Origin of the sequence: Roseovarius dicentrarchi (genome assembly GCF_003316635.1) — a bacterium.
GTDB classification, from domain to species: Bacteria; Pseudomonadota; Alphaproteobacteria; order Rhodobacterales; family Rhodobacteraceae; genus Roseovarius; species Roseovarius dicentrarchi.
The window spans coordinates 1-114820 of the sequence record NZ_QNQP01000009.1; the positions used below are offsets into that span (position 1 = coordinate 1).

The 114820-nt window shown below is 63.5% G+C and carries 104 protein-coding genes and 1 riboswitch (1 of these 105 cut by a window edge); of the genes, 47 read left to right on the top strand and 57 right to left on the bottom strand.

The features are described from left to right. Positions 1-689: 689 nt before the first annotated feature. Together DQ230_RS08185 and DQ230_RS08190 are read right to left on the bottom strand one after the other, a co-directional pair. Complete coding sequence (locus tag DQ230_RS08185; RefSeq protein WP_113912102.1) at positions 690-1394, bottom strand: class I SAM-dependent methyltransferase; 705 nt, start codon at positions 1392-1394, stop codon at positions 690-692. Between the two features lie 9 nt (positions 1395-1403). Next, the gene (locus DQ230_RS08190; RefSeq protein WP_238987460.1) at positions 1404-2261 is read right to left on the bottom strand and encodes a hypothetical protein; all 858 of its coding nucleotides are present in this window, start codon (positions 2259-2261) and stop codon (positions 1404-1406) included. Between the two features lie 214 nt (positions 2262-2475). Here DQ230_RS08190 and DQ230_RS08195 point away from each other — a divergent pair, with 214 nt between their 5' ends. Beyond that, a complete protein-coding gene (locus tag DQ230_RS08195; protein WP_113912104.1) occupies positions 2476-3585 on the top strand; it encodes a hypothetical protein in 1110 nt (369 codons plus the stop codon). On the opposite strand, the gene DQ230_RS08200 is transcribed toward DQ230_RS08195, so the two are convergent. Continuing rightward, complete coding sequence (locus tag DQ230_RS08200; RefSeq protein WP_113912105.1) at positions 3571-4503, bottom strand: hypothetical protein; 933 nt, start codon at positions 4501-4503, stop codon at positions 3571-3573. The two genes, DQ230_RS08195 and DQ230_RS08200, sit on opposite strands and share 15 nt — an antisense overlap. Before the next feature lie 4 nt (positions 4504-4507). After that, a complete protein-coding gene (locus DQ230_RS08205) occupies positions 4508-6556 on the bottom strand; it encodes a glycosyltransferase family 2 protein (protein WP_238987461.1) in 2049 nt (682 codons plus the stop codon). Between the two features lie 258 nt (positions 6557-6814). On the opposite strand from DQ230_RS08205, the gene DQ230_RS08210 reads away from it, so the two are divergent. Then, positions 6815-8464: an FMN-binding glutamate synthase family protein gene (locus tag DQ230_RS08210; protein WP_113912106.1), complete on the top strand. Its 1650-nt coding sequence runs from the start codon at positions 6815-6817 to the stop codon at positions 8462-8464. A 3-nt stretch (positions 8465-8467) separates the two neighbouring features. Here the strand turns inward: DQ230_RS08210 and DQ230_RS08215 are convergent, their stop codons facing one another. The 3 genes from DQ230_RS08215 to clpB form a co-directional block, all read right to left on the bottom strand. Beyond that, on the bottom strand, positions 8468-9976 hold the full coding sequence (locus tag DQ230_RS08215) for an MATE family efflux transporter (RefSeq protein WP_113912107.1): 1509 nt from the start codon (positions 9974-9976) through the stop codon (positions 8468-8470). A gap of 94 nt (positions 9977-10070) precedes the next feature. Then, complete coding sequence (locus DQ230_RS08220) at positions 10071-11366, bottom strand: NAD(P)/FAD-dependent oxidoreductase (protein WP_113912108.1); 1296 nt, start codon at positions 11364-11366, stop codon at positions 10071-10073. A gap of 136 nt (positions 11367-11502) precedes the next feature. Then, positions 11503-14121: an ATP-dependent chaperone ClpB gene (clpB, locus tag DQ230_RS08225; RefSeq protein ID WP_113912109.1), complete on the bottom strand. Its 2619-nt coding sequence runs from the start codon at positions 14119-14121 to the stop codon at positions 11503-11505. A gap of 253 nt (positions 14122-14374) precedes the next feature. On the opposite strand from clpB, the gene DQ230_RS08230 reads away from it, so the two are divergent. Then, complete coding sequence (locus DQ230_RS08230) at positions 14375-14686, top strand: hypothetical protein (RefSeq protein WP_113912110.1); 312 nt, start codon at positions 14375-14377, stop codon at positions 14684-14686. A gap of 72 nt (positions 14687-14758) precedes the next feature. Further along, a complete protein-coding gene (pyrF, locus tag DQ230_RS08235; protein ID WP_113912111.1) occupies positions 14759-15457 on the top strand; it encodes an orotidine-5'-phosphate decarboxylase in 699 nt (232 codons plus the stop codon). Positions 15458-15618: 161 nt separating this feature from the next. On the opposite strand, the gene betI is transcribed toward pyrF, so the two are convergent. Then, on the bottom strand, positions 15619-16311 hold the full coding sequence (betI, locus tag DQ230_RS08240) for a transcriptional regulator BetI (protein WP_113912112.1): 693 nt from the start codon (positions 16309-16311) through the stop codon (positions 15619-15621). Positions 16312-16434: 123 nt separating this feature from the next. Between betI and betA the strand changes: the two genes are divergently transcribed. Next, positions 16435-18111: a choline dehydrogenase gene (gene betA, locus DQ230_RS08245; RefSeq protein ID WP_113912113.1), complete on the top strand. Its 1677-nt coding sequence runs from the start codon at positions 16435-16437 to the stop codon at positions 18109-18111. A 109-nt stretch (positions 18112-18220) separates the two neighbouring features. Here betA and DQ230_RS08250 read toward each other — a convergent pair whose 3' ends face one another. The 3 genes from DQ230_RS08250 to DQ230_RS08260 all read right to left on the bottom strand — a co-directional run bounded on the left by DQ230_RS08250 (position 18221) and on the right by DQ230_RS08260 (position 24137). Next, positions 18221-20341, bottom strand: coding sequence for a DEAD/DEAH box helicase (locus tag DQ230_RS08250; RefSeq protein ID WP_113912114.1), 2121 nt, complete (start codon positions 20339-20341; stop codon positions 18221-18223). A gap of 92 nt (positions 20342-20433) precedes the next feature. Then, positions 20434-23448, bottom strand: a complete 3015-nt coding sequence (locus DQ230_RS08255) for an aminotransferase class III-fold pyridoxal phosphate-dependent enzyme (protein WP_113912115.1) — start codon at positions 23446-23448, stop codon at positions 20434-20436. Between the two features lie 65 nt (positions 23449-23513). After that, positions 23514-24137 (bottom strand): YqaA family protein, encoded by a 624-nt coding sequence (locus DQ230_RS08260; RefSeq protein ID WP_238987462.1) that lies wholly within the window; start codon positions 24135-24137, stop codon positions 23514-23516. Positions 24138-24305: 168 nt separating this feature from the next. Between DQ230_RS08260 and DQ230_RS08265 the strand changes: the two genes are divergently transcribed. Together DQ230_RS08265 and DQ230_RS08270 are read left to right on the top strand one after the other, a co-directional pair. Then, on the top strand, positions 24306-24500 hold the full coding sequence (locus tag DQ230_RS08265) for a hypothetical protein (protein WP_113912116.1): 195 nt from the start codon (positions 24306-24308) through the stop codon (positions 24498-24500). 71 nt (positions 24501-24571) lie between these two features. After that, complete coding sequence (locus DQ230_RS08270; protein WP_113912117.1) at positions 24572-26158, top strand: phospholipase D-like domain-containing protein; 1587 nt, start codon at positions 24572-24574, stop codon at positions 26156-26158. A 16-nt stretch (positions 26159-26174) separates the two neighbouring features. On the opposite strand, the gene DQ230_RS08275 is transcribed toward DQ230_RS08270, so the two are convergent. Continuing rightward, the gene (locus tag DQ230_RS08275) at positions 26175-26414 is read right to left on the bottom strand and encodes a hypothetical protein (protein WP_113912118.1); all 240 of its coding nucleotides are present in this window, start codon (positions 26412-26414) and stop codon (positions 26175-26177) included. 173 nt (positions 26415-26587) lie between these two features. On the opposite strand from DQ230_RS08275, the gene DQ230_RS08280 reads away from it, so the two are divergent. After that, positions 26588-27106, top strand: coding sequence for a peptidoglycan-binding domain-containing protein (locus DQ230_RS08280; protein WP_113912119.1), 519 nt, complete (start codon positions 26588-26590; stop codon positions 27104-27106). A 20-nt stretch (positions 27107-27126) separates the two neighbouring features. On the opposite strand, the gene DQ230_RS08285 is transcribed toward DQ230_RS08280, so the two are convergent. Both DQ230_RS08285 and DQ230_RS08290 read right to left on the bottom strand, forming a co-directional pair. Continuing rightward, positions 27127-27528, bottom strand: coding sequence for a DUF2177 family protein (locus tag DQ230_RS08285; RefSeq protein ID WP_113912120.1), 402 nt, complete (start codon positions 27526-27528; stop codon positions 27127-27129). Positions 27529-27567: 39 nt separating this feature from the next. Beyond that, positions 27568-28659, bottom strand: coding sequence for an Mrp/NBP35 family ATP-binding protein (locus tag DQ230_RS08290; protein WP_113912121.1), 1092 nt, complete (start codon positions 28657-28659; stop codon positions 27568-27570). A 260-nt stretch (positions 28660-28919) separates the two neighbouring features. Between DQ230_RS08290 and DQ230_RS08295 the strand changes: the two genes are divergently transcribed. Further along, the gene (locus DQ230_RS08295) at positions 28920-29147 is read left to right on the top strand and encodes a DUF1127 domain-containing protein (RefSeq protein WP_113912122.1); all 228 of its coding nucleotides are present in this window, start codon (positions 28920-28922) and stop codon (positions 29145-29147) included. A gap of 253 nt (positions 29148-29400) precedes the next feature. Here DQ230_RS08295 and trhO read toward each other — a convergent pair whose 3' ends face one another. After that, entirely contained in the window at positions 29401-30315 is a 915-nt protein-coding gene (gene trhO, locus DQ230_RS08300; RefSeq protein WP_113912123.1) for an oxygen-dependent tRNA uridine(34) hydroxylase TrhO, read from the bottom strand. A gap of 102 nt (positions 30316-30417) precedes the next feature. Between trhO and pncA the strand changes: the two genes are divergently transcribed. Then, positions 30418-31014, top strand: coding sequence for a bifunctional nicotinamidase/pyrazinamidase (pncA, locus tag DQ230_RS08305; protein WP_113912124.1), 597 nt, complete (start codon positions 30418-30420; stop codon positions 31012-31014). On the opposite strand, the gene DQ230_RS17080 is transcribed toward pncA, so the two are convergent. Next, positions 31001-31366: a VanZ family protein gene (locus DQ230_RS17080; RefSeq protein WP_162497400.1), complete on the bottom strand. Its 366-nt coding sequence runs from the start codon at positions 31364-31366 to the stop codon at positions 31001-31003. The two genes, pncA and DQ230_RS17080, sit on opposite strands and share 14 nt — an antisense overlap. A gap of 157 nt (positions 31367-31523) precedes the next feature. On the opposite strand from DQ230_RS17080, the gene glmM reads away from it, so the two are divergent. Continuing rightward, the gene (gene glmM / locus DQ230_RS08315) at positions 31524-32867 is read left to right on the top strand and encodes a phosphoglucosamine mutase (protein ID WP_113912126.1); all 1344 of its coding nucleotides are present in this window, start codon (positions 31524-31526) and stop codon (positions 32865-32867) included. A 12-nt stretch (positions 32868-32879) separates the two neighbouring features. Here the strand turns inward: glmM and DQ230_RS08320 are convergent, their stop codons facing one another. Beyond that, a complete protein-coding gene (locus DQ230_RS08320; RefSeq protein WP_113912127.1) occupies positions 32880-33701 on the bottom strand; it encodes an ABC transporter permease in 822 nt (273 codons plus the stop codon). A gap of 133 nt (positions 33702-33834) precedes the next feature. On the opposite strand from DQ230_RS08320, the gene cysQ reads away from it, so the two are divergent. The 7 genes from cysQ (at position 33835) to DQ230_RS08355 (ending at position 42063) form a co-directional block, all read left to right on the top strand. After that, positions 33835-34632, top strand: coding sequence for a 3'(2'),5'-bisphosphate nucleotidase CysQ (gene cysQ / locus DQ230_RS08325; RefSeq protein WP_113912128.1), 798 nt, complete (start codon positions 33835-33837; stop codon positions 34630-34632). A gap of 135 nt (positions 34633-34767) precedes the next feature. Beyond that, positions 34768-35661 carry a UTP--glucose-1-phosphate uridylyltransferase gene (locus DQ230_RS08330; protein WP_113912129.1) on the top strand — a complete coding sequence of 298 codons (894 nt, stop codon included), beginning with the start codon at positions 34768-34770 and terminating at the stop codon, positions 35659-35661. Between the two features lie 36 nt (positions 35662-35697). Further along, entirely contained in the window at positions 35698-36681 is a 984-nt protein-coding gene (gene galE / locus DQ230_RS08335; protein WP_113912130.1) for a UDP-glucose 4-epimerase GalE, read from the top strand. 37 nt (positions 36682-36718) lie between these two features. After that, entirely contained in the window at positions 36719-37762 is a 1044-nt protein-coding gene (locus DQ230_RS08340) for a glycosyltransferase family 2 protein (RefSeq protein ID WP_203228026.1), read from the top strand. Between the two features lie 166 nt (positions 37763-37928). Further along, positions 37929-38915, top strand: coding sequence for a glycosyltransferase family 2 protein (locus DQ230_RS08345; RefSeq protein ID WP_113912210.1), 987 nt, complete (start codon positions 37929-37931; stop codon positions 38913-38915). Between the two features lie 19 nt (positions 38916-38934). Continuing rightward, entirely contained in the window at positions 38935-40635 is a 1701-nt protein-coding gene (locus DQ230_RS08350; RefSeq protein ID WP_113912131.1) for a DUF5927 domain-containing protein, read from the top strand. Between the two features lie 39 nt (positions 40636-40674). Then, complete coding sequence (locus tag DQ230_RS08355) at positions 40675-42063, top strand: sulfotransferase family 2 domain-containing protein (RefSeq protein ID WP_238987463.1); 1389 nt, start codon at positions 40675-40677, stop codon at positions 42061-42063. 7 nt (positions 42064-42070) lie between these two features. Here DQ230_RS08355 and DQ230_RS08360 read toward each other — a convergent pair whose 3' ends face one another. The 9 genes from DQ230_RS08360 to DQ230_RS08400 form a co-directional block, all read right to left on the bottom strand. After that, positions 42071-42535 (bottom strand): PTS sugar transporter subunit IIA, encoded by a 465-nt coding sequence (locus DQ230_RS08360; RefSeq protein WP_113912133.1) that lies wholly within the window; start codon positions 42533-42535, stop codon positions 42071-42073. Positions 42536-42591: 56 nt separating this feature from the next. Continuing rightward, positions 42592-43155, bottom strand: coding sequence for a ribosome hibernation-promoting factor, HPF/YfiA family (gene hpf, locus DQ230_RS08365; protein WP_113912134.1), 564 nt, complete (start codon positions 43153-43155; stop codon positions 42592-42594). Positions 43156-43379: 224 nt separating this feature from the next. Continuing rightward, positions 43380-44150, bottom strand: a complete 771-nt coding sequence (gene lptB, locus DQ230_RS08370) for an LPS export ABC transporter ATP-binding protein (RefSeq protein ID WP_113912135.1) — start codon at positions 44148-44150, stop codon at positions 43380-43382. Further along, positions 44147-44641, bottom strand: a complete 495-nt coding sequence (locus DQ230_RS08375; protein WP_203228027.1) for an LptA/OstA family protein — start codon at positions 44639-44641, stop codon at positions 44147-44149. The genes lptB and DQ230_RS08375 overlap by 4 nt, the downstream gene beginning before the upstream one ends. Positions 44642-44646: 5 nt before the next feature. Further along, positions 44647-45264 (bottom strand): hypothetical protein, encoded by a 618-nt coding sequence (locus tag DQ230_RS08380; protein WP_238987464.1) that lies wholly within the window; start codon positions 45262-45264, stop codon positions 44647-44649. Continuing rightward, on the bottom strand, positions 45261-45872 hold the full coding sequence (locus tag DQ230_RS08385; RefSeq protein ID WP_113912137.1) for a ribonuclease D: 612 nt from the start codon (positions 45870-45872) through the stop codon (positions 45261-45263). Before DQ230_RS08385 ends, DQ230_RS08380 begins: the two co-directional genes overlap by 4 nt. A 133-nt stretch (positions 45873-46005) precedes the next feature. Further along, positions 46006-46428, bottom strand: a complete 423-nt coding sequence (gene arfB / locus DQ230_RS08390) for an alternative ribosome rescue aminoacyl-tRNA hydrolase ArfB (protein ID WP_113912138.1) — start codon at positions 46426-46428, stop codon at positions 46006-46008. 281 nt (positions 46429-46709) lie between these two features. Further along, positions 46710-47549, bottom strand: a complete 840-nt coding sequence (mepA, locus tag DQ230_RS08395) for a penicillin-insensitive murein endopeptidase (RefSeq protein WP_238987469.1) — start codon at positions 47547-47549, stop codon at positions 46710-46712. A gap of 44 nt (positions 47550-47593) precedes the next feature. Next, positions 47594-48931, bottom strand: coding sequence for an MFS transporter (locus tag DQ230_RS08400; RefSeq protein WP_113912140.1), 1338 nt, complete (start codon positions 48929-48931; stop codon positions 47594-47596). Positions 48932-49098: 167 nt separating this feature from the next. Between DQ230_RS08400 and DQ230_RS08405 the strand changes: the two genes are divergently transcribed. The 3 genes from DQ230_RS08405 (at position 49099) to yaaA (ending at position 52300) form a co-directional block, all read left to right on the top strand. Beyond that, a complete protein-coding gene (locus DQ230_RS08405) occupies positions 49099-49386 on the top strand; it encodes a YggT family protein (protein ID WP_113912141.1) in 288 nt (95 codons plus the stop codon). 82 nt (positions 49387-49468) lie between these two features. Further along, positions 49469-51505, top strand: coding sequence for a DNA helicase RecQ (gene recQ / locus DQ230_RS08410; protein WP_113912142.1), 2037 nt, complete (start codon positions 49469-49471; stop codon positions 51503-51505). A 27-nt stretch (positions 51506-51532) separates the two neighbouring features. Beyond that, positions 51533-52300, top strand: a complete 768-nt coding sequence (yaaA, locus tag DQ230_RS08415; RefSeq protein WP_113912143.1) for a peroxide stress protein YaaA — start codon at positions 51533-51535, stop codon at positions 52298-52300. Here the strand turns inward: yaaA and DQ230_RS08420 are convergent. Beyond that, positions 52297-54474 carry a response regulator gene (locus DQ230_RS08420; RefSeq protein WP_113912144.1) on the bottom strand — a complete coding sequence of 726 codons (2178 nt, stop codon included), beginning with the start codon at positions 54472-54474 and terminating at the stop codon, positions 52297-52299. The two genes, yaaA and DQ230_RS08420, sit on opposite strands and share 4 nt — an antisense overlap. Before the next feature lie 145 nt (positions 54475-54619). Here DQ230_RS08420 and DQ230_RS08425 point away from each other — a divergent pair, with 145 nt between their 5' ends. Together DQ230_RS08425 and pbpC are read left to right on the top strand one after the other, a co-directional pair. Next, positions 54620-60022 (top strand): alpha-2-macroglobulin family protein, encoded by a 5403-nt coding sequence (locus DQ230_RS08425; RefSeq protein ID WP_113912145.1) that lies wholly within the window; start codon positions 54620-54622, stop codon positions 60020-60022. A gap of 4 nt (positions 60023-60026) precedes the next feature. Beyond that, positions 60027-62060, top strand: coding sequence for a penicillin-binding protein 1C (gene pbpC / locus DQ230_RS08430; protein WP_238987465.1), 2034 nt, complete (start codon positions 60027-60029; stop codon positions 62058-62060). On the opposite strand, the gene rpe is transcribed toward pbpC, so the two are convergent. Next, positions 62057-62746, bottom strand: coding sequence for a ribulose-phosphate 3-epimerase (gene rpe / locus DQ230_RS08435; protein ID WP_113912146.1), 690 nt, complete (start codon positions 62744-62746; stop codon positions 62057-62059). The two genes, pbpC and rpe, sit on opposite strands and share 4 nt — an antisense overlap. A 130-nt stretch (positions 62747-62876) precedes the next feature. On the opposite strand from rpe, the gene DQ230_RS08440 reads away from it, so the two are divergent. Genes DQ230_RS08440 through DQ230_RS08460 form a run of 5 tightly spaced genes read left to right on the top strand, consistent with a single transcriptional unit; the run spans position 62877 to position 69270 of the window. Then, entirely contained in the window at positions 62877-63311 is a 435-nt protein-coding gene (locus tag DQ230_RS08440; protein WP_113912147.1) for a PaaI family thioesterase, read from the top strand. 57 nt (positions 63312-63368) lie between these two features. Then, positions 63369-65801: a heavy metal translocating P-type ATPase gene (locus DQ230_RS08445; protein WP_113912148.1), complete on the top strand. Its 2433-nt coding sequence runs from the start codon at positions 63369-63371 to the stop codon at positions 65799-65801. Further along, a complete protein-coding gene (gene cueR, locus DQ230_RS08450; protein WP_113912149.1) occupies positions 65798-66181 on the top strand; it encodes a Cu(I)-responsive transcriptional regulator in 384 nt (127 codons plus the stop codon). Before DQ230_RS08445 ends, cueR begins: the two co-directional genes overlap by 4 nt. A gap of 48 nt (positions 66182-66229) precedes the next feature. Continuing rightward, positions 66230-67678: a TrkH family potassium uptake protein gene (locus DQ230_RS08455; RefSeq protein WP_113912150.1), complete on the top strand. Its 1449-nt coding sequence runs from the start codon at positions 66230-66232 to the stop codon at positions 67676-67678. Then, entirely contained in the window at positions 67678-69270 is a 1593-nt protein-coding gene (locus DQ230_RS08460; RefSeq protein WP_238987466.1) for a thiamine pyrophosphate-binding protein, read from the top strand. The genes DQ230_RS08455 and DQ230_RS08460 overlap by 1 nt, the downstream gene beginning before the upstream one ends. A 57-nt stretch (positions 69271-69327) precedes the next feature. Here DQ230_RS08460 and aroC read toward each other — a convergent pair whose 3' ends face one another. Together aroC and ald are read right to left on the bottom strand one after the other, a co-directional pair. After that, positions 69328-70434 carry a chorismate synthase gene (gene aroC / locus DQ230_RS08465; RefSeq protein ID WP_113912151.1) on the bottom strand — a complete coding sequence of 369 codons (1107 nt, stop codon included), beginning with the start codon at positions 70432-70434 and terminating at the stop codon, positions 69328-69330. 80 nt (positions 70435-70514) lie between these two features. Continuing rightward, positions 70515-71627 carry an alanine dehydrogenase gene (gene ald / locus DQ230_RS08470; protein WP_113912152.1) on the bottom strand — a complete coding sequence of 371 codons (1113 nt, stop codon included), beginning with the start codon at positions 71625-71627 and terminating at the stop codon, positions 70515-70517. Between the two features lie 133 nt (positions 71628-71760). Here ald and DQ230_RS08475 point away from each other — a divergent pair, with 133 nt between their 5' ends. Both DQ230_RS08475 and DQ230_RS08480 read left to right on the top strand, forming a co-directional pair. After that, positions 71761-72219 carry an Lrp/AsnC family transcriptional regulator gene (locus tag DQ230_RS08475; protein WP_113912153.1) on the top strand — a complete coding sequence of 153 codons (459 nt, stop codon included), beginning with the start codon at positions 71761-71763 and terminating at the stop codon, positions 72217-72219. Between the two features lie 45 nt (positions 72220-72264). Continuing rightward, the gene (locus tag DQ230_RS08480) at positions 72265-72897 is read left to right on the top strand and encodes a DUF998 domain-containing protein (RefSeq protein ID WP_113912154.1); all 633 of its coding nucleotides are present in this window, start codon (positions 72265-72267) and stop codon (positions 72895-72897) included. Between the two features lie 85 nt (positions 72898-72982). Here the strand turns inward: DQ230_RS08480 and pnp are convergent, their stop codons facing one another. From pnp to rbfA, 9 genes are all read right to left on the bottom strand, one after another. Continuing rightward, entirely contained in the window at positions 72983-75124 is a 2142-nt protein-coding gene (gene pnp, locus DQ230_RS08485) for a polyribonucleotide nucleotidyltransferase (RefSeq protein ID WP_113912155.1), read from the bottom strand. A 293-nt stretch (positions 75125-75417) separates the two neighbouring features. After that, complete coding sequence (locus tag DQ230_RS08490; protein ID WP_113912214.1) at positions 75418-75993, bottom strand: HNH endonuclease; 576 nt, start codon at positions 75991-75993, stop codon at positions 75418-75420. A gap of 293 nt (positions 75994-76286) precedes the next feature. Continuing rightward, entirely contained in the window at positions 76287-76556 is a 270-nt protein-coding gene (gene rpsO / locus DQ230_RS08495; protein WP_113912156.1) for a 30S ribosomal protein S15, read from the bottom strand. Between the two features lie 138 nt (positions 76557-76694). Further along, the gene (locus tag DQ230_RS08500) at positions 76695-77867 is read right to left on the bottom strand and encodes a calcium-binding protein (protein ID WP_113912157.1); all 1173 of its coding nucleotides are present in this window, start codon (positions 77865-77867) and stop codon (positions 76695-76697) included. Positions 77868-77941: 74 nt separating this feature from the next. Beyond that, entirely contained in the window at positions 77942-78463 is a 522-nt protein-coding gene (locus DQ230_RS08505) for a DUF1643 domain-containing protein (RefSeq protein ID WP_113912158.1), read from the bottom strand. Then, entirely contained in the window at positions 78460-79371 is a 912-nt protein-coding gene (gene truB, locus DQ230_RS08510; protein ID WP_113912159.1) for a tRNA pseudouridine(55) synthase TruB, read from the bottom strand. Before truB ends, DQ230_RS08505 begins: the two co-directional genes overlap by 4 nt. 73 nt (positions 79372-79444) lie before the next feature. Beyond that, complete coding sequence (locus tag DQ230_RS08515) at positions 79445-80827, bottom strand: MATE family efflux transporter (protein WP_113912160.1); 1383 nt, start codon at positions 80825-80827, stop codon at positions 79445-79447. Between the two features lie 97 nt (positions 80828-80924). Further along, complete coding sequence (locus DQ230_RS08520) at positions 80925-81647, bottom strand: phosphodiester glycosidase family protein (protein ID WP_113912161.1); 723 nt, start codon at positions 81645-81647, stop codon at positions 80925-80927. Positions 81648-81666: 19 nt separating this feature from the next. Next, entirely contained in the window at positions 81667-82062 is a 396-nt protein-coding gene (rbfA, locus tag DQ230_RS08525; RefSeq protein WP_113912162.1) for a 30S ribosome-binding factor RbfA, read from the bottom strand. Between the two features lie 89 nt (positions 82063-82151). On the opposite strand from rbfA, the gene dapB reads away from it, so the two are divergent. Then, positions 82152-82961, top strand: coding sequence for a 4-hydroxy-tetrahydrodipicolinate reductase (gene dapB, locus DQ230_RS08530; RefSeq protein WP_113912163.1), 810 nt, complete (start codon positions 82152-82154; stop codon positions 82959-82961). 101 nt (positions 82962-83062) lie between these two features. Beyond that, the gene (locus tag DQ230_RS08535; RefSeq protein WP_113912164.1) at positions 83063-83413 is read left to right on the top strand and encodes a DUF6614 family protein; all 351 of its coding nucleotides are present in this window, start codon (positions 83063-83065) and stop codon (positions 83411-83413) included. 15 nt (positions 83414-83428) lie between these two features. On the opposite strand, the gene DQ230_RS08540 is transcribed toward DQ230_RS08535, so the two are convergent. Further along, positions 83429-84571, bottom strand: a complete 1143-nt coding sequence (locus DQ230_RS08540; RefSeq protein ID WP_113912165.1) for an aminotransferase class I/II-fold pyridoxal phosphate-dependent enzyme — start codon at positions 84569-84571, stop codon at positions 83429-83431. 97 nt (positions 84572-84668) lie between these two features. Between DQ230_RS08540 and DQ230_RS08545 the strand changes: the two genes are divergently transcribed. Beyond that, positions 84669-85034: a dihydrodipicolinate reductase gene (locus DQ230_RS08545; protein ID WP_113912166.1), complete on the top strand. Its 366-nt coding sequence runs from the start codon at positions 84669-84671 to the stop codon at positions 85032-85034. A gap of 2 nt (positions 85035-85036) precedes the next feature. Here the strand turns inward: DQ230_RS08545 and thiD are convergent, their stop codons facing one another. The 4 genes from thiD to DQ230_RS17360 all read right to left on the bottom strand — a co-directional run bounded on the left by thiD (position 85037) and on the right by DQ230_RS17360 (position 87600). Beyond that, on the bottom strand, positions 85037-85834 hold the full coding sequence (gene thiD, locus DQ230_RS08550) for a bifunctional hydroxymethylpyrimidine kinase/phosphomethylpyrimidine kinase (RefSeq protein ID WP_162497401.1): 798 nt from the start codon (positions 85832-85834) through the stop codon (positions 85037-85039). Continuing rightward, entirely contained in the window at positions 85831-86445 is a 615-nt protein-coding gene (thiE, locus tag DQ230_RS08555; RefSeq protein ID WP_113912215.1) for a thiamine phosphate synthase, read from the bottom strand. The genes thiD and thiE overlap by 4 nt, the downstream gene beginning before the upstream one ends. Next, positions 86445-87233, bottom strand: coding sequence for a hydroxyethylthiazole kinase (gene thiM, locus DQ230_RS08560; protein WP_113912168.1), 789 nt, complete (start codon positions 87231-87233; stop codon positions 86445-86447). The genes thiE and thiM overlap by 1 nt, the downstream gene beginning before the upstream one ends. 53 nt (positions 87234-87286) lie before the next feature. Beyond that, positions 87287-87379, bottom strand: a riboswitch (TPP riboswitch). A gap of 35 nt (positions 87380-87414) precedes the next feature. Continuing rightward, positions 87415-87600, bottom strand: a complete 186-nt coding sequence (locus tag DQ230_RS17360) for a DUF1674 domain-containing protein (protein WP_113912169.1) — start codon at positions 87598-87600, stop codon at positions 87415-87417. A gap of 66 nt (positions 87601-87666) precedes the next feature. Between DQ230_RS17360 and DQ230_RS08570 the strand changes: the two genes are divergently transcribed. From DQ230_RS08570 to DQ230_RS08605, 8 genes are all read left to right on the top strand, one after another. Then, positions 87667-88926 (top strand): RsmB/NOP family class I SAM-dependent RNA methyltransferase, encoded by a 1260-nt coding sequence (locus tag DQ230_RS08570; RefSeq protein ID WP_113912170.1) that lies wholly within the window; start codon positions 87667-87669, stop codon positions 88924-88926. Positions 88927-89019: 93 nt separating this feature from the next. Continuing rightward, positions 89020-90792, top strand: coding sequence for a heparinase II/III family protein (locus DQ230_RS08575; protein ID WP_113912171.1), 1773 nt, complete (start codon positions 89020-89022; stop codon positions 90790-90792). Further along, entirely contained in the window at positions 90789-92378 is a 1590-nt protein-coding gene (purH, locus tag DQ230_RS08580; protein ID WP_113912172.1) for a bifunctional phosphoribosylaminoimidazolecarboxamide formyltransferase/IMP cyclohydrolase, read from the top strand. The genes DQ230_RS08575 and purH overlap by 4 nt, the downstream gene beginning before the upstream one ends. A 25-nt stretch (positions 92379-92403) precedes the next feature. Further along, on the top strand, positions 92404-92874 hold the full coding sequence (gene lspA / locus DQ230_RS08585; RefSeq protein ID WP_113912173.1) for a signal peptidase II: 471 nt from the start codon (positions 92404-92406) through the stop codon (positions 92872-92874). A 60-nt stretch (positions 92875-92934) separates the two neighbouring features. Then, positions 92935-93441 carry a DUF3035 domain-containing protein gene (locus tag DQ230_RS08590; protein WP_113912174.1) on the top strand — a complete coding sequence of 169 codons (507 nt, stop codon included), beginning with the start codon at positions 92935-92937 and terminating at the stop codon, positions 93439-93441. Between the two features lie 106 nt (positions 93442-93547). Further along, positions 93548-94900: a M16 family metallopeptidase gene (locus DQ230_RS08595; protein WP_113912175.1), complete on the top strand. Its 1353-nt coding sequence runs from the start codon at positions 93548-93550 to the stop codon at positions 94898-94900. Between the two features lie 11 nt (positions 94901-94911). Then, a complete protein-coding gene (locus tag DQ230_RS08600) occupies positions 94912-96234 on the top strand; it encodes a M16 family metallopeptidase (protein WP_113912176.1) in 1323 nt (440 codons plus the stop codon). Between the two features lie 97 nt (positions 96235-96331). Next, on the top strand, positions 96332-96682 hold the full coding sequence (locus DQ230_RS08605; protein WP_113912177.1) for a cupin domain-containing protein: 351 nt from the start codon (positions 96332-96334) through the stop codon (positions 96680-96682). Positions 96683-96751: 69 nt separating this feature from the next. On the opposite strand, the gene DQ230_RS08610 is transcribed toward DQ230_RS08605, so the two are convergent. The 10 genes from DQ230_RS08610 to DQ230_RS08655 all read right to left on the bottom strand — a co-directional run bounded on the left by DQ230_RS08610 (position 96752) and on the right by DQ230_RS08655 (position 106324). Next, complete coding sequence (locus DQ230_RS08610) at positions 96752-97447, bottom strand: ABC transporter ATP-binding protein (RefSeq protein ID WP_113912178.1); 696 nt, start codon at positions 97445-97447, stop codon at positions 96752-96754. Further along, positions 97447-98151 (bottom strand): ABC transporter ATP-binding protein, encoded by a 705-nt coding sequence (locus tag DQ230_RS08615; protein WP_113912179.1) that lies wholly within the window; start codon positions 98149-98151, stop codon positions 97447-97449. The genes DQ230_RS08610 and DQ230_RS08615 overlap by 1 nt, the downstream gene beginning before the upstream one ends. After that, positions 98148-99092, bottom strand: coding sequence for a branched-chain amino acid ABC transporter permease (locus tag DQ230_RS08620; RefSeq protein ID WP_113912180.1), 945 nt, complete (start codon positions 99090-99092; stop codon positions 98148-98150). Before DQ230_RS08620 ends, DQ230_RS08615 begins: the two co-directional genes overlap by 4 nt. Beyond that, on the bottom strand, positions 99089-100015 hold the full coding sequence (locus DQ230_RS08625; protein WP_113912181.1) for a branched-chain amino acid ABC transporter permease: 927 nt from the start codon (positions 100013-100015) through the stop codon (positions 99089-99091). The genes DQ230_RS08620 and DQ230_RS08625 overlap by 4 nt, the downstream gene beginning before the upstream one ends. A gap of 5 nt (positions 100016-100020) precedes the next feature. Then, positions 100021-100743, bottom strand: a complete 723-nt coding sequence (locus DQ230_RS08630) for a haloacid dehalogenase type II (protein WP_113912182.1) — start codon at positions 100741-100743, stop codon at positions 100021-100023. A 94-nt stretch (positions 100744-100837) separates the two neighbouring features. Continuing rightward, positions 100838-102106: an ABC transporter substrate-binding protein gene (locus DQ230_RS08635; RefSeq protein WP_113912183.1), complete on the bottom strand. Its 1269-nt coding sequence runs from the start codon at positions 102104-102106 to the stop codon at positions 100838-100840. Positions 102107-102276: 170 nt separating this feature from the next. After that, positions 102277-103014, bottom strand: coding sequence for an SDR family NAD(P)-dependent oxidoreductase (locus tag DQ230_RS08640; protein ID WP_113912184.1), 738 nt, complete (start codon positions 103012-103014; stop codon positions 102277-102279). Positions 103015-103035: 21 nt separating this feature from the next. Beyond that, a complete protein-coding gene (locus DQ230_RS08645; RefSeq protein ID WP_113912185.1) occupies positions 103036-104283 on the bottom strand; it encodes an MFS transporter in 1248 nt (415 codons plus the stop codon). Then, entirely contained in the window at positions 104280-105038 is a 759-nt protein-coding gene (locus tag DQ230_RS08650) for a DUF1365 domain-containing protein (RefSeq protein ID WP_113912186.1), read from the bottom strand. Before DQ230_RS08650 ends, DQ230_RS08645 begins: the two co-directional genes overlap by 4 nt. Beyond that, positions 105035-106324, bottom strand: coding sequence for an NAD(P)/FAD-dependent oxidoreductase (locus DQ230_RS08655; RefSeq protein WP_113912187.1), 1290 nt, complete (start codon positions 106322-106324; stop codon positions 105035-105037). The genes DQ230_RS08650 and DQ230_RS08655 overlap by 4 nt, the downstream gene beginning before the upstream one ends. A 206-nt stretch (positions 106325-106530) precedes the next feature. Between DQ230_RS08655 and DQ230_RS08660 the strand changes: the two genes are divergently transcribed. Next, entirely contained in the window at positions 106531-107124 is a 594-nt protein-coding gene (locus DQ230_RS08660; RefSeq protein WP_238987468.1) for a sigma-70 family RNA polymerase sigma factor, read from the top strand. Between the two features lie 8 nt (positions 107125-107132). After that, a complete protein-coding gene (locus DQ230_RS08665) occupies positions 107133-107777 on the top strand; it encodes a ChrR family anti-sigma-E factor (RefSeq protein WP_113912189.1) in 645 nt (214 codons plus the stop codon). Between the two features lie 68 nt (positions 107778-107845). Here the strand turns inward: DQ230_RS08665 and DQ230_RS08670 are convergent, their stop codons facing one another. Next, positions 107846-108238, bottom strand: a complete 393-nt coding sequence (locus DQ230_RS08670; RefSeq protein ID WP_113912190.1) for a hypothetical protein — start codon at positions 108236-108238, stop codon at positions 107846-107848. A 44-nt stretch (positions 108239-108282) separates the two neighbouring features. Next, on the bottom strand, positions 108283-109314 hold the full coding sequence (locus tag DQ230_RS08675; RefSeq protein ID WP_113912191.1) for an alkane 1-monooxygenase: 1032 nt from the start codon (positions 109312-109314) through the stop codon (positions 108283-108285). Positions 109315-109497: 183 nt separating this feature from the next. On the opposite strand from DQ230_RS08675, the gene ftsY reads away from it, so the two are divergent. Then, positions 109498-110667, top strand: coding sequence for a signal recognition particle-docking protein FtsY (gene ftsY / locus DQ230_RS08680; RefSeq protein WP_113912192.1), 1170 nt, complete (start codon positions 109498-109500; stop codon positions 110665-110667). A 3-nt stretch (positions 110668-110670) separates the two neighbouring features. On the opposite strand, the gene DQ230_RS08685 is transcribed toward ftsY, so the two are convergent. Further along, positions 110671-111153: an MgtC/SapB family protein gene (locus tag DQ230_RS08685; RefSeq protein WP_113912193.1), complete on the bottom strand. Its 483-nt coding sequence runs from the start codon at positions 111151-111153 to the stop codon at positions 110671-110673. 66 nt (positions 111154-111219) lie between these two features. On the opposite strand from DQ230_RS08685, the gene DQ230_RS08690 reads away from it, so the two are divergent. The 3 genes from DQ230_RS08690 to flhA all read left to right on the top strand — a co-directional run. Further along, complete coding sequence (locus DQ230_RS08690; protein ID WP_113912194.1) at positions 111220-112122, top strand: EamA family transporter; 903 nt, start codon at positions 111220-111222, stop codon at positions 112120-112122. A gap of 11 nt (positions 112123-112133) precedes the next feature. Continuing rightward, positions 112134-112733, top strand: a complete 600-nt coding sequence (locus tag DQ230_RS08695) for an inner membrane-spanning protein YciB (protein WP_113912195.1) — start codon at positions 112134-112136, stop codon at positions 112731-112733. A 323-nt stretch (positions 112734-113056) separates the two neighbouring features. Beyond that, positions 113057-114820 carry the 5' portion of a flagellar biosynthesis protein FlhA gene (gene flhA, locus DQ230_RS08700; RefSeq protein WP_113912196.1) on the top strand. The gene runs 264 nt beyond the window's last position, so the window shows 1764 of its 2028 coding nt (coding positions 1-1764); the start codon lies at positions 113057-113059; its stop codon lies beyond the right edge, outside the window.

A 114820-nucleotide genomic window follows, 5' to 3' on the forward strand; every position in this document is an offset into this window, starting at 1 on the left:
AGTTGTAAGTTCATCGAATGAACCAAACCGCCCACATATCTCTTCAGATACTATCAGTTTCAAAGAGCGTCGGAGCCAAAAGCCCCAGAAGACAAATCTAACAGACTGCGCTTAAACTACCAAGCGCCGTCCGCTCCACCTATCTCCGAATGTCCCCGCCGTCAAGCCCGCTGGAGCGTCGCTCCGTTGTTCCGTCTGGCGTCCCAGTGGTGCATCTCAGCGCCGCCGGTGAAGGGGGTTCTAGCCCCAACCCCAAATACCCGCAACCCATTTCTGCAAAGAAATGCAGGTTTTTGTCATTTTTCTGATTTTCGCGTAAAATTAAGGGGTTGGAGAACTTTCCTTACCTGCTGGCGCACCAATCGGGCAACTTTGTTACCCGGCAATCACCTCTGCTGCGCCGGAATCACGCTGCTGTCGATCACTGCCCCCCGCGGGCGGTAGGAATCGGTAGTGGCTCAGGGAGAATCGCGGCGCGGAATCGGACGATCGGTGACTGTAAGGCCCCTGTTTCCCTGCACGCCGCGATTCTCCGAACTGCGGCGAGCGTATCCAGCGGCGATTCTCCGCGATCCGGCGAGAATCATGCGCGCCCCGGAAACGTCATCACGCAAGACAGCTCAGTTATTGGAAAAAGGGCAGATCCGCATCTGCGCATCTGCCCCCTCTTTATAGTGAAGCGTCCAACACTACCGTTTATGTATCACTGCCACCTGATCGCGTCGCTTCTTTTGATATTTCACCGGATGGACGATGCAGGCGGAAATGTCGGGGATCAGCGCGTTGAACGCGTCCGCCACGGCGGGGTCCGAATGCTGAAACTTGCGCGTGTTGATATAAGAGCGCAGCAGACCAGCGGTTTTGGTGATTCCGGCCACCTCATAGGTGTCCGGCTGCCAGCGCAAATCCTCGATCACGTACAGCCCGCCGGACGCCAGTTTCGGGAACACCTCGAGAAAGGCGTTTTGCTGGTGGTGGCTGGCGTGGCTGGCGTCGTCGATGACAATATCCAAGGTCGGCATATCTGCCGCCGCCTGCGCGATCGCGCTTCGGTCATCCATATCGCACCGGTGAAACGTGAACCGGTCGTGATCGAACCACGAGAAGTCCGACACATCCAGCCCGTGAATGCGCGCCTTTGGGAAATACTCCAGCCACATGCGGATCGACGGCAGATCGGTTGTCTTGCGATCCGCATCAATGCCCTGCTCCGGCCCGCCAATCAGCAGACCCATCTCGAGGAAGTTTATCTTTCGCCGCCGGTACGGGTTGAACAGCATATGATAAAGTTCGGTATAGCGATGCTTGGTTGACCCCTTGTCCGAGCCGAACTGATCGGCCAGATCCGTCAGATTGATTGCGGTTTTCGTGCGGGGGGCGTGCGCGTCCGACATGCTGCGATCCTACTCTGCCGCTTCGGCATTTGCTTTCTTGCTGAAAACCGGCGCCAACGTTGGATCGATTCCGTGCTTTTTCAGCAGCTTGTCGATCAACCCGCCGCTATCCGGCAGGCCACCGGGGCGGGAGGCCAGAAATTCGCGGATGCGCCGCCCATATAGATGTATCGACGTCGTCTTGTCCGTCAGGCATTTTTCAGCCGCCGCCAGTCGCCGCGCCTTGACCAGATGGCGCCGATTTTCAAACGGAACCGGATACAGAACCTCCCGCGGGAAGGCATATTTATCCTCGCCGGTTTTGCGGATGTAATGTGTCACCGCTTGCGGGCCCCACACGCCCCAGGGCAGATCACTGCAATGCACTGGCGTTCCGGCATCCGCCTGCGCCTGCAATTTCGCCTTGGCGGCATCGCTGTACCATTCGGGAATGCCGTATTCGTCGCGCGTCATTTCCAGCAATCCGGCCAGAGCCCGGCTGTCCTGCGGCAGGCCCAGAACGCCGCCGTTGATGTGACTTTCGCTTTCCCAGCCAAAGTAATGCCCGGTCACAGTCTCAAACGGTTTCACGCAATAGGCATCGGTATCGGCCCAGATGGTGTTCTGCGACTGCGTCAGCAAATGATAGCGGAACACATCTGAAAACAGTGCCAGGCTGCCGGTGCGGCCATGCTGGATGAAATCGTCCCGCTTCAGGATCGCATCACCATGCACGACCGCAGCACCGCCGGGAACATTCGACACCGGGCCATAATGATACAACGTCACGTCATGCCCTGCGTCCAGAAACGACTGTACGCACAGCTGCTCGACATAGCTAAGCGGGCCTTCGACCCAGAGCATTGCAATATGGGGTAATTTACTCATGAGGTAGGTCCGCGCTGGTGATGTATGACTGCCTGAGCATTGCCTGTTCTTCGGGCGTCTGCTGCGCCGGACGCTATCGCACCTGCCCTTTTCGCGCAATCGCGGTCATCGGAGCCGCCATTGCAATCGGTGGCGCCGGCCGTTTAAATCGCAACCGCAGTCTATCTGTGTCACAGCCCCGTTAATCTCCGGTAAAGTCGCAAACAGGATCGGCATGGCCCCCAGACAGTTAACACCGCTTTCGCCTTGCGTCTTACCCTCCCGCTTTGCATCGCGCGATGCGCCGGCGGGGCTGGCGGGATGGGACGCGCCCGCGCAAACAGCCTTTGACGCAAATACGCTGTTCTACGATGTGTTTCAGACTGCTGCGCCGGGAATGATCCACGCGGTTGGGCCGCCCCTGAAAAAAACCCTGCGCACATTCATCAAGCAGGCAGATCTGCGGATCAACGGGGCAGAGGCCACGCTGCGCGAAACCAGCCAGACCAAGCGCGCGTGTTCGCTGGAAATCAGCGCCGACGTTCACGATGCGCATACGCTGACCATTCTTCACCCCAAACTGTCGGTAAATATCTCCATCAGCCCCTCCGCGCTGCCTCGCTACGCGGGTCTTGATACAATGTTTACCCTTAGCCGTAACAATACGCTGGACTGGGTGCGCGACTGGGCGCGCTACCATGTCGACACCCACGGGGTTGAGGGCATCCTCTTGTATGACAATGCCTCTGATCTCTATGGCGCTGATGCGCTCAGCGATGTTTTGGCCGGTATTGGCGGGCTCAAGGCGTTCGATGTCGTGCCTGCGCCGTTTCAATACGGCCCTGCCGGTTTGTCACGCGAAGTGACCAGCACCCGGTATCTGCAATTTGCGCTGTTTGAAGTCACGCGGCTGCGCTTTCTTCAGCAGGCTGCCGGTGCGCTGAACATGGACATTGATGAGATGGCCTATGCCCCTGCGGGCAGGACCGTGTTCGATGCGGCCCGCGACAGCGATCAGGGCTTTCTCACGCTGCCGGGCAGTTGGCGATACCCACAACCCGGCGCGCCCTTGTTGCACGGCTCGCATATTCTGCGCGCGGCCGGCCCCGAAGAGCCGATGTACCCCAAATGGTGCCTGGTCCCCGGCGGCCCGCTGCGCGGCAAAAGCTGGCGAACCCATGGGATCAAGGGGTTGCCGGATCAGGTGCAGGACGGCCACGGGTTTCTGCACTGCCGCATGATATCGGAAAGCTGGCATTACGACCGCTCGGAATATACCGGCCTTGCGCTGGAGCCGGACCCGCTGGCGATCAAGGCGCTGGGCCCGGCGCTAGGGGCGCAGTAGCGTCACACGGTCCAGTTGGGCGATTTGCGCGATGTCCTTCTCATAGAGCCGGATCAGATGGGCGCGTTCGCCATCGCTCCACGGGTCGTAACCGGGGTAGTCGGGACCGCGCGGATAGGCGTCCTGAATTTCCACGCGCCGGGCCAGCGCCGCTTCGCCCCCGCTGCGCTCCACCTCGAACAGCAGTTCCTGCACGGCGCGGTGGCTGGCCGATGGCCGCCCCCGGCTCCGCGACGGCGCAACCAGCGACGCGGGGTCAACGCCCGCGCCGCAAAGGTTGCCGATCACCTTGCCCGACAGCCCGCCGAAATCCTCCAGCCGCCACAGCGTCAGCTGCGCGGCGGGAAAACACTCCAGCACATCCTTGATGAATCCGGTCCAGCTGGGCAGGTTCGACAGAACGGCGCGTTTCATCTGCGCCTCGGGGATCACATTCTCGCCCTTGGCCGAGCGCAGGAACTCAACAAAAGTCGAGGCAAAGAAATCCGCGTAGTTACGCAGCGCCAGATGCACCTCGGTCACCGGGTAGAGGATATGCCGGGCAAAATTCGGCATCAGCGTCCCGCGCCGACCGTATAAATCGCCGCCGCGCACGCAATGGCCACTATGGCCGGGCATGTTTTCATCCGACAGGATGATCCTGGCCCCCGGCCCGGCGCCGATCCCCTCGAAAAAGGTGCGCGCACGATCTGCCAGTTCCGCATCAGGTATCTTGGTGCGGTAGTTGAACCCCAGCTTTTCATAGCCGTTCAGCTGCACCGGGACGGTAAATTCCTTGCGCGTGTCGCGGTGGTGGACGTAATACACCCCGCTTTTGCGCAGACGCCCGGCGTTGCGTTGCAGGATCGACTGGATGTGGCTGGTCGCGGTCTTATGAACGCCGCCATGCACCACCACATGCGGCAGGCCCGTATCCATCGCCCTACCCTTCTTGCATGTCCGGCGCGGCGTTGATGCCCCGGATCTGCTCGCGGAACGCATCCCAGCCGTCGCGCGCGCGCAGATCCTCGATCTTGCCCCGGTGCCAGTCAACAGCGGCCTTGTGCAGCCGCGCCAATTCGGGGTCTTGCAGCAATATATCCATCTCGCGGCGCAGGCCCGGCAAGCGGGTCTGAATGCTGGTATCGGTCTGCGAATTGTAATTCATGTTGGACCAGTAGGTGACGCCCTGGTCATCGCCGACATGATTGGTGCGGCCGCGGTCCCGCTTGACCAGAAAACTGTCGACCGACCGGACGGCATAGTGATGCAGCCGCGCATAATCGTGGCTGAACCCGTCATATGCCTTCCATCCCTGCTCCAGATAAAGGTCCGGCATCGGTTTGCCGCCGCCATCGACCCACGCGATATCGCCGCGATCCAGATGGAACGCGGGCCGGTGAATCCGCAGCTTTTTCAAGCGCTCGGTATTGCGCACCAGCGTTTTCATGCCCAAAGCGCGGTAGTTGGGAAACTCCAGCTCGCCGCAGCAGCGGTCGAACTGTTCGATCACCGGCGCCTCGGAATAGTCGACGCGCCCACTATTGCCGAACAGCTTCCAGCAGATGGAAATCGCATCCGCCTCGCCCACGGCGGCGAACAGATCATCCAGCCGCCCGGCGCCGGTGCGGATGTTCAGAAACTCATCGCAATCGGCGCAAATCAGCCAATCGGCGCCCTTCACAACATCCAGCCCGCCCGCATCCTTCAGCGCACTGCGCTGCGGGCTGCCACCGGGTTTGAACGGGTTTTCGCGGTGCTGCGCCAGTCCCAGAACCTCCAACCGTTTGGCGATCAGATCGGTGCCATCGTCGCAATCATTGGTGTAGATCAGGAAATCCGTGAAGCCGATCAGCCGGTTATAGGCAACCCATTCCAGCATGAACGGGCCTTCGTTCTTCATGGTGGTCACGATGACCCGGCTTTGCCGGGCCGGCGCGGCGGGCGCCGTGCGCCCCGCATTCGCAGGCGCCGTGATGCGGGCCGCAGGCCCATCCGCCGGTGCCACGGTTCCCCTGATCCGGGGCTGTTTTGCAATATCGGCCAGAGCTTCGGGCGCCGGCTCATCCGGTTTGACGGCTGGCAGCGCCGTATCCTTGGGCGCCTCATCCTCAAGGCGGCGCTTGTGTCTGCGCAGGCGGCGGCGGAACGCCTTGTCAAATCCGTCTGCCAGCGCCTCGCGGCCCTTATCGCGAAAATGGCCCGACAGGGCGCCGCGATACCACGGCAAATAGCGCCGCTCGCGATACAGGCTGTAGAACTGGGGCTGAGTCAGCTCGTCCATGATGCAATGCGTCATCACCGGTTTCAGCGCGCCGATCTTGCGCAGGAACACCGCCGTCTTGTGGTTTGAGAACCAGCACTTGAAGATGCGCAGATTATCCCCGGCCAGCCGGTCGATATGCTTTTGATCCAGTTCGAAATAGGGATCATAAAACACGTTCACCCGCCCCGCCCCGGACGTGAGCGCCGCGCCATCGGCCAGCGGCAATGTCCAATCCTGCCGCTGGCCATTTTCATACCGCGTCTCCCAAGGGACCAGATCGGGGTCCAGCGTGGTTTGCGGGTTGATGGCGATCACATGCGCGCCGGGCACCAGCGATGAAAACGCCAGCGCGGCATAGCCGCCCATGGAAACGCCGGCGAACACAACCCGTTCGTACCCCTCGAAAAATCCTTGGGCGACCAGCCCCTGAAACCGGCGGATCAGATCACCGTCCCGATACCAGTCGCTGACATGCGCCATGATGCCCAGGTGGCAATACCCACCGTCAGAGGCGAATTTATACGCCCACGGCTCGCGCTGGATGCTGTCGTCGTTGACGTTTGACAGATTGTCGAAGGTCACCAGCAGCCGGTCACTGGGCCGTTTGATGAACATCAGCGAGTGGCGCAGGTTCTTTTCGAAAAAACCCTGCCCTTCCGCGCCGGGGCGAAGATCATCCAGCCACCGCGGGGTTTCCGGGCTGTCCACTGTTGCCTGCTGTGTCATCATACCATCTTTGCGCTGCGTCTACTTTCGGAGCAGCTTTTATCCGCCTGCCCTGCCTGCCGCCATTACCTTATAGGATTGGCCTGAAATGGTGCAATAAAACAATGAAAATACGGTTATTGTTTCGCGGAATTCCAGCTGTGCAATGATCCCAATCGCCCACTCTTCCGCCGGTTGCGCATTGCAAGTTTCGCCTTGCGGGCTAACCTTGCAAGGCGGACCTGCGGGCCACCAATGCAACAATCGAAAAGGGCCAGCATGCTCGATACAATCAAACGCGCCGTCATTCCCATTGCCGCACTTGCCCTGTCGATCCTGGCCGTTGCACTGTCTTTCATCCACCCGGCGTGGCTGTTCGTTCTGGTGGTGACGTTGCCTGTTGTGCTGCTCGGGCTCTATGACCGCCACCAAAAGACGTGGACAATTACCCGCAATTACCCGGTGGCCGGGCGCATTCGCTGGCTGTTTTACAAACTGCGCCCTTACCTGCATTCCTACATCGTCGAGGATGACCTGTCCGGCACGCCCTATTCATTCGATGCGCGCAACCTGATCCATACCCGTGCGCGCGGCGCGACCGATACGAAACCCTTCGGAACAGAACGCGACACCTGCGCCAATACCTATCGCTGGCTGATGCACTCGATCGCGCCAGAAAGTGACCCGGATCCGGCACCGCGGGTGCAGGTCGGCAATGACCAGACGGCGCAGCCCTATTCGGCATCGGTGATGAACATATCCGCGATGAGCTTTGGCTCGCTGTCGGCCAACGCCATTCAGGCGCTGAATATCGGCGCCAAACGCGGCAATTACTACCACGACACCGGCGAGGGCGGCATCAGCGACCACCACAGCAAACACGGCGGCGATCTGGTTTGGGAACTGGGATCGGGCTATTTTGGCGCACGCACCAAGGATGGCAATTTCGACCCCGAAATGTTCCGCGACACCGCCCAGCGCGATCAGGTCAAGATGACCGAAATCAAGCTGAGCCAAGGCGCCAAGCCCGGCCATGGCGGCATGCTGCCCGGTAGCAAGGTCACGGCCGAAATCGCCCGCGTGCGCGGCATCGAGGAAGGCAAGGATTGCATGTCGCCGCGCGCCCACAAGGCATTTTCAACCCCGATCGAGATGCTGGAATTTGCCGCCCGGATGCGCGATCTGTCAGGCGGCAAGCCTGTTGGCCTGAAGCTGTGCATCGGCCAGCCCTACGAGGTGTTCGCCTTGATGAAGGCGATCAAGCTGACCGGCATCAAGCCCGAATTCATCGTTGTCGACGGCGGCGAGGGTGGCACCGGCGCCGCCCCGCAGGAGCTGTCCGATTGGGTCGGCACCCCCCTGACCGAGGGGCTGATCCTGATGCGCAACGCGCTGGTCGGCTGCGGGCTGAAGGACGACATCAAACTGGTCGCCAGTGGCAAGATATACTCGGGGATGGGGCTGGCCTATAACATCGCGCTGGGGGCCGATTGGTGCAACGCGGCGCGGTCCTTCATGATGTCTGTCGGCTGCATCCAGTCACAGCGCTGTCATCTGGACACCTGCCCCACCGGCGTTGCCACGCAGAATGCCGCGCGCCAGCGCGGGCTGATCCCTGACGTGCAGGGCATGCGCTCGGCGCGGTTCCAGTGCAAGACGGTCGAGGCGCTGGTCGATATGGTCGCCTCCGCCGGGCTGAAACATCCCAGCGAGCTGGAGCCGCATCACCTGATGCATCGCGTCGGTCCCGAGGCCGCGCTGCCCGTGGATCAGATCCATTCGTTCCTGCCGAAAAACATCCTGAACGAGGCGCCGGAAGACACGCTTTATTCCGAATGGTGGGCCGCGGCGCAGGCGGACAGTTTTCAGCCGGCGACCGATCTGGTCAGCCGCCGCGCCAAGGCATACCAGAGCGAGGCGCTGAGCTAAGGCTCAGGCGCGCGCCTCTTTCGTCCACGCGGCATCGCCGGACAGGTCGGCGCGCGGGCTGCAATTACAGGCCGCATCGCGGTACGCGCTGCTGGCCTGCGCCGCCTCGGGCGCCGGAACCATCTGGCCTTGCCGCCAACCGCCGTGCAGATAGAGGCCCGTCGCCATGAGCGCCGTCGCCACCATCCCCGCCGGAAAGCTTAGCCACAGCGCGTCCGCGCCGATCAGCGGATAAAACCCAAAGGCAAAGCCCAGCCGCACAGGATACATCGCCACGATCATCACCAGAAGCGGACCAATGACATAGCCATTGGCGCGCATCGTGCCAAACAGCACCTGCGCAACGCCAAAAAACAGGTAGCCCCACGTCGCCATCAGCTGGATGCGCCGCCCGATCGGCACCGCCTCGCTGTCGACGCCCACAAACAGGCCCAGCGCGGCACGGTCGAATATGGTCAACACGGCAATCAGCGTGCCGGTGAGGATGATATTGAAAATCAGCCCCCACTTGGTCACGCCCCGGACGCGCCCCCATTGATCGGCGCCGATATTCTGCGCCGCCATCGCGCTGACCGCCGCGCTCAGCGCCATCGCGGGCATCTGCACATAGGTCCATAACTGCTGCGTCACGCCGTAGGCGGCGGCCGTCACCACCCCTTCGCGGTTGATCAGCGACAGCATGGTGATCGCCGCCGAGGATATCACGATCATCTGAAACCCGATCGGCAACCCCTTGGCCAGCATCAGCTTCAGTACGGCCGGGTCCGGGATCAGCAGGCGCATATCCGGCCCGCGCAAGGCCAATGGCGAGCCGCGCAGATAAATCGCCGCGACCAGCCCGATCAGCGCCGCAGTATTGCCGATCACCGTCGCCAGCGCCGACCCCATGATGCCCAGCTCCGGAAACGGGCCGATCCCGAGGATCAGCAGCGGGTTGAACACAATGTCCAGCCCCACAGACACGCCCATGAAATACAGCGGCGTCATCGAATCGCCCGTCCCCCGCAGCGCCATCATCAAAAGCGTAAAGGTCAGCGACGCAGGCATCGCGATGAAAATCACCCGCAGATATGTCAGCGCCAGAGGCGCCGCACTGCCGGGCGTGCCCAGAACCTCCAGCAGCTGCGGCGCAAACGCGTATCCCAGCGCGGCGATCACCGCGCTGAGCGGGATGATCGCGCCCAGCCCGGTGCCAACCGCGCGCCGCGCCTCTTGCGGGGTGCGGCGGCCCATGGCCTGCCCGATCAGAATGGTGGCCGCCATGCCAAAGCCGAACACGAACGACACCAGCAGAAACATCACCAGATTGCCGTTTGTCGTCGCGGCCAGCGCATCCTCGCCCAGATAGCGCCCGACCCAGACGGCATTGATCGACCCGTTCAGCGATTGCAGAACCGACGATGCCAGCGTGGGCAGTGCGAACAGGATCATCGTTGTCGGGATCGTGCCAGCGGTCAGATCCAGCCTTTTGCCCTTGATGGCGGCAGGGCGCGCAATGTCGGTGTCGCTCATCGGGAGGTGCCTCGCAGGGGTCAAGTGGCTCGGGCCGAACGGCCAAGCCTCATAGGTAGCCAAGTGGCCCGCGCTGGCAAGCCCCGGCGCCAGGCTATTGACGCGCCCGCAGCTCCCGGTCGTCCTGCATCTGATACCAGCGCACCAGCATCCCTGCGCCCCACGGTGCGAGCGTCCGGAGCGGCACCGGCTTGAACGGCAAGCTGTCGAAAGCCGTTTCCGCATCCGCCTCGCCCAGCATGCGGCGGGCCAGTTTCGTCCCGAAATAAAGGCTGCGCGTCACGCCCGATCCGTTATAGCCGCCCGCCATCCAGATCCCGTCGAAATGGCCGAAATGCGGGGAATGATCCGCCGTCATGGCGATCAGCCCAGACCAGACATGCGAAATCGGCGCATCGCTCAGCTGCGGATAAACCCGGCAGATCGCCCGGCGATACGCCCGCTCTCGCGCGGCGGGCGACACGTTGCCGGCGCCGAACCGGCCGCCGAAAATGAATGATCGCCCATCGGGCGTCGGCCGATACCACATGAACACGCGGCCCGATTCGCCATGCATCCGGCCCTTGGGCGACAGATCGGCCATCTGCTCGGGGCTGAGCGGCCCAACGGTGCAGGCCCCCGTTTCCAATGGGACAACCCGCCGGTTCAGCGCCGCGCTGCGCCGGTCCGAATACCCGTTGGTCGCCAGCACAACCTCGCGCGCCTCAACCTTGCCGCCGGTTGTGTGAAGCAGCTTGCGCGCGCCGCCCTGCTCGATCCCGGTGACGGCGCAGGGCGCGACAATCTGCGCGCCTGCCTCCAGCGCACGCGCCGCCAGCCCCAGCAGCATTTTGCGCGGATGCACCCCGCCGTCACGTTCATAGACGACGCCGCCGCGATAGAAATCGCTGCCGATTTCGCTGCGCTGCTCGGCGCGCGGCACCGGGTAGCTGGGCAAGCCGATCCGGTCGCGCAGCCAGTCACATTCGCGCAGCAGCGCATCATACTGCGTATCGGTGCGCGCGCCGCGGAACCGGCCTACCAGCGCCAGATCGCAAGCGATGTTTTCGGCGGCGACGAACTGCACCAGATGATCGACCGCATTCAGCCCCTCGCGCAGCAGCGCGACAGCGCGATCCTCGCCATAGGCGTTGATCAGGCCGGAAATTCCCAGCTTGTGCAGCCCTGGCCCGATCATGCCGCCATTGCGCGATGACGCTCCGAACCCCACCGCCTCGGCGTCGAACACCGCCACCGAACGTCCCGCCCGCGCCAGATGCAACGCCGCCGACAGCCCGGTATAGCCTGCGCCGACGATTGCCACGTCAACCTTGGCAGGTGGGCGCCCGGCAGTATCGGGCGCGCGATCCGCGCCCTCGTGCCAATAAATCCTCTCGGCTGTAAATGCCATCTGCGCGCTCCGATCTGCTTGCCCCGAATGTGCAGATATCCACGGCCTCCGCCACAGAAAATTGCGCCGCCCGGCTTATCACACGAAAAAGCCGCGCGTGTTTCCACGCGCGGCCCGGTTTCGCAATGCAGGCTTCTTAGTGAACGACGGCATCCTCGGGCGGCTGGCGTTTGGTGCTGCCAACGCGATCCCCGATGATCAGCCCCTCAGGCCCGACAGTCACGGGTACGGTGCTGTCATCCATGATATCCCCCGCCAGCAGCATTTCCGCCAGCGGATCCTGAATGGCCCGTTGCAACACCCGCTTGAGCGGACGCGCCCCGAACACCGGATCATACCCCTCGTCGGCCAGCCACTTCTTGGCCTCCTCGCCCAGATCCAGCGTGATCTTGCGGCTGGCCAGACGTTTGCGCAGACGCTCCAGCTGGACATCGACGATGCCCGTCATGTTATCGCGGCTGAGCCGGTCAAAGATGACGATCTCATCCAGCCGGTTCAGGAACTCGGGCCGGAAATGGGCGCGCACCGCCTCATTCACGCTGCGCTTGGCCTCGGCCACATCCGCACCTTCCGGCAACTGGCTGAGCGCCTGCGACCCAAGGTTCGACGTCAGGATGATCAGCGTCTGCTTGAAGTCCACGCGATGGCCCTGACCATCGGTCAGAACGCCGTCATCCAGCACTTGCAACAGCACGCTGAACACATCCGGATGCGCCTTTTCGACCTCGTCGAACAGCACCACCTGATAGGGGCGCCGGCGCACGGCCTCGGTCAGTACACCGCCCTCGTCATACCCGACATAGCCCGGAGGGGCACCGATCAGGCGCGCGACGCTGTGCTTTTCCATGAATTCCGACATGTCGATCCGCACCATGGCGTTGTCGTCATCGAACAGGAATTCGGCCACCGCTTTGGTCAGCTCGGTCTTGCCCACGCCGGTCGGCCCAAGGAAAAGGAAGCTGCCCAACGGCCGGTTTTCGTCATGCAGACCGGCCCGCGCCCGGCGCACGGCATTGGCAACGGCCCGCACGGCAGTATCCTGACCGATCACGCGCTTGTGCAGCCCGGCCTCCATGCCCAGCAGCTTCTCGCGCTCGCCTTCCAGCATCTTGGCAACGGGAATGCCCGTCCAACGCTCGACCACCTGCGCGATCTGCTCGGGGCGGACGGCCTCTTCGACCATGACACCGTCGGATTCCGATTGCTCGGCCTCGGCCAGCTGCTTCTCCAGCCCCGGAATGACGCCGTAGGACAGCTCGCCCGCCTTGGCCAGGTCGCCCGCGCGCTTGGCGTGGTCCAGGTCGATCCGGGCGCGGTCCAGCTTTTCCTTGATGTCGCGGGCGCCGGCCAGCTTGTCCCGCTCGGCCTGCCATTTCGCGGTCATCTCAGCCGAGCGTTCCTGAAGCTCTGCCAGTTCCTTCTCCAGCTTGACCAGACGATCCTTGGAGGCAACGTCATCCTCTTTTTTCAGCGCCTCCGCCTCGATCTGCTTTTGCAGGATCTCGCGGTCAATCGCGTCCAACTCTTCGGGCTTGCTGTCCACTTCCATACGCAGACGACTGGCCGCCTCGTCCATCAGGTCGATCGCCTTGTCCGGCAGGAAGCGGTCGGTGATATAGCGGTGCGACAGGGTCGCCGCCGTCACCAGCGCGCTATCGGAAATCCGCACACCATGGTGCAGCTCGTACTTTTCCTTGATCCCGCGCAGGATGCTGATGGTGTCCTCGACCGTCGGCTCGGCGATCACAATCGGCTGGAACCGGCGGGCCAGCGCCGCGTCCTTTTCCACATGCTTGCGATACTCGTCCAACGTGGTCGCACCAACGCAGTGCAATTCGCCGCGCGCCAGCGCAGGCTTGATCAGGTTGGCGGCGTCCATCGCGCCGTCCCCTTTGCCCGCACCGATCAGCGTGTGCATCTCGTCAATGAACAGGATGATTTCACCGGCTGCCGCCGTGACCTCGTTCAGGACGGATTTCAGGCGTTCTTCAAACTCGCCGCGATATTTGGCGCCCGCAATCAAGGCCCCCATATCGAGGCTGAGCAGCCGCTTGTTCGCAAGGCTTTCCGGCACGTCACCATTCACGATGCGCAGGGCCAGCCCCTCGGCAATCGCCGTCTTACCAACGCCCGGCTCACCGATCAGGACAGGGTTGTTCTTGGTCCGACGCGACAATACCTGCATGGCGCGGCGAATCTCATCGTCGCGGCCAATAATTGGGTCAATCTTGCCTTCAGCCGCGGCCGCCGTCAGATCCGTGGCGTATTTTTCAAGCGCCTCATAAGTATCTTCCGCGCTGGCAGAATCTGCCGTGCGCCCCTTGCGGATATCGTTGATGGCCTGGTTCAGCGTCTGGGCAGACACGCTGCCTGCTTCCAGCGCCTCTTTGGCGGGGGATTTCACCATCGCCAGCGCCTGCAAGATCCGCTCGACCGGGACAAAACTGTCCTTGGCCTTCGTCGCCAGCTTTTCAGCCTCGGCCAGAACCTTGCCGGTCTGCTGGTCCATGTAGGTCTGGCCAGCGTCGCCCTGAACGCGCGGTATCTTGGCCAGCGCCGCATCGACGTCCTGCAAGACGCGCGCAGGATCACCGCCCGACCGTCGAATCAGGTTCGCAGCCAAGCCTTCACTGTCGTCCATCAATGCCTTGAGCAAATGCTCCGGCGTCAGCCGCTGGTGGCTTTCGCGCATCGCAATCGTCTGTGCCGCTTGGATAAATCCGCGCGACCGTTCTGTGAACTTGTTCAAGTCCATATGACTTCTCCTTTGTAAGCGTCATCCCGGTCGCGCACCCTCAATAGGCATGCTCGGTCGGGAACCTCCAATCATATCTGGGCAACGGCCCGGCGCCGTTCAAGTCAGGCAACCACCAATATCGCCATAAAGTAAACTTTTTGTAACCTGTGATGAAACCGTAACAGCCCTGCCTAAGTTGATGTTACACTAGGGCAGTTATCCACAGCCCCCTGACCGGACTAAAGGGCCGGCTAACACGAGGAGCAGTACAATGAAGATCGAGAAAATCCGCTTCGACAACGTGCGCTACAACCCCGAATTCGGTGCGTTCGAGACGCTGGTGAAAATCCACGATCGGGGTCAGGTCTACTCCTACCCCGCACAGGTTGCGGCGCCGCTTCATGCAGAGATGGGGTTGATCGTTCGCAGCCTCGCCCAGACCGCCAGTCGCGCGCACACAGCGAAAGGCGGATCGGCGAAAGGTGCAACGCGCCTTCATCACGCCGCACCTCTCAAATCCGTGGTTGCGGATGCCAGTCAAAAATCCCTTCTTAGCCGTATCCTGGGCACTGCCGCCGCCTGAGATCACAGCGCCGGTTGACGGCGGTCAATGAAACCGGGAAGAACCATGGAACCCCGCAAGCAGGAGCGTCCCATGGCAAGTAATCCCGACAACCGCCTCATCGTCGCATTGGACGTGCCAAACGCGCTACAAGGATTAGAACTGGCTGAAAAGCTGGGTCCACAAGTGGGCTTTTACAAAATCGGCCTTGGAATGCTGACTGGCGGCGGACTTGCGCTGGCCAATGAGCTTAAGGTCGAGCACGGCAAGCGAATTTTCTTGGACATGAAGCTGTTTGACATCGGCGCCACGGTCGAAGCTGCCGTGCGCGGCTTGGGGCAGTTTGATCTGGATTTCCTCACTGTTCACGGCGATCCGCACGTTGTGCGCGCCGCCCGTGAAGGCGCATCCGGCAAGGAGATGAAAATCCTCGCTGTAACGATCCTGACATCGCTCGACCGCTCGGACCTGGATGCAGGCTTGCTGGTTCCGGGCGATATCACCGATCTGGTCAGCACCCGTGCCGCGCGCGCGTTTGATGCAGGCGCGCACGGCGTCATAGCCTCCCCCCAAGAAGCCGCTATGATCCGCGCGCTGCCTGAAGCAGAAGGGAAACTTATCGTCACCCCCGGCGTTCGCCCCGCTGGCAGCGCCTTGGGCGATCAAAAACGGGTCGCGACCCCCGCCAGCGCCGTTGCAGCCGGTGCAGACCATATCGTGGTTGGCCGCCCGATCTGGGCATCTCGGGATCCTGCCGCAGCCGCCGCTGACATCCTTGCCAGCCTGCCGTAGATTGGCGCCGCCCTACCAAAAGGTCGCCTTCGGCGAGGATATTTGAAGCAAGAAGAAATACAGGGGCCATTTCTTTTTGCCAAAAATATCCTGGGGGATCGTTGGAAGCCCCGCAGGGGATTTCAACGTGGGGGCAAAGCCCCCTTTGCCAACGGCGTTGATCAGCGCGGCGTTACCGTCAGCGCCTGATCGCGAAAGGCGCGGGTGGTCAGGACGAGTGTTCCGATAGCTTCCATCTTGGCGAGCGCTGCGTCGAACTCGGCCGCGGAAATGTCTCCGCCTGACAAAAGGTGGCGCGCGGCAAAGTCGACCTCGGCGACACCCGTCGCACCCTCCATCGGGGCAATCTGAAAACTGGCGCGAAGCCATATTCCGTCCATGACGGTGCGCAAATGAAACGCGATGCGGGGCGCGATCTGTTCCCCGACCAAGGGGCGCAGCGCGCTCATCAGGTTGCTGCGCATCCGCGCATGAACAACCGTCTGGATGCGCTGGCTTTGCTTGTTATGCGGCACGTCCGAGCAGAGCGATATCCAGGCGTGACAAATCTCCTGCTGAAAGACCGGCGCGGCGAAATTGCCGACGATAATCGCATAAAGCCGCTCCAGCGGCGTTTCGGCGTGGTGCAGCAATTCGGTGACGCAATCGCGCAGAACGGTGTTCGCGGTGCGCTGCACCCCCTCGAACAGCGCGTCCTTGTCTTTGAAGTGGTGCAGCACCACGCCCTTTGAGACGCCGGCAATCTTGGCCACGCGGTCAAGCGTGGTGCCACGGATCCCATGCAGGACCAACGCATCAAATGCGGCCTGCGACAGTTCTGCCCGTCTGATGTCCCGTATGGATCGCCGTGCCATGACTCGCTACCCAGATGAGGGTTTAGCTTATCTTGAGGTCCGAGGACCCACAAGATTTACCTTTTGACTATAAAACTGACCGTTGGTAAGTATCGCAGACCACCGGCAAGGAAAGGGATATTCATGCAGGCCGATTTCGTCATCATCGGATCAGGATCGGCCGGTTCGGCCATGGCGTACCGTCTGTCCGAGGATGGAAAGCACAGCGTTCTGGTGCTGGAATACGGCGGCAGCGATGCTGGCCCGTTCATTCAGATGCCCGCCGCGCTCAGCTATCCGATGAACATGAAGCGCTATGACTGGGGCTACACCACCCAGCCCGAGCCGCATCTGAACAATCGCCGTCTGGCCGCGCCGCGCGGCAAAGTCATCGGCGGCTCGTCGTCGATCAACGGGATGGTCTATGTGCGCGGCCATGCCTGCGATTTTGATCACTGGCAGGATAGCGGCGCCACTGGCTGGGGTTTTGCAAACGTGCTGCCCTATTACAAACGCATGGAGAGTTGGACCGATGGCGGCCATGGCGGCGATCCCGAGTGGCGCGGCACGGATGGGCCGCTGCATGTCACACGGGGACCGAGGCATAACCCGCTGTTCGAGACATTCGTGCAGGCCGGACGTCAGGCCGGGTATGAATTCACCGAAGATTACAACGGCGAAAAGCAAGAGGGCTTTGGCCCGATGGAGCAGACCGTTTACAAGGGCCGCCGCTGGTCCGCCGCCAATGCCTATCTGCGCCCCGCGCTGAAGCGTCCGAATTGCGATCTGCTGCGCTGCTATGTGCGCCGCGTCATCATCGAGGATGGCCGCGCAACCGGGGTCGAGATCGAGCGCGGCGGCAAGATCCAGATCGTGACCGCAAACCGCGAGGTGATTCTGGCCGCCTCCGCCTTCAATTCGCCCAAGATCCTGATGCTGTCGGGCATTGGCCCGGCGGCGCATCTGGCCGAGCATGGCATTGATGTGGTCGCGGACCGCCCCGGCGTCGGTGGCAATTTGCAGGATCATCTGGAGCTGTATATCCAGCAGGCCTGCACGCAGCCGATCACGTTGTTCAAACACTGGAATATCTGGTCCAAGGGGATGATCGGCGCGCAATGGCTGTTCGGCAAAACCGGCCTTGGCGCGTCGAACCAGTTTGAAAGCGCGGCCTTCCTGCGGTCGAAACCGGGCGTCGAATATCCCGATATCCAGTATCATTTCCTGCCGATGGCCGTGCGCTATGACGGGCAGGCCGCCGCCGAGGGGCACGGGTTTCAGGCGCATGTCGGCCCGATGCGATCCGCCTCACGCGGGCGTGTCAGTCTGGCCTCAAACGATCCGATGGCCGCGCCGGAAATCGCCTTCAACTACATGTCCCATGACAGCGACTGGGAGGATTTCCGCCGCTGCATCCGTCTGACCCGCGAGATTTTTGGGCAGGCCGCCTTCGACCCCTATCGCGGTAAGGAAATTCAGCCGGGCGATGCGTTGCAAAGCGACGCGCAGCTGAATGACTTCATCGCCCAGCACGCCGAAAGCGCCTATCACCCCTGCGGCACCTGCAAGATGGGGGCGCAAGACGATCCCGCTGCCGTTGTCGACCCTGAATGCAAGGTGATCGGCGTGGACGGGCTGCGCGTTGCCGACAGCTCGATCTTTCCGCGCATCACCAATGGCAATCTGAACGGTCCCAGTATCATGGTCGGGGAAAAAGCGTCCGACATGATTCTGGGCCGTGACCCGCTGCCTGCATCAAATCAGCGGCCATGGGTCCACCCCGCGTGGCGGGACACGATCAAGGCCGCAGTGCCCGCCTGACGCGTGTTCGCGGTCACCCGAGGGGCGGATTTCATCAAAACGCGCGCCACATTTCATATGTGGCGCGCGTTTCAGTTCACCGATATGCTTGCAGCATGCCGACAGCGTTTCAGCTTTTGCCGCCCTTTGGGGCGCCGCGCGGTTTGCCAAACGGCTTACCGGCAGGTTTGCCGCCCGGTTTGGCATAGGGCTTGCCAGCCGGTTTTCCAGCGGCACCGCCGGGTTTGCTGCTGTACCCCTCGCCCGCCTTCGCGGCGGCGCGGGCGCGGTTTTTCTTGCTGGAGGGTTTTCCGACCGGGGTTGTATCCTTGGTGTAGCTGCCCGGCTTGCCCTTGAATTTGGGCTTTGCCGCCGCGTCTGTCACGGCGCCGTCGCGCGTAAAGTCAGGCTTTGGGCCCTTGGCGAAACGGGGCTTGCCCGGCGCGGTGGTCGGCGCGGATTTGGGCTTTTTCGTGCGCGGTGCGGGCGCGTCGTCGTATTGCACCGGTGCAGTGCTTTTCGGCGCCGGTTTGGCCTGTTCGCGTTGCGGCAGGATCGCGGGCAGATCGTCCAGCTGGCTGGCTGGCGGCGGGCCTTTGCGGGCGGGTTTCTTCCACTCGGGCTTTGGCCCGCTTGGCGCGGGTCTGCCGCCCGGCTTGCTATCCGCGCGCTGCGCGATGGCGGGCGGCTGCGACAGTTCGGTGACGGTCGCGCCATCCTCGACGCGCATATTCTCGCCAATCGACGCTTTGAAGCCGGCGGCGGCAGGCTTGCGCAGTTCCACATAGCTCTCTTTATCACCGATGCGGATCGCGCCGATATCGTCGCGGGTGATCCCGCCGGCCTTGCACAGCATCGGCAGCAGGCGGCGCGGCTCGGCGCCCTTGTCACGCCCGCCGGACACGGAGAACCAGACCGACGGGCCGAAGGCCGCGCGCGGGGCTGGTTTTTCGCCCGGATCACCCAGATCCTCGGGCGCCGAATGGCGGCTGTGATACTGGCGCAGATAGGCGGCGGCGATCTGTTCGGGCGTGAACCGCTCGATCAGCTTGGCGATGGCGGGCGCCTCACTTTCGGTGATCGCCTCCGACCACGCCTCGTCATTCATCATGCGCTCTTCGTCCTTGGCCGACACTTCGTCAGCCGAAGGCGCTGGCCCCCATTCGGCGCGCAGTTTTGCCCAGTTCAGGATGCGCTCGGCCTTCTTGCGGGCTACGGGGGGCACGATCAGAACGCTGACGCCCTTGCGACCCGCGCGGCCTGTGCGGCCCGAACGGTGCAGCAGCGTCTCGTGACTGCCGGGCAGTTCGGCATGCACCACCAGATCGAGGTTGGGCAGGTCGATGCCGCGCGCGGCTACATCGGTCGCCACGCAAACACGGGCGCGCCCGTCGCGCATCGCTTGCAGCGCGTGGGTGCGTTCCGATTGCGTCAACTCGCCCGACAGCGCGACGACGGCAAAGCCGCGATTTGACAGGCGCGTGGTCAGGCGGGCGACCATGGCGCGCGTGTTGCAGAACACGATGGCGTTGGGCGATTCGTAATAGCGCAGCACGTTGATGATGGCGTTTTCGCCGTCGCGGGGCGACACATTCATCGCGCGGTATTCAATATCGGCGTGCTGGCCTGCTTCGGCATTTGCCGTGCTGACGCGCACGGCGTCCTTTTGATACCCCTGCGCCAGCTTGGCGATGGCGGCGGGGACGGTGGCGGAAAACAGCAGCGTCTGGCGGTCATCCGGTGCCTCGCCCAGAATGAACTCCAGATCCTCGCGGAATCCCAGATCCAGCATTTCGTCCGCTTCATCAAGGATCACGGCGCGCAAGGCGCTCAGATTGATCGAGCCGCGCATGATGTGATCGCGCAGGCGCCCCGGCGTGGCGACGACGATATGCGCGCCCCGTGCCAGCGCGCGCCGCTCGTCGCGCATGTCCATGCCGCCGACGCAGGACGCCAGCACCGCACTCGCCCCGGCGTAAAGCCATGTCAGCTCGCGCTTGACCTGCAAGGCCAGCTCACGCGTGGGCGCGATGACCAGCGCAAGCGGCGCGCCGGCGCCGTCGAACTTTTCATCATCGCCCAGCAGGGTCGGCGCGATCGCCAGGCCAAAGCCCAGCGTCTTGCCCGATCCGGTCTGGGCGGACACCAGCATATCAACGCCGGTAAGGTCAGGATTCGTCACCGCCTCCTGAACAGGGGTGAGCGTGGTGTAACCACGGGCGGCAATGGCATCGGCAAGTGCTGTTTTCACGGGATCTGATTTTTCTGCTGTTTCAAGGGCGCGCGCAGAGGCAGCGGGCGCAAGCTGCCGCCTCTACACCTTACGGGCCGCGATGTATAGGGTCAGCGGGCCGGCACCTGCGCCCCCGTCTCGGCCAGGACTAGATCCAGATGATACAGGATCATGTCGATCCCTTCGGCGTCGATGGTCAGCGGCGGGCGGATTTTCAGGATATTGTCGTCCGGCCCCTCGCGTCCGATCAGGATGCGATGCGCGCGCAAACGGTTCATCACATAGGCCGCGATATCGGTGGCCGGGCTGCGCGCGCGGCGGTTTTTCACCAGCTCGACCCCCACGAACAGGCCCATGCCGCGCACGTCGCCAATCGCCTCGTGCCTTGCCATCAGCGTCTTTAGCCCAGCCATCAGGCGGGCGCCCATGGCGGCGGCATTTTGCGCCAGCCCCTCGTCATCGACGATATCCAGCACCGTCTTGCCCACGCGGCAAGACAGCGTAGAGCCGCCGAAGGTCGAGAAAAACTCGGGCCCTTGCGCGAACGCTTCGGCGATCTGCGGGGTTGTGACCACCACGCCCAAGGGGTGGCCGTTGCCGATGGGCTTGCCCAGCACGACCATGTCGGGGGATACGTCCATCGCCTGAAACGCGAAATAATGCTGGCCCAGCCGGCCCAGCCCGGTCTGCACCTCATCGGCAATGCAAACGCCGCCGGCGGCGCGGATACGCTTGTACACCTGCTTCAGGTAGCCCGGCGGCGGGATGATCTGGCCGCCAACCGACGGGAAGGTTTCCGCGATGAAGCCGGCCAAGGCATGACCCCGTTTTTGCAGCGTCTTGATCGCCACCTGCACTTGGGCGGCATATAGCCCGCCAGCCTGCGGATTGTCGCGGCGGTGCGGGCCACGATAATCATCGGGCAGATCCACCAGCGCCACGTGATCGGGCCGGCCGATGCCGCCGTTGGCATTGAATTTATAGGCCGAAATGTCGATCGCGCCGGTGGTGTTGCCATGATAGCCGTGATCGGGCGTGACGATGCCGCGCCCGCCGGTGGCCGCGCGGGCAAGGCGCAGGGCCAACTCGTTCGCCTCGCTGCCCGAGTTGACGAAATAGCAAACCGACAGGTGCGGCGGCATTTTCGACAGGATCTTTTCGGCAAACGCCGCTTGAGCGGGGTGCAGATAGCGGGTGTTCGAGTTCATGCGCAGCAGCTGATCGGCCACGACCGCCTGAATGCGCGGATGCGCGTGGCCGACATGTGGCACGTTGTTATAGGCGTCCAGATATGGCCGCCCCCAATCGTCAAACAGGTGATGCCGCCAGCCGCGCAACAGCATGACCGGATCGCTGTAGCTCAGCTTCAGGTTGCCGCCGAAATGCTGCTGGCGCATCTCCAGCACCGCCGCCTTGTCCGGGGGCGTATAGGCGACATTGGCATCGGCCAAATTCATCAGCGCGGCGGGGTTCGGGCAGATGGCGCGCCACAGGTCCGCGTCGTCCGGGTCGGCAACGCCGGGCCAGTCGGTGCCCATGCCTGCCAGCGTCAGCGCCAGTTGAAAATGCAGATGCGGCGCCCAGCCGCCATTGCAGGTATCATCGCCCAGCGCGGCAAACGCCTCGCCCGCTGCCAGTGCCTGACCTTCGCGCAGGTGGGCAAAGCTGGCCGGATCCAGATGACCATAAAGCGTGTGAAACGTGTCGCCCTCGGGTGTGACATGGGCAAGGATCACCATGCCGCCGTAATCCAGCGGCGTGTCGCGCTTTTCGGTGAAATGCACCGTTGCGGACAGCGGCGTGCAAACGGCGCGGCCGGCGGGCGCAAATACGTCAATGCCCAGATGCACGGTGCGCCGGTTCGATGCCTTCCACTGCCCCTTGCGGAACGCGGGCGCAGTGTAGATCAGGCGCGGTTCGCCGTAGTAGCCCAGCCATGTCTGCTCGGGGTCAAAGAGGTCTGCGCCGATCATCGCCGCCTCGCGCCGGCCCAAATGGAACGGATCGCGCGGCACCGCGCAAGCCTCGACCGACAGCGCGCCCATGGGCGCGGCGGCCAGATCGCCCTCCATCACCGGGGCAAAGCTGCCGCGCGCCGTATCCAGCCACGCCATCACGCGGGCCGCCGCGTCATCAATGGGCAGCCCGCACACCGCGCGCAGGCGGTAGGCCAGCAGATCACCGTCCGGTTGCGGCCCCTCAAGGAACCGCCAGCTGGGCGCCTGCGAAATGGTCACATAAGGATCATCGGGGTTTTCCTGCGCCATCAGGGTCGAATTCACCACGCTCACCGCCAGCCGCATGCGCAGCAGCGGCAGCAGCATGTCCAGCTCGGCCCCTGTCAGCGGGTTGGTCCGGTGATAGCCGCGCACCAGCGCCTCCAGCGCCGCCTCGGGCGCGGGGTGGTCCAGCACGACATACGCCGCCGCGATTGCCAGATCGCAGATGCGCGGGGCGGCGCACATATCGCCCATGTCAATCAGGCCCGACACAGCGGCGCGCGCGCCCTCCAGCGACACCAGTATATTGTAGTCATTTACGTCATTATGGATCGCCTGCACCGGCAGCGCCGCCAGTCCGGGCGCCAGCGCCTGAAACTGCGCGATGATCTGGCGCAAAATCTCCTGACGCCCAGGTTCTGGCACCGCGGCGACATGGCCTGTGATCCAGCCGGCCTGCATAAGGTTCCATTTCAGATCGCGGCCCAGATCGGGGTGCGTGTAGTCCTTCATCGCCAGCGCAAGCGCACCGACCTGCGCGCCCAGATCCTCGATCAGCTCAGCGGAATGGGGCCGAAAATCGGCATAGCAGCCCCCCGCCAGTGCCTCCTGCACCCAGCACAGGCGCGGCTGGCCATCGGCATCACTGGCCGTGACAACATACGCCCCGTCCAGCGCCGCAATCGGGCGCGGCAGGGGCAAATCGGCGGCGGACAGCGCATGTGCCAGCGCGCCAACCTGCATATCAACGAAAGACGCATCACATTCGGGGCGCATCACCTTGAGGATATAGTCGCCCCGGCCTGCGACGGCGCGAAAGTTCAGATCGTATTCCCCGTCAAGCTGGGTCAGCCGCGCGTCAATATTCCACTCGGCCTTTAGCAACTGCTGCCATTGGTTCGTCATGTCATCCCCCCGGTCATTCGCAACCTTGATGTAAAATGCGGGGCTGAATGACAAGCGCTATCGACCTAGAGCAGTTGCATCACGCCCCAACCGGCCAGCAGAAGCACGGCAATGCCCAGAACCAGCCAGCCTTTGGGGATTTGCAGATGCGCGATCCGCGTGCCGACAAACTGCGCCAGAATGGCCATGCCGAAATACCGCAGCCCGCGCGACAGGGCGATCGCCGCGATGAAGGTCAGCGGGTTCCCCCCCACGGTTCCGGCACCCAGCGTGGCCAGTTGCATCGGCACAGGCGAAAACGACACCAGGAAAATCGTCCAGAAAAATCCTCCTCCGGACAGATCGTTGGATATTTTCTGAAAATTATCCTCCAGCCCCAGCGCGCCCAGCGCCGGATGCACAATCGGATCGGCCAACAGCAGGCCGACCCCGTAAAACAAGGTTGCGCCGACAATGCACCCCACCCAGATGGCCAGCGCGATTTTCAGCGCACGGCGCGGGTGGCCCACCATCAGCGGCACAACGATTGTCTCAAGCGGGATGGGCACCACCGTGCTTTCGGCAAAGGACAGCGCAGCCAGCCCGCCCGTGCTGCGCGACAGGCGTGCGGTCCAGCCGTCGGTCTTGGCCTGCTGGCCCGCTTCGCTGCCCGAATTGGGCCGGTCTTCGGTTGTCTGGGTCTGAGTCATGCCTGCAAACGCCGCAGACGATGCGAAGTTCCAGAGCGGGCGCCCCTGCCAGTCGCCGCGATGTAAAACATTCGGCCAGCCGTTAACTGGTTTTTCAGCAACAGATGCCTAACTTGGACCTATAACGGAACCTTTGACCCTTGCCGCCGGTTTGAAACTCAACGCGCCATGAGGGCGCAAGCCGGGCCGGGCAACCGCGCCAACGCTGAGCGTGAGGCATTTGATATGATGAGCATGATCGAAACAGACACTGTCGCGGCCAATCTTCAGCGCGCCTATCGCGAGGCCGCGCCTCAAAAACTACCCCCTCAGATGGAGGAGTTGCTGCGCAAACTGAGCGCGCAGGACGAGGATGATCGCTAGACGCGTGCGCACCCCATCTGTACCTGACATGATTGACAGCAGTGCCAGCCTTGATGTCGGCAGGGGGATATATGTGCGCAGAGCAGCCGAACCGTCATGTAACCAAGGCGTCGTCCGGATCAACCAATCCGGACGACGTCGAGGTGCTATTGACCGCCGAGGAAGTATACCCGGCGATGGAGCGTGCGTTTCTGTCAGCCCAGTCAGAGATATCAGCAGGATACCGGGTCTTTGACCTCAGCACCAAATTGCGCAGCGAAGAAGGGCGTGCGATTGGGCAAGATTGGTTCGATCTGATCACGCATGTGCTGAAGAAGGGCGTCAAGATGACGTTCGTCCTGTCAGACTTCGATCCCGTCCTGGCGCCCGAACTGCATTATGCGTCGTGGAAATCGCGCCGCGCGTTCGTGAACGCGCGCGAGCTTGCCGGGCCGCAGGCGCGTTTGACCGTGACCAATGCCACCCACTCGGCCCGCGTCGGCATTGCGCCGCGCCTGCTGCTGTGGCCGCGTCTGGTAAAGGAAATCAACCAGACCGCCAGGCGCCTGAACGACGCCCCCGCCGCCGAACGCGCGCGAAGGTTGGAGTGCAGCCCGGCCTTGCGCCCGTTGCTTCGCCAGACCGGCGATGGCACGCTGTCCGCCCGGCGCTGGCCTGTTCCGCCGCTGGTCCCCGGCACGCATCATCAAAAGATATGCGTGATCGACCGGCATACAGCGTTTATCGGCGGCCTCGATCTGGACGAACGGCGCTACGACGACAAACGCCACCAGCGCGTGCGCAACGAGACGTGGCAGGACGTGCAACTGATGTGCCGGGGGCCGGTGGCCGACGATGTCCACCATCATCTGCATGAATTTCTGGAAATCGTCGCCGGACGCGCGGCCCCGACCGCCGAAGGGCGCCTTCTGCGGACGTTGTCGCGCAAGCGCAAGACCGACTGGCCGTTTCTGGGCCCCAAACCCGTGGTGCGCAGCATTGCAGACGATCACCTGCGCCTGATCGACAGGGCGCGGGGCCTGATATATCTGGAAACGCAATTCCTGCGCGACAGACCGCTTTGCCACCGGCTGGCCCGCGCCGCACGGTCGAACCCGCATCTGACGCTGATCGCGGTGGTTCCCGCCGCGCCCGAAACTGTGGCCTTTGATGGCAGCACCGGATCGGATGCGCGATATGGCGAGTTTCTTCAGGCGAAATGCGTTGCCATCTTGCGCGGCGCGTTTGGGGATCGGTTCACCATATGCGCGCCGGTGCGCCCCAAGGCGCTGAAGACGGATGGGCGCGATACGCTATGCGGATCGCCGATCATCTACGTCCACTCCAAGGTATCTGTCTTTGATTGTGACCGGGCAATCGTATCGTCGGCCAACCTCAATGGGCGGTCTTTGAATTGGGACACCGAGGCTGGTGTCATGTTGAGCGAAAAGGCGCATGTCACCCAGCTGCGCGACCGGATATTCCGTCACTGGCTCGGCCCCGATGCCGGGCCGGAGTTTTTTGACGCAACCACCGCAGCGGCCCTGTGGGCGGAGCGCGCGCGCCAAAATGCCGATGCCGCGCCTGATGCGCGGAAGGGGTTTCTGGTGCCCTATGATGTGCGACCAGCGCAGGAATTCGGCATGCGCCTGCCCGGCATCCCCGAAGCGATGGTCTAGCAAAACGGCCGCCGACCTAGATCAGCGCCCAGTATAGCGCCAGCAAAACCGCCGTTGGGACGATAAACCACAGGCCGATGCGGGCGAACCGCGCCTTGGGTGTTTTCGGCGTTCTTGGCAAAACCTCGGGCCTGCGCTGCGCGCCCGCATCACCGGGGCCGGCGCGCGTGTTATGCGGATCGTCTATACGTTGCGGATGGTCGGGCGCATCATCAGCGACGCGTCCGGCCCCGTCATTGGCGACGTCTTTGGTCATGGAAACACTCCTTTGCGGTTGTATTGATCTCAAGGATCGCTTTGAGGGATAACCCACCCACGCGCTGGATGTTCCACCAAGGCGCCGCCACGCGCCCAAGGCTTCCCCGCGCGCGCAAAAGCGGCTAACGTCGGGTAAAACCCGGCACAGACCGCATTTGAGGCGCGCGCATTTTGACACTCCGGACCCTTCCACTGCTCGCCGCACTGTTGCTGGCAGGTTGCGATGCGTCGCTTGCGGGCCGGGGCGAGCCTGACATCGTCGAAACACTGGCCGAAGCGCCGCCCGGCGCCGAACCCGGCACCTGCTGGGGCAAGGTGGTGACGCCTGCGGTCATCGAAACGGTGACCGAGCAGGTTTTGGTTCAGCCCGCCGGCGCCAAGGGCGACAGCACAATCGCCGCGCCCGGCATCTACCGGACCGAAACCCATCAGGCCATCATTGAGGAGCGCAAGGTGACGTGGTTTCAGACGCCCTGCCCGGCGGATTTGACCCCCGATTTCGTCAGCTCGCTGCAACGCGCGCTGGAGGCGCGCGATCTCTATCGCGGCCCGGTCAACGGCGAGATCGACGCTCGCACCCGCGCCGCCATCCGTAAATTTCAGAAACCGGACGGGCTGAACAGCGGCATCGTGTCAATGGCGTCGGCGCGCAAACTGGGTCTTGTCGCGGTGGACCTGCCCAAAGGCTAGGCCCACCGCATCCGGCGCAGTCAGGCAAAGGCGCGCGCGACGGCCACACCGGCGGTGGCCGACACCCCCGTCAGCAGGCTGCCCCACGTGAAATCAGTCGCAACCATGCGCCATGTCCAATCCTTGAGCGTTGCCAGATTGGTGAACTCATAGGTGCCGTAGGCCATCGCCCCGATCAGTACACCGGATCCGAATACCCACATCAACGATTTGCCCCCCTCCAGCGCGGGCCAGCTGACGAACCACAGCAGAACGCCAACATAGAACGCATAGAAAATCACCGCCGGGCCAAGGCGGGGACTGTCGGCCATGATGTCGCCGATATGCTGCTCGAACGTGGGCTTGATGATGTAGCTCAGGCCCAGATAATCGATCCCAAGGAACACGGCGAAGGTGACGATATAAAGGATGACAAGGGTCATGGGCGGCTCCTGCATGAGGTGTAATTCGTGAAACGGACCTTAGACAAGGCCGCCATCAATCAGGCGTTTGGCCATGGCGCCATAGGCGGCGGCGGCAGGCCCGTCGCCGGCGGCGATGGGCACGCCCGCATCCCCGGCCAGCCGCGTGTCCAGATCAATCGGCAACCCGCCAAGGAACGGCACGCCCAGCTTCTCCGCCTCGGCGGCAACACCGCCATGGCCGAAAATCTGCGCCTCGTGGCCACATTCGGGGCAGACATAGGTGGACATGTTTTCAATCATGCCAAGGATCGGTGTTTTCAGTGTGTTGAACATATCCATCGCCTTGCGCGCATCCAGCAGCGCCACGTCCTGCGGGGTCGAGACGATGATCGCGCCCGACGGTTCGGCCTTTTGGCACAGCGTCAGCTGCACGTCACCGGTGCCGGGCGGCAAATCGACGATCAGCACGTCCAGCTCGCCCCATTTCACCTGAGAAATCATCTGTTGCAGCGCGCCCATCAGCATGGGACCGCGCCAGATCACGGCCTTGGCCGGGTCCAGCATCAGACCGATCGACATCACCGTGACGCCATGGGCGTGCAGTGGCTCGATCGTTTTGCCGTCGGGGCTGGCAGGGCGCTTGGACAGGCCCATCATGCGCGGCTGGGAGGGGCCGTAAATGTCAGCGTCCAGCAGGCCCACACGCTTGCCCGCCCGCGCCAGCGCAACGGCGAGGTTCGAGGACACCGTGGATTTCCCGACGCCGCCCTTGCCCGAGCCGACTGCAATGATCGACTTGACGCTGGCCGGCTTCATCGACCCTTGCTGCGGCGTCGGATGACCGCCGATCTTGAGGCTGGGCGGCGCCGATTGCGGCGGCGGCGCGGGCGCCTTGGTCGACGGGCCATGGGCGGTCAGCGCCGCACTGACGCGGGCGACACCGGCCAGCGCCGAAACGGCCTGTTCGGCGGCGGCGCGCACGCCTTCGGACTGGCGCGCGATTTCGGGGCTGGGCGCCTCGATCACAAAGCGAACCTCGCCGCCCTCGACGCTGAGCGCGCGCACCCAGTCGCGCGACATCAGATCGCCCCCACCGGGAAGTTGAATGCGGGCCAGCTCGGCCTCGATCTCAGCGCGCGTGACAGTCATGTCGTCCCTTTCTCAGATGCCTTGGCCCATACGTGGCAGGTTTTGGTTGAAGGGCAAGTGTGATCCGGAAAAATCCAGTAAATCCGGGTGACTTTAGGTAAGTCTTACTTATGCATTTGCCGCATAGCAGCATTGCTCCGGTGTCCATTGTGCAACCGCAGCAAAGGCGTATGTAGACGGCAACAACATGAATGGGCCAGCCACCCGGCGCTTAGACGCGCAAGAGGCGCTGGACCCGCGCAAAATAGAGGAAGTCGATCATGAGCTATGCATCACACGCACAAACGTCACGCCCTACTGCGTTTCAGTCCGTTCTGTCGGTTCTTGGCGACGTCAAATCCCGTCTTGCCCAGCGCCGGTCGTACCGCCAGACCGTGAATGCGCTGTCGCAACTGTCCGAGCATGAGCTGGCCGACCTGGGCCTGAGCCGCTACTCGATCCACAGCGACGCGTGGCAGGCGGTCTACGGCACGCGCCAGAACGGTTAACAGAATTCGCCCGCCGCATCTGGCGGGCACACAAGTTCCGGATATCTTTTCTCCTCCCTGTAGGTATCCGGCGATTGCGGCGACCCCTCTCCTCCTCCCTGGGGGTCGCCGCTAACAGTCCCCGGTCGCCAAGACCGTCTGGGAGCATCCTTGGACATCGGTAATCGGACGTACAAAATCTGTGCGCAGCGCTTGTGGGCCTGCGGCGGATTTTTTAGCATTTTCAAGAAGATGAATGTGCCAGGCGGGACGCTTAATTGCCCGGAATATTCTGCATGTGACGTTCGCCGCGCGCCTCTGACAGGGCCATCTGTTTCTGGCGCTCGCGAAAGCGGGCCTTGTCAGCCTCGGTTGTTTCAGCTGTGCATTGATGGCAGGCAACGCCTTGCTCGTATTCGGCGCGCTGCATGTCGGCGGGCAGGATCGGGCGGCGGCAGGCATGGCACAGATGATGCGGCCCCTCCACCAGGCCATGGCCGACGGACACGCGACCATCAAAGACAAAGCAATCGCCCTGCCATGTGCTGGCCTCTTGCGGGATCTCTTCGAGGTATTTCAGGATCCCACCCTTGAGGTGATAGACATCCTCGACCCCCTGCCCCAGCAGATAGTTCGTCGATTTTTCGCAGCGGATGCCGCCGGTGCAGAACATCGCAATCCGTTTGTTATGGAAGCGATGCTTGTTCGCCTCCCACCAAGCGGGAAATTCACGAAAGCTGGCGGTTTCGGGATCGACGGCGCCCTGAAACGTGCCGATGGCGACCTCGTAATCGTTGCGCGTGTCGATCACGACAACGTCCGGCCGGGTGATCAGATCATTCCAATCAGCGGGCGCGACATAATGCCCCGCGCGGGCGCGCGGGTCGACATCGGGCTGGCCCATTGTGACAATCTCGCGCTTGAGCCGCACCTTGAGCCTGCCAAATGGCTGAATGCTGCTGGTGCTTTCCTTATGCTCCAGATCGGCGCAACCGGGCCACGCGCGCAGATGGGCCAGCACCGCGTCGATGCCCTTGCGGCTGCCGGCGATCGTGCCGTTGACCCCCTCATGCGCCAGAATAAGCGATCCGGTGATCCCCTCGGCGCGGCACAGGGCCAGCAGCGGGGGTTGCAACGCGGCAGGATCGCTGAGCGCGGTAAAGTGGTAAAGGGCGGCGATTGTATACATGCGGCGGCTTTTAATCCCAACGGGCGCGCCCGGCAAGAGGCCCATTGTTGACGCGCCGCGCGCGCGCCCCTACCCATTGGCAAGGCTTGGATGGAGGTAGACATGACCGAAGCGCTGATCGTGATCGACATGCAGAACGATTTTTGCCCCGGCGGCGCGCTGGGGGTGCCAGAGGGCGATTCGCTGGTCGCGGCAATCAACGCGCGCATGGCTGATTTCGGTGCCGTCGTGGTCACGCAGGATTGGCACCCTGCCGGGCACGCCTCCTTTGCGTCCAGCCATCCGGGGGCCAAGCCGATGGATGTCATGGAAATGCCCTATGGGCCGCAGATCCTGTGGCCTGACCATTGCGTTCAGGGCAGCGCGGGCGCGCGGCTTCATGCGGATCTGAACGCGGACCGGGCCGATATGATTCTGCGCAAGGGATACAACCCTGCGCTCGACAGTTACTCGGCGTTTTTTGAGAATGACCACCGGACGCCCACCGGACTGCACGGATATTTGCAGACACGCGGCATTACCGAAATAACGCTGGTCGGGCTGGCGCTGGATTTTTGCGTCAACTTTTCGGCGGTCGATGCGGCGCAGCTGGGCTATGATGTGCGGGTTGAGGCGGCACTGTGCCGCGGGATTGACGCGCACGGGTCGATGGATGCCGCGCTGGCCGGGATGCGCGCGGCGGGCGTCACGCTGGTTTAGGCCAGACCCGGCGCAGCCAAATGGCCAGAATGGCCGCAGCGACGGCGCCCAGCGCATCGGCCAGCAGATCGGCCCATTCCGCGCCCCGCCCGACGAAGGGCTGGATGACCTCAACCGCGCCCCCGAAGGCCGTCACCCCAAGGATAACAGCCCAGGCGCGGCGGGGGTAAACCCAGCATAGCGGCAGCGCCAGCGCGCCGAAGCCGATGAAATGATACAGTTTGTCTGGGCTGGGCCGGGGCGGCATCGGCGCTTGGGGCGTCAGCGTCAGGATGCACAGAACCGCCGCCAGCAGGGCGGTCGCCGCCCACGCCCAGGGCACGGCGCGGTGAAGTGTCGGCGGAAGGTGCATCAAACAAAGCTCCGAAGTGCATGGCGGCCAGGTGCCCTCTTCTGCCCGCCGCGCGCCGCTATTGCAACACAGCCGCCGCGGCCCTCGCCAAATCGGCAGCGGGACGGTATATGAAGGCGCAAATCGCCACCCCGAGCAGCCGCGAAAGGCACCCTTTATGACGCGCAAAATCTTTGGCACCGACGGCATTCGCGGAACGGCCAACACATACCCCATGACCGCCGATATGGCGCTGCGGGTCGGGGCGGCGGCGGGGCGGCATTTTCGGCAGGACGGGCTGAACGGCCACCGGGTCGTCATCGGCAAGGATACGCGCCGTTCTGGCTATATGCTGGAAAATGCACTGACTGCCGGGCTGGCCTCGACCGGGATGAACGTGCTGCTGCTGGGGCCGGTGCCGACGCCTGCCGTGGCGTTTCTGACGCGGTCGATGCGGGCCGATCTGGGCATCATGATTTCGGCCAGCCACAATCCGCATCACGACAACGGGATCAAGTTCTTCGGCCCGGACGGGTTCAAGCTGGATGATGCGTCCGAGGCCGAGATCGAGCGTATCGTGTCCGGCGATATTCCGCCGGCCAAGCCCATCAACATTGGCCGCGCCAAGCGGATTGAACACGGTCAGGGCCGGTATGTGGAATATGCCAAAACGACCATTCCGCGCGCGACCCGCCTGACCGGCCTCAAGATCGTGGTCGATTGCGCCAATGGCGCCGCCTACAAGGCCGCGCCCGAAGTTCTGTGGGAACTGGGCGCAGACGTCATCCCCCTGGGCGTGTCGCCCGACGGCTACAATATCAACCTTGGATGCGGCTCGACCTCGCCGCAGGCGGCGGCGGACGCGGTGCGCAGCCACGGCGCCGATCTGGGAATCTGCCTGGATGGCGATGCCGACCGGATCGTGCTGATTGACGAGATGGGCCGTATTGTGGACGGCGACCAGATCATGGCGCTGTTTGCGCGGCTGTGGTCCGAGGCGGGCACGCTGACCGGCGGCGCATTGGTCGCGACCGTGATGTCCAATCTGGGGCTGGAGCGGTATATTGAGGGGCTGGGCCTGACGCTGGAACGCACCAAGGTGGGCGACCGGCATGTGGTGGCACGGATGCGCGAGGGCGGCTTCAACCTGGGCGGCGAACAGTCCGGCCATATCGTGATGAGCGATTATGCCACTACCGGCGACGGGCTGATTGCGGGGCTGCAATTTCTCGCTGCCATGGTGCATAGCGGTCAGCCAGCCAGCACGCTGCTGCACAGTTTTGACGCGGTCCCGCAGCTTTTGGTGAACGTCGCGCTGCGCGCTGGCACCGCGCCGCTGCAAGACAGCGCCGTGCAGGATATCATCACCGCGCAGGAAAAGCGTTTGGCCGACAAAGGCCGCCTTCTGATCCGCCCCTCGGGGACCGAACCCTTGATCCGCGTCATGGCCGAATGCGAGGATGAGGCGCTGCTGCATGATGTCGTCGATACAATCGCAGATGCCGTGCGCAGCACCGGCTAAGGCAGCGCTGTATCAGCGCCGCGCATCCCAACTGGTCGAGGCATGGCGGCGCGTGTAAAACTCCCCCATCAGCCCGATCATCGTCAGAACGATGGCCACGACAACAGGGTATGTCACATTGGAATTATACGGCGAATAGTTCACAAAGACAAAGCCGCGCGCCTGATCAATGGTGTGAAACAGCGGATTCCAGTCAAACATTTTCAGCATGTAGGACGGCAGCATGTTGGCCACGAACATCTTGCCCGAGGCGATCATGTTGGCCCTTTGGTAAACGGTGGCGAATGTGGCGACGAATGTCGGAAACCACGGCTTGACCGCCAGCAGAACCAGCCCGATGGCGGCCCCCGTGAACCACGCCAGCAGCAGCATCCCCATGGCGGCAAAGGGGTATTCCACCTCGAACGGTGTCACCGCCACATGGTAGGCGAACAGGATCAGCGCCATGGTCAGAACCTGCACATATAGCGCGCCCAGCGCCGCCGAACTGATCGAAATGGCCGTTGTCATCGGCGCGTGTTTCATCATCGGCGATGACGGCCCTTCGGCCCCGACGACAGCGCCCAGCGTTTTGACATGCGTCAGGAACAGAAAAATTCCTGACATGATGTACAGCAGGAAATCCCCGCGCAGGGCCGCCCCGCGCAACCCCAGAACCGAGAACATGACGTAAAACGCCGCCAGAAAGACCAGCGCCTGAAGGATGTTCAACCCGATCGCAACCAGGGCATTACCATGCGCTTTGCGCACATCGCGCACTGTGGCGTGGTAAATCAGCTCCAGGATGGAAACCGCTGTATGCAGCTTCGACCGCTGCTTGACCTGCTGAAACATCTACTCGCTTTCGCGCCATTACCGCCGTCAGTCTGACACGGAATTCTTGCTGTTCCGTTACCAAGTCAGCATAAGGGGCCCGACCCTTTCCCGCAACACCGCGTTGCGCCCCTTGCCGACCGGAGTTTTTGACATGGATTATTCACAGCTGACCACTGTAATGCGGCGCCTGGCGCTGGAGGCCGGGGACGCCATCATGCAGATCTATGGCCAGGATGATTTCGACGTCAAATCCAAATCCGACGACAGCCCCGTGACCGCCGCCGATGAGGCCGCCGACGCGCTTATTTCCGCGGGGCTTCGGGCCGCGTTTCCCGATGTTCTGCTTGTCACCGAGGAACAGGCCGCCTCGCACGGAAAAAACGCCGATACCTTCCTGATCGTCGATCCGCTGGACGGCACCAAGGAATTCATCAACCGGCGCGGCGATTTTACGGTAAACATTGCCCTCGTCGAAAACGGCACGCCAACGCGCGGCGTGGTTTATGCCCCGGCCAAGGGGCGCATGTTCTACACGCAGCCAGACGGCAGCGCCGTCGAGGAGACCGGCCCGCTGGACAAAACGGCGGTTGGCACCCTGACGCCGATCAACGTATCGACGCCCGATAATGACGCGCTGATGGTCGTCGCATCAAAGTCGCACCGCGATCAGGCAACCGAAGATTACATCGCCAAATACGCCGTCAAGGACAGCCGCAGCGCGGGCTCATCGCTCAAGCTTTGCCTTGTCGCCACAGGCGAGGCTGACATTTATCCGCGCGTTGGCCGGACGATGGAGTGGGACACCGCCGCCGGGCATGCCGTGCTGGCCGGGGCTGGCGGGCGCGTCGTGCGACTGGACGATCACAGCCCGCTGACCTATGGCAAGGACGGTTATGAAAACCCGTTTTTCATAGCGCACGCACCGGGCGTGATCGTGAAGGACGCTTGAGGGCGCTTAACACATCCATTGATCACGCCAGTCAAACGCCATCCGACAAGACACAAAGCCATAAATCCGCCAAGTTCGCAGGCTAAGGTTTGTTATAGTGGATTCGAATTAAATTAGGTTTCAGGGATTAAGGCGATGCGCACCAAAGTCACAAAGGCAATCTTTCCAGTCGCAGGTCTGGGGACCCGGTTCTTGCCGGCGACAAAATCAGTACCAAAGGAAATCATGACACTGGTCGACCGTCCTTTGGTCCAGTACGCCATCGACGAGGCGCGCGCGGCGGGCATCAAGGAGTTTATCTTTGTCACATCCCGCGGCAAGGGTGCGCTGGAGGATTACTTTGACAACGCGCCCCAGCTGGAGCAGGCCTTGCGAAAAACAGGCAAGACCGATCTGCTTGAGATTTTGAAATCCACCAACATGGATTCTGGCGAAGTCGCCTATATGCGCCAGCACAAACCGCTGGGGTTGGGCCATGCGGTCTGGTGCGCCCGCCGTCTGGTCGGGAATGAGCCGTTTGCAGTTATCCTGCCGGACGATGTGATCGCCGGCAGCAAACCCTGTCTTCAGCAGATGGTCGAGGCATTTGAAGAAACGCAGGCCAATATCGTCGCGGCCATGGAAGTGCCGGACGACAAGGCATCGTCCTACGGCATTCTCGACATTCAGGAGGACCGGGGCGATCTGGTGCTGACCAAGGGCATGGTGGAAAAACCCGCGCCCGGCACACAGCCATCAAATCTGGCTGTGATCGGGCGGTATATCCTGACACCGACGGTGCTGCAAAAGCTGAACAAGAAGCAGGTTGGCGCCGGCGGTGAAATTCAGCTGACCGATGCGATCGACGACGCCCGCGCCGATGGCGAAGAGGTGTACGGCTACCGCTTCAAGGGCCATCGCTATGATTGCGGCACGAAGGCCGGTTTCTTGCGGGCGACTGTTGCCTTTGCGCTGGCGCGGGAGGATCTGCGCGACGATCTGCGCGCCTTCCTGCACGAGGTCACAGCAGCCGACAAGGCCGCAGAATAACCCGCCCCGTGCGGCCAGCCCAAGGACGAATGAAGCGTGACGAATATCTTGGTAACCGGCGGCGCCGGCTATATCGGCAGCCACGCCTGCAAGGCGCTGGCCGCGGCGGGATACACCCCCGTCACCTATGACAACCTCAGCACCGGCTGGCAGGATGCGGTCAAATTCGGCCCGTTCGAGCAGGGCGATCTGACGGATCGCGCCCGGCTGGATCAGGTGTTTGCCGCCTACAACCCGGCCGCCGTCATGCATTTTGCCGCGCTGTCGCAGGTGGGCGAATCCATGCGCCTGCCCGAGCTTTACTGGCATAACAACGTGGCCGGATCGCTGACCCTGATGCAGGCTGCCGTGCAGGCCGGGTGCCTTGATTTTGTCTTCAGCTCGACCTGCGCGACATATGGCGATCAGGACAACGTGGTTCTGGATGAGACCTGCGCGCAGCATCCCATCAACGCTTACGGAAAATCAAAACGCGCGATCGAGGATATGCTGGCCGATTTCGAGACGGCCCATGACCTGCGCCACGTCATCTTTCGGTATTTCAACGTGGCCGGTGCTGACCCGGAGGCTCAGGTCGGCGAATTTCACCAGCCCGAAACCCATCTGGTGCCGCTGCTGCTGGACGCCGTGCGGGGCAAACGCGACGCGCTGACCATATTCGGCACCGATTACGACACGCCCGATGGCACCTGCATCCGCGACTATGTGCATGTATGCGATCTGGTCGATGCGCATGTTCTGGGCCTGAGATGGCTGGAGGAGGGCAAGCGCAGCCGCGTTTTCAACCTTGGCACGGGATCGGGGTTTTCGGTGCGCGAGGTGATCGGCCAAGCCGCCGCAGTCACCAACCGCGACGTTCCCGTAATCGAGGGGCCGCGCAGGCCCGGCGACTGCACCAAGCTGGTCTCTGGCTCAACCCGCGCGAAGGCCGAGCTGGGCTGGACACCCACGCGCAGCACGATGGACCAGATGATTTCAGATGCCTGGCGCTGGCAGCGATCTGGACATTACGAACGTTAGGCGCAACCCTGCGCCGCAGAACACTGGCGGAGCGGGCATGCGATCTGGCGCGCATTTCAGGGAACAGGCGGCGGCGCTGGCCATGGCATACCGCCTGCGCTGGAAGCGGCGGCGCCTGCTGTGGCGCAGCTTTCGCAAACGGCGGCAACTGCGCGCCGCAATCGACAGGACCGCCGCGATCCGCCCCGGCGCGATCCTTGCATTTTCGACCATGCGGAACGAGGCGATCCGCCTGCCCTTTTTCCTGGAGCATCATCGCAAGCTGGGCGTCGATCATTTCCTGATCGTGGACAATGACAGCACCGACGGCACCCACGATTATCTGATGCAGCAGCCCGACGTTTCGCTGTGGCACACGAAACACAGCTATCGTTTGTCGCGGTTCGGGGTGGATTGGCTGACATGGTTGCAAATGCGGCATGCTCACGGCCATTGGTGCCTGACCGTCGATGCGGATGAAATTCTGATTTATCCGTTCCACGACACCCGCCCCCTGCCCGCACTGACCCAATGGCTTGACCGGCAGGGCGCGGCCTCGTTCGGGGCGCTGATGCTGGACATGTATCCCAAGGGCAAGCTCAGCGCGCAGACCTACGCGGCGGGCGCCGATCCGTGCGATATCCTGACATGGTTTGATGCCGGTAACTATATGATGCAAAAGCATAAGACCTTGCATAACCTGTGGATACAGGGCGGCCCAAGGGCGCGCATGTTCTTTCATGAAAAACCGCGGCGCGCGCCGACGATGGGCAAGGTGCCGCTGATCAAATGGGACCGCCGCTATGCCTATGTCAGCTCGGCCCATTCGGCCCTGCCCCGCCGCCTGAACCGCGTCTACGACGAGGCGGGCGGCGAATGTGCCAGTGGCATCCTGCTGCACACCAAGTTTTTGCACATGATCACCGAAAAGTCCGCCGAAGAAAAAGACAGGCGCGAACACTTCGCCAATTCACGCCTTTATGACGCATATTATGACAGCCTCACCGACGACCCGAACCTGTGGTGCGACCGCTCGACCCGCTACCGGGGCTGGCGCCATCTCGAGGCGCTGGGCCTGATGTCGCGGGGAACGTGGCTGTGAGCGGCGCAATAGGCGTTTACCCATGCGCGCCAACGGTTTATCCTGCGCCCAACACATGCAGAGCCCGTCGGCCTCAAGGCAACAGAACCTTAACCTACGGTGCCTATGCTGCATGCAAAGTCAGGATCGGGGGCAGGCAAACGTGAGCGTGGTGCAATCTTACCGCATGCGGCTGCGCCGCCGCCATGCCAAGCTGCGCGCCGCCCGCAAGGGCCTGACCCTGCGTCCGGTGGTTGACCGAACGACCCAGATCAACCCCGGCGATATCCTGCTGTTCTCGACCCTGCGGGACGAGCATATCCGCCTGCCCTATTTCATGGATTACTACCGCCGGATGGGTGTTGATCATTTCCTGATCGTGGACAATGACAGCACCGATGGCGGCGGTGATTTCCTGGCCGATCAGCCCGACGTATCGCTGTGGCACACCAAAGCCAGCTACAAGGGCGCGCGCTTTGGTGTCGATTGGCTGAACGGGCTACAGGGTAAATACGGCCACGGCCACTGGACGCTGGTTGTCGATCCGGACGAATTTTTCATCTATCCGTTCTGCGATACGCGTCCGATCAGGGCGCTGACCGACTGGCTGGACGGATCGAACGTGCGCAGTTTTGGCGCAATGCTGCTGGACATGTACCCCAAGGGGCGGCTGGACGCGGTGCCCTACCAACGCGGGCAAAACCCCATGGAAATTGCATCGTGGTTCGATCCGGGCAATTACATGATCGAAAAGAACCAAAGATACGGCAACCTGTGGATTCAGGGCGGCCCGCGCGCGCGCCTGTTCTTTGCCGATACCCCGAAAAAGGCGCCGGCCCTGAACAAGATACCGCTGGTCAAATGGCACCGCCGCTATGCCTATGTCAGCTCAACCCATACGCTGCTGCCGCGCGGTCTGAACCTTGTTTATGATGAATGGGGCGGCGAGGCCGCCAGCGGCATCTTGCTACATGCCAAATTCCTCGACACCTTTGCCCAAAAGGCGGAGGAGGAAGTCAGCCGCAAACAGCATTACCGCGCCTCGCTGGAATACAAAGCGTACCTCAGGAACATGGACCAGACGCCAGAGCTGTGGTGCAAATGGTCCGAGAAATATATAAACTGGCGACAGCTTGAGATTTTGGGCCTCATGTCCAAGTGGAACTGGGCATGACAAAAGGGACAATACCAAGGTGAGCGTCGGTATCGTCATGCTGGTTCACACCGCACTGGGCCGGGCCGAGCAGGTGGCGCGGCACTGGTCGGCCGCCGGCTGCCCGCTGGTCATTCACGCCGACGCGTCCGTGCCTGCCGCCACATTCCGCGCATTTCAGAAATCCGTGGCTGATCTGCCAAATCTCCGGTTTTCCCGGCGCCATCGCTGCGAATGGGGCACCTGGGGGCTGGTTGCCGCATCGCAAAGCGCATCGGAGTTGATGCTGCGGGAGTTTCCGGATGTGCAGCACGTCTATCTGACATCCGGATCGTGCCTGCCGCTGCGTCCGGTGCAGGAGTTGATCGACTACCTTGCCGCGCGCCCGCTGACCGATTTCATCGAAAGCGCGACAACCGCCGATGTGCCATGGACGATCGGCGGGCTGGACGCCGAACGTTTTACCCTGCGGTTCCCGTTTTCCTGGCGCAAGCATCGGTATCTATTCGACCGCTACGTCGCGCTTCAGCGGCGGCTCGGTATGCGGCGCCGCATTCCCGGCGGGATCGTTCCACATATGGGCAGCCAATGGTGGTGCCTGACCCGCCAGACCCTTTCGGCGATCCTGACCGACCCCGAGCGCGGCGCCTACGACCGCTACTTTGCCAAGGTGTGGATTCCCGACGAAAGCTATTTCCAGACCCTCGCGCGGCAGCATTCCCGCCAGATCGAAAGCCGGTCCCTGACCCTGTCAAAGTTTGATTATCAGGGAAAACCGCATATTTTCTATGACGATCACCTGCAATTACTGCGCCGCTCCGATTGCTTTGTTGCGCGCAAGATATGGCCGCAGGCCTGCCGTCTGTATGATGCGTTCCTCACCGATAGCGCCAGCGCGATGAAGCGGACCGAGCCGAACCCGGCCAAGATTGACCGCATCTTCTCCAAGGCGGTCGAAAGGCGCACGCGCGGCCGCGCGGGCCTTTATATGCAAAGCCGGTTTCCCGCCGAAACGCGCGAAAATGGCCTGACATCGGCAAAATATTCCGTCTTTCAGGGCTTTTCCGCACTGTTTGAAAATTTCGAGCCTTGGCTGGCCCGCGCCACCGGCGCACGCGTTCACGGGCATCTTTTCGCTCCCGAACGCGCCGAATTCAGCGAAGGCGCGACCGTGATGAACGGCGCGCTCTGCGACAGTGCCGCGCTGCGCGACTATAATCCGCGCGCATTTCTGGCCAGCCTGATCTGGAACACGCGCGGCGAAAGGCAGTGTTTTCAATTCAGCCCCCGCGACAATCAGGACATAAACTGGGACATCGCCAAGGACCCGAATGCCCAGATTTCCGTCATTTCAGGCGCGTGGGCGGTGCCATTGTTCAAGTCTGACAAAAACTTTGCCGACATCCGCCGGGAGGCAGCCCTGCTGCAACAGATCGAATCCAAACACCTTGAGATTTTGCGCTCCAGCTGGACCAAGGCGCGCGTGCGCATCTGGACAATGGCCGAATTTATCGAGGCGCCGATGGAGCCGCTGCAAACCATCATCGATGAAATCGCCCCCCAGCGCACGCAGCGGGGCCTGTCAGAGGCTCCGCAGATGGCGGATCTGGCCGGGTTCGGGCAGTTTTTGCAAAACCTCAAAAATCAGGGAATGCATCCATATCTGATGGGTAATTTCCCGGTCGTGCATGACGTTCAAGATACCAGGACACCTGCGCGAAAACCCTATTTGATACGGTAACAAATGCCCCAGTTTGATTATTTTGTAGTGCTTGCAGAAATGCGCACCGGCTCCAACCTGCTGGAGGCGCATCTGAATTCATTCGCAGGCATCGAGTGCCACGGCGAGGCGTTCAACCCGGCCTTCATCGGCTATCCAAAGCGGACAGAAATTCTGGGCATCACTCAGGCAATGCGCGAGGGTGATCCGGCGCGTTTGATTGACACTATCCGCACCGCATCGACCGGGATAGGCGGCTTCCGTTTGTTTCACGACCATGATGCCCGCGCGCTGGATATCTGCCTGTCCGATCCGCGCTGCGCCAAGGTCATCCTTACGCGCAATCCCGCAGACAGCTATGTAAGCTGGAAAATCGCGCAGGAAACCGGCCAGTGGAAGCTGACCAACGTCAAACGCCGCAAGGACGCCAAGGCGCATTTCGATCCGGAGGAGTTTGAGCAGCACATCACGACGCTTCAATCCTTTCAGGTTGAGGTCATGAACCGTCTGCAAAAATCCGGGCAAACCGCGTTCTACATTTCCTACGAGGATTTGAACGATCTGGACGTAATCAATGGCCTTGCGCAGTATCTGGGCGTTGATGAACGGCTGGAGGCATCCGACAGCGTGTTGAAAATTCAAAATCCGCAACCGCTGGCGGAAAAAGTGGTTAATTTTGATGAAATGACACGGGCATTGGCCGGGATCGACCGGTTCAACCTGACCCGCACGCCCGATTTTGAACCGCGCCGGGGCGCGGCCGTACCATCCCACATCGTCGCGCATCGCGCGCCCTTGCTCTACATGCCGATCAAATCCGGTCCCGAAGCAGAGGTAACCGCGTGGATGGCCGCACTGGACGCTGTCAACGCAGATCAGTTGCAAACCAAGCTGAACCAGAAGACGCTGCGGCAATGGATGCGTCAGGCCACAGGGCATCGCAGCTTCACCGTGCTGCGCCATCCGGCTGCGCGCGCGCATGCGGCATTCTGCCAGCGGATCCTGCATCGCGGACCGGAATCGTTGGGCGAAATCCGGCGGGTGCTACGCAATTTTCACAAACTCCCCATTCCGGGCGGTGGCCCCGACGAAAGCTATGACCGGCGCGCCCATTATCTGGCCTTCACCGCGTTTCTTGATTTTCTGCGTGCCAATCTGCGCGGCCAAACCAGCGTGCGGATTGATGCAAACTGGGCCACTCAGGCTGCGGTATTACAAGGCATGGCGCAGTTCGCGTTGCCCGACATCATCATTCGAGAGGATGAAATGCCCCGGCAGCTTAGCGCGCTTGCCAAACAGGTCGGCCGCCCGGACGCGCCGCCGATTGCAGTCGCGCCGCCTGACCATCCCTACTCCCTGGCCGAGATCTACGACGACGAAATCGAAACCGCCGTCGCCGATATCTATCAGCGCGACTACATCATGTTTGGATGGGACCGCTGGCGCTAGCCGCGCGTCATGCAGCCAGCATTGACTGCGCTTCGGTCATAATGGTGTAAAGCGTTGCCGGATCGGGGTTCGCCCGCAGCTTTGCACAAAGCTGCGCATCGCGCAGCGTTCGTGAAATCAGCGCCAACGCCTTGAGATGGTCCACCCCCGCTTCGCGCGGCGCAAACAGCGCAAATGCCAGGTCCACTGGCTGCCGATCGACCGCGTCAAAGTTAATGGGCTTTTCCAAAAGCACGAATGCCCCGACCACACGGTCGATATCGTCCAGACGCGCATGCGGCAGCGCCACGCCGTGCCCCACACCGGTGGGGCCCAGCGACTCGCGCGCTTGCAGGGCGTCGACAGCGGCCTGCGCATTTACGCCATACACCGCATGGGCGATGTCACCCAATTCATGCATGAGGCGCTTTTTACTAGATGCGGCGCCCAAAACGCGCACGGCTCCTGGCTTCAGGATCATGGGAATATCCATTCACTGCTCCGATGGCCAGATCCGCCGGGTTCCGGCCCCGCATCACCTGACCCGTTTTACGGATCGATCCACCCGATATTGCCGTCATCACGGCGGTAGACCACGTTTACACCGCTTTTTGCCTCGTTTCGAAACACCAGAACGGGAGCCCCGGCCAACTCCATCTGCATCACGGCCTCTCCAACGGAAAGCGACGGGATTTGCGCCTGCATTTCGGCAACAATGATGGGCTGAAGGCTTTCCGGCTCCGAATCCACTCCTTCGTCTTCTGAGGCGAGGATATACGAGGACGCCCCGAAAAGTTCAACCGGCTGCGACCGGTCCTTGTGGTGATCTTTCAACCGGCGCTTGTAGCGGCGCAGCTGTTTGTCCATTTTCTCGCGGGCGGCATCAAACGCGGCATATATTTCATGCGCCTTGCCGGTTGCCTGTGCGGTCAGACCCGTCGACAAATGAACGATCGCTTCGCACGAATATTCGCTGGCACTTTTGGAAAAAACCACCGTCGCATTGACCGGACGCTCGGCATATTTTGCCACTGCCTCACCCAGTTCGGTCTTTACGTGGGTTTGCAGGGCTTCGCCAATGTCGATCTGCTTGCCAGAGATTTGATAGCGCATGATGTCTCCTTCAAAAAGCGCGCCCGCCCGGTCCCGATAACGCAAATGCGCCCCTCGGGCTGCCGGGAAGGGCTGCAGGAAAATGACATTTTATTAACGATTTCAACGCACCTCACGTCGATCAGGGTGTTTGAAATTGTTAAATGCCATACCTGATTGAGGCGTTTTCCAGCGCTCTTGTCAATGATCATCGCACCGGAGGCAGGGAAATCTGCCGATATTTGTCAGGATATGCGAAAGTTTTCGCCCAGATAAACCCGGCGCACGTTTTCGTTTGCCACCACCTCCGCCGGGGTGCCGGACATCAGCACCTGGCCATCGTGCAGGATATAGGCGCGGTCGACAATCTCCAGCGTCTCGCGCACATTGTGGTCTGTGATCAAAACGCCGATACCACGCTTTTTCAGGTCAGCGACAAGGTGCCGAATATCGGCCACGCTGATCGGATCGACACCTGCAAACGGCTCGTCCAACAGCAGGTATTTGGGGTTTGCTGCCAGACTACGGGCGATTTCAACGCGCCGCCGCTCGCCCCCTGAAAGGGCCATGGCAGAGGCGCGGCGCAGATGCTCGACCGAGAATTCCGATAGCAACTCCTCCAGCCGCTCGCGGCGCTTGTGCGATTCCCGAACGGAAATATCGAGGATTGCCATAATGTTATCCTCGACCGACAGACCGCGGAAAATGGACATCTCCTGCGGGAGGTAGCCGACCCCCAGCTTGGCCCGGCGATACATCGGCAGGTTGGTCACATCGCGCCCGTCAATGGTCACGCGGCCACCCTCGGGGTAAATCAGGCCGGCGATTGCGTAGAATGTCGTCGTCTTGCCCGACCCGTTCGGACCCAGTAGCGCCGCAACCTCGCCCTGGCGCAGGCGCAGGGAAACATCGCGGATCACCACCCGTTTCTTGTAGCTCTTGCGCAGATTGCGCACGATCAATCCGGACGTATCGGTGTCGCTTTCATCTGCGATATGAAGATCCGGCCTTGTCACTGCGACTGCTCGGGTTGCAGCACGGTTTTGACCCGCCCGGTCATGCGCGCGGTGCCGGCGACGGTATCGACCGCCATGTTATCCGCAGTCAGCGCGGTTGCGCCCTGCACCAGCAGGACATCACCGGACATCGCGATCATACCTGTCTGGACATCATAATCGGCGTTTTGCGCCTCGGCAGCGTCGTCACCGCTGACCAGCGTGACGCCGCCCGTGGCCGACAGCCGGGCAATGCCCGAGCGGTTTTCAAGATACACCACCAGAACACGCGGCGCGGACAGCCGCATCTGGCCCTGTCCAATCAACACGTTTCCGGTAAAAACCGCCGTGCCATCTGTTTGATCGACGTCCAGATTTTCCGCTGTCACCTCGACCGGCAAACCGCTGTCCTGCACCGTGCTGCCAAAGGCGACCTGCATGCCCTGCGCCTGCGCGCCGCCAGACACAAAGACGGCGCAGACAAGGAGGATCACTTGGATGAAACGCTGCATTTCGGTCAGTCCTCCGGCTTTGCGGGCATGTATATCAGCTTGACCCCGTCCGTGAACCGCAAATTTGCGGCGCCGGTTTCAGGGTCCGAGGTCAGCAGCATACGCCCCGCATTCAGATCGCCGGGCGGGCCGGTGCCGGTGATGGCGCCCGGCGTTTCGGCATAAAGCGTGCTGAATCGCGTGTTGATGCTGTCAGTGCGGATGTCATAGCCCGTGGTGGTTTCAAACCGCACATCTCCGTCCAGCCTTGCGGTCATTTCGCGCTGGTCGGTCGTGCCGTGCTGCGATGTGATGTCGACAACGCCGCCGCCATTGAGACGCAGCCTGGCCTGCGCACGCTCCGCCAGCAGGATGTCGCGGTCCGCTGGATCGGGCCGGACAAATTCCGCACTGAACGACACCTGCTCGCCGCCCGACGCGACGCCGGCAAAGCTGGGATTGGTGACGCCCTGATCGATGGCGCGTTGCGCCAGATCCACATTCGCAACCGGTAGCTGATCGGTCAGATCAACCTTCCGCGATATCAGGAACAGGGTCGACAACAGGCCCAGCGCAACCAGCGGCAGGATGACCTTGGCCCAGTTGACCAAGCGTGTGTGAAAATTGTCGCCCCTGCGGATCAATGCGAAAATATATCCTGTTCGGGCCAGCCTGCCAGATCCAGCGCCGCGCGTGTCGGCAGAAAATCAAAGCAGGCCTGCGCCAGTTCCATGCGTCCCTCGCGCACCAGCCGGGTATTCAATGCGTCGCGCAACTTGTGCAGATACAGGACATCGGACGCGGCATAATCCAGCTGTGCTTTGGTCAGTTCGGGCGCACCCCAGTCCGAGCTTTGCTGTTGTTTGCTGATATCGACGCCCACCAGTTCGCTCAGCAGGTATTTCAGACCATGCCGGTCCGTGTAGGTGCGGATCAGCTTGCTGGCGATCTTTGTGCAGTAGACCGGCGCAGCGACGACGCCAAAGGCGTTCTGCATCGCCGCGATATCGAACCGGCCAAAGTGGAACAGTTTCAACACATTCGGGTCGGTCAACATCGCGCGTAGGTTCGGCGCATCGGTCTGGCCCTTGGCGATCTGCACCAGATGCGCATTGCCATCGCCGCCGGACATCTGGACAAGGCATAACCGGTCGCGATGTGGATGCAGGCCCATTGTTTCGCAGTCAATCGCCACAACGGGGCCCAGATCCAGACCGTCCGGCAGATCGCCCTGATAAAGAGTGTTCGTCATGTCAGTCCCTTCGCGTCTTTGGACATGCGATATATAGGATCGAACCGGCGGGCCACCAATATCTGACCTCCGGGCTGGCGCTGCCGCCGAATTCCTATGCCAGAGACGTTTAGAAATCCTGAAGAACGGCGCGCTATCCTTCGCCCTCGACCTTGCCGCGCAGCGCCTTGACGTCGCCGCGCGCTTTTTTCGCCTTGAGACGGCGTTTTTTCGACCCCAGCGTTGGCCGGGTCGGAATCCGCCGCTTGGGCTTTTCCGTCGCCTTGCGGATCAGTTCGGCCAGACGTTCGCGCGCGATGTCGCGGTTGCGGGCCTGATGGCGCGTTTCGTCGCACTGGATGATCAGCGTGCCGTCCAGTGTCCAGCGCCGCCCGGCCAGCCGTTTCAGGCGGCGTTTCACCGGGTCCGGCAGGTTGGGCGAGCGTTCAGCCTCGAAGCGCAGCTCGACCGCGCTGGCGACCTTGTTGACGTTCTGCCCGCCGGGACCGCTGGCGCGCACGAATTGCTCGGTCAGCTCCCAGTCTTCGATCGCTATGGTGTCTGTGATGCGCAACATGCCTGCCAATCTAGTGCCTTGCGCGGCAAATCGAAAGGGCCGCCCCGATATGGGACGGCCCTCTAGAAGTTTTTCGGAGGTGGGCCGGTTAGGCGCACCAATCAGGTCGCTTCAAATATCCGAGGACTGCCTCAGATACGCGCCTCCCTGACTGTTCCGACACCCCGCTCCAATACCTCTAATGACACTGGACCACCTCCTTTCGTTGATTAAACTCACCCTGAGCTTGGCACAAAATTTTGATATGTCAAAACAAAATTTCGGCCCCGTTCACCGACCGCTTATTGCGATTGCAAAACGCCCACGCATTGCTGTGGCAGATCGGCCATCGTCAGCTCGCGCTTTGGCTTGGGTTTTGGCGCGTTCGGATCGCGCGGCTTGGGCTTTGGCGGGTTGAGGATATTGGCCACCCATTCCTGCGCCTCGGCGCAGCCATCGCCCGGTGGCGGCGGCGCCTGGTTGACGCATCCGGCTGCGCCGCCAGGGCAGGCAAGGCGGACGTGGAAATGATAGTGATGCCCCCACCAAGGCCGGATCTTGCGCAGCCAGTCGCGGTTGCCTGTCTCGTCCTTGCACATCTGCACCTTGGCACCCGGAAAGATGAAGATGCGCGCCACGCGCGGATCGCTTGCGGCGGCTTTCAGCACCTCATGCTGGCCGCGGGTCCACCCCGAATTGACATAGGCGCCATTGGCCCGCCGCATTGACGTGGCCGACAGGTTCTCCCGCTCGTTGATGGTCAGGTTCAGCCGCGGCGGCGGCATCAGCCAGATATCGGCATCCAGCCCCAACTGGTGCGAGCGGTGCCCGCTCAGCATCGGGCCGCCGCGCGGCTGGCTCATATCGCCCACATACAGGCCGTTCCAGCCCATGCGCGCGGCCTTCGCCGACAAATCAGTGACGAAATTCACCAGCTGCGGATGGCCCCAGTTGCGGTTGCGCGACAGACGCATCGCCTGCCATGTCGGCCCGGTCTGCGGCAGTTGCACACCGCCGGCCATGCAGCCCTTGGCATAGCTGCCGAATGGCGCGGGCTGCTGCGCCGATCCGACGCGCGCGGCACCAAACAGCTGTTTGGCCTCTTTGCCCTGCGCCATCGCAGGCAGCGCAAGCGGCACCATCAGTGCCGCAGCAGCGGTAAGGGCAAGCGCCCTGAGTTGTGCAATCATTCGGCCGGATCTCCCTGTGGTTTCACCCAGACTAACAGCACCAAGCCGATCAATAAAAGCCCGATCAGCGGGCTGACGCCAATCTGCTGGCTGCCTGTCGCCGCCGTCACCACGCCGATCAGGGCGGGCGCGATGAACGCCGTCGCCTTGCCCGCCAGCCCGTAAAGGCCAAAGGATTGCGCCATATGACCTGGCCGCGCCTGCCGCACCATCATCGTCCGGCTGGCCGATTGCAGCACCCCTCCCGCCGCGCCGATCACAGCCCCGCAGAGGTAAAACAACGCATCCGGCAGGGCCGAGCCGGGCTCAAGGTCAACCCCGTACACCCGCGTGCGCGAGATGAACACGATCGACACCGCCACCGCGAGCAGCGCCAGAATGGCGGACACGATGACGCGCTTTGGCCCGAACCTGTCATCTGCATGGCCCCCGGCCCACGCGAAAAACGCGCCGGAAATCAGCGCAACGATGCCGAAAACACCAACCTGCACCACATCCCAGCCCAGCACGCCCGCCGCATAAATCCCGCCAAAGAAATACATCCCGTTCAGCGCATCACGGTAGAACATGGACGAGGCCAGATAGGCAAACAGCGACGGTGTTTGCGGCAGGTGGCGAATGGTGTGCCCGACATTTTTCAGCGCCTGCCCCACCGCCAACGCCCTGCCGGGCTTGCGGGCGGGCTCCTTCACCCACAGGAAAAACGGCACCATGAAGGCAACGTACCAGAACCCGGTCAGCGGCCCGACAAACCGCGTCCCCTCGCGCCGCGTCGCATCGAACCCCAGCGCCGGATCAATGCCCAGCAGCGTCTTGCCCGTGCTGGCGCTTTCGGCAAAAAACAGCAGCACCACCATCAGCGCCGCCAATCCCCCGACATAGCCAAACGCCCAGCCATTGCCGGAAATGCGCCCGATCTCGGATTTTTTGCCGATATCGGGCAGCATGGAGTTGGTGAAAATCGTCGCAAACTCCATCCCGATCATGCCGATGACGAAAAACACCAGCACCAGAACTAGGTTCAGATCATACGGCGTCGCCCACCAGATGCCGCAGGCGCCGACCACGTACATGGCCGAAAACACCTTGATCCACTGCATCCGCGCGCCTGAATGATCCGCCAGCGCACCCAGCACAGGCGCGCCCAGCGCGATCACGATGCCCGCCACGGCAATGCCCGTGGCCCAGATCGTCTGCGCCCTTGCGCCGTCGCCGATCAGCTCTTGGATATAGGGGGCAAAGATGAATGTTATCAAAAGGGTGTTGTAGGGCTGGCTGGCCCAGTCAAAGAAAAACCATCCCCAGATACGGCGGCGATATGTCGGAAATCTCATGTCGGCCTCAAAACAGCGAAGTCATTGAAATCGAATATTGCCGCTTATGACGGCCTGCGGCGACTGACCGCAAGGATTTCCTGACGCCATCACAGCCCTGCGCGCCCTTGCGCTTTGCGGCTGCGCGGCTTACCTCCAAGGCGAATTTAAACAGGGGAATTCACACGATGCTGGCAATTTACGGACCGCTGCAACTTATCCTCAGCGTCATTTATTTCGTGATGATCGTTCACATCATCATGAGCTGGCTGATCAATTTTCAGGTGCTGAACCTGCGCCAGCCACTGGTCGCACAGATCTGGGATGGCCTGAACCGCCTGCTGGAGCCGATTTATCAGCCCATCCGCCGCATCCTGCCCGACACGCGCCCGCTGGATCTGGCGCCGCTGGTGGCGCTGATTGCGGTCATTTCGCTGCGCGCCTATGTGCTGCCGGTCATTTTTGGCTTTGCGTGACATAATACCGGGCCTTGTTCACCGAATCTTAGTGTGAAAATACTCTTGTAAGGTCAGCCCATATAACTTGCAGGAATGCACCATGCCCGCCGCCACCCTTTTAAGGGACATATTCGGATTCGACGCCTTCCGCCCCGGACAGCAGGACATCGTGACCGCTGTGGCGGAGGGCCGCAACGTTCTGGCAATCATGCCGACGGGTGGCGGCAAATCCCTGTGTTTCCAGCTGCCTGCATTGATGCGCGAGGGCGTCACGGTTGTCATCTCGCCGCTCATCGCGCTGATGCGCGATCAGGTCCGCGCCCTGCGCGCCGTCGGGGTCGAGGCCGGCGCGCTCACCTCCGGCAACACGGAGGAGGAGACCGCCGCCGTCTGGGAGGCGCTGGAGGCGGGCCGCCTGAAGCTGCTTTACATCGCGCCTGAACGCCTTGCCGCCGGATCGGCCATGGGGATGCTGCGCCGCGCGGGTGTCAGCCTGATCGCTGTGGACGAGGCGCATTGCGTGTCGCAATGGGGCCATGATTTCCGCCCCGATTACCTGCGCATCGGCGAGTTGCGCCGCGCCCTGAATGTGCCGCTCGCCGCCTTCACCGCCACCGCGGATGCCGAAACCCAAGACGAGATCATCGAAAAGCTGTTCGACGGCGCCCCGCCTGAACGGTTTCTGCACGGGTTCGACCGGCCCAACATCCACCTTGCCTTTCAGGCCAAGGATAGCCCCCGCCGCCAGATCATGGACTTTGCCAAGGCCCGCAAGGGCCAGTCCGGCATCGTCTATTGCGGCACCCGCGCGCGCACCGAAACACTGGCGCAGGCGCTGCGCGAGGCGGGGCACAACGCGGTTGCCTATAACGGCGGGATGGAGGCGGACACCCGCCGCCATGTCGAGGGGCGCTTTAACGCCGAGGATGGGCTGATCGTGGTCGCCACCGTCGCCTTTGGCATGGGCGTGGACAAGCCTGATATTCGCTGGGTCGCCCATGCGGATCTGCCCAAATCCATCGAGAGTTACTATCAGGAAATCGGCCGCGCGGGCCGCGACGGCGCCCCTGCCGAGACGCTCACGCTCTACGGTCCTGATGATATCCGCCTGCGCCGCTCCCAGATTGACGAGGGGCTGGCCCCACCCGAACGCCGCATGGCCGATCACGCACGCCTGAACGCGCTACTGGGCCTCGCCGAGGCGCTGGAATGCCGCCGGGTCAAGCTGCTGGGCTATTTCGGCGAGGACACCGAACCTTGCAAGAATTGCGACCTGTGCGACACCCCCCCCGCCACGTTCGACGGGACTGAGGCAGTGCGCAAGGCGCTGTCGGCGATCCTGCGCACCGGCGAATATTTCGGCGCAGGTCATCTGATCGACATCCTGACCGGTAAGGATACCGAAAAAATCCGCCAGCGCGGCCATGATGCGCTGCCCACCTTCGGCGTCGGCAAGGATATGTCCAAGAGCAGTTGGCAGGCCATATTCCGCCAGATGATGGGCCATGATCTGGTGCGCCCCGATCCCGAGCGGCACGGCGCGCTGCGCATGACGGACCCCGCCGTGCCCATTCTGAAGGGCGAGGCAAATGTCACCCTGCGCAAGGACACCGTGCAAAGCAGCGAGCGCCGCCCGGCCGTCAAGGCGCTGGTATCGGACGAGGATGCGCCGCTTCTGTCGGCGCTCAAGGCCAAGCGCCGCGCCTTTGCCGAGGCGCAGAATGTGCCGGCCTATATCGTCTTCAACGACCGCACCCTGATCGAAATGGCCGAGGCGCGCCCCGCCACGCTGGACCAGATGGCGCGCATCGGCGGCGTCGGCGCCAAGAAGCTGGAGCAGTACGGTGATGCGTTCCTGTCGGTCATCAACGGCGAAGCGGCGCAGATGCATCCCGCGCGGCGCAAATTGGCCGGGCGCCCGGCGGGCAGCCTGTTTGACCGCCTGATCGAGGCGCAAAACCAGCTGGCCCGCGGCGCGGACGGTCTGGACAAACCGCTGAGCTGTTCAACCACGCTGATCACCCGGATTGCCGAAACCCGTCCCCGCGATGCGGCGCAGATGGCGCGCATCCTTGGCGACAAACGCGCTGAGCGGTTTGGCCCCGCGTTCATGGACGTTTTGCAAGACGCGGACTAGATATAGGGAAATCTGAAAGGACACCCCATGCTCGTCGTCATCTCGCCCGCCAAGAAACTGGATATGTCGCCCACGGATGTTGCCGCCACCATCCCCGGCTTTGCCAAGGATGCCAAGGAGTTGGCCGCGATCGCGAACAAACTCAGCCAGGCCGAATTGCAGGACCTGATGAGCATCAGCGCCGATCTGGCCAAACTGAACGCCGAGCGTTTTGCCAATTTCGGCGAGATGGACAGCAAGCCCGCCGCGCTGGCCTTTGCCGGGGACACCTATCAGGGGCTTGAGGCAGGCAGCCTCGACCCTGAAGAAATGGACTGGGCGCAGGATCATCTGCGCATCCTGTCCGGGCTTTACGGCCTGTTGCGCCCGCGCGATGCGATCCAGCCCTACCGGCTGGAAATGGGCAGCAAGCTGAAGACGGATCAGGGCAAATCGCTATATGACTACTGGGGCAGCCGCATCGCCGAGGCGCTGAACCGGCACGCCGCCGATGTGAAGGCCGATGTGCTGGTCAACTGCGCCAGTCAGGAATATTTCGGCGCTGTCGATCTGGATGCACTGAAGCTGCGCGTCATCACCCCCGTCTTCATGGAGGACAAGGGCGGCACCCCGAAAATCGTCAGCTTCTACGCCAAGAAGGCGCGCGGCGCGATGGCGCGTTTCATCATCCAGAACCGCCTTGCGGATGCGGATTCGATCACGGATTTCGATAGCGGGGGCTATTCCTATCGCGCCGATATGTCCGAGGAAAACAAACCGGTTTTCCTGCGCGATCCGGACGCTGGCAACGCTTAACCCACCCCTGCCACGGGCGGGGGCGGCGCCGGCGGGTGGACCTGCGCCGGGCAGGCCGCCACAATATGCGCTTGGATCGCCGCCTTGCGCAGCGGCTTGGTCAGGTAGTGGTCAAGCCCGGCCGCCAGAATGCCGGCATCGTCCCCTTCCATCGCGTGGGCGGTCATCGCGACAATCGGAACATGGCGGCCACTGCCCTGCTCGATCTGCCTGATACGGCGCGTCGCCGCCTTGCCGTCCATCAGGGGCATGGAGATGTCCATGAAAACGATATCAGGCATGAATGACTGGTATTGCTCGACCGCCTCCTGCCCGTTTTTGGCAAAGGTCAGGTCGATATCCATTGTCTTCAGCATCTTGGAGAACACCAGGCGGTTCGTCCTGTTATCTTCGGCGGCCAGCACGCGCATCCGGCGCGGGGCGGCATCGGCTGTCAATCCATCCGCATCGCATCGCGGCGGCAGGGACCGCAACTGCGCAATCAGATCGCGCCGGGGCACCGGCCGTTGCAGGACGGCATGCAAAAGCCGCCGGGCCGGATGCTGCTCGGCCGCGCCGGTATTGCTGCTGAGCAGGATAATGCGCGCCGTATGCCCGGCCGCATCCAGCGCCTCGGCCAGATCCAGACCGTTCATGCCCGGCATCTGATGCGCGGTCACAACCAGATCAATGCCCGCATCCATCCGCGCCAGCGCCTCGGCAGCGGCAGCGCAAGTGATGGTTTCGATGCCCAAAAGCTCCATCTGTTTTTGCAGAACAATACGCGTTGCGTCCTGGCTATCGACTATCATGGCGCGGCGGATATTGCTGGCGCGTTCAGGTTCGGCGCTGTCTGACGGATCTGCCAGCGGCAGGGAAATGCGAAACCCGAAGGTCGATCCGACGTCGATGGTGCTGTCCGCCCAGATATCACCGCCCATCAGCCCGATCAGCTGCTGCGAGATGGCAAGGCCCAGCCCCGTGCCCTCGTAGCGGCGGTTATGCTCGTCATCCACCTGATTGAATTCACCGAATATATGCTTGATCTTGCCCTCGGGAATGCCGATGCCGGTACCCTCGACCGTTACATGCACCTGCGCAGCGCCGTCATCATCCCGCACGCCGGTCACGCGGATCATGACATGGCCCTTTTGCGTGAATTTGATCGCATTGCCCATGAGGTTCGTCAGCACCTGCCGCAGGCGACCCGGATCGCCGATGAACTGCGTCGGCAGAAACAGGTCATAGTCCAGCAAAATCTCCAGCCCCTGATCGCGGGCCTTGGGCTGCATCAGCATGATGACCTCGAGAATGCACTTCTCCAGATCGAAGGGTTCCGGATGCAGGACCAACTTTTCCGCTTCGATTTTTGAGTAGTCCAGCACATCGTTGATGATCACCAGCAGCGCCTCGCCGGAATTCTTGATCGTGTCGGCATAAAGCTGCTGTTCTTCGGTCAGGTCGGTTTCCTTAAGCAGGTCCGCCATGCCGACGACACCGTTCATCGGCGTTCGGATCTCATGGCTCATATTGGCAAGGAAGGATGATTTCGCCCGGTTCGCCGCCTCCGCCCGCGCGCGCGCCTCTTTCAGGCGTTTTTCGTACCGGATGGTCGATGTGATGTTCAGCGCCAGACTGACCACATCGCCATCATGGCCGCGCTGGTCGATCAGCTTGATGTATTCGCCGCTCCACAACCGGATCACCACAGGCTCGGGCGTCTGGCTTTGCCAGCGGTCCAGCATATCCTCGCGCCAGGCGGCGGGGGTCTGGTCGCCGATGTTCACGATCCCCTCTTCGGTGGCCAGTTGCAGGATTTCGACATAGCTGATGCCCGGCTCGATCCCGTCCAGCCCGTCGAAGACGGAAATATAGGCCCTGTTCGCGGCAATCATGCGCCCGCTGTCATCGAAAAAGGCAAACCCGTCCTGAATCGTCTCGATCGAGTGCCACAATCGCCGCTCGGCCACCTGCACCTTTTCGTTGGCGACATGCAGATCGGATTTGACGCGCTGATTCTCGTCCAGCGCGGTCTGAACCTTGGCGCGGGTGACGACGATCTCGTCCGACAGGGCGCGCGCGTGTTTGCCCAGCTTTTGATTGGCCGCGTGCAGTTCGGCCTGCTTTTGCTCAAGCAAACGCTCGGCCGCCAGCCTGCCGCGCCGTTCTTCAGCCAGTTTGTTGGCAAGGCTCATGCCGCTCCTCCGCCGTGCCATTCCATTGCCCCCCCCTGACAATCGCGCAGGAAGGTGAACAAGCGTTTAACGCGCCTGCGGAATCATTGCTCAATGCCGGCCTGCGTGGCACCATGACGCCAGTGCCGCCTTGAAGGGATCCGCCATGCGCCGTGTTCTGCTATCGCTCTGCCTCGCCTTGTTCGCCGCGCCGCTCGTCGCGGAGCCTGCCGTGCCGGAGCGCCGCGCAGTGATCACGCGCGACGTGGATTTCTACGGCTCGGACCTGACGGCGCTGTTCGACACCACGTACGAGGCATGTCAGGCCACATGCCTTGGCACGCCGGCCTGCCAGGCCTTTACCTTCAACACGAAATCCAGCGCCTGCTTTCCCAAAAGCACGGTCAGCGATGAGACGCCCTTTGTCGGCGCCATATCCGCCCGTATTTCAGACACCAACCCCAAGGTGCTGGCCCAAGCCGCCGCGCGGGCGGATGATCTGAAATTTCTGGGCAGTTATGCGATCCAGGAGGTGCGCGATCAGGCCGACAGCATCGGACGCGAACATCCCGGCGGCGCCTATACCGCGCAGGCCATGATGCAGGCCGCGCAGGACCGCATTACCGAGGGCGACATCCTGAACGCCATGCGCTGGGCCGGGGCGGCCACCTCCAGCAGCGATGCCAGCGATCATTGGACAGAATATGCCCGGCTGCTTCTGATGCTGGAGCAGGACACGGCGCAAAACACGCAAAAGGCGATCAGTGCCGCCGCAAACGGGTATCTGCGCGGCCTGTCCGATGGCGCGCGCGTCAACGCCTTGCTGATCCTCGCCGATGCGCTGGAGCGTCAGGACCGGGGCCGCGAGACCGTGCAGGCGCTGCGTCTGGCCAGCGACATTGATCCGCGTGCCGATGTCACCGATGCACTGGACAACGCAGCGGCCAAATACGGCTTTCGCATCAGTGAAAACACCATCGACAACGAAAGCGCGACCCCGCGCATCTGCGCCGAATTCACCGAGGATCTGATTGCCGCCGGCACCGATTACGCGCCGTTCGTGCGCCTGCCCGATCCCGGCCTTGTGGTGCAGCCAGAGGGGCGGCAGATCTGCATCGACGGCGTGCAGCATGGCGAGCGGTATCGCATCACCTTCCGCCGGGGCCTGCCGGCCGCGGGTGGCGAGGCGTTGCTGAAAGATGTCGAAATCACCGCCTATGTGCGCGACCGCGCGCCGCAGGTCCGGTTTCCGGGCCGCGCCTATATGCTGCCCCGCGCCGCCGATGCCGCGCTGCCGGTCGAGACGGTGAATCTGGACTCGGTCGAGCTGTCACTGCGCCGGGTCAGCGACCGCAACCTGTTGCGCGCCATTCAGGACGATTATTTCGGGCGGCCGCTGAACGGCTATGACCTTGACCATTTCTCGGATAGCATCGCGCAGGATGTCTGGACCGGCACTGGCGAGGTACAGAACCAGTTGAACCAGACGATGACCACCCGCCTGCCGCTGGGCGATGTTCTGGCCGACCAGCCGCCGGGGATTTACACGCTCACCGCGGGCGTCCCCGGCGTCGATGCCTATGACGATTCCGGCGCGACCCAGTGGTTCGTGCTGACCGATCTGGGGCTGACCACACTGATGGGCAATGACGGCCTGCATGTCTTTGCCCGCAGCCTTGCCAGCGCGGGCGCGCTGGACGGGATCGAGGTGACGCTGCTGTCGCGCGCCAATGCGGTGCTGGGCACGGCGCAGACAGATGCGGACGGTCATGTGCGCTTTGATGCCGGTCTCACGCGCGGCACCGGCGGCGCGGCGCCTGCGCTGGTCACCGCCAGGCAGGGCGACGAGGATGCGGCGTTTCTGTCTTTGACCGACCCGGCCTTTGATCTGTCCGACCGCGGCGTCGAGGGGCGCCCGCCCGCCCCGCCCGTCGATGTGTTCCTTGCCACCGATCGCGGCGCCTACCGCGCGGGCGAGGTGATCCATGCCACCGCCCTTGCGCGTGATGACGGCGCCGAGGCAATCACCGGCCTGCCGCTGACCGCGATCCTGACGCGCCCCGACGGGGTGGAGTACGCGCGCCACCTGTCGGCCGAGGACACGGCCGGCGGCCATGTCTTTACCCTCCCCGTGGGCGAGACGGCGCCGCGAGGCACCTGGGCGCTGGACATCAAGGCCGATCTGGAGGCCCCGGCGCTGGCCAGCGCGCAAGTTCTGGTCGAGGATTTCCTGCCCGAGCGCATCGACTTCACCCTGTCGCTGCCCGAAGGCACCCTGACCCCCGGTGCGCTGCCGCCGCTGAGCGTGCAGGCAAAATACCTCTTCGGCGCGCCCGGTGCGGGCCTCAAATCCGAGGGCCAGCTGGTACTGCGTCCGGCCCGCAGCCTGGACGATTTCCCCGGCTATATGTTCGGCAGATATGACTCTGACGCCGGGCCGCAGGTCCAGTTCTTCGACGTCGCTGAAACGGACGCGGACGGCATCCTGACCCAACCGCTGGAGATGCCCGACAATATCGACGCCACCCAACCCCATGAGGCCACCGCCATCCTGCGCCTGCGCGAGGGATCGGGCCGCCCGGTCGAACGGCAGATCACCCGCACGCTGGCGCCCACAAGTGCCATGATCGGGATCAAACCGGCCTCGGGCGGTGTCGTGCCGCAAGGGACCGAGGCCGCGTTCGACATCATCGCCGTCAGCCCCGATCTGGCGCGCACCGACATGCCGGTGAAATGGACGCTGAACCGCGTGACCACCCGCTATCAATGGTATCAGCAATACGGCGACTGGAAGTGGGAGCCGATCACAACCCGCGCCCGCGTCGCCACTGGCGAGGGCACGGCGGGCGCCGCGCCGCTGAGTGTCACCGCCCCTGTCGATTGGGGCCAGTATGAGCTGCTGGTCGAGCGGACGGGCGGCAGTTATGTCGCCTCTTCCGTCGATTTCTACGCGGGCTGGTACGCGCCCGCCGACAGCAGCAGGGCGCCCGATACGCTGGATCTGTCGCTTGATGCCGAAACCTACACCCCCGGCGATACCGCGCAGCTGCGCATCGTGCCGCGCTATGCCGGCACCGCGCTGATCACGGTCATGTCGAACCGCGTCATCAGCCGCCAGTCGGTCGAGGTGACAGAGGGCGAAAACGTCATCCCGGTCGACGTGACCGATGACTGGGGCGCCGGCGCCTATGTCAGCGCGCAGGTGATCCGGCCGATGGACGTGGCCGCAGGGCAAAACCCGGCGCGGTCGCTGGGGCTGGCCTACGCCAGGATTGATCCGGGCGCCCGGCAACTGAACGTCACGATCGAGGCGCCCGACACGGCAGACCCGCGCGGCGCGCTCGGCGCCCGCGTCAAGGTGGACGGGCTGGCGGGGCAGACCGGCTTTGTCACGCTTGCCGCCGTCGATCTGGGCATTCTGAACCTGACCGGGCATCAAAGCCCCGACCCTTCGGCGCATTACTTTGGCCAGCGGCGGCTGGGCGTCGAGATCCGCGATATCTATGGCCGCCTCATCGACGGCATGAACGGCGCGGCCGGCACGGTGCGCTCGGGCGGCGATGCGGGCGGCAGCCTGTCCCGCCAGTCGCCCCCGCCGACCGAGGAGCTGGTGGCCTTCTTCACCGGCCCGCTGACCGTGGGCGCGGACGGCACCGCCGAGGCGTCCTTTGATATCCCCGATTTCAACGGCACCGTGCGCCTGATGGCCATCGCGTGGAGCGCGGGCGGCGTCGGGCAGGCCGAGCGCGACGTGCTGGTGCGTGATCCAGTGGTCCTGACCGCCTCGGTGCCGCGCTTCCTTGCGCCGGGCGACCGCAGCACGATGCTGCTGGAGATCGTCCACGCCACCGGCCCCACCGGGCGCGTCGGCCTTGATATCACGGCCCCCGGCGTGACGCTGGCGGGCGATGTGCCGTCGGGTTTCGATCTGACCGAGGGGCAAAAGCACAGCTTCCGCTTGCCCGTCACCGCAGGCGAGGCGGGCGATTACGCGATCCGCATTGCCCTGACCACGCCGGACGGCAAGCAGCTGACCAAATCGCTGACCCTGCCGGTGCGCGCCAATGATCCAGCCATTTCAGAAACGCGCCAGTTCCAACTCGCAGCGGGCGACACCTTCACGCTGACCGAGGATGTCTTCGCCGGATACCGTTCCGGCACGGGCGAGGCCGTCATTTCCGCCGGCGCACTGGCGCGGCTGAACGTGCCGGGCCTGCTGCAATCGCTGGACCGCTACCCCTACGGCTGCACCGAGCAGGTGACATCCCGCGCGCTGCCGCTGCTTTACTTCAACCAAGTCGCGACCGCCCTCGGGATCGGCAATGACGGCGCGATCAAGGCGCGCGTTGATGCGGCCGTGGCGCAGGTCCTGACCCGCCAGACCAGCAGCGGCGCCTTCGGTATGTGGCAGGCGGAATCGGGCGATTTCTGGCTGGATGCCTATGTGGCCGATTTCCTGTCGCGCGCCCGCGCCGAGGGGTTTGACGTGCCGGACCGCGCCTTTGGCATGGCGATGGACAACCTGCGCAACCGCGTCAACTATGCCCCCGATTTCGACAATGGCGGTCAGGATATCGCCTATGCACTGATGGTTCTCGCGCGCGAGGGCGCGGCGGCGATGGGCGATCTGCGCTACTATGCCGACGTCAAGGTCGGCGATTTTGCAACGCCTCTGGCGCAAGCGCAACTCGGCGCCGCGCTGGCCTCCTACGGCGATCAGACCCGCGCCGACCGGATGTTCAGTGCCGCGCTCAGCAGTGTTCAAGCCGCCGATGACACCCGCATGTGGCGCGCCGATTACGGCACCGCCCTGCGCGACCGTGCCGGCGTGCTGGCGCTGCTGGTCGAGGCGGGCAGCAACGTGGGCGACCGCGACGCGCTGGCCCGCAGCCTGCGCACCAGCGGCCCGCACCTGTCCACGCAGGAGGAAGCGTGGAGCCTGCTGGCCGCCCGCGCCCTGATCGACGACATGTCGGCGCAGGGGCTGACGCTGAACGGCGCGCCCGTCACCGGCCCGTTCATTCGCAAATTGGAGGCGGGAACGGTCCAGCCGCAGCAGATCACCAATACGGCCATGCGCGATACCGACATCACGCTGACCACCTTCGGCGTGCCGCGTGTGCCCGGCCCGGCGGATGGCTATGGCTACGCGATCCGGCGGCAGTATTACGACATGGACGGCGCGCCCGCGTCGCTGGACGGCGTCCCATCGGGCACGCGGCTGGTGGCGGTGCTGACCGTGACCCCGTTCGAGGAGGCCGAGGCGCGGCTGATCATCGACGACCCGCTGCCGGCAGGGCTGGAGATCGATAACCCGAACCTGATCTCCTCCGGCGATGTAAGCAGCCTGGACTGGCTGGAAACCACCTATGCGGAGCATAGCGAATTCCGCTCGGACCGGTTCATCGCCGCCGTCACGGGCAGTCAGAGCCAGCCGTTCAACCTGGCCTATATCGTGCGCGCCGTCTCGCCGGGGCAGTATCACCACCCCGCCGCCACGGTCGAGGATATGTATCGCCGCGAATACCGCGCGAATACCGATACCGGCCAGATGACAGTGACCGAGTAGGCCCATGCGCGCGCACGTCTGGATCTTCGCGCTCGCCCTGTCGCTGGCCATGGCGGCGGGCGCGCGCGACGGTCTGAACGCCTGGGTGGATCGCACGCCCATGCCCCCGCTGCTAAGCGCAACGGGGGTCGAGGTGCTGGACCGAAACGGCGCCACCTTGCGCGTCTATACCGTGGCCGATGGCCGCTGGCGGCTGGCGCCGGGGGCGGTCGATCCGGGTTTTCTGGACATGCTCGTCGCCTATGAGGACCGCCGGTTCTACAGCCATTCCGGCGTCGATCTGCGGGCGATGGCGCGCGCGGTGGTGCAGGCGCTGCGGCATGGTGGTATCGTCTCCGGCGGCTCGACCCTGACCATGCAGGTGGCGCGGCTGATGGAGGATGGCAGCACCGGCCAATGGGCGGGCAAGCTGCGCCAGATCCGGCTGGCACTGGCGCTGGAGCGGCAGCTGACCAAGCGGCAGATCCTTGATCTCTACCTGACCCGCGCGCCCTATGGCGGCAATATCGAGGGCATCCGCGCCGCCACGCGGGCATGGTTCGGCAAGGAGCCCGCGCGCCTGACCCCCGCGCAATCTGCGCTGCTCGTGGCGCTGCCGCAATCGCCCGAAACCCGCCGCCCGGACCGCCACCGCGAGGCGGCGCGCCGCGCCCGCGACCGCGTGCTAGACCGAATGGCGCGGCAAGGCGTGCTGGATGATGACACGGCGCAGGCGGCACGGCTGGAGCCGGTTCCGCATAGTCGCCGCCCCTTCCCGGCGCTCGCACCGCATCTGGCTGACCGCGCCGTCGCGGATGATCCCGCCGCGCTGCGCCACGATCTGACCATCGACGCCGCGCTGCAATCCAAGCTGGAGGTGCTGGCCGCCCGCGCCGTGCGCACCCTGCCCGGCGCCGTGTCGGTCGCCATCGTGCTGGCCGATCACCGCAGCGGCGATATCCTCGCCTCGGTCGGATCGGCGGGGTTTCAGCCGGGCGCGCGGCAGGGGTTTGTCGATATGACAAACGCGCTGCGCTCGCCCGGATCGGCGCTGAAGCCGCTGATCTATGGCATGGCGTTCGACCGTGGGCTGGCCCATCCGCAGACGTTGATCAATGACGCGCCCGCGCGCTTTGGCGGCTACGCCCCGCAGAATTTCGACGGCCACTTTCGCGGCGAAATCACGGTGACCGACGCGTTACGCGAGTCGCTGAACATCCCCGTTGTACGCCTGATGGACGAGATCGGCCCGGCCCATCTGATGGACGCGATGCGCCGGGCGGGAGTGCGCCCCGAACTGCCCGGCGATCAGGCCGGCCTTGCCGTGGCGCTGGGCGGCGTCGGCGTGACGCTGACGGATATGGTGCAGCTTTATGCGGCCCTCGCGCGTGGCGGTGACGCGATCCCGCTGCGCTGGCGGCAGGGGGCACCCTTGGCATCCACCCGCATCCTCAGCCCTGCCGCCGCGTGGCAGGTGGGCGATATCCTTGCCGGTCTGGCCCCGCCCCAAGGCGCACCGCACCGCGCGCTGGCCTACAAGACCGGCACGTCCTACGGCCACCGCGACGCCTGGGCGCTGGGCTGGGACGGCGCGCACGTGGCCGGTGTCTGGATCGGGCGGCCCGACGGCACCCCGGTGCCGGGCGCGTTTGGCGGCGATCTGGCCGCGCCGATCCTGTTTGAGGCGTTCCAGCGGCTGAAATCCCGCCCCGAGCCGCTACCCCCGCCGCCGCCCGAAACGCTGATCGTCTCGACCGCCGAACTGCCGCAACCCTTGCAGCGGTTCACCGGGCGCGGCGCCGTCTTTGCCCCCGACCCCGGCGCGCCCGAGGTGACCTTTCCGCCCGATGGCGCACGGATGAGCGCCGCCGATCCCGGCCTGACGGTCAAAGTGCGCGGGGGCAAGCCGCCTTATACTTTCATGGCCAATGGCCTGCCGCTGCTGACCAATGTGCAGGCGCAGCAGGCCAGTCTGGACAATCTCGGCACTGGATTCAGCCAGATCGCGGTGATCGACGCGCTGGGTCGCAGCGCGCGGGTGACGGTCAGGCTGGATTAAAGCGCAGCCTCGGCCGCCGCGCGAATGGCGCGGATATTCTCGCCATACACCGCCGGATTGCTGACGCTGCCGCCCTTGAACACGCCAGAACCGGCGACGAACACATCGGCGCCCGCCTCTGCCATCAGGGGCGCGGTTTCCGGCGTCATGCCGCCGTCGATCTCGATATGAATGGGCCGGTCACCGATCATGGCGCGCAAGCTGCGCACCTTTTCGATCTGGCTGTGAATGAACTTCTGCCCGCCAAAGCCGGGGTTCACCGTCATCACGCAGACCAGATCGATCATATCCAGCAGATGCGGCACCGCATCCAGCCCGGTGCCGGGGTTCAGCGCCAGCCCGGCCTTGCAGCCTGCGCCGCGAATGGCCTGAAGCGTGCGGTGGATATGCGGCCCGGCCTCCAGATGCGCGGTCAGGATGTCGGCGCCCGCATCTGCATAGGCGTCGATATAGGCATCGACCGGCGAAATCATCAGATGCACGTCCATCACCGTCTGGATATGCGGGCGGATCGCCTTGAGCAGGGGCGGGCCGAAGGTAAGGTTCGGCACGAAATGCCCGTCCATCACGTCGACATGCACCCAATCGCAGCCCTCGGCCTCGATCGCCTGGATCTCGCGGCCGAAATCGGCGAAATCGGCGGATAGGATCGACGGGGCGATCTTGATCTTGCGGTCAAATGTCATGGGCTGGCTCCGGGGATTGCTGCTGCGGCATAAATGGGGCCTGCACAGGGGCAAGGTCAAGGGCCGCGCGATTGCGGCGCCCTTGCGTTTATGTAACCAAGTGGCCTAGTGACTGCCAGAGAGGCCCGCCATGACTGACCGACCGTTGAACCCCGCAGAGCTTGAAGCCCCCTATAAATTGCAGGAGGTGCTGGGATATTCCCTGACCGAATGGGCGCAGGATATTGCCGTGGTCGAGGCGGATTTTGATGACATCCTGAAAAACCGGCAGGGTCTGTTGCATGGCGGCATTCATGCGCTGCTGCTGGATACGGCGATGGGGTATGCCGGATGCTATACCGGCGTTCCGGGCCAGCAACAGAACGCGCTGACGCTGTCGATGACGGTCAATTATGTCGGCCAGTTGCAGGGCACCCGCCTGATCGCCACCGGGCGGCGCATCGGGGGCGGGCGCAAGACCTACTTTGCCGAGGCCGTCGTTGTTGATGAGACCGGCGCCACCCTCGCCACCGCAACCGGCGTATTTCGCTATCGCAGCGGGCCCTTGACGCAAGGCGCCTCTTGACCTTCCAGTGACTGGAAGCCCTATGTGCTGACTAACAGCATAAAAAGGGGCGGGGCCATGGCACGCACATATTCGATTCGACTGGACGGGATGACCTGCGCGGGATGCACCGGACGGGCCGAGCGGGCGATTGCGGCGGTGCCGGGCATTGCCAGCGCGTCGGTCAATCTGGCAACGCGCAGCGCGCAGGTCGAACTGGGGGAGGCAACGCTTGCCGACGTGGCAAAGGCGGCACAAGGCGCAGGATATCCCGCGCATGAGGCCGAGGCGCGGCTAAGCACACCCACCATGCATTGCGCATCCTGTGTCGGGCGCATCGAGGCGGCGCTACAGGCCGTTCCCGGCGTCACGCAGGCGTCGGCCAATCTGGCGACGCGGTCGGCGCAAGTCACATATCTGGACGGCACAACCACGCCGCAGGCGCTGGCCGAAGTGGTCACAAAGGCAGGCTATCCCGCCGAGGTGCAGACGGACGCCGGCGACCCATCGGCGCAGAACGAGGAAGAGGCGCGCGATGCCCTGCGCGTGACCCTGATCGCCGGGGCGCTGACGCTGCCGGTGTTCATCATGGAAATGGGCGGACACGTCTTTCCTGCCATGCACCGCGCCATTGACCAAAGCATCGGCATGCAGGCCGCGTGGCTGATCCAGTTCGTGCTGACGACGCTGGTGCTGATCTGGCCGGGCAGGCAGTTCTACCGCATCGGCATCCCCGCCCTCCTGCGCGGCGCGCCCGAGATGAACAGCCTTGTCGCGCTGGGCACTTTGGCGGCCTGGGGCTATTCCACCGTGGCGCTGTTCGCGCCCGGCCTGCTGCCCGGCGGCGCGCGCGCCGTCTATTTCGAGGCGGCGGCGGTGATCGTCACCCTCATCCTTTTGGGCCGCTGGATGGAGGCCCGCGCGCGCGGGCGCACCGGCGCCGCGATCGAGGCGCTGATGGGCCTGCGCCCCGATACCGTGCGCATTGAGGAAGATGGCCAGACGCGCGAGGCCAGCGTTGACAGCCTGACCGTCGGCACCCTGATCCATGCCCGCCCCGGCGAGCGGATTGCCGTGGATGGCGAAATTACCAGCGGCACCAGCCATATTGACGAAAGCATGATCACGGGCGAGCCGATGCCGGTGCGCCGCGCCCCTGGCGATCCGGTGATCGGCGGCACCACCAACGGCGCGGGCGCGCTGATCTACCGCGCCACGCAGGTCGGCGAAGGAACCGTTCTGGCGCGTATCGTCGCCATGGTCAGTCAGGCGCAGGGCGCCAAGCTGCCGATTCAGGCAACCGCCGACAAGGTGGTGCGCGTCTTTGTCCCCGTGGTCATGGCGGTGGCGGCGGCGACCATTCTGGTCTGGCTGATCTTCGGCACCTTGCCGATGGCGCTGGTCGCCGGCGTGTCGGTGCTGATCATCGCCTGCCCCTGCGCCATGGGTCTTGCCACGCCCACCTCGATCATGGTCGGCACCGGGCGCGCTGCCGAACTGGGCGTTTTGTTCCGCAAGGGCGACGCGCTGCAACGGCTGGAGGGTGCGCGCGTCATCGCCTTCGACAAGACCGGCACCCTGACCGAGGGGCGCCCGCAGGTGGTGGATATCGCGCTGGCCGATGGGCAGGACCGCGATGAGGTACTGGCCATTGCGGCGGCGGCCGAGGCGCAGTCGGAACACCCAATCGCCCGCGCGATCGAGGCCGCTGCCGAGGGGCTGACCCTGCCGCCTGTGCAGAACATGCAGGCCGAGGCGGGGCATGGCCTGACGGCGGAGGTGGCGGGCCAGCACGTGCATATCGGCTCGGCCCGGCTCTTGCGCGATGCGGGCATCGACATGAGCGCGCTCGCGCCCAAGGTCGCGGCGTGGCAGGCCAGCGGCCATAGCCTTGTGATGATTGCCGTAGATGGCACCCTTGCCGGGGCGATGGCCGTTTCGGACGCGATCAAACCCGGCACCAAGGCGGCGATTGACGCGCTGCACGATGCCGGGCTGAGCATCGCCATGGTGTCAGGCGACCGCGAAGCGGCGGCGCGCCATATCGCGGCGCAGATCGGCATCGACCACGTGGTTGCCGACGTGCGCCCCGATGGCAAGGTCGACGCGCTGGAGGCGCTGCGCGACCAGCACGGCGCGATTGCCTTTGTCGGCGACGGCATAAACGACGCGCCGGCGCTGGCGGCGGCGGATGTCGGCATCGCCATGGGCACCGGCACCGATGTGGCAATGGAATCGGCCGATATCGTGCTGATGTCGGGCGATCCGCTGGGCGTTGTCACGGCGCGGCACGTGTCCGCAGGCACCATGCGCAATATCCGGCAAAACCTGTTCTGGGCCTTCGCCTACAACGCGGCGCTGATCCCGGTGGCGGCGGGCATCCTCTACCCGCTCACCGGCACGATGCTGTCGCCGATGCTGGCGGCGGGCGCGATGGCGCTGTCGTCGGTGTTTGTGGTCGGCAACGCGCTGCGCCTGAGGGGGCTGACAAGGCCAAAGGCGGCGGCATGATCATCAAGGATGTCGCCCGCGCCACCGGCCTGCCCGCCAAGACGATCCGCTATTACGAGGATATCGGCCTGATCCGCCCCACCCGCGCCGCCAACGGATACCGCCACTTCAGCGAGGAGGAGGTGCACAAGCTGACCTTTCTGGGCCGCGCCCGCGCGCTGGGCTTTTCGATTGCCGAATGCCGCGACCTGCTGGATCTGTATAATGACAAATCCCGCGCCAGCGCCGATGTGCGCGCCATCGCGGCGCAACATCTGGAGGATATCCAGCATAAAATAGACGCGCTGGCGCAGATGCGCGACACGCTGGCCCATCTGGTCGATGCCTGCGCGGGCGATGACCGGCCCGATTGCCCCATCCTGCGCGATCTGTCGGGATAACGACCCAAGACTTGACACCGGGCAAGTCCCGGTTCAACGCTCTGCGCCATGTTGGATCTGCGCCCGGTAGGATATGTGATCGGCCTTACGACCATGGCGCTGGGTCTCGCCATGCTGTTGCCGCTGCTTGTGGATATCGCGCAGGCGCGCGGCCATTGGCATGTGTTCGCGCAAACCTCGATCCTGACCATTCTGATCGGCGGCCTTGTCGCCGGGGCCAGCCGCAATGGCGTGGGCGAGGGTCTGACCATCCGGCAGACGTTCCTGCTGACCACCGGGGTCTGGGTCGTGCTGCCGCTGTTCGGCGCGCTGCCCTTCATGCTGGGCGCCACAACGCTGGATTTCACCGATGCGTTTTTCGAGGCGATGTCGGCCCTGACGACCACCGGATCGACCGTGATCACCGGGCTGGATACCCTGCCCAAGGGGATACTGCTGTGGCGCGGCATCATGCAGTGGCTGGGCGGCGTGGGGATCATTGTGGTCGCGATGGTGTTCCTGCCCGAGTTGCGGGTCGGCGGCATGCAGATTTTCCGCGCCGAGGCGTTCGATACAATGGGCAAGATCCTGCCCCGCGCCGGCGAAATCGCCAGCCGCATATCGGTGATCTATGTCGCGCTGACACTGGCCTGCGCGCTGTCCTACGTCGCCACCGGAATGACCGCCTTTGACGCCACGGTACACGCCATGACAACGGTGGCAACGGGCGGCATGGCCAATTATGACGCGTCATTCGGCGCGCTGGACCCGTCGGCGGAATATGTCGCCGTTGTGTTCATGCTGGCCTCGGCGCTGCCCTTCGTGCGCTATGTACAGCTGCTGGCAGGCACCGCGCGCCCCCTGCTGCTGGACCCGCAGGTGCATGGATTTTTCAAGACGGTGCTGTGCATCGTCGGCGTGCTGACCCTGTCGCAATTTCTGCAACGCGAGCATCTGACCGAGGATACGTTTCGCGAGGTTCTGTTTAACATCGTCTCGATCATCACCGGCACCGGATATGCCAGCGACGATTACATGCAGTGGGGATCTTTCGCCGTTTCGGTCATCTTTTTCACCGGGCTGATCGGCGGTTGCGCCGGCTCGACCGCCTGCTCGGTCAAGATTTTCCGCTATCAACTGCTGCTTGCATCCATCCGCGTGCAACTGGCCCGCATCCGCTCGCCGCATGGCGTGTTCACGCCGCGTTATGGCGGGCGCAACGTGGATGCGGATGTGTTGAACTCGGTCATGTCGTTCTTTGTCTTTTTCACCGTCACGCTGGGCATCATATCGGTGCTGCTGGGGCTGACGGGCCTGGATTTCACCACCGCCGTATCGGGCGCCGCGACCGCGATGGGCAATATCGGCCCCGGTCTGGGCGACACGATCGGCCCGGCGGGCAATTTTGCAACGCTGGGCGACCCGGCCAAATGGATCCTGTCGGCGGCGATGCTGATTGGCCGGTTGGAGGTGCTGGTGGTCTATGCCATATTCACCGTATCATTCTGGAGGAACTGATGTCTGACACATCCCGCATGCGCCCGCTGGGCGCCCAAATCTCGCATATGCTGAAATCGCGCGGGGTCGATACGATCTTTGGCATTCCCGGCGTGCATAATCAGGAAATGTATCGCGGCATTGAAGAGGCCGGCATCCGGCATTTTCTGGCCCGTCATGAACAGGGCGCCGGCTTCATGGCCGACGGATATGCGCGCGCCAGCGGCAAGCCGGGGGTGGCCTATGTCATCACCGGGCCGGGCCTGTGCAACACCATGACGCCGATGGGGCAGGCCTATTCCGACAGCGTGCCGGTGCTGGTGCTGTCGTCCTGCCTTGACGATACCGCCGCCACGCGCGGCCAGCTGCACCAGATGCTGGACCAGCAGGCGGCAGGCGCCACCGTCTCCGACTGGTCCTATACCGCGAATACCGCCCAGGCCGCCTATACGCTGATCGACCGCGCATTGACCGAATTCCAGACCAAGCGCCCTCGCACCAAGCATATTCAGGTGCCCATCGCCGCGCTGGAAGGCAATGCCGAAGCCGCCCCCGACGCGCCCCCTGCCGTCCGTCCCGTGCGCCACGTCCTGCCCGAGGGGATTGCCGGCCAGATCATGGCGGCCAATCGGCCGCTGTTCATCCTTGGCGGCGGTGCCGTGGGTGCCTCCGATCAGGCGCGCCGTGCGCTGGTCACGCTGAAGGCGGCCAGCTTTCCCACCGATGCCGGGCGCGGCATCATTGCAATGGCCGACGACCCGCTGCATTTCGGCGGCTATCTGGGCCGACCGGAAACCGAGAGCGTCGCCGCCGGCGCCGATCTGGTGATCGTGGTCGGCAGCGAGCTGTCCGAGACGGACCTGTGGCGCGACAAGCTGGGCAATACCTGCCAGATGATCCGCGTCGACATCGACCCCGAAGTTCTGGGTCAAGAGCCGGGCAGCATCGCGGTGCCAATGGACGCGAACGATTTCTTTACCGGGCTGAACGCCGCCATCGACGGCCATAGCGCCAGCACCTCATGGACTGCCGACGAGATCACCAGCGCGCGCAAACGCTGGCGCGCGGAATCGGATTCCGAGCGCCCCGGCATTGCGCGCATCTGCGACGCCCTGCGCGAGGTGATGCCCGATGATACGATGTATTACTCGGACATGACCCAGTTCGCCTATGCGGGCAAGGAATTCTGGGACATGGACCGCCCCGGCCACTGGCATCACCCCTACGGCTTTGGCACGCTGGGCTACGCCCTGCCCGCCGGCATCGGCGGCGCCGCTGCACGCCCCGGCCTGCCGACAGTGGTGATCGCGGGCGATTACGGCTTCCAATACACCGTTCAAGAGCTGGGAACAGCGGTCGAGCTGGGCCAACCGCTGCCGATCCTGCTCTGGGACAACGGCAAGCTGAAAGAGATCGAGGACAGCATGGTTGGCGCGCAGATCGCGCCCAATTCGGTGATCGCGCATAATCCCGATTTCTGCGCGCTGGCCGAAGCCTATGGCGCGAAATCGGCGGCGCCCAAATCGCTGGGCGAGCTGCAAAAGGCCGTGACGGAGGCATTCAAAACCGATGGCCCGACGCTGATCTACATGACCGGCGATATGGCGGACTGACGCAGACGCCGGGAAAACGCACGTTTTCCCGGCAAATTTCCGTTCGGAAATTTGGGCTCAGCCGATGCGCCCGACCGGCCCCAAGGCACCCGTCTGGCCGCGGTGCAGCAACAGATGATCCAGCAAGACGCAGGCCATCATCGCCTCGCCCACCGGCACCGCACGGATGCCGACGCATGGATCATGTCGGCCCTTTGTCACCACTTCGGTCGCCGTCCCATCCATACGGATCGACGCGCGCGGGCTGAGAATGGACGACGTCGGCTTGACCGCGAAGCGCACCACAATTTCCTGACCGGTGGAAATGCCGCCCAGAATACCGCCAGCGTGGTTGCTGCTGTATTCGGGACCATCCGCGCCCATGTGGATCTCATCGGCGTTGTCGGTGCCCATCAGCTCGGCTGCCGCCATGCCCTCGCCAATCTCGACGCCTTTGACCGCGTTGATGGACATCATCGCCGCCGCCAGATCGGTATCCAGCTTGCCATAGATCGGCGCGCCCAGTCCGGCAGGAACGCCCCGCGCCACCACCTCGATGATCGCCCCGACCGAGTTGTGATCCTTGCGCAGCTTTTGCAGGTAAGCCTCCCACTCGGGCGCCGCCTTGTCATCGGGCAGCCAGAAATCGTTGCCGTCAATCGCGTCCCAGTCGAACGCCGCCCGGTCCAGCACCATCGCGCCCATCCGGGTCATGTAGCCCTTGATCTGCACCCCCGGCACCAGCTGGTCCAGCGCCGCACGCGCGATGCCGCCCGCCGCAACCCGTGCGGCAGTTTCACGCGCCGAGCTACGCCCGCCGCCGCGATAATCGCGTAACCCGTATTTTTGATGATAGGTGATATCGGCATGGCCGGGGCGGAAGGTGTTTGCAATGTCGCCATAATCGCGGCTGCGTTGATCGGTGTTTTCGATCATCAGCTGTATCGACGTGCCGGTCGTGCGCCCCTCGAACACGCCCGACAGGATCTGCACCGCGTCAGGCTCGTTCCGCTGGGTCATGTTCTTGTTCTGGCCGGGGCGCCGTTTGTCCAGCCAATGTTGCAGCATCGCCTCATCCACCGCCACGCCCGGCGGGCAGCCATCGACAGTTGCTCCCAGGGCGGGACCGTGGCTTTCGCCCCAAGTCGTGACGCGGAACAGATGACCGAAGGTATTGAGGCTCATGGCAGGGCTCCTTTGGCGCCCGGTCTAGCGATACGGCGGGCGTGCCTCAAGCTGTTTTGGCCTGCCGCACGCCCCACCGTTTACAGCAGGCTTTCAGCCTTGACCGATTCGATATTCAACGCCTCGCCGACCGCCGCATAGGTCAGCTTGCCCCCCGACACATTGACGCCGTTCAGCAGGTTCGGATCATCCTTGCAGGCCTGTTTCCACCCCTTGTCGGCAATCGCCAGCATGTGGGGCATCGTGGCATTGCCCAGCCCGATGGTTGAGGTGCGGGCAACGGCGCCCGGCATATTCGCCACGCAGTAATGCACGATCCCGTCCACCTCGTAGATCGGATTCTGGTGCGTCGTGGCCTTTGACGTCTCGAAACAGCCGCCCTGATCGATCGCCACATCGACCAGAACCGAACCGGGCTGCAACAGCGACAGCTGGTCGCGGCTGACCAGTTTCGGCGTGGCCGCACCGGCCAGCAGCACGGCACCGACAACCAGATCGGCGCGCGGCAGCAGCGCCTCGATCGCGCCCTTGTCGGAAAACTGCGTCACCAGACGGCCCATGAACATATCGTCCAAGTATGACAGGCGCGGCACGGACCGGTCCAGAACCGTCACATTCGCGCCCATCCCGACCGCGACACGCGCCGCCGCCGCGCCGACAACGCCGCCGCCCAGAATGACCACATTGCCCGGCCGCACACCCGGAATACCGCCCAGCAGCACACCGCTGCCGCCATTGGCCTTTTGCAGCGCCCAGGACCCCGTTTGCGGCGCAAGGCGCCCGGCCACCTCGGACATTGGCGCCAGCAGCGGCAGACCGCCCTTGCCATCCGTGACCGTTTCATAGGCAATCGCGGTGCAGCCCGATTCCAGCAGGCCGTGCGTCTGGTCCGGGTCCGGCGCCAGATGCAGATAGGCAAACAGGATCTGCCCGTCGCGCAGCATCTTGCGCTCGTCCTCCTGCGGCTCCTTCACCTTTACCACCATGTCGGCGCTGTCATAGATCTCGCGCGCGTCCGGGACGATCTGCGCGCCGGCGGCGGTATAATCTTCGTCGGTGAAACCTGCCCCCAGCCCGGCACCGGACTGGATCATAACGTCATGGCCGTGGGCGACAGCCTCCATCGCGGCGTTTGGCGTTACGCCAACGCGAAATTCCTGCGCCTTGATTTCGGTGGGACATCCGATTTTCATAAGAGTATCTCCTGCTATATGATTCGAGTATGGCCGACGTTTTGCCTAATAGGAAACAAATTTTCCTAGGAAAACGCGTTTTTGCCGCAACGATCTTCGATATGCTGCCACGAGCCCTGGAGTATTTGCAATAATGTCCCTTGATTCCATAGATCGCCGCCTGTTGGCCGTCCTGCAAAAAAGCGGTCGGATCTCCAATTCCGATCTCGCGGAAAAGGTGAATCTGTCGGCCAGCGCCTGTCATCGCCGCGTGCAGCGGCTGGAAGCTGACGGATTTATCGCAGGGTACGTCGCGCTGCTGGACCCGCGCAAGATGGGCGTGCCAACCACCGTGTTCGTGGAAATCACCCTATCGACCCAAGCCGACGATGTGCTGAACGCGTTCGAAAAAGCTGTCGCGCGGGTGCCCGATGTGCTGGAATGTCACCTGACCGCAGGCACGGCGGACTACATCCTGAAAATCGTGGCCGAGGACACCGACGATTTCGCCCGCATCCACCGCCAATACCTGACCCGCCTGCCCGGCGTCGCCAAGATGCAAAGCAGTTTTGCCCTGCGCACCGTTTGCATGACAACCGCGCTGCCGGTGTGATCGGAGCCTGTCCAGCCGACCGATCCAACCCAAGGAGATCACCAGATGAGCCGCACAGCCGCCCCCAAGACCCAGGAACAGCCCATGCTCATGCTTGCGCTGGGATGGTATTCCGTGGCGGGGTGCATCATTTTTGCGCTGTCGATCCTGATTGCCGATGTCGTCGTGCCCGATCACGACTGGATCGCCGACACGATCAGCGATCTGGGCGCGGGGCGCTACGAATATATCGTCGACATCGGCATCTACGCCTTTTCTGCCGCGCTGATCTCAATCGCGCTGCTGGCGGCGCATATCCATCTGGGGGATTGGAAATGGAGCCTCGGGGTGCTGGGTCTGGCGCTTATGGGGCTGATCGTGTTCCTGATCGGGGCGCGCAACGAATATGGCGACAGTGATAATGAGGGCTTCGTCATTCACATTTATCTGGTCTATGCCATCGGCGCGCTGATGACGGCGATTCCGGCATTGATGGCGCAAGGCGCGCATCGTGCAGGCTGGCACTATCACCGTATCCTGATCGGGATCGCTATTGTCTGGGCTGTCTCGGCGCCGGTTTTCTTTTTTCTGCCGGACAGTATCGACGGCATTTACGAACGTTATCTGGGGCTTGTATCCTTTGCGCTGGTGCTGACCATGGCAAGGCTGTTTATCAAGCGCGGCCAGATACAGCGTTAATCAGCCCGCCAATTCGGGCGCATACCGCCCATGAAAAAGGCCCCGGCGTTTCCACCGGGGCCTTGTCTCTGGAAAATGACGCGTATCAGTCGTCGGCTTTTTCAGCCGCTTCCGGCTTCATTTCTTCGCCGGTTTCCTGATTGACGACCTTCATCGACAGGCGCACCTTGCCGCGATCGTCAAAGCCCAGCAGCTTGACCTTCACGTCCTGGCCTTCTTTCAGCACATCGGACGGATGGTTCAGGCGGCGGTTTTCGATCTGGCTGACATGCACCAGCCCGTCACGCTTGCCAAAGAAGTTCACGAAGGCGCCGAAATCGACGATCTTGACGACCTTGCCGTCGTAAACCTGACCTTCTTCGGGCTCGGCCACGATCGACCAGATCATGTCATAGGCCTTCTTGATGGCCTCGCCGTTGGGCGATGCGATCTTGATCACGCCTTCGTCGTTGATATCGACCTTGGCACCCGACACTTCGACGATCTCGCGGATGACCTTGCCGCCCGATCCGATGACCTCGCGGATTTTGTCCGTGGGGATCTGCATCGTCTCGATACGGGGCGCGTGGACGCTGAATTCCTGCGCGCCGGTCAGCGCCTTGGCCATCTCGTTCAGGATGTGAATCCGTCCGTCCTTGGCCTGTGCAAGCGCCTTCTTCATGATCTCGGGCGTGATGCCTGCGATCTTGATGTCCATCTGAAGGGAGGTGATGCCCTTTTCCGTGCCGGCCACTTTGAAATCCATGTCGCCGAGGTGATCCTCGTCGCCGAGGATATCGGTCAGAACGGCATATTCGCCATTCTCTTCCATGATCAGGCCCATGGCAACGCCCGCCACAGCCGCCTTCAGCGGAACGCCTGCATCCATCATCGACAGCGACCCGCCGCAGACCGACGCCATCGAGGAGGAGCCGTTGGATTCAGTGATCTCGGACACAACGCGGATCGTGTAGGGGAAATCCGTCGCCGCAGGCAGAACCGCCTGCAATGCGCGCCATGCCAGCTTGCCATGGCCGATTTCGCGGCGACCGGGAGGGCCAACGCGCCCAGCTTCGCCAACCGAATAGGGAGGGAAGTTGTAATGCAGCAGGAAGTTGGATTTGAAGTTGCCATAGAGCGCATCGACGAATTGCTCATCATCGCCGGTGCCCAGCGTGGTGACAACCAAACCTTGGGTTTCGCCGCGTGTGAACAGCGCCGAACCGTGGGTCCGGGGCAGAAGACCGGTCTGGCTGACGATCGGGCGCACGGTATCCAGCGCGCGGCCATCGATCCGCTTGCCGGTTTTCACCACATCGCCGCGCAGAACGGCGGCTTCCAGCTTTTTCAGGGCGGCGCTCAGGTTCGGATCTTCCTGCTGCTCTTCGGTCAGCGTGTCGCGGATCGCATCCTTGGCGGCGGAAACCGCGCTGGTGCGCTCCTGCTTGTCGGTGATCGCATAGGCGGCGCGAATCTGGTCCTCGCCCGCGGCTTTGACAGCGGCGTAAAGGTCCGAATAATCGTCAGGCTGGAAGTCGAACGGCTCTTTCGCGGAGGCTTCGGCCAGTTCGATGATCAGGTCGATCACCGGCTGGATCTGCTCATGCGCGAATGTCACCGCGCCCAGCATCTCATCCTCGCTCAGCTCGTAAGCTTCGGATTCGACCATCATCACGGCGTCCTTGGTGCCGGCGACAACCAGATCAAGCCGCTGATCGGGGTTGTTCTTCAGGTCGTGCATGTCATCGACGGTCGGGTTCAGGATGTAGTCGCCACCCTCATATCCGACGCGGCAGGCGGCAATCGGGCCACGGAACGGCGCGCCCGAAATCGTCAACGCGGCCGAGGCGGCGATCATTGCCACCATGTCGGGGTCGTTAACCAGATCGTGCGACAGGACCGTGCACATCACCAGCGTTTCGTTCTTGAAACCGGGGACAAACAGCGGGCGGATCGGGCGGTCGATCAGGCGGGCGGTCAGCGTCTCTTTTTCCGACGGGCGCGCCTCGCGCTTGAAAAAGCCGCCGGGCACTTTGCCGGCCGCATAATATTTCTCTTGGTAATGCACCGTCAGCGGGAAGAAATCCATTCCCGGCTTAGGCGCTTTGGCGAATGTCACGTTGGCCATGACGCTGGTCTCGCCCAAAGTGGCGATGACCGAGCCGTCGGCCTGACGGGCAACCTTGCCCGTTTCCAGTGTCAGCGTCTCTTCGCCCCACTGGATCGATTTTTTCACTTCGTTGAACATCTATCGTTTCCTATCTGGAGGCACACCAGACCCCTGTCCGGCCCTCCGTTACACTGGCGGCCCCATTGCCGCCGACCCCAATCATCATGCTTTCCAGGTGCCGGGGACATGGCACGCAGTCTCAGATGGGCGGGCCATACAGGAATCGGATGGGTTTTGAAAGGGACTGCGGGCCCTTTGCTGTGGGTCCACAAGCCTTCAACAACTGCTTAGGTTTTGAACGGGGCTTGTGGCGCCGTCAATCGGATGGTTTGCGGAAGTGTCAAAAATGAAGGTCTATGAAATACGCTCAGTTACGGCCCCCTACTTTGCGCCCCAAGATAAGCGTAATCCCATATTAACACCTTAACGGGTGGAAATTTTTCTGGAAATTTCCTTGGATCAAAAGGAATACCGCTTAGCAAAGCTTCTTCAACTGGTAGATTTAGGTATCCACGTTGCTTCGCATAAAAATAACACAGCTTTAAATACCTGCGTAAAACGCCCAGGCTTGGAAAGCTCATATTCTGACGATACCACTCCATCAGGTCTTTATTGCCGCGACTGGCATTGCAGCGCGAACATGAAATGACCTGATTTAAACCTATATAATCATTCTTAATTTTGCTTCGCGGAATTAGGTGATCCAATTGATATGCGGATGCTGTGTCACCACAATGAGCGCATATCGGAGCAGCCATCTGCGCCAAAGCATCATCACGATCTAAATTACTGATATTAAATATTTTATTTTGATATTTTGACATCACGATGTTTGAGGCTTTAGTTCTTCCTCCAGAGTAGGGGTGATTCCGCCCAGCTTTTTCACACTCCATCATCACCCGCGTCACCGTCAGAACCGAGTAGGACCAGAAGATATAATCTTCCACCGTATGCAATTTTCTTCGCCTCTTAGGGACATCCCAGCCCCAACTTGCAACCTTAGATATAGTGAAAACTCTTAATATGTAAAACCATTAGGCCATGTAGGCCCTTCAGAAACCAACGCCTTTTGTAAGCATAATCAGAGTGTGGGCCTCTAACCGCCTGATGCCATTAGTCCATTACACTAGAAAAAGCGCCAAATCATTTGATTTCTCGCGCTCAGCCAAGGCAAAGCAAAATGCCCGCCTGTGACAGGCGGGCATTCGTAAATCGTTTCAAAATCTGGTGCCGGGCTGACTTAGCGGCGGATGCCCAGACGCTGGATCAGGTCCTGATAGCGGGCCTCGTCCTTGGACTTGGTGTAGTCCAGCAGTTTGCGGCGCAGGGCGACCATTTTCAGAAGGCCACGGCGGCCGTGGTTGTCCTTCTTGTGGGTCTTGAAATGCTCGGTCAGGGTGGTGATCCGCGAGGTGAGAATGGCAACCTGAACTTCGGGCGAGCCGGTGTCGCCTTCCTTGGTTGCGAATTCCTTCATCAGGCGGTGCTTTTCTTCGACGGTGATCGACATCGGTGTCTCCTTCGTATCAAGGGTGGCGGGCGCAAGCCGGGATGTCGTCCAGCAAGGTCCATATAGAGAATCTGCACCCGAAAAATCCGGCGCATCGGCGGCGTATAGGCCAGTTTGCGATGTTTGAAAAGGGCTGCGTTACAGCATTGCGCCCGCTGGCAGCAGACTGGACCCGATCAGCGTGATATGGCCCGCGTTCAGCCCCGGCGCATTGTTTACCGCCGCAATCGGCACACCGTTCAGCGTGATGTGCCGGATGCCTTCATCCTCCGGATCCGGCGCCAGATCCACGTCAGGCGCATCGTCCTCCAGGTCATTGAACACCACCATCAGCGTGTCCTCATCCGGTTCAAAATCGAGGATCTGCGCCTGATGATCCGCGCTTAGCCATTCGCCCAGCAGGACCGTATCGGCGCCTGCGCCTCCGGTGACGATATCACCTGCGCCTGCGGTGATCACATCATCGCCGCCGCCGCCGTTGAGGTAATCGCTTACATCGGTGTCGTTCCAGCCTTCGGTGTCGGGATCATCCTCAAATCCCGACAGCGTGTCATCGCCCCAGCCCCCGAACAGAGTGTCATGCCCCGCCCCGCCGCGCAGCGCATCGTTGCCCAGACCGCCATGCAGCGCATCATCGCCAGCGCCGCCGTGCAGGCCGTCATTGCCTTCGCTGCCGACCAGACTGTCATCGCCAGATCCGCCGTGCAGGGTGTCATCATCGCCATGGCCGAACATGCGGTCATCGCCATCCCCGCCTTGGATGACATCCGCATCTGCGCCGCCGTGAAGCGTGTCGTTGCCGTCATCTCCGGCCAGCGTATCAGCGCCCGAACCGCCCCAAAGCGCGTCATCGCCCGCAGCGCCGGACATTGCATCATCGCCCTCGTATCCGTTGGCGATATCGACCAAGTCCGAGCCGGCCATCTGATCAGCGTCCGGTGTGCCCGACACGACCCGCTCGGCGGTATCATCGTCTTGCGCGGCACCGCCCGCGACCTGCGCGTCGGGAACAACGTTCTCCGGCAGCTCAGGCAGCGCATCCGTTTCAGGCCCGCCGTCAGCGGCAGCAGCATCCGACGTGGCGGCACTGCTGAGCGGGATGCCCGGCGCGGCTGCATCCGCACTTTGACCCATGAAATCCAGAATACTGGTCCCGTCGCCGGACGGCTCTGCGCTATCGACGTCCGCGCCGTCCGCCTCCTGATCGGAGGCGTCCTGTGCGGCCACCTCATCCTGATCTTCTTCGCCCATCCCGACAAAGGCGGTCGCGCCAAGCGCCATCATCCCCATAAGTCCAGCTAGCAAAAGCATGTCACCAATCCCATTCTCACGGGTCTATATTGCGCCAATCAGGCCCCGTTTCACAGCGTTTCCCGATTCAGTGGTTAACGCTCGGGCAAGGTTTCCCACAGGTCCGGCTGGCGCGCATAGGCCACATATAGCGGGTGGCGCGGGTGGCCATCCTTGGTCAGGCCCAGATGATGCACCGCGCGTCCCGTGGCGGCCAGCAGCGCCGCGACCGCCGCACCCCGGCCCAGATGCGCGCCATGCGTGCCCCACGCCGCGACGATGGTATCGGCCCAGTCGCAGCCTTCCAGAATAGCGGCGTCATTGGCGGGGCCAACCGGATCGGCGGCGGCCCGCATCGCACGCGGATCGGTGTCGCGCCAGGCAAAGATATTCGTGACGCGAAACGCACCGAACCCCAGCGCGCGCGCGCGACGCTCGCACCGCTCGACCGTGGGATCGTTCTGGTATTCTGTCGCGGTCGACGGGTTCAGCATGATGAAATGCGCACGTTTGCCAGCTGCGTCCCAGATACGGGTCAGCGCATAGCGGTAGCGCTCGCAATCCGAATAAATCGCGGTGGATGCCGCGTCGCCCTTTTGATGGCTGCGCGTGATCACTCGGGGTCCACGAACACGCGGGACGGGTGCAATTCGCCCGCCTTGTAGATGCCGACAGCGATCGCGCGCCCGTCCAGCGAGCCCCAGCATTCGTCGCCATATTCGGCATCGCCCGGATAGACCATGCCGGGGTTGCCATTGCGCAGCTTGGCCGCGCCTTCGGGGGTGCAGCGCAGCTCGGGCAGGTCGGTCAGTCCGGCCTCAAGCGGCAGGATATGCGCATCAAGGGCGGGGTCATGGGCCATCTCGTCGATCTGGTCCAGCGTCAGGCCGTCTTCGGCCTCGAACGGGCCGGACCAGACCCGGCGCAGCCATGTCACATGCCCCTTGCAGCCCAGCGTATCACCCAGGTCACGCGCAATGGCGCGCACATAGCCGCCCTTGCCGCAGACCATTTCCAGCACCGCGCGGTCCGCATCGGGGCGGTCTGCCAGCAGCAGTTCATCCACCCATAGCGGACGGGCGGCCAGCGTGACATCCTCGCCGTCGCGGGCCAGTTTATAGGCGCGCTCGCCGTCGATCTTGACTGCCGAAAACTTCGGCGGCACCTGCATGATGTCGCCGACAAAGCCCTGTAGCGCCTCTTTGATGTCGGCGTCGGTGGGGCGGATATCGCTGGTGGCGATCACCTCGCCCTCGGCGTCGTCGGTATTGGTGGCGGCGCCGAACCGCACCTCGAACTTGTAGGCTTTCAGCGCGTCGGTGATGTAGGGCACCGTTTTCGTCGCCTCGCCCAGCGCGACGGCCAGAACGCCGGTCGCCTCGGGGTCCAGCGTGCCGGCGTGGCCCGCCTTTTTCGCCTGAAGCGCCCAGCGCACCTTGTTCACGACCGAGGTGGAGGTGATTCCGGCAGGTTTGTCCACCACCAGCCACCCGGATATATCGCGGCCCTTGCGCTTGCGTGCCATTGATCTGCCCCCTTGCATTAGGCTGCGGGGGCTAGCCCAAGGGCCTGCGCCTGTCAATCGCGCGCGCCTTTTGTCAACCGCGCGTCAGCCACTGTGACGGCACCCGCACCGACGCCCCGCCCAGCGTACCCAGCCCGACGGACCGCACGGCGATCAGCGCCAGCCAGGCGCTGACCAGATTGGCGGTGAGCGCGGCAATGATCATCCCCTCGAACCCGGCCACCTGTACGCCCAGCCACGTCAACGGGACATAGAGCGCAAAGATACGCAGGCCGCTCAGGCTCATTGACCACAACGCGCGGTCGCGCGCATTCATCGCCGCGTTCGAGGTGATCAGGATGCCAAAGCCCAGATAGCCCCAGCTGGCGATGCGCAGATAGCTGGCGGTGAATTCCTGCGCCTCGCTGCCCGAGGTCATCAGCGCCGCGACCGGCCCGGCAAACAGCGCCAGGAATACCGCCACGGTAATGCCGATGGCCGCCACCGACAGATGCGTCAGGCGCAACCCCGCCCGCGCGCGGGCATGATCCCCCGCGCCCCATGCCTGCCCCACCACCGGCCCGATCCCCGAGGACAGCGCGAGCATCGGCACCACCAGCACACCCTGCACCCGCGTCGCCGCGCCAAAGCCGGCAACGGCCGTGTCGCCGATGCTGGCCACGAAGCCGGTCACAATCGCCATGCCCAGCGGATTGATCGCGTTCGACATCGCCGCAGGCGCGCCCACGCGGATGATGCGGCGCATGGAGTCGCGCGCCCGCAGCCACGGCGCCGCCTTCAGTTGCAGCACGCCGCCATAGGACGCGAACACGATCAGCCCCGTGGCCGAACATATGCGCGCGGTCAGCGTGGCGACGCCCGCGCCGTCCATGCTCATCGCCGGAAAGGGACCCAGCCCGAAGATCAGCACCGGGTCCAGCCCGATATTCAGCAGCGCCTGAAGCAGCATGGCCGTGGCCGCCACACCGCTGCGCCCACTGGCGCGAAACACCGCATTCAGCGCCATGCTGGTCACCAGAAACGGAAAGCTGAGGCACCAGAACCGCATATAGCCAAGGATCGCGGCCAGCACCTCGCCCTCCGCCCCCATGGCGGCAAATAGATACGGCGCCACCAGCCAGATCACCACCGCCAGCGCACAGGACAGCGCCAGCGCCAGCGTCATGGCGTGCAATGTCATGCGGCGGCGCTGATCCTCGTCCTCGCCCCGGCCAATCGCCTGACTGATCACGGTGTTTGTCCCCGCCGACAGCCCGATGGACAGCGATGTCAGCGCCGTCATCACCGGAAAGGCAAAGCCAATCGCCGCCAGCGACACCGCCCCATCCCGCGCCAGAAAAAACGCATCGGCCAGGCCCACGCTCAGCACCCCCAGGATGCCGACTGTCATCGGCGCGCTGACAGACCACAGCGCGCGGCCAACAGGCCCGTCATTCAGCGTTTTCCGCGCAGCCATCGTGGCAATCCCCTTGGCAGTTCAGCTCACAACCGCGCCCGGCAGGGGCGCGCCCCGTGCAGACCTAAGGCGATTGGCGGAAAATCCCAGAGCCGCGTCAGTCCTGCGGTGCCGGAACCACGCTGCCGATGATCGGACCCATGGGAAACCCGATATCGCTGCGCCCCAGTTCAGGCGCATAAAGCCGCGAGATATTCCCATCGAAATACAGCGCCTGCGGCAGGCCCAGATGATCGCGGAACAGGCGCCCGAAGGTGTGAAAATTCACCGCATCGGCTGAAATGGCGAAAACCGCGCGGGTGCCATCCTGCGATGTGCCCACGCCGTTGCGGATATACCGGCTGTCGCTGTCGATCAGGAACCGCGGGTGCAATGCGCCGTCGATCACCAGCATCGGGCCCGATTGCGTCGCGTAGCGGCACGCGGGCGGCTCTGCCGCGTAGCGCAGCGTTTCAATCACATCGGCGCGGCCCTCGCGGATGCACAGCACGCCATTGGGCAGCAGGCCAAAGTTCCCCGGTCCCTTTTGCGTGACGATGCCGGCCACCTCCTGCCGGTCCTCGATATATAGACCAACGGGCCGCCGGTCCGAATGATACATGCCCGCGTTCATGGCAAAGTCCAGCTCCTGGCCATCCTTGGCCAGCAGCGCATTGACCGCGCTGAAACTGCCCAAATTGCCCCCGGACGCGGGATCATTCAGGAAAACCCGCAAATCGGCCGACGCTATGTCAACCTCGCAGATGGAATACCGCGCGCCCTCGAACGCCTCGTCGCGGCAGTCCGCCGCCGTGGCCAGTGCGGGCATCATCAGGGCCATCGCGGCCCCGATCAGCGCCCTAATCCTCAAGGTCACGCTGCACTTCGTTCTGCGCAAACAGGCGGCGCGTTTCGTCCATCTGGTCAAACGTGGTGTCCAGCCGGAACCGCAGGTCAGGCGCATATTTCAGCCCCAGTTTCTTTGACACCGCGCGGCGCAGCTCGCTTTTGTTGGTTGCCAGCAGGGCAATCAGCTCGTCCTGGCCCTTGCCGCCCAGCGGCATCACGTAGGCAGTGGCAATCTTGAGGTCGGGCGACATGCGCACCTCGCCCACCGTCACGGACATGCGGGCAAGGTCCGCATCGTGGATATCGCCGCGCATCAGCACGTCCGCCAGCGTACGGCGGACATTCTCGCCCACCTGAAGCTGCCGTTGCGTGGGGCCTGCGCCCTCGGAAAACTTGTTCTTTGCCATAATGATGCATTTAGTCCCTCCGCCGCCCTTTGCCAAGCGATGATGCCCGCGCTATCAACACCGTGATGAAAACGCGAAGGGCGGGCAGCATGGCAGAACCGGGCATTGCAGTAACAGGCGCATCGGGCCGGATGGGCCGGATGCTGATCCAGACGATCTGCGATAGCGGACGTGCGCATCTGGTCGGCGCGGTCGAACGGCCCGGCCACGCATGGATCGGGCAGGACGTGGGCAGCGTCATGGGCGGCGCGCCCTTGGGTGTGATCGTAACGGATGACCCGCTGGAGGCGTTCGCCCCCGCGCAGGCAATCATCGACTTTACCGCCCCCGCCGCCACGCTGGCCTTTGCCAAACTGGCCGCGCAGGCGCGCGCGGTGCATGTCATCGGCACGACAGGATTTTCCGACGCCGAGCTGGAGGCGCTGATTCCCGCTGCGCGCCATTCGGTGCAGGTGCGTGCAGGCAACATGAGCCTGGGGGTCAACCTGCTGACAATGCTGACGGAAAAAGTGGCCCGTGCGCTGGATGAGGATTTCGACATCGAAATCATCGAGGCGCATCACAACCAAAAGGTCGATGCCCCCTCCGGCACCGCCCTCATGCTGGGCGAGGCGGCGGCAACCGGGCGCGGCGTGGCGCTTGACCGCGTGTCGGACCGCGCCCGCGACGGCATCACCGGCCCGCGCGAGCGGGGCCATATCGGGTTTTCCGCCATTCGCGGCGGCGATATCGTGGGCGAACATGACGTGATCTTTGCCGCCGCGGGCGAGCGGATCGTGCTGCGCCATATCGCCACGGACCGCGCTGTTTTTGCCCGCGGCGCGCTGAAGGCGGCGCTGTGGGGACAGGGGCGCGATCCGGGCGCGTATGACATGCTGGATGTGCTGGGGCTGGGATAGCGCGCATTTTTCGCAGTTTGCGTGGTTTTTTCTGCCTGTTTTAAGGCTTTGGTAGCTTTCAGGTGCAACTGTGACCCCTGTCAATGTGTCAGGGGACGGTCATGAATCTATACCATTGCGCGATTGATCTGCGCGACGACGCCAAGGCGCTGGCATTTGCCGTCGCGGTCGAGACGTGGATGACCCATTTGCAGGGCGAAGGCGTCATTCAGTCCTGGCGTCTGTGCCGGCGCAAGCTGGGATTTGGCGCGCCGCAGGCCCGTGATTTCCTGCTTGAGATCGAGGTGCAGAACCTGGCCCAACTGGATCAGGCGTTCCGTTTCACCGGCTGCGCCAACGCAGAGGTGGAGCGGCTCTATACCACCGTTCACCAGATGGTGGGCACGGTCGATACCGCGCTGTACCGTCCGTTTCCGGACCCTGAAAGGGCCGAACGCATGGCGCTGATCTGATGCCGCGCGCCGGTGTCAGCGGTGCGGCTTTTGCTGCGCCAAATACGCCTCCAGCGCGGCCAGCCCCGCATCCAGCCCGGTCCTGCCAAAGCCGATGCGGAACCTGTCCGTCGGCGTCGGCCCCAGATCCGAGCGGTAGATCGTGCTGGGCAACACCAGAACGCCCGCCTCCTCGACCAGTCTGCGGGCGAATTCGTCCACGCCTTCGGCGCCCTTGTAGCGCGGATAGCCCATGCACGACCCGTCGGGACGGGTCCAGTCAAACAAGTCCGGATACCGGGCAAAGAACGCATCCCATTTCGGCAGGTTCTCATCGACGATGGCATTATTACGTGCCAGTATCTTATCGCGCGCCTTCAGGGCGATGCGCGCCAGATGTTCCGACGGGCCGGAATTGCAGATCGACAGGTAATGCTTCATCCGTTCCATCCGGCTCAGCACATCGCGATCCTGGCACGCGATCCAGCCAATGCGCAGCCCTGGCAACCCGTAGGATTTGGACATTACCCCCAGCGACAGACCGCGCTCGTACCCGTCGGCCACAAATGGCAGATGCTGCGCGCCGGCAGGCCCCAGCCCATGAAAAATCTCGTCATGCAGGATCCAGATGCCGTGCTGGCGGCACAGGTCAATCAGCGCGCGATAGCGGTCCAGCGGCAGAATGGCGCCGGTTGGATTGTGCGGAAAGTTGATCGTGACCAGCCTTGTATTGGGGCGGATAGCCCCCTTGATCCGGTCTATGTCCAGTGACCAGCCATCTTCGGGGTCCAGCGGCACGCCCGTCGCCTCGCAGATCATGCTGGGCAGGGTTTCGTGCGACTGGTAATTCGGCGTCACGACAATGGCGTGATCGCCCGGCGCCAGCAGCACGGAATTGGCGGCAAAGATTCCCTCGCTCGCCCCGGCAAAGCACAGGATGTCATCAGCGCTGCGCGCCGCATAAATACGCGCGATTTCCGCACGCAGCGCAGGCGCGCCCCATGTCTCGGTATAGCCCAGCCACATATTCTGAAACGCATCACGGTCATCGGGCGTGGCCAGATCCAGCAGATCCGCCAGTGACATCGCCTCGGCGTCCGAGGCTGTCATGTGATGGCGCGCGCTGAACTCCCACTTGGCAAAGTGGGTTTCCAGCCGAAAATCGGGGAGCTGCGTCATGTCCTGCCTCCTGCGGTGCGGCGCCGAATGATCCGCATGGCGGCGCACGTCGTAATGCTGTTGATCCACAGGCAAATCACACCGGAGAAGAAAAGTCATGCACAACGTCAGGGCACTGACCTGCGCCATTCTTTTGACCGCTTCCAGCGCCGTACCCGCCCTGTCGGATGATTTTGTCACCGTCCAGAGCCGCGCGCAGTTCGTGCAGATCATCGAGGGGCGCGACCTGACCCGGTTTGGCATCAACGTGGACGTGTCCCCGGCGGGCCAGATTACCGGCCGCGCTTTCGGCTATCCGGTCACCGGCGCGTGGCAATGGAGCGGAACTTACTTCTGCCGCGATCTGTACTGGGGCGATGACAACCTTGGTCAAAATTGCCAGACCGTGCGCATCAGCGGCAATACGATCCGGTTCATTTCGGACCAAGGCGCAGGTGATTTCGCTGATCTGACCTTGCGATAGGGCTATTGTTGCCACGCATGAAAGTGATGGGTCGGCCCGTGACCTTGCCCGACAGACAGGCGCGATGCGCCGGAAATTGCGCCGGTGATGTAGCTTTTCGCGCTCTGAACAGCTTGCAGTAGTTCCTGCCCATGTCCCAGATGCGTCGCAATGGCCGACGAAAGAGTGCATCCGGTGCCATGCGTGTTGGCACTGTCGATGCGCGGAGCGCGCAGCCATGTGGCCCCCGCGCCGGTCAGCAGCAGATCCGGACTATGCGCGCCGGGCAGATGCCCGCCCTTCAGCAGAACCGCCCTAGCGCCCAGCGCCAGAAGGTGTTCAGCGTGGATTTGCATCCCGGCCTCGTCGCGCGCCTCGGGCAGGTCCAGCAGATCGGCCGCCTCGGGCAGGTTCGGAGTGATCAGCGCCGCGCGCGGCAAAAGGCGGTCGCGCAGGGCGGCCACTGCCGCCGCTTCCAGCAGGCGGTCGCCGCCCTTGGCCACCATCACCGGATCGAGGACAATGGGCGCCTCCACCCCCTCCAGCGCGTCTGCGACCGCGGTGATGATCGCGGCGCTGCCCAGCATCCCGATCTTGACCGCGTCGATGCGGATATCCTCGCGCAGCGCCGCGATCTGCGCCGTCACCATGGCGGCATCGACCAGCTGCACCGCCTGAACGCCGCGCGTATTTTGCGCGGTCAGCCCGGTGATGGCGGCCATGGCATAGCCGCCATTGGCCGAAATCGCCTTGATATCGGCCTGAATACCGGCGCCGCCCAATGGGTCGGACCCGGCGATGGACAGGATATTGGGGATCATGCTGCGCTCCATTCTGCAATCAGGGCGCGCGCGGCGGCCTGCATATCCGCCGCGCGCGATATGGCCGATACGACGGCGACACCGGCCGCGCCCGCCTGCCGGATGGCGGCCAGATCACCCGGCTTGACACCGCCGATCGCAACGCAGGGCAGCGGCGTTGCGGCGATGATGCGGGCCAGACCGTCAAAGCCCAGCGGCTGCGCCGCGTCCGGCTTGGTCGCGGTTGCGCGCAGGGGGCCGACGCCCAGATAATCGACCGTATCCGCCGGGATCGCGACCAGCTGCGCCAGCGTTTCCACCGACAGGCCCAGCAGCATGTCCGGCCCAATCCGGGCGCGGATGGCGGCGATATCCCCATCGCCCTGCCCCACATGCAACCCATCGGCGGCCACCTGAACGGCCACGTCAATCCGGTCATTGATCACCAGCCTTGCCCCCGATGCCCGCGTGATGGGCTGCAACTCCCGCGCCTGCGCGATCATCTGCGCATCGCTGGCGTGCTTGTCACGCAACTGCACGATGGTAACGCCCGCCGCCACCGCCGCGCGCACCTGATCGGGCACGCTGGCAGGCGCATCTGGGTCGGTGACAAAGTAAACCGGACCGGGCATCATGCCGCTGTGATCCGCGCGCGCGCCGTCACGTCCTGCGGCGTCATGTTGTGCAGCGCGTCGATAAACGCCACCTGAAAGCTGGCCGGCCCGGCCGCATTTGCGCCCGCCATTTCGCCCGCCACGGCATAGCTGGCCAGCGCGGCCACGGTCGCCGGCAGCGCAGGCTGGCCCACGGCAAAGGCGGCGACCACCCCGGTCAGCGAACAGCCCAGCACGGTGATGCGCGGCATCAGCGCATGACCGCCCGCGATCCGGTAGGCGGTGTGTCCATCGGTGACGTAATCCACCTCGCCGGTGACGGCGACGACGCCGCCGGTCTGGCGGGCCAATGCCTGCGCCGCCTCTACCGCGTCGCTGACCGCATTCGCGGTATCGGCGCCCTTGCCCGCCGCATCGGCCCCGGCCAGCGCGATGATTTCCGAGGCGTTGCCGCGAATGACCGTGGGTTTCAGCGCCAGCAGACGCGCGCCCGCATCGCGGCGCAGCGCCGTGGCGCCGACAGCGACCGGGTCCAGCACCCAGGGCTTGCCCGCCTCGGCCATGACGCGGGCGGCGATTTCCATCGAGCTGACCCATTCGGGATCCAGCGTGCCGATATTGACGCTGAGCGTATCGGCCAGCCCGGCAAATTCGCCCACCTCTTCCGGCGCGTGGTTCATGGCCGGGCTGGCGCCGATGGCCAGCAGGATATTGGCCATGACGTTCATTGCGACGAAATTTGTGATGTTCTGCACCAGCGGCGCGCGCTCGCGCATCTGCGCCAAGTGGTGTCCTGCGTCTATCATCGTGATCCCCCTTTTGGCCGCAAAGGGGTGCGTCGCTGGGCGGGGCATGTGGCCCCGTCTGCGCTGCAACTTCCTCCGCCGGCATGATCCGGTTCAGGTTCGAAGGGTGCATCTCAGCCCCGGTTGGGGCGCCCCTGTTACGCAGGCAATCATGGGCGCGCGGCGGCCCGGCGTCAAGCCATCAGAAATCGATGGCGATGCCCTTCTTCTCCCAATCGCCGTAGCGCACCGCCTCTGGCCCGTTCTTGCGGCCGCCCAGTTCCTTGGGCAGATCGCGGGGCTTGGCGGCGGCGCGGCGCTGTTCGGCTTCGGCAAGGGCGCGGATGGCGGCGGGCGGCAGGGGCGGGGTGTCGGGGCGGTCGGTCATGGCATGGGTTCCTTTCGGCGTTGCCCCTTGATATACGCCGCCGTCATCATTCAGCAAGGATTTGCCATGCCCCCGCATTCGCCCCGCGCCGCCGCCACCCGCCTGCTGGACCAGATCCTGGGCGAGCAACGCCAGTTGGCCGATCTTCTGGCGTCCGGCGCGCTGGACCGGCTGGAGGCGCCGGACCGCGCCCGCGCCCAGCGCCTTGCCACGCAAACCTTGCGCGGGATGGAGCGGGCCGATCGCGTGCTGGCCAAACACCTGCGCAAAGCGCCGCCCCTGCCGGTGATGAACATCCTGCGGCTGGGCACGGTCGAGCTGTGCCTTGGCGGCGATGCGCATGGGGTGGTGAACGATTGCGTCGGGCTGGTGGCGGGCGACAAGCGGTTTGTCCGGCTCAAGGGGCTGGTGAATGCGGTGCTGCGCAAGGTGGCCGCGGACGGCCCCGCCGAATGGGCCAGGCTGCGCGTGCCGCATCTGCCAAAATGGCTGCGCGCCCCTCTGTCCGAGGCATATGGCGCCAAGGCGGTCGCCGGGTTCGAGGCCGCGCATTTCGCCGGCGCGCCGCTGGATCTGACGGCAAAGGGCGATGCAGCCGCGCTGGCCGATGCGCTGGGCGGTACGGTTTTGCCAACAGGATCGGTGCGCGTGCATAACGCCGGGCAGGTCAGCGCCCTGCCCGGTTTCGAGGCAGGCGACTGGTGGGTGCAGGACGCCGCCGCCGCCATTCCGGCGCGCGCGCTGAACGCGGCCCCCGGCGAGGCGGTGCTGGACATGTGCGCCGCGCCTGGGGGCAAGACGCTGCAACTGGCGGCCACCGGCGCGGATGTCACCGCGCTGGACATCTCGGACGCGCGCATGGCGCGGGTGCGCGAAAACCTGAAACGTACGGGGCTGAAGGCGACACTGGTGACCGGCGACGCGCTGACGCATCAGGGCAATTACGACGCGATCCTGCTGGATGCGCCCTGTTCGGCCACCGGCACGATCCGGCGGCATGCCGATCTGCCGCATGCGCGTGATGGCAGCGAAATCGGCGATCTGATCGCGCTTCAGGCGGCGATGCTGGACCGCGCGCTGAGCCTTTTGAATCCCGGCGGGCGGCTGGTCTATTGCACCTGCTCGCTGCTGCCCGATGAGGGCGAATGCCAGATCGACGACGCGCTGCTGCGCCACAGCGGCCTGTCGGTTGACCGCGCCGCGCTGGACCTGCCCGGCATCGACCCTGCTTGGATCACCGACGAGGGTGGTTTGCGCCTGCGCCCGGATTACTGGGGCGATATCGGCGGCATGGACGGGTTCTATATCGCGGTGCTGAAAACCTGAGGCGATATCGCAATCGCGCGGTGACTTGGCCCGCGGCGCGCGATATGCTGCTGCCTGAAATGGCGCCGAGAAGAGCGCGTATTGGCGAGGCGCATGAAGTTTTCCGGCTCATATCGTGCGAAATGGACGCATCTGCAAAACCGTGCCGCCGCGCGCCGTGCGGTGCGCGCGAGGCCGGTGACCGCCTTCGTTTCGGCGCCCGAGCCGCGCACCATCGGCAGCTTTGCGCGCGGCAGGCAGCTGTCGGCGGGCAATTTCATGTTCGCCGGCCATCTGGTCGCGCAGCCGGACACGTCGATCTGGGATCTGACCCCGCCCGATGCGGCGTTCGAGGCGCAGATGCACGGATTTGGCTGGCTGGATGATCTGGCAGCGGCAGGCGATGCCCCCGCCCGTATCTGCGCCCAAAACTGGACCCGGCAATGGATTGAACGTTACGGCGCCGGGCGCGGCCCCGGCTGGACGCCGGGCCTGACCGGCCGGCGCCTGATCCGCTGGATCAATCACGCGCTGTTTTTGCTGGCCGGGCAGGACAAGCCCGCCACCGATGCATTTTATCGCTCGCTGGCGCAGCAGACCCTGTTTCTGAGTCGGCGCTGGCATGCCACGGACCCCGGCCTGCCCCGGATCGAGGCGCTGACCGGACTGGTCTATGCCGGGCTTGCGCTGGAGGGGATGCAGGCTCACGCGCCCGCCGCCGCGCTGGCACTGGGCCGCGAATGTGACGCACGCATCGGCGCCGAAGGACTGCTGCCCACCCGCAACCCCGAAGAGTTGCTGGATGTCTTTACGCTGCTGACATGGGCCACCGCCGCGCTGACGGATGCAGGCCAGACACCGCCCCCATCGCTCAGCGCCGCGACGGCGCGGATCGCGCCCACCTTGCGCAGCCTGCGCCATTCGGATGGCGGGCTGGCGCGGTTTCACGGCGGCGGGCGCGGGTTGGAAGGGCGGCTGGACACAGCGCTGGCCACCAGCGGGGTAAAGGCGCGGCACAAGGGCGATCTGGCGATGGGATACGCCCGGCTGAGCGCCGGGCGCACCTCGGTCATCATCGATGCGGCGCCGCCGCCGATGGGCGCCGCATCGGCCGGCGCGCATGCCTCGACCTTGGCATTCGAGCTGACATCGGGGCGGCGCCCGCTGATCGTCAACTGTGGGTCCGGCGCCAGCTTTGGCGCCGAATGGCGGCGCGCGGGACGCGCGACCCCGTCACATTCCACGCTGGTTGTCGCGGGCGAATCCAGCGCCCGGCTGGGCACCGGCGCGCAGGCCGACTGGCTGGCCAGCGGTCCGCGCGATGTGCAGGTCCAGCTAAGCCAGGCCTCCGACGGGCTGCGGTTTGAGGGCGGGCATGACGGCTATGCGCCGCAGTTCGGACTGACCCATGCGCGCACCATCGAAATGACGTTCGACGGGCGCGGCATCGCCGGCGAGGATATGCTGCTGGCGCTGCCCGATACGGATAAACGCCGGTTTGATCAGGTCATTGACGCGCGCGCGCTTCAGGGTATCCCCTTTCAGATCCGGTTTCACCTTCACCCCGAGGTGGACGCGGCGCTGGACATGGGCGGCGCGGCGATATCGCTGGCACTGCGCAGCGGCGAAATCTGGGTATTCCGCACCGATGCCCGCGCGAAAATGGTGCTGGAGCCGTCGGTTTATCTGGAAAAAACCCGGCTGAAGCCCCGCCCGAGCAAACAGATAGTTTTATCTGGCGCCGCGCTGGAGTATGCGACCCGCATCAGATGGTCGCTGGCCAAGGCACAGGATACCCCGACCGGCATTCGCGATCTGGCGCAGGACGCGCCGTATCATACGCCCGGCCCCGACCAGGACGCCCAACCACGCAGGAAACCGACATGACCGATATCGCCCCCATCCGCCGCGCCCTTTTGTCCGTCTCCGACAAGACGGGGCTGATTGACCTGGGCCGCGCCCTTGCGCAGCGCGGGGTCGAATTGCTCAGCACCGGGGGCAGCGCCAAGTCGTTGCGGCAGGCGGGGCTGGAGGTGCGCGATGTGGCCGATGTGACCGGCTTTCCCGAAATGATGGATGGCCGTGTGAAAACCCTGCACCCCGCCGTGCATGGCGGGCTGCTGGCGCTGCGCGACAATGACGACCATCTGCGCGCGATGGACGAACATGGCATCGGCGCGATCGATCTGCTGGTGGTGAACCTCTACCCGTTTGAATCGACCGTTGCAGCGGGCGCCGATTATGACACCTGCGTTGAAAATATCGACATCGGCGGTCCGGCAATGATTCGCGCCGCCGCCAAGAACCACGGCTTTGTAAACGTTGTCGTCGATGTGGAGGATTACGATGCCCTTCTGGCCGAGATGGAGGCGCATGACGGCGGCACCACGCTGGCCTTCCGCCGCAAACTGGCGATGACGGCCTATTCGCGCACGGCGGCATATGATTCGGCTGTATCCGGCTGGATGGCTGCGCAGCAGGGTGACAGCGCCCCGCGCCGTCGCACCGTGGCCGGCACGCTGGCACAGGTGCTGCGCTATGGCGAGAATCCGCATCAATCGGCGTCCTTCTATCTGGACGGCAGCGCCCGCCCCGGCGTCGCCACCGCCGAGCAGCTTCAGGGCAAGGCGCTGAGCTACAACAACATCAACGACACCGATGCCGCGTTCGAGCTGGCCAGCGAGTTCGCCCCCGAGGACGGCCCCGCCTGCGCCATCATCAAACACGCCAACCCCTGCGGCGTTGCCCGCGCGGCCACGCTCAAGGACGCCTATACGCGCGCCTTTGACTGCGACCGCACATCGGCCTTCGGCGGCATCATCGCGCTGAACCGCCCGCTGGACGGCGCCACCGCCGAGGAGATCGCGCAGATCTTCACCGAGGTCGTCATCGCCCCCGGCGCGGACGACGACGCGCGCCGCATTTTCGAGGCCAAGAAGAACCTGCGCCTGCTGATCACCGATGGCATGGCCGACCCGCGCAGCGCGGCGCAGACGATCCGGCAGGTTTCGGGCGGCTATCTGATGCAGGACAAGGATAACGGCCATCTGGAGCCGGGCGATCTGAAAGTCGTGACCAAACGCCAGCCGACCGACGCGGAAATGGCCGACATGCTGTTTGCGTGGAAGGTGGCGAAACACGTCAAATCCAATGCCATCGTCTATGTCCGTGACGGCGCCACCGTCGGCGTTGGTGCCGGCCAGATGAGCCGCGTGGACAGCTGCCGCATCGCCGCGCGCAAATCCCAGGACATGGCCGAGGCGCTGGGCCTGCCGCGTCCGCTGACCCAGGGCAGCGTTGTCGCCTCTGACGCGTTCTTTCCCTTTGCCGATGGGCTGCTGACCGCCGCCGAGGCGGGCGCGACGGCGGTGATCCACCCCGGCGGCTCCATGCGCGACGACGAGGTTATTGCGGCCGCGGATGACGCGGGGCTTGCGATGGTGCTGACCGGCATGCGTCATTTCCGCCACTGATACCCCGCACCGACAGGAGAGCGTGATGAAAACCGTATTCTGGACCACGTTCTGGGTATTTCTGGTGGATCAGGCCAGCAAATGGCTGGTGGTTCACTGGATGGACCTGCGCAACGTCGGCACGATCGAAGTGGCGCCGCCCTATCTGGTGCTGCGGATGGCGTGGAACTATGGCATCAATTTTGGCCTGATGGCGGGCGATTCGCCCGTCACGCGCTGGGTGCTGATCGCGCTGGCCCTGGTCATTTGCGTGGCCGTCCTGTGGTGGACACATCACGAACCGGGCGGCAAGTGGCAGAAAATCGCCGTCGGCATGCTGGTGGGCGGCGCGCTGGGCAATGTGATTGACCGGATCTTGTATGGCGCTGTGGCCGATTTTCTGAACATGTCCTGCTGCGGCTTCAACAATCCGTTTGCGTTCAACGTCGCTGACATCGCGATCTTTGCCGGGGCGCTGGGCGTGGTCATCTTTACCCCCGGCAAAAAGCCCGCGTGACGCCGGGGCGAACATGCGGTAAACACACGACCAGACATCTATGACAGAAGGGCCACGACCATGCGCCGCGGCATCATTGCACTGACGATCCTGATCCTTGCCCTGCCCGCCTGCGGCAATGGCAAACTGAGCCGGATCAAAAACACCAGCAACGGACCGGACGAATTCACCGTCTTGCCGAGCAAGCCCTTGCAGACGCCGGACAGCTACAATTCCCTGCCCGCGCCCACGCCCGGCGTGGCCAATCTGGTGGATGCCAACCCAAGGGCCGACGGTATCGCCGCACTGGGCGGCAACCCGGCGGCAACGGTGCCCTCGGGCATATCGGGCAGCAATGCCGGGCTGGTCAACCACGCCCAGCGCCACGGCAGCAGCCCCGTCATTCGCCAGCAACTGGCCGCCGAGGATGCCGATACGCGGCGCAGCTACGGCCGGGTGAACCTGTTCAATCTGGGCCGCAATGACGACTACACCAACGCATATTCCAAGCAGTGGCTGGACGCGCAGGCCGAAAAGCAGCGCATGCAGCGCAGCGGTGCCGTCACCCCCTCGGCCCCGCCCGGCTGATAACGCGCCCACGCGCCCCGAAATTCACATATCCGACATCGCGGGTTGCGCATGGCGCCCGATGCCATACCTATGCGCCATAATCATCCCTAACCGGAGGCCCCGCATGCGCGCCCTGCTGATCGCCCTGACCGCCCTTTTTCCGCTGAGCGCAATGGCGCAGACCGGCACGGATAACGTCACGACCTATACCCTCGATAACGGTCTGGACCTGGTGGTGATCGAGGATCACCGCGCGCCTGTCGTCACCCACATGGTCTGGTATCGCGCGGGGTCGGCGGACGAGCCGCCGGGCGCCTCGGGCGTGGCGCATTTTCTGGAACACCTGCTGTTCAAGGGCACGGACACGCTGGCGCCCGGCGAGTTTTCCTCGACCGTGGCCAAGCAGGGCGGCAGTGACAATGCCTTTACCAGTTACGATTATACCGCCTATTATCAGCGCGTTGCCGCCGACCGTCTGGAATTGATGATGCAGATGGAATCCGACCGCATGGTCAATCTGCAACTGGATGAGGATAACGTCGCGACCGAGCGGGACGTCATCATCGAAGAACGCAATATGCGCGTGGAAAACAACCCCGGCGCGCTGTTCCGCGAACAGCAGAACGCGGCGCAATACCTGAACAGCCCCTACAGCGATCCGGTGATCGGCTGGCAGCATGAACAGCCGCTGCTGACGCTGGAGGATGCCAAGGATTTCTACGGCCTGTATTATTCGCCCAACAATGCCATCGTCGTCGTCGCGGGCGATGTGGCGGCGCAGGACGTGCATGCGCTGGCGCAGAAATACTATGGACCGCTGACAGCAAACCCCGACCTGCCCGAGCGGATCCGCCCGCAAGAGCCGCGCCAACTGGCCGCGCGCCGCCTTGCCATGCAGGACGCCCGTGTGGCGCAGCCCTACCTGACGCGCAGCTATCTGGCGCCCGAACGTGACAGCGGCGATCAGGCCCGCGCGGCGGCGCTGACCGTGCTGGCCGAAATTCTGGGCGGCGGCACCACATCGGTCATGGCCGAAAAGCTGCAATTCGACAGCCGGATCGCGGTGCAATCTGCGGCCTGGTATGACGGGATTTCGCTGGACGACACCAAATTCACGCTGCTGGTGGTCCCCGTCCCCGGCACCCCCCTGCCCGAGGCCGAGGCGGCGATGGATGCCGTCATTGCTGACTTTCTCGAAACAGGCGTTGACGCCGAGCAGCTGGACCGGATCAAGATGCAGCTGCGCGCCGCGCAGATCTATGCCCGCGATGATGTGAACGGGCTGGCCAACCGCTATGGCGCGGCGCTGACCTCGGGGCTGACGGTGCAGGATGTGCAGGACTGGCCCGACGTGTTGCAGGCCGTCACGGCAGACGACGTGATGCAGGCCGCGCAGGAGCTGTTCGTCGCCGAACGCTCTGTCACCGGATATCTCAGCAGCGCAGACGCAAATACCACCCCGGAGGTGACGCAATGACCCCTTCCCGCATGATCCGCTGGGCCGCTGCCGCCCTTGCCGCCGCGATGTTGGCCGCGCCTGCAAGCGCGGAAATAGACGTGCAGGATCTGACCACGCCGGACGGCATCAACCTGTGGCTGGTCGAGGATCACACGATCCCCTTCGTGGCGCTGGAAATGCGGTTTCGCGGGGGCGCGTCACTGGACCAGCCCGGCAAACGCGGCGCGACCAACCTGATGACCGGCCTTCTGGAAGAGGGCGCAGGCGACATGGACAGCCGCGAATTTGCCCGCCGGGCCGAGGCGCTGGCCGCCAATTTCTCCTATAACGTCGGGGATGACATGCTGTCTGTTTCGGCGCGCTTTCTGACCGAAAACCGCGATCAGGCGGTGGCGCTGCTGCGCGAAAGCCTTGTGAACCCGGCGTTCAACCAAAAATCCATCGACCGGGTGCGTGCGCAGGTCAATTCGATCATCGAATCGGATATGAAAGACCCGCGCGCCATCGTCTCGCGCCGTTTTGACGCGCAGACATTCGGCGATCACCCCTACGCCACATCCAAGGATGGCACGCTGGACAGCGTTGCCAGCCTGACGCGCGACGATCTCATCGCTGCCCACCGTGCGGCGCTGGTGCGCGACCGGCTGTACGTGGCCGCCGTTGGCGACATCACCGCCGATCAGCTGACCGCGCTGGTGGCCGATCTGACGGACGGCTTGCCTGCAACGTCCGATATCGACCTGCCCGGCGCCGCCGATACGGACCTGCCCGGCGGGATCACGGTAATTGATTTTCCAACGCCGCAATCTGTCGTCACCTTTGCCCAGCCCGGTATCGACCGCGATGATCCTGATTTTTTTGCCGCCTACCTGCTGAACCAGATCCTGGGCGGCGGCGGATTTGAAAGCCGCCTGATGCAGGAAGTGCGCGAAAAGCGCGGGCTGACTTACGGCGTCTACTCCTATCTGGTGGACCGCGACAATGCGCAGCTGTGGATGGGTCAGGTGGCGTCGGCCAATGACCGCGTGGCGCAGGCGATCGAGGTTATCCAGGACGAGTGGCAGAAAATGCGTGATAACGGCGTGACCGCGCAAGAGCTGGAGGACGCGAAAACCTACATGACCGGCGCCTATCCACTGCGCTTTGACGGCAACGCGCCGATTGCAAACATCGCCGTGGAAATGCAGGTCGAGGGGTTGCCGACAGATTACATCGCCACCCGCAACGACAAGGTCAACGCCGTCACACTGGAGCAGATCAACCGCGTCGCGCGCGAGCTGCTGGACCCGTCCAAGTTGACCTTTGTGGTTGCCGGCAAACCCGAAGGGGTCGGGGCGACGACGACAGAGTGATCGCGCCGCTGGCCGCCGAATCCAGATTGCTTAGTTTCCGCCTTTGGCTAAGCTGAAGATCAAGCACAACAGCTTTGGCAAAACAGGGACGATTTCCATGGCACGCGATACACTGGTAAAATTCGGCGAAGTTTCCGGCGGCGACAAAAACAACCTGCCGGGATGGAAGGCGATTGACGGCAACCCCACCATGACCACCACGGTCCAGCACAAGACCGAGGACGGCAAGGTTCTGTCAGGCACCTGGCAGGCAACTAAAGGCACCTTTCACGCCACCTATACCGACTACGAATTCGTTCACATGATTTCGGGCCGCATCATCATCACCCCCGATGGCGGCGACCCGGTCGAGGTGGGGCCGGGCGACGCATTTGTCGTGGAGGCTGACTTCAAGGGCACGTGGGAAATCCTTGAGGATGTGACCAAGCATTTCGTCATCACCCTGTAATCCGGGGTCAGAATCCGGGGCCGTCATTTCCCCTGCAACGCCGGGCACGATCGCCCGGCGTTATGTGTTTCACACCCCCAGATAGCGCGCGGCAATGCTGCGGTCGCGTGCCAGCGCCTCCACCGGCACCACGTCGCCGCCGCGTCCGTTCTCGATGAACGCGACCCGGTCCGCGATCTGCAACACCGCATCAAGCCGTTGTTCCACCAGCAATATTGCCACGCCTTTGGCACGCATGGCCAGCGTCACATCGCGGATCGCCGCCACCATCGACGGCTGCAACCCTTCGGTCGGCTCGTCCAGCAGCAGCGCCTTGGGGCGCAGGCAAAGCGCGCGGGCGGTGGCCAGCATCTGCTGCTCGCCCCCCGAAAGCGTCTGCGCTTGCTGGCGATAGCGTTCGCGCAAGCGCGGGAACAGCGCCAGCACCTCCTCCAGAACGTCCGGGGGGCTGGCGCGGGTGCGCATCCCGATTTCCAGATTCTGCGCCACCGTCAGTCCGGCAAACAGGCCCCGGCCCTGCGGCACATAGCCGATCCCGGCGCGCGCCACCTTATGCGCGGGCAGCGCGCTGACCTCGGCGCCGTCCAGCAACACGCGCCCGCCCATCAGCGGAATCAGCCCCATGATGGCGCGCATCGCGGTGGTTTTCCCGGCACCATTGCGGCCCATCAGGCACAGGATTTCGCCCGCCGAAACACTCAGCGACACGTCGCGCAGCACCTGCGCCGCGCCATATCCGGCGCTGATGCGGTCCAGCTTCAGCATCACGGCGCCCCCAGATAGGCGGATTGCACGCCCGGATCGGCGCGGACCTCGGCCGGGGTGCCGGTCATCAGAACCTCGCCCGCGTTCAGCACCGTGACCCGGTCCGCCAGCGCCATGACAACGTCCATGTTATGCTCGATCAGCAGGATCGTGGTTTGCGCGGCCAGATCGCACACCAGCGCCTTGAACCCGTCAATTTCGCCCTCGGACAACCCTTGGGTCGGCTCGTCCAGAATCAGCAGGCGGGGCGCCTGAACGATGCCCATGGCAATCTCCAGCAGGCGCTGATGGCCATAGCTCAGATCGCCCGCGCGCGCGGACGGGTCGGTCAGCCCGACGCGCGCCAGCGCCGCCTGCACCGCGCCGGGCACATCGGCGCGCGGCATATGCGGCCTTGCGGCCAGCGCCACGTTTTCGGCCACCGGCAGGCGCGCGAAGACGGACGTGATCTGAAACGTATAGGCCATGCCCAGCCGCGTGCGCCGGTGCGCGGGCAGCCGCGTAATGTCCTGCCCGGCCAGCACCACCTGCCCCGCATCCGGCGTGATGCGCCCCGCGATCATGCCCACCAGCGTCGTCTTGCCGGCGCCATTCGGCCCGATCAGCGCGCGCACCTCGCCCTGGGGGATGTCCAGCGACACCTCCGCGACAGCGCGCACGCCGTCATAGAGCTTGGTCAGGCCTCGGACGTTTAGCAGGCTCATGGCAGCCAGCCCCAGAACCGGCGGCGCAGCTCGCCCATCAGGCCCTGCGGCGCGAACAGCGTCAGCAGCACCAGAACGACACCCGCAATCAGCATGTAAGCCGTCGTTATACCAGAGCTGAGGTCGATCAGATAGAACATGAACAGCGTTCCCACAAACGGCCCCAGCACCGTCCCCGCCCCGCCCAGCAGCACCCACAAAAGCGGCAGGATCGAATATTCAACCGCGGCAAAGCTGGCCCCCGCATAGCCGAACAGCAGCGCATAGGCCGCCCCCGCCGCACCCGATATGGTGCCTGACACCACCATCGCCGCCCATTTCAGGCGAAACGTGTCATAGCCCAGCATGACAGTGCGCGCCTCATTCTCGCGGATGGCGATCAGGCTGCGCCCGAACGGCGCGCGCACCAACCAGAGGCTGGCCAGCAGCGCGGCGGAAAACAGCGCCCACGCGGCCAGATACCGGTTGCCCGGATCGCTCAGGTCGATGCCCCATAAGACGCGGCTGGCACGGGCAATAACAAACCCCTCGTCCCCGCGCGTCCAGTCGCCGAAATAGAGGATGGCCAGATATCCGGCCTGCGCGAACATCAGCGTCACGATCATGAACGCGACCCCCGTCGTGCGCAGCGCCAGCAGCCCCAGCGCGCCGGCTATCAGCGCCCCGGCAGCCACCCCAATGGCCAGCGCCGCGCCCGGTCCCATGCCCAGATGCTGCACGGCCAGCCCCATGCCGTACATCCCGGCGGCAAAGAACAGTGCATGTCCCAGGCTAAGCAGGCCGGTGTAGCCAAAAACGATGTTATAGCCCACAGCATAGCTGGCCAGCACCATGATCCGCGCCATATTGCCATGATGATAGACCGGCAGCACAAAATGCAGCGCCAGCAGCGCGGCGATCAGCCCACCATGCAGCAGTGTTATACGCGCCGCCCCGCTCATGCCCGCCGCGCGCCAAACAGGCCCTGCGGGCGAAACACCAGCACCAGCGCCACCAGCAGCGTCGCCAATATCTTGGCCAGCGTGGGCGAGAAAAAGACCGAGATGATGCCGTCGCTCAGCCCGATCAGGATGGCGGCAAATACCGTGCCCGGCAGGCTGCCCAGCCCGCCGATGATGACCACCGTAAAGGCCAGCAGCAAGGGATCGGCCCCCATCAGGTAATGCGCCTGCGATATGGGCACGATCAATACAGCGGCCAGCGCCGCCAGCGCCGCCCCGATGCCGAACACCATGGCATAGACCCGCTCGACCGGGATGCCGAACGCCAGGGCCATGTCGCGATCCGCCTGAACCGCGCGCATGACCAGCCCGATCCGCGTGCGCGCCATCATCGCCCAGACACCCAGCAGCACCGCCACCCCGGCGCCGATCACCGCCAGTTTATAGCTGGTCGTGCTCAGCCCCCACGGCCAATAGAGCGCCAGCGCGCCCTCCTTGACCTCGAACCACGGCAGCGCCAGCCGGGTGTTGAAGGGCGGCGCGACGGGCCGCGCCTCGGGGCCATACCCCATCAGCGTCAGTTGCTGGATGATGTAGAGCAGGCCGATGGTGGCAACGATGGTACGCTCCGGGTCATAGTCCAGCCGTTTGAGAATGGTCATATCGGCAGCCACGGCAATCGCCCCCACGATCAGCGGCGCCGCCACCAACGCCACGGCAAAGCCGATTGCGGGCGGCCCGCCGATCATCTGCGTGACGTACCACGCCAGGATCGCGCCCAGCATGAAAAACTCGCCATGCGCGATGTTGACCACCCGCATCACGCCGAACACAAGGCTCAGCCCCACCGCCGTCAGCGCCAGAACCGACGCCATCACCGCGCCCTCCAGCGTGGCAAGCAGCAGATAGGGGCCAATCTCCATCCGGCCTAACCCTTCCGGCCCAGCTCATCACGGTGCGTCGCGACGAATTCGGCCATGGAATGCACCATCATATCGTAGCTGGGCATATCCGACGGCTCCATCGTGGCGCCGAACCCGTCCTTGTCGTGGCGCCGGTAGATCCAGCAATTATCCAGCCCCTGCTGCGTGGCCGGGGCGTGATCGTGAAACATGCTTTCGGCGACATGCAGAATATCGCCGGGCGCCAGCCCCAGCCGCGCGGCCTGCACCAGCAGATAGTCGAAATTGCGCGATGCAGGTTTGTAGCTGCCGATATCCTCGGCCAGATACGTCGCATCAAACGGCGATCCAAGCCGCGCATCGCTATAGGCAAAGCTGGCATTGTCGACATTGGACAACACGATCAGCTTGTAGTGATCCTTCAGGTAGGCCAGCGCCTCGGCACTGTCGGGGAAGGCCGGCCAATGCTCGACCGAGCGGCCATAGGTCTGCGCCTCGGCCCATGTGGCGCGCAGGCCCCATTCCTCGGCCAGCCGTTTATAGACGGTGGCCAGAACATCGCGGTAATTCTTGGTCGGGCTCAGGCGCTGACATGTGCTCTCGTGATAGGCATGCGCCTCCAGAATGGCATCGCGGGGCAAATCCAACTGATCGGTCAGCGGCGCCAGCCCGGCGATCATGCCGCTTTCCCAGTCGATCAGCGTGCCATAGACATCAAAGCTCAGGGCCTTGTAATTGCTCAGCTTCATATCGAAAAATACCTATCGAATTGCATCGCTGCCATAACGATTGCCAAGGCACAACGCGATGCGCCTTGGCAGAATTGGCTTGCTGATAGCGGCCCTATAGCGGCTGCTGGGTATAGTCCACCTTGTCGGGGTACAGCGATTCGTCGATGGTCGTGGTATGAACTCGGACCAGCCGCCCGTCCTCGACCCGGCTGATATATTGCTGCCCGAACACCTGATGCGTGCGTCCGTTGAACCGCATCGGCCCCTGCGGATAGGCCCGGCTGTGCGGCATGTCGCCCAGCGCCTCCACCGCCTCGATCAGGGCGGCGCGGTCCTGCGGCCCGCGATAGCCCGCCGCCTCCATCCCGGCCTTGATCGCGAACATGGTGATCCAGCAGCCGAACATATGCCCGTAGGTCGATACATCGTTCGGATCCTCCACCGCGGCGCCATGCGCATCCACCCCAACGGCGGCGCGATAAAACGCCTCGTCCTCGGTTTCATCCGGCTGCGCGTCGCGGCACATCCCTTCCCAGAAATAGGTGCCTTCCAGAAATTCCAGACCGGGGCTGGCGATATCGACCGCCTCCAGACTGTCGATAAACCCGAACAGCGCAGGTGCAGAGGGGCCGAAAAACTCGCCCAGTTCCTTGACGAATGTCAGAACCGACGGCCCGACCATGACGTGATACAAAACCTCCGTCTCGCGCGGGATCTTGGGGAAGTAGCGGGTAAATGACGTCTCGTTCGGCGGGATCGCGATATGCGCCAGCACCTCGCCACCCTGCGCCTCGATCGCTTCGGTGAAAAAATCGCGGTGGTTATGCCCAAAGGCGAAATCGGCAAAGATCATGGTGACCTTCTTGCCGAGGTTTTCCGCAACAAACGGTGCCATCGCCAGAACCTGGCTTTTGACATCGGTGATACCGGGCTGAAGCGTGTAACGGTTCAGCATCCCGCTGGCCACGTGATGCCCCTCGGATACCACGAAATACGGCAGCTTCAACTCGCCCGCGCGCGGCGCCGATCCGATGACGACATGCGAAAACAGGGTGCCATAGGCCACGTCGCAGCCATGCTGATTGGCAAATTTCTCGACCACTTCGGCGCCGCGCTTGGGGTTGGTGCCATCATCCTCGGCGACCATTTCCACCATCCGGCCATTGATCCCGCCGCCCTCGTTGATCAGCTTGACCGCCGCATTCGTCGTGCGATCATACCAGCGGCCATAGGCGGCGCCAATCCCGGTGCGATGCACTTGAAACCCGATCTTGATCGGCTCCGCCGTCTGAGCATGAGTGTAGCGCGCCCATAGCGGCAGCGCCGCCGCACCGCCCGCCAACGTGCCCAGCGCCCCGCGCCGTGTGATATCCTTGGTCATTGCAACACCTCCCCATCGGTCCGCCGCGATCCTGCAAAGCGGCGTGGGGCTTGTCCAGCAAATTGCGGCACCCGCGACGCTTTGCGCGCCGCATGGCCCGGACGCCTCCAGTGGCTTTTCTTGGTAAAAATACCCAAATTCCGGCGCCATCCACAGGCGCAGGCGGCTGATTATCTGGCAAACACGCGGTTATACAGCCAATCCGGCCAGATCCGGCTGAACCGGAACAGATAGCTGAACAGGCGCGGAAAATGCTTAACAGTCGCGCCCTCGTCGCACATCATTTCGAACATCTCCTGCGCGGCCTCGTCGGGGGTCATCAGGAACGGCATGTTGAAATCGTTCTTGTCGGTCAGGCGCGTTTTGATGAATCCGGGGTTGGCAATCTGCACGCGCACATCGGTGCCAAAGAAATCGGCTTGCAGGCTTTCGCCCAGCGCCATGACGCCCGCCTTGCTCGCCGCATAGCCGATGGCGCCCGGCAATCCGCGAAAGCCCGACAGCGACCCGGTCAGCACGATATGGCCGGTGCCGCGTTCGGCCATCTGCGGCACCACGGCGCCGACCGCACGCATGGCGCCGACGAAATTGACGTCGCCCATCGCCTCGGCCTGTTCGGCGTCCCACTCCTGCGCCTTCATCGGCCAATAGACGCCGGCAGTGTATACCATGCCGTCGATCTGGCCCACCTGTTCGGCCGCGCGGCGCACGCTGTCCAGGTCCGACACATCCACTGTCACGACATGGGCGCGGCCCGGCAGACTGTCGGCCACCTTCTTCAGCTTGTCCTCACTGCGCGACGACAGGATCACCTCGGCGCCTGCCGCGCTCAGCTTGCGGGCCAGCGCCTCGCCCAGACCGTCGCTGGCCCCGATCATCCAATAGCGTTTGTGGGTCCAGTCGACCATGCAGCGTCCCTTCTTTAAGTCTTAATCCCTTGATGCCAAAACCGGCGCCGCTTGCAAAGGTTCCGTATCGGGTATGCGGGTGACGGCCAGCAACGCAATCGCCACCAGTTTCAGCACACAAGGCAGCGCACAGTAAAGCAGCGTAAGCAGTGCCAGCGCGGACGCGTCATTATCACCGCCTGCAACAAATCCGCCAGCCTCCAGCGCCGGAAGCAATGCAACCGCCGCAATCGCCAGCGTCAGCTTGGACACGAAGGACCACAGGCCGAACCCTTCGGACGCGCCCGGCGCGATCTGCGCCATGCGCCGCGCGAATATGGCTGGCAGCAGCGTCATATCCGCGCCCACCGCCGCCCCCGACAGCGCGCAGACAGCGGCAAAGGCCGCAACATCCCCCGTCCCCAGCAGCGCCGCCCAGCCAAACGCGGCAATCGCCAGAACCATGGCCGCCAATAGGACGGCACGCGCCCCCCACCGTTCGGCGGCGCGCGACCACAGCGGCGCGGCCAGCGCCGCCGACAGGAAAAACAGCAGCAGCAGCGGCCCCTGCCACTCTGCCGCGCCAAGGCGGCTTTCGACGAAAAACAAAAACAAGGTCGAGCTGACCGCGACCGGCGCCGCATTGACCAGCGCGATCAGCAACAGCCGCCGTGACAGCGCATCACGCAGCACCGGGCCGAACCCGTCCGAGGGGATGACAGCCGCGCGCCATTGATCGCGCATCAGCCATAATGCGACCACGCCCAGCGCCGCAAATGCCACCGCAAACGGGGTAAACCCGCCCAGGACCAGCGGCGCGACCGATGCGGCACAAATGCCCAGCAGCGCGCCCGTCTCGCGCCAGCGCGCCAGCCGCAGATGCCCCGCGCCGCCCATCGCTCCGGCGGCGCCAACTCCTTGAGAATAAAAGCAGATGGTCAGGTAGCTGAAGCCGGAAAACACCACCGTCAACATCAGCGCAAACCACCAGACCGGCGCAATCGGCGGCGCCACCCCAAACAGCCCCAGCATTGCCGCCGCCATGCCGGCGCCCGCGATCAGCACCGTCAGACCGCGACGGCCGCGTGTCCGCGCGGCCAGACGGCCCAGCAGCGGATCCTGCACCACGTCGATCAGCCGCAGGCCAAACAGCACGGCGCCCAGCAGCGCCAGCGAAACGCCGTATTCATCGACATAGAATTTCGGTGCATGAATGTAGATCGGCAGACCGGCCGCCGCCAGAAACGCCGCGAAAACCGAATAGGCAGGCAGACGCGGCGCAGCGGTCAACGCGACACCTCTTGCTCCGGCGGCTCGGGGCGGGGGCGGTATTTTGCGCCCTTCCACCACAGTTTCAGCGCCTGCCAGTGAATCAGCGCCAGCACCCGGCGCGACCCGAAGGGCCTGCGCAGCATGGCGCGCAACAGGCCCCGATTGCTCAGCGCGCGGCGCGGGCCGACCAGCGTGGCGGTCAGCCCGCCATCGCCGCCGGTCATGTCGATCCAGATACCGATCCGGTCATCGCGGATGTCAAAGCGGAACGCGTACCCGCCATCCAGCTGCTGAAACGGCGAGACGTGAAAGATCTTGGCAGCGGTCAGCCGGTCGCTGGCGGCAATAACCGAACCGTCCGGCTTGTGGCACAGATAGCTGTGCCGGTCGCCAAAGGTGTTGCTGACCTCGCAGATCACCTGCCGCAACCCGCCCGCCTCATCCCGGCACAGCCAGAACGATACCGGGTTGAACACATGGCCCAGAACGCGCGGCTGCGCCAGCAGCTCGATCCGGTGCGGTTGCGGCAGCTGGTACTCCTTCAACACCTGCCGCACCCACGGCGCTCCGATCCCCTGCTTGGGCGGGCCGCCGTGATCGCTGTCATGCAGGCTGGCCAGCCCGGTGCGGTTGCGCGCAAACAGGCGCGGCGCGGCGGGCGCCGCATCCTCGGCATCCAGCAGCACATAGTCGATGGAATAGCGGAACGCGTTGCGCACCGCCCCCTTGCGCCCGTGCCATGTGTGGCCTGCGATATGATCGACGCGGCTCATGCGGCGGCAAGCGCGCCGCGCGCGGTTAGCGCGTCGGCCACATCCACGGCGCTGCCCAGCCCATCCTCGTGAAAACCGTTCTTCATCCAAGCCCCGCAAAACCATGTCGACCGTGCGCCATTCATCGCGGCAATCTGCCCCTGCGCCGCCAGCGCCGCGCGATCATACACCGGATGGCGCAAGGTGACACGGTCATGGATCAGATCCTCGCGAATGGTGCGCAGGCTGTTCAGCGTGACAAAATGCGGATCGTCCATCGGGATCGGTTGCAGTTTGTTCATCCAGTAGGTCAGATCAATGCGGCCATCGGATTTACCCTTTTCCTCGGTATAGTTCCACGACGACCAGACAGCGCGGCGGCGCGGCATCACAGACGCATCGGAATGCAGCACGACATCGTTGGGCTGGTACGCGATGGCGCCCAGCAGGCGCGCCTCCTCCGGGCTGGGATCGGCCAGCAGGCGCAGCGAATCGTCCGAATGGGTGGCCATAATGACATCGTCAAACCGCTCCCAATCGCCTTGCGCCCTTACTTCGACACCGCCGGGGAACCGGCGCACCGCCTGCACGGGGCATCCGGGGCGCAGTCGCGCGCCAAGACGGCGCAGATGCGCCTCAAGCCGCTGCACATACTGCACCGATCCACCCTGAACCGTGTACCACTGGTGCTGCCCGGCATAGCCCAGCAGCGCGTGGTTCTCGAAAAACCGGGTCATGGTTTCCGCCGGGAAATCCATGATCTTCTCGGTCGGGGTGGACCAGATCGCGCCGGACAGCGGCAAAAGGTAATAGTCGCGAAACCACGGCCCCAGCCGCAGATGCACCAACAGATCGCCGATGGTCATGTCGCGCCCCTTGGCGGCATCCACCGCCCCGGCGTTGAAGCGGAAAATATCGCGCAGCATCCGCAAATAGGACGGCCGCGCCACATTGCGCCACTGCGCAAAGGCCGCGCCCGCCCCAGCCAGCCCATATTCCAGCCGCCCCCCGTCGATGGAGGCGGCAAAGCTCATGTTGCTGGGCACCACCGGCACATCAAGCTGCGCGAACAGATCGGCCAGATGCGGATAATTGGCATAGTTGAACACGATGAACCCGGTATCGACCGGCTGATCGCCGTTTTTGCCCGCCATGATGGTGCGGGCATGTCCGCCGAGGCGCGGCTCGGCCTCGTAAAGGGTGACGTCATGGGTTTCGGACAGCCTGTGCGCCGCACCCATCCCGGAAATGCCCGCGCCGATGATGGCAATTTTGCGCCGCGCGGCGGGCTGTAGCTCGAATGGCATAAGGTGATGTTTCCGTTTCTTATATGTGTTCAGGGATCTACGCGGGACCAGACGTTTCGGATGCATATTATATTCTGCCCCGGTGATGTGATCCAATCGCACCAGACCTGCGTAAGGCTTGCATGACTTGCACAATTGACACTGGCCGCCATGACTTGGCATCTTTCGCTGGCACGTTTAGAAACGTGGTTGCAGCCGGATGCCGGATGCCCGGCGGCACGTCCATTGAAAAGTCAGGAATTGTTCAAGTGTCCGCAGACAGGCAAAGCGAAAACAGCCGCTGGACCGCCTGCATCGCGCGCATACGCGACGATGCGGACGAGGCCGCCTTTGCCGATCTGTTCGAACATTTCGCGCCACGCATCAAAGGGTATCTGATAAAATCAGGCGCCAGCACCACCTTGGCCGAGGAATGCGCGCAGGATGTGATGGCCACCCTTTGGCAAAAGGCGCATCAGTTCGATCCGTCGCGCGCCAGCGCTGCAACCTGGATTTTCACCATCGCGCGAAACCGGCGGATAGATGCGCTGCGCAAATCGCGCAGGCCTGAACCCGAAGAGGTGGACTGGGGCCCCGAGGCGCCGCCGGATCAGGCCGATGTTCTTGCCATGGAAGAGGCCAGCGAGGAATTGGTCCGCGCCATAGACGCCCTGCCGGAGAAACAGAAAAGCCTGATACAGGCGGCCTATTTTCACGATCTCAGCCATTCCGAAATCGCCGATCAGACGGGCCTGCCGCTCGGAACGATCAAATCCCGTATCAGACTGGCGCTGGATCGATTGCGCCACGCGATGAATTGAAGACAACTATGACAAAGACCATTCAACACCACCTGACCGATGGCCTGCTGATGGCGTATTCTGCCGGCACATTGCCGGAGGCGTTCAACCTGACCGTCGCGGCCCATGTCAGCATGTGCGACACCTGCCGCGCCCGCCTGGGCGCGTTTGACAGCGTCGGCGGCGCACTGATGTCCGCGCAAGACAGCGCGCCAATGGCGGCGGGCAGCCTTCGGGCGTGCCTTGCGGCGGCCAAGGCGGGCGGCCGCGCAGAAGCGGCGCCCCGCAAACGTGGCGTTCTGCCCGCACCGTTGATCAGCTACATCGGCGGCGATCTGGACGATGTGAAATGGCGGCCCGTTGGCATGGGCGTGCGTCAGGCGATCCTGCCAACGGACAAACGCGCGACGGCAAGGTTGCTCTACATACCTGCCGGGGCTGCCGTGCCGGATCACGGCCATCGCGGGACAGAACTGACACTGGTCCTTCAGGGCTCCTTTGCCGATGAAACCGCGCGCTTTGCCAAAGGCGACATCGAGGTTGCGGACGAGGATATGCACCACACGCCGATCGCCGATATTGGCGACGATTGCATCTGTCTGGCTGCAACCGACGCGCCGCTCAGGTTTCGCGGCCTGATCCCGCGCATTGCGCAGCCCTTCCTGCGGATCTGAACGTTCTCAGGGCGTTTTGCGCTGGCGGCTTTTATCCAATGAACAGCGGTGCGGATGGCAGCGCCGCGTCAGACCCCCACATCAGGGCCGGGGCAGGACAGGGGCTGCGTGCTGCGCTCGACCTCGTATAATTCCTCAAGCTCGGGCGCATTGGCAAACCGCGCAATCAGGCCGCTGCCGCCCCGGCGGAACGTCCAGCATTGCGGTGACGGCTCTTCGTCATAGACAAAGCAGATCAGCTCGCCCTCGGCATACCATGTGCCTTCCAGACAGCGCCCGTCCAGAAATGACCAGCGCACACGGCGGCCTTCCCCGTACTCTTCTGCGCCATAAGGCGCGCCGGCGCTGCCGTAGGTGAAGGTGTGGCCGCGCGTGTACGCGTCGAACTGCTCCGGCGTCATGTTCCCCTCGGCCATGGCCGGGGCGGCAAACAGGCAAAAGGCATAGACCAGGTAGCGCATAACGCGATCCTGGCACAGGTGCCGTATATCTGGCCAGCGGTGTTTCATGGTGCGTCCGGCTGCGGCGCCCATTTGCGCACCCGGCGATCCATCACCCGGCGCCACAGCGGCGGCGCCAGTGACAGCGCCGCCATCGCGGGCAGCGGATAGGGCAAACACGGCATCGCGTCCGGGTGCAGGCGCAGCGCGGGATAAATGCGCCCCGGATTGACGTGATGATCGGAATGGCGCGGCGCATTCAGCGTCAGCGCGGATGAAAACCAATGCGGCGTATTCCACGAATGCTGCGGGCCGACAGGCTCCAGCCTGCCGTCTGGCAAGGCGCGGCGGCGCAGGCCGTAATGCTGCACGTAATCCGACATCAGGATCTGCACCTGCGCGTAAAGGCATATCGCAACATACCGCGCGACACCGACCACTCCGCCCAAGATAAATGCGGCTGCAAGGAATGCAGCGCCGCCTGCGATGTACAAAACATACGGATGCCGCCACATAGACCGCCCCGCGCGGCGCAGCATTGCCGTTTCCGCCCGCAATCCGGCGACAAAACTGCCCGCCCCGGCGCGCAGTGCGAAATGATAAAACCCCTCGCCCACGGGCGCAGAGTTTGGATCGCCGTCGCTGGCGACATATACGTGATGAACGCGCAAATGCGCGCTGGCATGATGGCCCACCAGAAGGCTGGTATAAACAAGGCGGCCCAGCAGACGTGCGGCGCGGGCGGGTTTGTGAATCAGCTCATGCGCCACAGGATGCGCGATCTGGCCAAAAACCAGCGCCGCAGCGATGGCCAGCAGAAGGCGCTGCACCGCGCCCTGCCCGCCACCCGCACCGATAGCCTGCACTGTCAGCGCCAACAGCGCGAAATGCAAAAGGCCGAGAAGCACCAGCAATGGCATGGCGGCGGGAAACGCGTCCTGTGCTTGCGTTTTCATGCGGGCAGGCACCAGCCGGTCCATCGCAAACGCGAAAACCGTCATATAGCCAAGCGCAAGCGCTGGCCAAGGCGCGCCGACAGTAGCGCCCAGCGCAATCAGCGCCGCCGGCGCGAGCGTCGCGCAGTAGAAAAGTAGCATATTCGCGCCCTTGCTTGCCTTTGCCCCGATCAGGATACGCCCGATATGTTAACAGATCACGCATATTTCCAGAAAAAACGCGGCTGGCGCATCCGTCCCGCTGGCGCCCATCGCGCATCCGGTCCCTTCCATATCGGCGCCAAGGCGATTAGGTCATAGAGAGTCTGCAATTTCGGGGGCGTCATGGCGTTTTTCAAAAAGCTCAAGGACCGTCTGTTCAACTCCTCGTCCAAGCTGGACGAAGGGCTGGACGCCATCATGCAGGATGCCGAGCCGGATCCGGCGCCCGCCACACCGCAAACCGCACCCGAGCCTGCCAAGGCACCTCGGGAAATTCCTGCGCCACCGTCTGAAGTACCGCCCCCCGCCCCGACCGAAATCCCGACCGCACCCACAGAACAGCTGCGCGCACCCACCCCGCTGGAAATACCGATCGAAACCCCGCCCAGCGCGGAGGCAGCGCCGCGTGCCGGGTTACTGGGCCGTCTTCTGGGGCGCGAGGCCGCCAAGGCGCCGCGCCGCGTGCTGGACGATGACATGCTGGAGCAGCTCGAAGAGCTGCTCATCACTGCCGATATGGGGGTCGATACCGCGCTGCGCGTGACCGCCAACATGGCCGAGGGGCGCATGGGAAAACGCCTGTCTGCACAGGAAATCAAAGAGCTGCTGGCGCGCGAGATTGCCCGCATCATGGACCCGGTCGCAACGCCCATGCCGCTCTACGCCAAAAAGCCGCAGGTGGTTCTGGTCGTCGGCGTCAACGGCTCTGGCAAGACGACGACAATCGGCAAGCTGGCGAGCCAGTTCAAGGCGGCCGGCAAATCCGTGGTCATCGCCGCCGGCGACACGTTCCGCGCCGCCGCCGTGGAGCAGTTGCAGATATGGGGCGACCGCGCCGGCGTGCCGGTTCTGACCGCACCGGAGGGCAGCGACCCGGCCAGCCTTGCATGGGACGCGATGGCGCAGGCCGAACGCGACGGCGTGGATTTGTTGATGATCGACACTGCCGGGCGCCTGCAAAACCGCGCCGACCTGATGGAGGAATTGGCCAAGATCGTCCGCGTCATCCGCAAGAAAGACCCGACCGCACCGCACAACACCCTGCTGGTGCTGGACGCGACCACCGGCCAGAATGCGCTGAGCCAGGTCGAGACATTCCAGAAGCTGGCCGATGTGTCCGGCCTGATCATGACCAAGCTGGACGGCACGGCGCGCGGCGGCGTTCTGGTTGCGCTGGCGGATAAATTCGGCCTGCCCATCCACGCAATCGGAGTGGGCGAGCAGATTGACGATCTGTCACCCTTCGATCCCGAGGAGTTTGCAGCGGCCTTGACCGGCCTTGGCGTGGAGTGAAGGCTATTCAGACCCGATTTGGCGGCCGGCAAGGCCAACCAGCGTCAGAACCGTGACCACGATCACCGTTGCCATGGCGGCAAGCGGCATCTGCCCCGATCCGCAGGCCAGCCCGATACCCCCTGCCAGCCACATTGACGCGCCGGTCGTGGTGTTGCGCACCTTATCCCCCGAGGTGAAAATGATACCAGCGGCCAGAAAGGCAACGCCGGCGGTCACAGCCTCGATCAGGCGCAGCGGATCGACCTGTAGCTCGGCATCGGCGCCGAATGACATCGCAGACAGTTGCTGGCTGACGATGATGAAAAGGCAGGCGGCAATCGACACCAGCATGTGCGTGCGCAGGCCCGCAGGCTTCTGCCGCCACTCACGCTCGAACCCGATCACGCCGCCCAGCACCAGCGCGGCCATCAGGCGGATCCCCGCGATCAGTGGCGGGACCGAAGTGAACGTGCCATCCAGCTCATCGGCAATAATGTCCAGCATATGCCCTCCTGTCGCAGATGTTGCCCAACGTGATGCGACAAGCCTTGGTTCCCGGCGGGCAGGATCGTGAGCGACTGGCTGATATCGCTGGAGGGCACGCCGGCCGGGCATCACATGGCGCTGGCGCTGGCGCTGCTGGCGGCGGTCCTGCATGCGGCGTTTGGCGCGCTGCAAAAGGGGCGGCATGATCCGTGGCTGACACGCGGCGCGATTGATGCAAGCTATGCGGTGATGGCGGCGCCCTTTGCGTTGTTCGTGGTGCCGTGGCCGGAGCCGCATATGTGGCCGATCTTTGCCGGGGCGTGGGTTATCCACATCGTCTACAAGCTGCTACAGGCCATGGCCTATACACGCGGCGCCTATACGGTGGTTTATCCCGTGGTGCGCGGCACCGGGCCGCTGTTTGCGGTGATCGGCGCCTACTTCATCTTTGGCGAGCAGTTCAATCTGGTGCAATGGGGCGGCGTGGCGGTGCTGCTATCGGGCATTTTCGGGCTGGCGGCCTATAATCTGGTATTCCTGACAGCCGCGCGCGAGACGCTGAACGCGGCGCTGGCGCTGGCATTCCTGACCGGTCTGATGGTCGCCGCCTACACGACATATGACGCCTACGGCATCCGCGCGACGGCAAACCCGTTTACCTTTCTTGCGTGGTTTTTCCTGATCGACGGGCTGACAATGCCGGTGATCGCCCTGCGCCGCTGGCGCAAGATGGCGGCGCCGCCTGCCCCCGGCCCGCTGATGCTGCGCGGGGTGATCGGGGGCATCGTCGCGTTCTTTTCCTTCGGGTCGGTGATGATGGCCACCCGTCTGGACAATGTCGGCGAGGCGGCGGTCCTGCGCGAAACATCGACCGTTTTTGCCGCGCTGATCGGCTGGCTGATCCTGGGCGAAACTGTAGGGCCGCGCCGCGCCGTCTTGATGTCCTTGATTGCCATTGGCGCCGTGATAGTTGAAATGGGCGGATAAAGGAGACGCGCATGACCGAACGCACAATCAACGGTGGCCTGAAAACGGCCCTCGAACTTGGCCCGATTCTGGCGTTTTTCGTCGCCTATATCTGGCTCAAGGACCGGGTGTTTGCCATCGGCGGGACGGAGTATGACGGCTTTATCGTCGTGACGGCGGGGTTCATTCCGGTCTTTCTGCTTTCCATCGGCATCCTGTGGGCGCTGACCGGGCATCTGTCAAAGATGCAGGCGATGACGGCGGTTCTGATCACCGTTTTCGGCGGGCTCAGCATCTGGTTCAACGACCCGAAATTTTTCAAGATGAAGCCGACGATCATCTATCTGCTGTTCGGCGGCATCCTCGGCATTGGCCTGCTGCGGGGGCGATCCTATCTGCAAACGGTCATGGACACGGTGATGCCCCTCACCCATACCGGCTGGATGATCCTGACACGCCGCCTGATGCTGTTCTTTTTCAGCCTTGCCGCCTTGAACGAGATCATCTGGCGCACCCAGTCCGAAGAAACCTGGGTCTATTTCAAGACCTTCGGCCTGACAGCGGCGATTTTCGTCTTTTTCATAACGCAATCAAAGCTTTTCAACGAACACAGCTCAGCGCCGAAGGACTGATCTGGCGCGATGCCTTGAGGCAAGCGGTTGCAACCCGGCGCCGCTGATAAAGCTGCACAAGCTGGCTGACAGCACACAGTGCGTTTGGATGCGAACCAAACACATTCGAGGCCATTAAAACGGCGCTTTGGCGCGTCAAACGCTTATCCTTTAATGAAAAATTTACGAACCCCGCCTTACAAGAAACATCAGGCAAATGCGTTCTGGCGACAGAATTCATAAAAATCCAAGCCAGGTTTCACGTATTGGATCGCAGGGGTGCAGGTAAATTGATATCAATCCGTGAGATATTTCAGCCGACTGTCATACTGGCCCTCGCGTTGATGGCGATCATCGTGATGATGATCCTTCCGGTCCCGTCATGGATGCTGGATATCGGGCTTTCGGCGTCCTTTGCGTTGGCAATTCTCATCTTCACGATCACGCTTTTCGTTGCCAGACCGCTGGATTTTTCTGCCTTCCCGACCATCCTGCTGGCCTCCCTGATGCTGCGCCTATCCTTGAATGTCTCCTCGACCAAGCTGATTATCGGTCAGGGGCATACCGGCACGGACGCGGCTGGCGGCGTGATCGAGGGGTTCGCCAGTTTCGTCATGGGCGGAAGCATATTTCTGGGCCTCGTGGTGTTCGGCGTGCTGCTGATCGTCAACTTCATGGTGATCACAAAGGGCGCCACCCGCATGGCCGAGGTTGGCGCGCGCTTTGCCTTGGACGGCATGCCCGGCAAACAAATGGCCATCGACGCCGATGTTTCCGCCGGCGCGATCACGCACGAAGAAGCGCGCGAGCGGCGGGAGCGCGAGCAGCAGGAGACAACGTTTTTCGGCTCCTTGGACGGCGCATCGAAATTCGTCAAAGGAGACGCCGTTGCCGGGCTTCTGATTACATTGCTCAACCTTGTGATGGGCCTGATCATGGGCATCGTGGTCCACGACATGCCCCTTGCCATGGCGTTTGAAACATACACAATTCTGACTGTCGGCGATGGCCTGGTCACGCAGATCCCCGCAGTCATCATTTCGATTGCGTCAGCTTTGCTGTTGGCGCGCGGCGGCAGCACCGGCGCGACCGATCTTGCCCTCTCGGCGCAGCTGGGCAGGCATCCGGCGGCCATGGGGACGGTCGCGGTTCTGATGATCATTTTCGCTTTGGTTCCCGGCCTGCCGTTTGTTCCGTTCATGATTGGTGGCCTTGGCCTTGGCGCCACAGCCGTCCTCCTGCACAAACGGGCCAAGACGCGGTCCGACCTCGCTGGCGCCCCCGCCGCGCCGTCCGAGCGGGCGCCCGAGAAATCCTTGGGCGACATACTGGAGTTGGACGATATCCACGTCGAATTTGCGCCGGATCTGGTCAATCTGGTCCTGGATCCCGGCACCGGGCTGGACGCGCGCATTGCCAACATGCGCACGCATGTCGCGACGCAATATGGGCTTATCCTTCCGGAAATCCGGCTGACAGATGATCCGGGCCTGCCCAGCGGCAGCTACACGATCAGGGTGCAGGGGGTGGAGCAGGGGCAGGCGCGCCTGCGAACCGATCACGTGCTGCTGCTGGACCCGTCCAGCACGGCGGACCTGCCAATCGGTGAGGCGGTGCTGGAGCCTGTGTATGGCGCGCCGGCGCGCTGGATTTCGGTTCAGCATCAGGATGATGTCGCGCTGTCCGGTGCCACGATCATCGCCCCGACCGAGGTTCTGGCCACCCATCTGCTGGAGGTTATCCGGCGCAACCTCAGTCGGCTTTTGACGATGAAGGCGATGCGCAAGCTTCTGGATGAGATGGTCAATCTGAGCGACGCGGCCGGGTCAGAAGCAAACCGCAAACTGCTGGACGAAATGATCCCCGACAGGGTGCCTGCCGACCTGCTGCATGCGGTATTGCGCCTGCTTCTGGCCGAGCAGGTATCCATCAGAAACATGCCCCTGATCCTGGAGGCAACGGCAGAGGGGCGCAAGATTCACCAATCGCCGGATGCAATCTGCGAGCATGTCCGCCAGCGTCTGGGATTTCAGCTGGTTGCCAATCTGCAACGCGAGGAGGGCACATTGCCACTCATACAGCTGGCGCCGGAGGGGGAGGAAACCTTT

What these genes read in the sequence shown, in the direction of transcription:
- DQ230_RS08185 (WP_113912102.1), bottom strand. Translation starts at nt 1,394, where the DNA reads ATGTCGGACGCGCACGCCCCCCGCACGAAAACCGCAATCAATCTGACG.
- DQ230_RS08190 (WP_238987460.1), bottom strand. Translation starts at nt 2,261, where the DNA reads ATGAGTAAATTACCCCATATTGCAATGCTCTGGGTCGAAGGCCCGCTT.
- DQ230_RS08195 (WP_113912104.1), top strand. Translation starts at nt 2,476, where the DNA reads ATGGCCCCCAGACAGTTAACACCGCTTTCGCCTTGCGTCTTACCCTCC.
- DQ230_RS08200 (WP_113912105.1), bottom strand. Translation starts at nt 4,503, where the DNA reads ATGGATACGGGCCTGCCGCATGTGGTGGTGCATGGCGGCGTTCATAAG.
- DQ230_RS08205 (WP_238987461.1), bottom strand. Translation starts at nt 6,556, where the DNA reads ATGACACAGCAGGCAACAGTGGACAGCCCGGAAACCCCGCGGTGGCTG.
- DQ230_RS08210 (WP_113912106.1), top strand. Translation starts at nt 6,815, where the DNA reads ATGCTCGATACAATCAAACGCGCCGTCATTCCCATTGCCGCACTTGCC.
- DQ230_RS08215 (WP_113912107.1), bottom strand. Translation starts at nt 9,976, where the DNA reads ATGAGCGACACCGACATTGCGCGCCCTGCCGCCATCAAGGGCAAAAGG.
- DQ230_RS08220 (WP_113912108.1), bottom strand. Translation starts at nt 11,366, where the DNA reads ATGGCATTTACAGCCGAGAGGATTTATTGGCACGAGGGCGCGGATCGC.
- clpB (WP_113912109.1), bottom strand. Translation starts at nt 14,121, where the DNA reads ATGGACTTGAACAAGTTCACAGAACGGTCGCGCGGATTTATCCAAGCG.
- DQ230_RS08230 (WP_113912110.1), top strand. Translation starts at nt 14,375, where the DNA reads ATGAAGATCGAGAAAATCCGCTTCGACAACGTGCGCTACAACCCCGAA.
- pyrF (WP_113912111.1), top strand. Translation starts at nt 14,759, where the DNA reads ATGGCAAGTAATCCCGACAACCGCCTCATCGTCGCATTGGACGTGCCA.
- betI (WP_113912112.1), bottom strand. Translation starts at nt 16,311, where the DNA reads ATGGCACGGCGATCCATACGGGACATCAGACGGGCAGAACTGTCGCAG.
- betA (WP_113912113.1), top strand. Translation starts at nt 16,435, where the DNA reads ATGCAGGCCGATTTCGTCATCATCGGATCAGGATCGGCCGGTTCGGCC.
- DQ230_RS08255 (WP_113912115.1), bottom strand. Translation starts at nt 23,448, where the DNA reads ATGACGAACCAATGGCAGCAGTTGCTAAAGGCCGAGTGGAATATTGAC.
- DQ230_RS08260 (WP_238987462.1), bottom strand. Translation starts at nt 24,137, where the DNA reads ATGACTCAGACCCAGACAACCGAAGACCGGCCCAATTCGGGCAGCGAA.
- DQ230_RS08265 (WP_113912116.1), top strand. Translation starts at nt 24,306, where the DNA reads ATGAGGGCGCAAGCCGGGCCGGGCAACCGCGCCAACGCTGAGCGTGAG.
- DQ230_RS08270 (WP_113912117.1), top strand. Translation starts at nt 24,572, where the DNA reads ATGTGCGCAGAGCAGCCGAACCGTCATGTAACCAAGGCGTCGTCCGGA.
- DQ230_RS08275 (WP_113912118.1), bottom strand. Translation starts at nt 26,414, where the DNA reads ATGACCAAAGACGTCGCCAATGACGGGGCCGGACGCGTCGCTGATGAT.
- DQ230_RS08285 (WP_113912120.1), bottom strand. Translation starts at nt 27,528, where the DNA reads ATGACCCTTGTCATCCTTTATATCGTCACCTTCGCCGTGTTCCTTGGG.
- DQ230_RS08290 (WP_113912121.1), bottom strand. Translation starts at nt 28,659, where the DNA reads ATGACTGTCACGCGCGCTGAGATCGAGGCCGAGCTGGCCCGCATTCAA.
- DQ230_RS08295 (WP_113912122.1), top strand. Translation starts at nt 28,920, where the DNA reads ATGAGCTATGCATCACACGCACAAACGTCACGCCCTACTGCGTTTCAG.
- trhO (WP_113912123.1), bottom strand. Translation starts at nt 30,315, where the DNA reads ATGTATACAATCGCCGCCCTTTACCACTTTACCGCGCTCAGCGATCCT.
- pncA (WP_113912124.1), top strand. Translation starts at nt 30,418, where the DNA reads ATGACCGAAGCGCTGATCGTGATCGACATGCAGAACGATTTTTGCCCC.
- DQ230_RS17080 (WP_162497400.1), bottom strand. Translation starts at nt 31,366, where the DNA reads ATGCACCTTCCGCCGACACTTCACCGCGCCGTGCCCTGGGCGTGGGCG.
- glmM (WP_113912126.1), top strand. Translation starts at nt 31,524, where the DNA reads ATGACGCGCAAAATCTTTGGCACCGACGGCATTCGCGGAACGGCCAAC.
- DQ230_RS08320 (WP_113912127.1), bottom strand. Translation starts at nt 33,701, where the DNA reads ATGTTTCAGCAGGTCAAGCAGCGGTCGAAGCTGCATACAGCGGTTTCC.
- cysQ (WP_113912128.1), top strand. Translation starts at nt 33,835, where the DNA reads ATGGATTATTCACAGCTGACCACTGTAATGCGGCGCCTGGCGCTGGAG.
- DQ230_RS08330 (WP_113912129.1), top strand. Translation starts at nt 34,768, where the DNA reads ATGCGCACCAAAGTCACAAAGGCAATCTTTCCAGTCGCAGGTCTGGGG.
- DQ230_RS08340 (WP_203228026.1), top strand. Translation starts at nt 36,719, where the DNA reads ATGCGATCTGGCGCGCATTTCAGGGAACAGGCGGCGGCGCTGGCCATG.
- DQ230_RS08345 (WP_113912210.1), top strand. Translation starts at nt 37,929, where the DNA reads ATGCGGCTGCGCCGCCGCCATGCCAAGCTGCGCGCCGCCCGCAAGGGC.
- DQ230_RS08355 (WP_238987463.1), top strand. Translation starts at nt 40,675, where the DNA reads ATGCGCACCGGCTCCAACCTGCTGGAGGCGCATCTGAATTCATTCGCA.
- DQ230_RS08360 (WP_113912133.1), bottom strand. Translation starts at nt 42,535, where the DNA reads ATGGATATTCCCATGATCCTGAAGCCAGGAGCCGTGCGCGTTTTGGGC.
- hpf (WP_113912134.1), bottom strand. Translation starts at nt 43,155, where the DNA reads ATGCGCTATCAAATCTCTGGCAAGCAGATCGACATTGGCGAAGCCCTG.
- DQ230_RS08375 (WP_203228027.1), bottom strand. Translation starts at nt 44,641, where the DNA reads ATGCAGCGTTTCATCCAAGTGATCCTCCTTGTCTGCGCCGTCTTTGTG.
- DQ230_RS08385 (WP_113912137.1), bottom strand. Translation starts at nt 45,872, where the DNA reads ATGACGAACACTCTTTATCAGGGCGATCTGCCGGACGGTCTGGATCTG.
- arfB (WP_113912138.1), bottom strand. Translation starts at nt 46,428, where the DNA reads ATGTTGCGCATCACAGACACCATAGCGATCGAAGACTGGGAGCTGACC.
- mepA (WP_238987469.1), bottom strand. Translation starts at nt 47,549, where the DNA reads ATGGTGCCGCTTGCGCTGCCTGCGATGGCGCAGGGCAAAGAGGCCAAA.
- DQ230_RS08400 (WP_113912140.1), bottom strand. Translation starts at nt 48,931, where the DNA reads ATGAGATTTCCGACATATCGCCGCCGTATCTGGGGATGGTTTTTCTTT.
- DQ230_RS08405 (WP_113912141.1), top strand. Translation starts at nt 49,099, where the DNA reads ATGCTGGCAATTTACGGACCGCTGCAACTTATCCTCAGCGTCATTTAT.
- recQ (WP_113912142.1), top strand. Translation starts at nt 49,469, where the DNA reads ATGCCCGCCGCCACCCTTTTAAGGGACATATTCGGATTCGACGCCTTC.
- yaaA (WP_113912143.1), top strand. Translation starts at nt 51,533, where the DNA reads ATGCTCGTCGTCATCTCGCCCGCCAAGAAACTGGATATGTCGCCCACG.
- DQ230_RS08420 (WP_113912144.1), bottom strand. Translation starts at nt 54,474, where the DNA reads ATGAGCCTTGCCAACAAACTGGCTGAAGAACGGCGCGGCAGGCTGGCG.
- DQ230_RS08425 (WP_113912145.1), top strand. Translation starts at nt 54,620, where the DNA reads ATGCGCCGTGTTCTGCTATCGCTCTGCCTCGCCTTGTTCGCCGCGCCG.
- pbpC (WP_238987465.1), top strand. Translation starts at nt 60,027, where the DNA reads ATGCGCGCGCACGTCTGGATCTTCGCGCTCGCCCTGTCGCTGGCCATG.
- rpe (WP_113912146.1), bottom strand. Translation starts at nt 62,746, where the DNA reads ATGACATTTGACCGCAAGATCAAGATCGCCCCGTCGATCCTATCCGCC.
- DQ230_RS08440 (WP_113912147.1), top strand. Translation starts at nt 62,877, where the DNA reads ATGACTGACCGACCGTTGAACCCCGCAGAGCTTGAAGCCCCCTATAAA.
- DQ230_RS08445 (WP_113912148.1), top strand. Translation starts at nt 63,369, where the DNA reads ATGGCACGCACATATTCGATTCGACTGGACGGGATGACCTGCGCGGGA.
- cueR (WP_113912149.1), top strand. Translation starts at nt 65,798, where the DNA reads ATGATCATCAAGGATGTCGCCCGCGCCACCGGCCTGCCCGCCAAGACG.
- DQ230_RS08455 (WP_113912150.1), top strand. Translation starts at nt 66,230, where the DNA reads ATGTTGGATCTGCGCCCGGTAGGATATGTGATCGGCCTTACGACCATG.
- DQ230_RS08460 (WP_238987466.1), top strand. Translation starts at nt 67,678, where the DNA reads ATGTCTGACACATCCCGCATGCGCCCGCTGGGCGCCCAAATCTCGCAT.
- aroC (WP_113912151.1), bottom strand. Translation starts at nt 70,434, where the DNA reads ATGAGCCTCAATACCTTCGGTCATCTGTTCCGCGTCACGACTTGGGGC.
- ald (WP_113912152.1), bottom strand. Translation starts at nt 71,627, where the DNA reads ATGAAAATCGGATGTCCCACCGAAATCAAGGCGCAGGAATTTCGCGTT.
- DQ230_RS08475 (WP_113912153.1), top strand. Translation starts at nt 71,761, where the DNA reads ATGTCCCTTGATTCCATAGATCGCCGCCTGTTGGCCGTCCTGCAAAAA.
- DQ230_RS08480 (WP_113912154.1), top strand. Translation starts at nt 72,265, where the DNA reads ATGAGCCGCACAGCCGCCCCCAAGACCCAGGAACAGCCCATGCTCATG.
- pnp (WP_113912155.1), bottom strand. Translation starts at nt 75,124, where the DNA reads ATGTTCAACGAAGTGAAAAAATCGATCCAGTGGGGCGAAGAGACGCTG.
- rpsO (WP_113912156.1), bottom strand. Translation starts at nt 76,556, where the DNA reads ATGTCGATCACCGTCGAAGAAAAGCACCGCCTGATGAAGGAATTCGCA.
- DQ230_RS08500 (WP_113912157.1), bottom strand. Translation starts at nt 77,867, where the DNA reads ATGCTTTTGCTAGCTGGACTTATGGGGATGATGGCGCTTGGCGCGACC.
- truB (WP_113912159.1), bottom strand. Translation starts at nt 79,371, where the DNA reads ATGGCACGCAAGCGCAAGGGCCGCGATATATCCGGGTGGCTGGTGGTG.
- DQ230_RS08515 (WP_113912160.1), bottom strand. Translation starts at nt 80,827, where the DNA reads ATGGCTGCGCGGAAAACGCTGAATGACGGGCCTGTTGGCCGCGCGCTG.
- DQ230_RS08520 (WP_113912161.1), bottom strand. Translation starts at nt 81,647, where the DNA reads ATGGCCCTGATGATGCCCGCACTGGCCACGGCGGCGGACTGCCGCGAC.
- rbfA (WP_113912162.1), bottom strand. Translation starts at nt 82,062, where the DNA reads ATGGCAAAGAACAAGTTTTCCGAGGGCGCAGGCCCCACGCAACGGCAG.
- dapB (WP_113912163.1), top strand. Translation starts at nt 82,152, where the DNA reads ATGGCAGAACCGGGCATTGCAGTAACAGGCGCATCGGGCCGGATGGGC.
- DQ230_RS08535 (WP_113912164.1), top strand. Translation starts at nt 83,063, where the DNA reads ATGAATCTATACCATTGCGCGATTGATCTGCGCGACGACGCCAAGGCG.
- DQ230_RS08540 (WP_113912165.1), bottom strand. Translation starts at nt 84,571, where the DNA reads ATGACGCAGCTCCCCGATTTTCGGCTGGAAACCCACTTTGCCAAGTGG.
- DQ230_RS08545 (WP_113912166.1), top strand. Translation starts at nt 84,669, where the DNA reads ATGCACAACGTCAGGGCACTGACCTGCGCCATTCTTTTGACCGCTTCC.
- thiD (WP_162497401.1), bottom strand. Translation starts at nt 85,834, where the DNA reads ATGATCCCCAATATCCTGTCCATCGCCGGGTCCGACCCATTGGGCGGC.
- thiE (WP_113912215.1), bottom strand. Translation starts at nt 86,445, where the DNA reads ATGCCCGGTCCGGTTTACTTTGTCACCGACCCAGATGCGCCTGCCAGC.
- thiM (WP_113912168.1), bottom strand. Translation starts at nt 87,233, where the DNA reads ATGATAGACGCAGGACACCACTTGGCGCAGATGCGCGAGCGCGCGCCG.
- DQ230_RS17360 (WP_113912169.1), bottom strand. Translation starts at nt 87,600, where the DNA reads ATGACCGACCGCCCCGACACCCCGCCCCTGCCGCCCGCCGCCATCCGC.
- DQ230_RS08570 (WP_113912170.1), top strand. Translation starts at nt 87,667, where the DNA reads ATGCCCCCGCATTCGCCCCGCGCCGCCGCCACCCGCCTGCTGGACCAG.
- DQ230_RS08575 (WP_113912171.1), top strand. Translation starts at nt 89,020, where the DNA reads ATGAAGTTTTCCGGCTCATATCGTGCGAAATGGACGCATCTGCAAAAC.
- purH (WP_113912172.1), top strand. Translation starts at nt 90,789, where the DNA reads ATGACCGATATCGCCCCCATCCGCCGCGCCCTTTTGTCCGTCTCCGAC.
- lspA (WP_113912173.1), top strand. Translation starts at nt 92,404, where the DNA reads ATGAAAACCGTATTCTGGACCACGTTCTGGGTATTTCTGGTGGATCAG.
- DQ230_RS08590 (WP_113912174.1), top strand. Translation starts at nt 92,935, where the DNA reads ATGCGCCGCGGCATCATTGCACTGACGATCCTGATCCTTGCCCTGCCC.
- DQ230_RS08595 (WP_113912175.1), top strand. Translation starts at nt 93,548, where the DNA reads ATGCGCGCCCTGCTGATCGCCCTGACCGCCCTTTTTCCGCTGAGCGCA.
- DQ230_RS08600 (WP_113912176.1), top strand. Translation starts at nt 94,912, where the DNA reads ATGATCCGCTGGGCCGCTGCCGCCCTTGCCGCCGCGATGTTGGCCGCG.
- DQ230_RS08605 (WP_113912177.1), top strand. Translation starts at nt 96,332, where the DNA reads ATGGCACGCGATACACTGGTAAAATTCGGCGAAGTTTCCGGCGGCGAC.
- DQ230_RS08610 (WP_113912178.1), bottom strand. Translation starts at nt 97,447, where the DNA reads ATGCTGAAGCTGGACCGCATCAGCGCCGGATATGGCGCGGCGCAGGTG.
- DQ230_RS08615 (WP_113912179.1), bottom strand. Translation starts at nt 98,151, where the DNA reads ATGAGCCTGCTAAACGTCCGAGGCCTGACCAAGCTCTATGACGGCGTG.
- DQ230_RS08620 (WP_113912180.1), bottom strand. Translation starts at nt 99,092, where the DNA reads ATGAGCGGGGCGGCGCGTATAACACTGCTGCATGGTGGGCTGATCGCC.
- DQ230_RS08625 (WP_113912181.1), bottom strand. Translation starts at nt 100,015, where the DNA reads ATGGAGATTGGCCCCTATCTGCTGCTTGCCACGCTGGAGGGCGCGGTG.
- DQ230_RS08630 (WP_113912182.1), bottom strand. Translation starts at nt 100,743, where the DNA reads ATGAAGCTGAGCAATTACAAGGCCCTGAGCTTTGATGTCTATGGCACG.
- DQ230_RS08635 (WP_113912183.1), bottom strand. Translation starts at nt 102,106, where the DNA reads ATGACCAAGGATATCACACGGCGCGGGGCGCTGGGCACGTTGGCGGGC.
- DQ230_RS08640 (WP_113912184.1), bottom strand. Translation starts at nt 103,014, where the DNA reads ATGGTCGACTGGACCCACAAACGCTATTGGATGATCGGGGCCAGCGAC.
- DQ230_RS08650 (WP_113912186.1), bottom strand. Translation starts at nt 105,038, where the DNA reads ATGAGCCGCGTCGATCATATCGCAGGCCACACATGGCACGGGCGCAAG.
- DQ230_RS08655 (WP_113912187.1), bottom strand. Translation starts at nt 106,324, where the DNA reads ATGCCATTCGAGCTACAGCCCGCCGCGCGGCGCAAAATTGCCATCATC.
- DQ230_RS08660 (WP_238987468.1), top strand. Translation starts at nt 106,531, where the DNA reads ATGCCCGGCGGCACGTCCATTGAAAAGTCAGGAATTGTTCAAGTGTCC.
- DQ230_RS08665 (WP_113912189.1), top strand. Translation starts at nt 107,133, where the DNA reads ATGACAAAGACCATTCAACACCACCTGACCGATGGCCTGCTGATGGCG.
- DQ230_RS08670 (WP_113912190.1), bottom strand. Translation starts at nt 108,238, where the DNA reads ATGCGCTACCTGGTCTATGCCTTTTGCCTGTTTGCCGCCCCGGCCATG.
- DQ230_RS08675 (WP_113912191.1), bottom strand. Translation starts at nt 109,314, where the DNA reads ATGCTACTTTTCTACTGCGCGACGCTCGCGCCGGCGGCGCTGATTGCG.
- ftsY (WP_113912192.1), top strand. Translation starts at nt 109,498, where the DNA reads ATGGCGTTTTTCAAAAAGCTCAAGGACCGTCTGTTCAACTCCTCGTCC.
- DQ230_RS08685 (WP_113912193.1), bottom strand. Translation starts at nt 111,153, where the DNA reads ATGCTGGACATTATTGCCGATGAGCTGGATGGCACGTTCACTTCGGTC.
- DQ230_RS08695 (WP_113912195.1), top strand. Translation starts at nt 112,134, where the DNA reads ATGACCGAACGCACAATCAACGGTGGCCTGAAAACGGCCCTCGAACTT.